Source organism: Streptomyces tubbatahanensis (assembly GCF_022699385.1).
In the GTDB taxonomy this organism is placed as follows: Bacteria; Actinomycetota; Actinomycetes; order Streptomycetales; family Streptomycetaceae; genus Streptomyces; species Streptomyces diacarni.
Map to the genome: position 1 here is coordinate 4,215,490 of NZ_CP093846.1, position 115,343 is coordinate 4,330,832.

The following is a 115,343-nucleotide window of genomic DNA, read 5'->3' on the forward strand; positions in this document are numbered from 1 at the left end:
CGGGCGGGGCGCCGAAGGCCAATCCACAGGGCAAGGTCCAGCTACTGGGGGACGGCTCGACGTCCTTGACGGGACACCAGCCGTTCCAGCCCACGCCCCACAAGCTCAAGCCGGGTCAGAAGCCGCCGCAGTTCGTCGTCTTCTCGTGGGACGGCGCCGGAGAGGACAGCAAGAAGCTCTTCTCCCGCTTCCGTAAGGCCGGCAAGAAGTACGGTGCGGCGCAGACCTACTTCCTCAGCGGTATCTACACGCTGCCGGAGGACGAGGCGAAACGTTACTCCCCGCCCGGGCACGCCGCCGGAGCCTCCGACATCGGCTACCTGAAGGACAAGAACGTCCGGGCCACGCTCAAGCAGGTCCGCAAGGCCTGGCTGGAAGGCAGCGAGATCGGCACCCACTTCAACGGGCACTTCTGCGGTCCGAGCGGTGTGGACTCCTGGTCCGTCGACCAGTGGAAGAGCGAGATCAAGCAGGCGCGCTGGTTCGTCGAACACTGGAAGACGACCACCGGATTCGAAGCGGCCAAACCGCTGCCCTTCGACTACACCCGGGAGTTGGTCGGCGGCCGCACCCCCTGCCTCGAGGGCCAGGAGAACCTGCTGAAGGCGGCGAGCCAGATGGGCTTCCGCTACGACTCGAGCGGCAACGGCACCCAGGTCTGGCCTGACAAGCGCCAGGGCCTGTGGGACCTGCCCCTGCAGCAGGTACCCGTGCCCGGCAGGAAGTTCGAGACCCTCTCGATGGACTACAACTTCCTGGCCAACCAGTCCGGGACGGTCGACGGGCCGGTGGAGAAACGACCGGCCTGGAAGCGCCAGATGCGCGACGGCCTCCTCCAGGGCTTCGAGCGCGCCTACAACGGCAACCGCGCACCGATGATCATCGGCAACCACTTCGAGGACTGGAACGGCGGCATCTACATGGATGCCGTGGAGCACGTCATGAAGACGGTCTGCCGCAAGGAAGGCGTCCGCTGCGTCTCGTTCCGCCAACTCGCCGACTGGCTGGACGCTCAGGACCCCCGCCTGCTGGCCAAGTTGCGCACCCTGGAGGTGGGAGAGAAGCCGGCCGGGGGGTGGCGTTCCTTCCTGCGTCCGAGCGCGACGGCGGCCCGGGCCGGGTGACGGAACGGACGCTGGGCGAGTGACAGGACCGGCCCAGGCCGAGTGACAGGAACGCCCCCCGGCCGAGTGGCAGGACGGATCTCCGCTGCGTCCCCCTGGCGACGGAGCGGAGATCCGCCGGGTTCGACGGCTTGGGCGCGAGCCGCGCCCGGGCAGGGTGCTTGCCGGCAATGCGGGCCTGCGACAAGGGAGCATCACAGGCGGTCGCGGGCCTGTGGGTGCCGCGGGGTGTCCGTCAGGCAGGCTGCGGCGTGGACTGTGCCGACTGCGGTACGACTGTTTCCCGTCGCTGCTCGCCCAGCACGAAGGACGGGTCCACCTGTGCGGCGAGATCCGCACCCGTCTTCGCGTTGCCCCAGCTCTCGGCGTTGCGCAGGTGGAAGTGCACCATCTGGCGGGTGTATCGCTCCCAGTCCCGGGTCTCGTACACGGCGTCCACCGCCTGGAAGAGGGCGTGGAGGGCGCGCGAGTTGCTCTCTTCCAGCTCCGCGAAGGGCCGGGGGCGGCCCTTCTCCATGGCGCGCACCCAGTCGGAGTGGCCCACGGCCACCAGCAGGTCCTCGCCCACCTCTTGGCGCAGGAAGTCGAGGTCATCCTCCCCCTGCACCTTGTTGCCGACGACCTTGAGCGGGACGTCGTAGTCCCGCGCGTACTCCTTGTACTGGCGGTACACCGAGACGCCCTTGCGTGTCGGCTCTGCGACCAGGAAGGTCATGTCGAAGCGGGTGAACATCCCGGAGGCGAAGGAGTCACTGCCGGCCGTCATGTCGACGACCATGCTCTCCTCCCGGCCGTCCACCAGATGGTTGAGCAGCAGCTCCACCGCGCCCGTCTTGGAGTGGTAGCAGGCCACCCCCAGGTCGGACTCGGTGAAGGGCCCGGTGGCCAGGAGCCGAATGCGTGCGCCCTCCAGTGCGACCTCTCGCGCACAGGCGTCGTAGATCGGGTTGTCCTCCTGCAGCCGCAGCAGCCGGGAGCCTTCGCCGGGCGGTGTCGTCTTGATCATCGTTTCGGCGGACGCGATCCGCGGGTTGGTGCCGCGCAGGTGTTCCTTGATGAGCGGCAGGTGGGCCCCCAGCGCCGGCAGCGCTGCCGTCTCCTGGTCGTCGAGCCCCAGTGCGGCGCCCAGGTGCTGGTTGATGTCGGCGTCGACGGCCACGACGGGCGTGTCGCGGAAGGCGAGGTGGCGGATGAACAGCGAGGACAGTGTCGTCTTGCCGCTGCCGCCCTTCCCTACGAAAGCGATCTTCATGTTCAACAGCGTAAGGCGGCGGGGGTACTGCTCCGGCAGACGTGAGTGAAGAAGACCACTCGATCGTGGGGTTGGGCCGCCCGGCCGGGTGCGTAGGGTCGTACGCATGAGTAGCACCGCCGGTTCCAACGGCCGCGCCCCGGCGCCCGGGGCCCCCGCCGCCGATCCGCTCGCCCCTCTCGCCGCCCTGCCGGGCGTTCCCGAAGCCGTGGACTCCGTGCGGACCTCGGTGGACCGCGTCTACGGGCACCGGATCATGCGCCGTCGCAGCAGCGAGGTGAGTGCGGAGGCGGCTTTGCGCGGGGCCCGCGCCTCCGCCGCGGTGGAGGGCACCGACTGGGCGCTGGAAGAGGTGCGGCGCCGCAGCGACTTCGGGACCGAGGCCGAGGCCCGCACCGTCGGCGCGGCGCTGCGGGTGACGGCGGAGGCGGGACAGCTGCTCGACATCTGGGAGCAGTCACCGCTGCGCGTCCTCGCCCGGCTGCACCTGGTGGCGGCCTCCGGGGCGGCACCGGACGAGAGCGTCGGGCGGCCCAGGAAGCCGGGAGAGCCGGTGGAAGGTCCCGAGATCGGCCTGGAGCCGCCCGGCGCCGACGAGGTCGCGGCCCGGCTGGACGGTCTGGCACAGCTGGTCACCGGCAGCACCTCCGTGCCGGCGCTCGTGCTGGCCGCCGTGGTGCACGGCGAACTGCAGACGCTGCGCCCCTTCGGCTCCTGCAACGGCGCGGTCGCCCGCGCGGCCGAGCGCATCGTGCTGGTCGGCAGCGGGCTCGACCCGAAGGCCATCTGCCCGGCCGAGGTCGGCCACGCCGAGCTGGGCCGTGACACCTACCGCGCGGCTCTGGCGGGCTACGCCTCGGGAACACCCGAAGGGATGACCGCGTGGATCACGCACTGTGGACGCGCCGTCGAACTGGGCGTACGGGAGAGCACGGCCGTCTGCGAGGCGATGCAGCGCGGAGCGGCCTGACGGGCAGCGCACGCCGTCGCACGGACGCCTGCGGTGCTCCGACAGCGGTCAAGTGCGGCGTGCCGCCACTCGAAAAAGCCGGTGTCCGTCTCAAGCGACGCGTCTCACGACCGCCCGCGCCCCGGACAATGCGGTGGCCCCGCCTCGGGCGGGGCCACCGCTGGCATGTCCACCGGGTTACCAGTGCGTGCTCCACTTGTGTGTCCGAACATCAGGGTGGGTGCTTTGCCCTTCCCTGGTGGGACCTGCCCGTCGCGGGCTGTGCGTCGCGTGGGTGCCCGGTATTCATGCATCCGGTCCGTGGGGCCTTGAGCTGAACGGGATCCTCTCGGATGCCGTTGGTCTCGCGGGCCGTTGTCTCCTTTGTACCCCGGCGCAGCGGCAGCGGAACCCTGCTGCGCAAAACTTTACTTTCCGTATCAACAACGGACGAGTGTGAGAAATCGGGTGCAAAGGGGGCAAGAGGGCGCAAGGGGGCAGTCGCCGAAGGGGTCGAGGTTCAAAAGAGGCGGAAGCGCGGGTGCCGCGGGGTCTGTCGCCGGTTGTTGAACCAGACGAACCCGGCCGTCGCGGCCGCGGCTGTGACCGCGACAGCCGTCAGTGCCAGCGCCGGCCGCGACGGCATCGACAGGGAGGGGATGCGCTGTTTGAGCCGGACCGGCCTGGAGAACGTCAGTACGGGCCACTCACGGGCGAGGGCCTCCTTGCGCAGCGCCCTGTCCGGGTTGACGGCGTGCGGATGGCCCACCGCCTCGAGCATGGGCAGGTCCGTGGCCGAGTCGCTGTAGGCGTAGCAGCGCGCCAGGTCGTACCCCTCCGAGGCGGCCAGCTCGCGCATCGCCTCGGCCTTCGTGGGGCCGTAGGCGTAGTACTCGATCTCTCCCGAGAAGCGGCCTTCCTCCACGACCATCCGGGTGGCGACCACCCGGTCGGCGCCGATCATCCTGCCGATGGGTTCGACGACCTCGGCGCCCGACGTCGAGACGATGACCACGTCGCGGCCTGCCAGGTGGTGCTTCTCGATGAGGGAGGCGGCCTCGTCGTAGATGATGGGGTCGATCAGGTCGTGGATGGTCTCGGCGACGATCTCCTTGACCTGCTCGACGTCCCAGCCGCGGGCGAGAGCCGAGAGGTACTCGCGCATCCGCTCCATCTGGTCGTGGTCGGCGCCGCCGAGGAGATATACGAACTGCGCGTAAGCAGTCCGCAGCACTGCGCGGCGATTGATCAGGCCACCTTGATAGAAGGACTTGCCGAAGGTGAGCGTGCTCGACTTCGCAATGACCGTCTTGTCCAGGTCGAAGAAGGCGGCTGTGCGGGGCAACGCGAGATTTTCCACGCCACCGAGCATAGGCGCCCACCATTCGGCGTAAGCTGGGGCGCGTGGGTTTGCCTGAGAAGGCTCTCGGGTACACCATGGAAGTCACGGATCGTTCGCGACCGTGCTAACCCGGCCCGACTCCTCCCCCCCCGAGTCGGCCGTGGAGACGACCCCCGCTCTCCCCCCCGGCGGGGGTCGTCGCATGTCCGGAGGTATTTTCCCGCCCCGGCCCGTCGTGGCCGGGGTTTTTTCGATCTTCGCGGAGCGGAGTCAGTGATTCCTCCGAGCTGTGACCCAGCGTAATCGCTAGGCTGCTCTCCGGCAGTCACCGGTTTGGGTGAGGAAGTTATTCACAGCCCCCTGGTTGTCCACAGTTTTCGACCATGATCCACAAGTTTTTCCGGTTCGCCGCACCGTGAATCCCGTCGGCGTCCGCAGCCGTTTGCGGACGCGAGTGCCCGATGGGCAGGGAGGTTCGGACCATGGCCGAAAACATTCTGATTGTCACCGAGGACGCGGAACTCCTCGATGACCTACTGCGACTGTGCGCAGCCGCCGGGACGCCCGAACCCCAGGTGGCGCACGGCGGTCCCTCCAGCGCGGTGGGCTGGGCGGCCTGGAGCGGCGCCACCCAGTGGGAGAGGGCTCCCCTCGTGCTCGTGGGGGACGACTGCGCCGCCGCCTCCGGCTTCGGAGAGCCGCCAGGTCCCGGAGCCCAGGGCGGAGGCCCAGCGGTGCCGCGCAGGCCGGGGGTCCTCCTCGTGGGGCGGGACTGGGACGACCCGGGTGTGTGGGAACGCGGTGTCCGCGTCGGCGCCGAGAGCGTCGTCCTGCTGCCCGACGCGGAGGCCTGGCTGACCGACCGGATCGCCGACGCCGTGGAAGGGGTGGGGCAGTCGGCCCTGACGGTCGGAGTGGTCGGGGGGCGCGGCGGCGCGGGAGCCTCCACGCTCGCCTGCGCCCTCGCCGTCACGGCGGCACGTGCCGGTGAGCGCACCATGCTCATCGACGCGGACCCGCTCGGTGGCGGACTGGACATCCTGCTCGGCGCCGAGCGGACCACGGGGCTGCGCTGGCCCGACCTCGCACAGGCCCGCGGCCGGGTCGGCGGCTCGGCACTCGCCGATTCCCTGCCGCGCTCCCACGAACTGCACGTGCTCAGCTGGGACCGGGGCGAGCACGCGGTGGTCCCCTCCGACGCGATGCGCTCCGTCCTCGGTGCCGCGAGGCGACGCGGCGGTGTGGTCGTCGTCGACCTGCCACGGCAGGTGGACGAGACCGTCGCCGAAGTCCTCGTCCAGCTCGATCTCGGACTGGCGGTCGTCCCTGCCGAGCTGCGCGCGGTCGCCGCCGCACACCGCGTCGCCGACCGGATGCGACTTGGCGTGCGCGACCTGCGCGCGGTGGTGCGCTCGCCCGGCGGCCCCCGCACGGAGCGCGGTTACGACTCGGGACTGGACGACACCGAAGTCGCCCGCCTGCTGGGGCTGCCGCTGGCCGGAGAACTGCCGTGGGAGCGCGGACTACTCGAAGGCGTCGACCGGGGCACGCCCCCCGGCTTCGCCAAGGACGGCGCCCTGGCCCGCTTCTGCGGCCGGTTCTGGGAGCGGGCGCTCAGCGGGGGAGGGGTGGCCGTATGAGCGCGGACCAGGTCTCGTGGCGCGCGCCGGTGGCGACGCGGGCCCCAGCGGGTGCCGAAGCGGGGGCCCGGGCCACCGCGGACGCGGCGGCAGAGGACCGGCTGCTGGACCGGGTGCGGCGCAGCCTCGCCGAGACAGGAGCCGAGCCCACGCCCGCACGCGTGGCGGCGGTGCTGCGCTCCCAGGGAAGGCTGATGGGGGACAGCGCGGTGCTGGGCGTCGTCGAGGCGTTGCGCTCCGAGCTGGTCGGCACCGGCCCGCTGGAACCGCTGCTCGCCGACCCGGAGGTCACCGACGTCCTGGTCACGGCGCCTGACCAGGTGTGGATCGACCGCGGGCGCGGGCTGGAACGCGCGCGGGTGTCCTTCCGTGACGCCGCCGCCGTGCGCAGGCTCGCCCAGCGGCTGGCGACCTCGGCGGGGCGACGGCTCGACGACGCCCGCCCCTGGGTCGACGCCCGGCTTCCGGACGGCACCCGGCTGCACGCGGTCCTGCCTCCCGTCGCGGTCGGATCGACCTGCCTCTCCCTGCGGGTGGTACGGCCCCGCGCGTTCAGCCTCGCGGAACTGGTCGCCGCGGGGACGGTGCCCCAGGGCGGGGAGTGGCTGCTGCGAGAGGTGCTGGAGGCGCGCCTGTCCTTCGTCGTCAGCGGCGGCACGGGCTCCGGCAAGACGACGCTGCTCTCCACCCTGCTGGGGCTGGTCGGCCCTCGCGAACGCATCGTGCTGGCAGAGGACTCGGCCGAGCTGCGCCCCGACCATCCGCACGTCGTCCGCCTGGAGGCGCGCCCCGCCAACCAGGAGGGCGTGGGCAGCGTGGACCTTCGCGACCTCGTGCGGCAAGCCCTGCGGATGAGGCCGGACAGGCTGGTCGTCGGTGAGGTCCGCGGCGCCGAAGTGACCGACCTGCTGGCCGCGCTGAACACGGGGCACGAGGGCGGGTGCGGAACGGTGCACGCGAACGCCGCCGCCGACGTCCCCGCACGTCTCGAGGCCCTGGGGACGACGGCCGGACTCGACAGGGCCGCCCTGCACAGCCAGTTGGCGGCCGCACTCGACGTCATCCTGCATCTGGTGCGGGGCCGGGACGGACAGCGGCGCATCGCCCAGATCCACGTACTGGAGCGGGACGCCGCAGGGCTGGTGACGACGGTGCCGGCCGCCGTGTGGAGCGGCCGGTGCGACACCCGACGCACGGGGACGGCGACGACAGGCGGCGGATTCGCCCGCGGTCCCGGATGGGGCCGGCTGCGCGCCCTGTGCGCCAGGTCGCTCGGCGAGGACGCAGGGACCCTCGCCCCCGGCGGGGCCGAGCCAGGCGGCCTTCCTGCGGGTTCTCAGAACCGCACACCCGAAGGGCGAGCCCTTCCCCTCGGGCCGAACGGTGAGGCTCGTGCGGGCTCCCAGGCGAGGAGCACGTCATGACGGGCGCCCTGACGACGGCGGCGGTCGGCACGGAGGCCACGGGCACCCCTGCGGTGTACGCCGCGATGGTGTGCGCGGGTGCCGCGGTCTGGCTGATGACAGGACGGAACGGCGGAGCCCAGCGCGCCCGGCTGCTGCTGGCCGGCGAAGGAGAGCCGGTCGGGAGGGGCAGGCCCCTCGCGCCTCCCGTCTGGTGGCGGGAGGCAGCCGAAAGGGCGCGGCGTCAGCTGGCCGCTCGCCTCGGTCCTGCCGGCTGGTGCCTGCCGGCCGGCCTGCTGGTCGCGCTGCTGGGCCGGTCCTGGATCCCGCTCGCGGCGGGGTTCCTGGCGGTGCCAGCGGTGCGCGGATGGCTCGGCCGACGGAACGCCGACCGGCTCGCCCGGTCCAGGGAGGCCGCCGTGGTGGAGCTCTGCGCGAGCGTGGCAGGAGAGCTGCGCGCCGGAAGGCAGCCGGGCGCGGCGGTGCTGGCCGCGGACCGGGCCGTGCTGGAGCGGTTCGGGGACGCGGGCGCGGCCGTGCTCGCAGCGGCCCGCTTCGGTGGCGACGTGGCGGCCGCGCTGCGCGAGGCCGCCGCGCTCCCGGGCGCGGACGGACTCTCGGGGGCCGCTGCCTGCTGGCAGGTCGCGGTCGACGGCGGGGCAGGCCTGGCGGACGGGCTCGAACGGGTGGCTGCCTCCCTGCGGGCCGGACAGGAACAGCGGGAGGAGCTGAGAGCCCAGCTGGCAGGACCGCGCTCCACCGCGCTGGTGCTCGCCCTTCTCCCGGTCTTCGGACTGGTGCTGGGCTCGGCTATGGAGGCGGACCCGCTGGAGATCCTGTTGCACACCCCCGCCGGATTCGCCTGCTTGGTGGCGGGCCTGGTGCTGGAGTGGGCAGGCCTTGCCTGGGTCGCGCGCATCGTGCGCTCCGCGGAGGGAGCCGGCCGGCCACGGCGGACGGCGGCGACCACGGGAGAGCGGCCCCCTTGCGCGCCCGTAGGGAGCCGGTCGAGGTGAGCGGCGGATGGATGGACGTTGTCCCCAGGCTGTGGATGTGGGTGCTCGCGAGCGCGGCGCTGTTGGGCGCGGCCGGGTGCGTGACGGGGGTCGTCGACGTGACGCGACGCGAGGGACGTGTCCGGCAACGGGCGTGGTCGGCGTGCGGTCACGGGACGGAGGGCCGGCCAGGCGGCCGGTTGGAGGGCGGCCCTGACCAGCGCGGTTCGGCGCTGCTGTCGAGAATCAGGCGGGCGGGGAACCAGGCGATGCTGTCCCGGCGGGCGCGGGAGCGCGTGGGGATGGCCGGTGCGGGGGTCGTGGCGCTCCTCCTGATCGGTGGCCAGGTCGGATGGCTCGCGGGCGGTGCCGCGGCGTGGGGCATGCGCTGGTGGTTGCGGCGGGGCGCCGGGGAGGACGCTTCGCGGAGCGCCAAGGACCGCGCGGCTGAGGAGCAGCTGCCCCTGGCGGCCGATCTGATGGCGGCCTGTCTGGCGGCCGGCGCGGGACCCGAGCGCGCTGCCGAAGCCGTGGGCGGATCCGTCGGTGGTCCGCTGGGAGAACGGCTGGTCAAGGCGTCCACGGAGCTGCGGCTCGGCGCGGAGCCGGCTCTGGTCTGGGGGCGGTTCGCGGAGCGGCCCTGGGGAGTGGAGTTCGCGCGGTGCATGGAGCGGGCCGCCGACGCCGGAGTCCCGGCCGTCGAGTCCGTGGCCCGGCTCGCAGCCGAGTTGCGAGCCAGGTGGATCCGTGCGGCGAACGGCCGGGCGAGACGAGCGGCGGTGCTGGTCACCGGCCCCCTCGGGCTCTGTTTCCTGCCCGCGTTCCTGGCCATCGGAGTGGCGCCCGTGCTGCTGGGGCTCGCCCGAACGCTGTGGTGAGCCGCAGCCGCACGGCACACACAACAAGGACAGCAGTGGCGACCGGCGCCGCGAGGCGTGCGTTCCGCCGGAGGAGGGTGCAGACGATGTTGGAACGCAAGGGAGAAGGCGCGGTGTTGACGACGATGCGGCGGCTCTGGAAGAGGGCGCGCACGGCATACAGGCTGAGCGGCGACCGGGGAATGAGCACAGCCGAGTACGCGATCGGCACGCTGGCGGCGGTGGCCCTGGCGGCGGTGCTCTACAAGGTCGTCAACAGCGGCCCGGTGGGCGAACAGTTGCAACAGCTGATCGAGCGGGCGCTCCGTGGCCCGTTCTGATCCCGCGGCGCGCGGTGGGGGACGCGGCAGCCACCCGTGCGCCACCGCACGCCGCGGACCGCCACGACGCAAGACCCGTACGTCCTGTCTGTTGCGCCGGGTCCGTACGGCCCGTACGGGCCGCGCGAGCCGTAGGGACTGGTGCGCGGGCTATGTGACCGCTGAGGCCGCCGTGGTGATTCCGGCGCTGGTCCTGCTGGTGGCCGGACTGCTGTGGGGGCTCATGGCGGCGGTGACCCGCATCCAGTGCGTCGACGCCGCCCGCGCCGGGGCCCGGGCGGCGGCACGCGGAGAAACCGGGGACGGCGTGGCCCGCGCCGTCCGGTCGGCGGCGCCGCCGGGCGCGCGGCTGAAAGTGACGAAAGACGGAGAGTTGGTGCGAGTCTCCGTAAGGGCCCGGACGGTGGGGCCGGGCCCGCTGACGGTGGAGCTGCGGTCCGAGGCGGTCGCCATGGACGAGGCAAGGGCTGAGACCACGGACGAAGTGGGCGGAGCCGGCACTGGACGAAGCCACGACCGGACCCCCGCAGGCCCTGGCAGCCCCGGCAACCGCGAACAGGACGACGCGCGGGAGACGGAGGCGAAGAAGGGATGACGGCGAACCTGTCACAGCTGAGCAGCGACCGCGGGTCGGCGTCCGTGTGGGTGGCACTGAGTGCGGTGGTGCTGTGCGGGGTGTTCGCGGCGGTGCTCGGCTTCGGCCAAGCGGTCCACGTCCGCCATCGCGCGGGCGCCGTGGCCGATCTGGCGGCGCTCGCGGCGGCCGACCGGGCGCTCGAGGGCCGGGCCGACGCCTGCGCGGCGGCGCGCGGAGTGGCGCGGGCCCAGGGCGCGCAGGTGGTCAGGTGCACGGTGCGGGGAGAGATCGCTGATCTGGACGCGCGAGTGCGGTGGGGCCCGTACGAGGCCCAGGCGCGCGCTCGCGCCGGCCCGGTCGGATCGGCGGCACCGGAAGCCGCACGTGGCACCCGGCCGCCACCACACCGGTCCGACCAGGCCAGGTAGCAGTACAGAGCGAGCCGGTCGCCGGCCCACAGGCCAGGCCCCAGCGAGTGAAGCCGACCGGACCACGGGCCGGACGAGCCAGTCAGCAGCCGGGGAAGCCGGTCGGTCCATGGCTGGAGGGTCCAGGCAGCAGCCGGGGGAGCCCGTCGGTCTATGGCCGGACGAGCCAGGCAGCAGCCGGGGAGTCGATGGGTCCACGGCCGGAAGAGCCAGGCCCCCGTCTGGAGCAGGCGGCCAACAGCCGGGGAGGTCAGACAGCGGAGCGGAGGAGTTCCGTCAGGAGACGGACGGCACCGCGCTTGTGCAGCGGGTCGTTGGCGTTGCCGCACTTGGGTGACTGGATGCAGGAGGGGCAGCCCGCCTCGCACTCGCAGGAGGCGATCGCGTCCCGGGTGGCGGTCAGCCACGCCCGGGCGGTGTGGAAGGCACGTTCGGCGAAGCCCGCCCCGCCGGGCTGGCCGTCGTAGACGAAGACGGTGGGAAGGAGTGTGTCGGGATGCAGAGCGATGGAGACGCCGCCGATGTCCCAGCGGTCGCAGGTCGCGAACAGCGGAAGGATCCCGATGGCAGCGTGTTCGGCGGCGTGCAGCGAGCCCGCCAGGATCTCGGGCGTGATGCGGGCGGCGTCGAGCTGGTCCTCGGTGACCGTCCACCACACGGCGCGGGTCCGCAGGGTGCGGGGCGGAAGGTCCAGCTTGGACTCGCCCAGGACCTCGCCGGTGATCACACGGCGGCGCAGATAGGAGACCACCTGGTTGGTGACCTCGACCGAGCCGAAGCACAGCCGGGCATCCCCCCAGGGCACCTCGGCCTCGGTCTCCAGAACGGCCAGCGAGGTGGTGTCGCGGGCCATGGTCGTCCACGGAGGGCTGGCTTCCTCGACGAGCGCGGCGGAGTCCTCCAGGTCGAGGCTGCGCACCACGTACGTGCGGCCCTGGTGGAGGTGGACGGCGCCTTCGTGGACGGTGGTGTGCGCGGCTGCGGCGTCCACGGTGCCCAGCAGCCGGCCGGTGCCCTCTTCCACGACCTGTACGGGCCGCCCGCCGCTGCCGCGGATGTCGGTGAGGTCGGCAGCCCGCTCCTTGCGGGTCCAGTGCCAGCCGGAGGAACGGCGACGGAGCAGCTTGCGCTCTTCGAGCTTGCGCAGCAGCTGGCCGGTCTCCGGCCCGAAGAGAGGGAAGTCGGCTTCGGTGAGCGGTATCTCGGCTGCGGCCGCACACAGGTGGGGGGCGAGGACGTAGGGGTTGTGCGGGTCCAGGACGGTGGATTCGACGGGCGTGGCGAAGATGGATTCGGGGTGGTGGACGAGATAGGTGTCCAGCGGTTCGTCCCGGGCGATCATGATGGCGAGCGCGCCCTGACCGGCCCGCCCGGCGCGGCCCGCCTGCTGCCACAGAGAGGCGCGGGTGCCGGGGTAGCCGGTGATGAGGACCGCGTCGAGGCCGGAGATGTCGATGCCGAGTTCGAGGGCGTTGGTGGCGGCGAGCCCCAGCAGTTCGCCGGTGTGCAGGGCCCGTTCCAGGGCGCGTCGCTCCTCGGGGAGATAGCCGCCGCGGTAGGCGGCGATTCGGGAGGAGAGCCCGCCACGTCGTCCCGCACCGGGTACCGGTCCGCCTGCGACGCCCCCTCCCGAGACCTCCCCCGCAGCCGCGCCCCCCGCAACCGCGTCCCCCGCAGCCGCGCCCCCCACGGAGGCGCCCCCCACGGAGGCGTCCCGCACCGACGCACCCCCCGACGACGCACCCCCCGACGATGCATCCGTCGTCGACGCACCCACCGCCGCGGCGTCCGCCTCCTGGAGACCGCAAAGCTCCGGAATCTCCGGGAGGCGGTGTAGCTCCGGCAGCTCCCGGAGCTCCTGACGCCCCTGGAGGCCGTGAACGTCGTCGCCGTCGCCGTCGCCGTCGCCGTCGCCGGCACCCAGCGCAGCGGCGGCAGGCCGGGGGCGGGCGCGCTCCGGGGCGGGACCCCGTGGGGCCGGGACCGCGGCGAGGCGGTCCTGGGCGATGAGGGAGATCAGCTCGGCACCTCGCCGGGAGCGGACGAAGGCGACGGTGCGTACGCCCTGGGCGGCCAGGTCGGTCAGCAGCTCGGCGGACTCGGCGGTCGCGGTGCGGCGGACGGGGGCGCCGCGCTCGCCCTCGTACTCGGTCAGTGGCGGTTCCCACAGAGCGAAGACCGTCTCGCCGCGCGGGGAGGTGTCCTCGGTGATCTCGACGGGCCGCACGCCGGTGAGCCGGGCCGCGCCCTCGCCGGGGGAGGCGGCGGTGGCGGAGGCGAGCAGGAAGACGGGTTCGGTGCCGTAGCGGGCGCAGACCCGGCGCAGCCGCCGCAGGACCTGGGCGACGTGGGAGCCGAAGACGCCGCGGTAGGTGTGGCACTCGTCGATGACGACGTAGCGCAGCGCGCGCAGAAAGGAGGACCAGCGGGCGTGTCCAGGCAGCAGGCCGCGGTGGAGCATGTCCGGGTTGGTGAGCACGTAGTTGGCGTACTGGCGCACCCATTCGCGCTCTTCGAAGGGGGTGTCCCCGTCGAAGACGGCGGGCCGTACCGCCGTGCCGAGTGGGGCGGCCAGGTCGGTGACGGCGCGGCGCTGGTCGGCCGCGAGGGCCTTCGTGGGGGCCAGGTACAGCGCGGTGGTGCCGCGTCCGTTGGGGGCCTCGGCGCCGTCCAGCAGGGTGCTGAGGACGGGGGCGAGGTAGGAGAGTGATTTTCCGGAGGCCGTGCCCGTGGCGATGATCACGGAGTCGCCGTCGAGGGCGTGGGCTGCGGCGCGGGCCTGGTGTTCCCAGGGGCGGTCGATGCCCGCTCGGCGTACGGCCTCGATCACTTCCGGCCGGATCCGGTCGGGCCATTGCGCATGGCGACCGTTTCGCGGGGGCAAGTGCTCCGTATGGGTGACACGCCCGGCGCGGTCCGTCCCCCTGGTGAGACGAGCGAGCACGTCGCGAGGGTCGCCGTGGGGAGCCGAGCGGTCGGGCTCGGCTCGCGGGCGTACGCGCGCGGACCGGGTGTGCTGTTCATTGGCCATCGGTACCGAGTGTGTCACTGGCGAGGCGGACAATGGCCGCAAGGCGTCGTCCTCGCCTGCTGGTAAGTGATTGAATGCTTCTGCGGCTGCCGATCCGTCCCCTGCCTTTGGGGGTACCTCCCTCCGTCAGGGCAGGGGGAGGGAGAACCGAGGGGGCTGACCGCTCGATAGCAAGGTGCTGGAGGATCCGTGGACCTGTCCCTGTCGACCCGTACCGTCGGCGATCGCACGATCGTCGAGGTCGGTGGCGAGATTGATGTATACACCGCGCCCAAGCTGCGGGAGCAGCTGGTCGAGCTCGTGAACGACGGCAGCTACCACCTCGTCGTGGACATGGAGGGTGTCGACTTTCTCGACTCCACCGGGCTCGGCGTGCTCGTGGGCGGGCTCAAGCGGGTGCGTGCGCACGAGGGCTCGCTGCGTCTTGTCTGTAACCAGGAGCGCATTCTCAAGATCTTCCGGATCACTGGCCTCACCAAGGTCTTCCCGATCCACTCCTCGGTCGACGAGGCCGTAGCGGCCACTGACTGACGCGTTCGGGCCGCCGGACCGCCCCCACCTCGGTGCGGGCGGTCCGGCGGCCTCCCGCTTGACTGGCAGGTGCCTGACTGACAGGTGCTTGACTGGCAGGCGGGGTCGCCGGGGTCCGGCTCCAAGAGCCCTGGAAGCCCCGTCAAGACTCACCGAAGACCGAGGGGGATGGCATGGCCACCGTGGAGCTGCTCTTCAGTGCGCTGCCGGAGCACGTCCGTACGGCGCGGCTGGTGGCTGCCGCCGTGGCGCGGCGGGCCGGGGTCGACGAAGCGGTGCTCGACGAGGTGCGGCTGGCCGTCGGCGAGGCGTGCACGCGGGCCGTCGGCCTGCACATGAGCCACGGTCTCCACACTCCCGTGCGGGTCTCCCTGATCGAGGACGAGAAGAAGTTCTCCATCGAGGTGGGTGACGACGCGCCGCACCGGCGTTTCTCGCTGCCCGGTGGCACGCTGGGCGCGTCCGCCGCTCCCTCGGCCAACGGTGCCGGGGGCGGCAAGGGCGGCGGTCCGGGTGGCGGGCTCGTCGAGGCCGAGGGCGCGTTGCTGCCGGGGGCGCGGGACGAGATTCCCGAGCCGGTCGCCGAGGAGGACGAGGGCGACGGAGAGATGGGGCTCGCGGTGATCAGCGGCCTCGTGGACGACGTCGAGGTCACGACCGACGAGCACGGCGGTGTGATCCGCATGAGCTGGCCCACGATCGAGCCGGTTCTCCCCTGAGCCTCCATCGCCCCACCCGTCCCGTTTGTCCTGTGCCCGCCGCGTCCGCGGCGGGCTTTTCGGTTGCGCGGGCCCCTCGCGTGGATCTTCTCTGTCGATCATCGGACGATCAACGGAGTAATTGCGACCGCCACTGACCAGGGTCTAAACGAGTCAGCGCGGCTTTTTCCCGTCACTCGATAGATCAATTTCCGGGCGTCAGTTGAATTTGCTCATTCCCTCATGCGAGCGAATTGACCGGCCCGTACGCGGCTGATCTTCGCCGTTCCCAGCGAATTCCCGCTGCTGCGCTCTGTTTTGATCTAGTGGCGCTCCCTACAATCCGTCCACATCTTTGCAGCAGGACGCCTGAGCGTGCTTGCGCGCGCCCATGTGCCAAACGTCAAGGAGGACGAATGGCGGGGCAACTCAGCCCACTTCACCACCCCCAGCACCTCGCTGACGCCGCAGAGCTGACAAGTGGCAACCGGGGACTCGCGATCGTGATCGCGGTTGTCGCGCTCGCAGCGCTCGGCGTCGCTCTGGTGTTGGTACGACAAGTGCTCGCCGCGGGCGAGGGCACCGACAGCATGAAGAAGATCGCCTCGGCCGTGCAGGAGGGGGCGAACGCCTACCTGGCGCGGCAGCTGCGCACCCTCGGGGTCTTCGCGGTGGTCGTCTTCTTCCTGCTCATGCTGTTGCCGGCCGATGATATGAAACAGCGAATCGGCCGTTCGTTGTTCTTCCTGGTCGGTGCGGCTTTCTCGGCGGCGACCGGCTATATCGGTATGTGGCTCGCGGTGCGCAGCAATGTGCGCGTGGCCGCTGCGGCGCGTGAGGCGACTCCGGTCACCCCCTCGGGGGCACCGGCGTCGGCGGTGAGCTCGGCGGCGAAGGGCGATCCGGGAGAAATTCCGGTCGATCTCACGGCCGTCTCGCACAAGGCCATGAAGATCGCTTTCCGTACCGGTGGCGTCGTCGGAATGTTCACCGTAGGCCTCGGTCTGCTGGGCGCCGCGTGTGTGGTGCTGGTCTACGCGGCCGACGCGCCCAAGGTGCTGGAGGGCTTCGGGCTCGGTGCCGCGCTGATCGCGATGTTCATGCGGGTCGGCGGCGGCATTTTCACCAAGGCGGCGGACGTCGGCGCCGACCTCGTCGGCAAGGTCGAGCAGGGCATCCCCGAGGACGACCCGCGCAACGCCGCCACCATCGCGGACAACGTGGGCGACAACGTCGGCGACTGCGCCGGCATGGCGGCCGACCTGTTCGAGAGCTACGCGGTGACGCTGGTGGCCGCGCTGATCCTGGGCACCGCCGTCTTCGGCAACGACGGGCTGGTCTTCCCGCTGCTCGTTCCCGCCATCGGGGTGCTCACCGCGATGATCGGCGTGTTCGCCGTGGCGCCGCGCCGCTCCGACCGCAGCGGCATGACGGCGATCAACCGCGGCTTCTTCATCTCCGCGGTGATCTCGCTGGCGCTGGTGGCCATCGCCGCGTTCGTGTACCTGCCCTCCAGCTACGCGGATCTCAAGGGCGTCTCGGGGGACGACGCGAACGAGATCCTCGGCCACAGCGGCGACCCGCGGGTGCTGGCCATCGTGGCCGTGGCGATCGGCATCGTGCTGGCCGCCCTCATCCAGCAGCTGACCGGCTACTTCACCGAGACCACCCGCAAGCCCGTTCGGGACATCGGCAGGACGTCGCTGACGGGTCCCGCGACGGTGGTGCTCTCGGGCATCTCCATCGGCCTCGAATCGGCCGTCTACACGGCCCTGTTGATCGGGCTGAGCGTCTACGGCGCCTTCCTGCTGGGCGGTGGAACGGTGATGCTGGCGCTGTTCGCCGTAGCGCTGGCGGGTACGGGGCTGCTGACCACGGTCGGGGTGATCGTGGCCATGGACACCTTCGGTCCCGTCTCCGACAACGCGCAGGGCATCGCCGAGATGTCCGGTGACGTCGAGGGCGCCGGGGCGCAGGTGCTGACCGACCTGGACGCGGTGGGCAACACCACCAAGGCGATCACCAAGGGCATCGCCATCGCCACGGCGGTGCTCGCCGCGGCGGCGCTCTTCGGCTCGTACCGCACCGAGCTGGGCAAGGCGCTGACCGAGGCGGACCAGAACGCGGGCAAGATGCTGGAGCTGGTGGACATCGCGCAGCCCAGCACGCTGGTCGGGCTGATGTTCGGTGCCGCGGTGGTCTTCCTCTTCTCGGGGCTCGCCATCAACGCGGTCTCCCGTTCGGCAGGTTCGGTCGTCTTCGAGGTCCGGCGGCAGTTCCGTGAGAAGCCCGGCATCATGGACTACTCGCAGACGCCGGAGTACGGCCGTGTCGTGGACATCTGCACCAAGGACGCGCTGCGCGAGCTGACGACGCCGGGGCTGCTGGCGGTGATGGCCCCCATCCTGGTGGGCTTCACCTTCGGTGTCGGTGCGCTGGCGGCGTTCCTGGCCGGCGCGATCGGCGCCGGCACCCTGATGGCCGTCTTCCTCGCGAACTCCGGGGGTGCCTGGGACAACGCCAAGAAGCTGGTGGAGGACGGTCACCACGGCGGCAAGGGCAGCGAGGCGCACGAGGCGACCATCATCGGTGACACGGTCGGCGACCCCTTCAAGGACACCGCGGGTCCGGCGATCAACCCCCTGCTGAAGGTCATGAACCTGGTGGCCCTGCTGATCGCGCCCGCCGTGGTGAAGTTCAGCTACGGCGCGGACAAGAGCGCGGGCGCCCGCGTCGTCGTGGCCGCGGTCGCGGTGGCCGTCGTCGTGGGCACCGTCTACCTCTCCAAGCGGCGCGGTATCGCCGTGGGTGAGGAGGACAACAGCGACCGGTCGGCGAAGCCCTCGGATCCGGTGGATCCGGTGGCCGCCTCCTAGCGGCGACTCAACCGAAGGGCGGGCGGGACGCGTTGGTGTCCCGTCCGCCCTTGTGTGTGTTTCGTCTCAGCGCCGCCGGACCGGCTTCACGCGGCCCTGTGGGCCCGTGCGTGTCCGTGATGTCGCAGACCCCCGTTGGTGCAAACGGCTGCAATAGTAGACATAGGGGTCTTCCGGCTCGCCGCCACTCCCTCCGTGGCGTGTATGTTCCGGGCCGAACAGCCATGAAGGGACCGATCCGGTGAACAAGAAGCTCACGGCGGCACTGTCCGGCGGCGCCGTACTCGTACTCGCGCTGACCGGCTGCAGTGACGACAGCGGCAAGACGGACGAGTGGGCCAAGAGCGTCTGCGACGACCTCCAGCCGCAGTTGACGAAGGTCAGGCAGGCCAATGCCGCCATCGCGGAAGCCTCCCAGGCGGACAAGTCCCCCGAAGAGGTCAAGAAAGCCGACTCGGCCGGCTTCAAGAAGGTTTCCGACGCGTACAAGGCCATGGCGCGGGCGGTCAAGAACGCGGGCGCCCCGCCCGTCGACGACGGCGAGAAGATGCAGAAGAACGCCATCAAGGAGCTCAACGGCATCGCCGGCCAGTACAACGACCTCCAGACCTCCGTCGACAAGCTCCCCACCGGCGACAAGTTCGACGAGGGGCTCGACAGCGTGGCCGCCAAGCTCAAGACGCTCGGGCAGCGTGGTGACGAGGCGCTGCACAAGCTGTCGACCGGCGACGTGGGCAAGGCGATGGCCAACCAGGAGAGCTGCAAGAAGACCGGCGTGACCGACAAGTGAGCCGGACCGCCCGGCCCGCGGTGCGGGTGGCGGCGCGCGCGGTGCGGGTGGCGGCGCGCGCCGCCACCGCGTCCCGGACGCCCCGCGGGCCGTCCGGGACGGTCCGCGGCCCCTCCCGGACGGCCCGCCGTCCCGGTCGGAGGACGCGCCGCCCGTCCCGCGCTGCTCGTCGCCCGGTGGGGGCGGTCGGCGGTCCGTTCCGCGCTGTCCGCCGTCCGTTGAGAGTGGTTGACGGTCCGTCCCGCGCTGCTCGTCGCCCGGTGGGGGCGGTGGGGGTGGTTGGTGGTCCGTTCCGGGCGGGGCCGGTCGTGGGTGCGGGTGTATGCGAAGGAGAATGGCGCGGGTGAGAACTGACGCACTGCCCGAGCCCACGCCCGAGAGCACCCGAACGCTGCGGGAGGCGCTGTCCGCGGCCGGGTTCACCGCCGATGGGCTGCTCGATCTGCTGGGCGCCCCCGCCTACGCGGCTCTCGCCCGGGGTGAGACCGTTCCGGCACTCCGCGCCACGCGCGGTGGGGAGCCGCTGGAGACCCTGGTACGGCTGTTCCTGCTCCAGCGGTCCGTCTCGCGCGAACGTGCCGGGGCCGTACTGCCGTTGGACGAGGTGCTGGCCGACCGGTGGCTGGAGCGGGTCACGGGCCCGGAGCCGGGCCCGGCGGAGCACGTCCGCGCCACCGTGGACGTACGCCCCTACAGCGGCCCGGACGGCGAGGACTGGTGGGTCGTCAGCGACCTGGGCTGCGCGGTGGGCGGGGCCGGTGGCGTGAGTGCCTCGGCGGAGTCCGCCCAGGACGTCGTCCTGGGCGTGGGCGGTGCCTCGACCACGCTGGCCGGGCTCATGGTGACCGCCCCCGTCGCCAGGGCGCTCGACCTGGGGACCGGTTCGGGGATCCAGGCGCTGCACGCCGCCCGCTTCGCCTCCCACGTCACCGCCACCGACCTCAACCCGCGCGCGCTGCGTTTCGCCCGCCTGACGCTGGCGCTGTCGGGTGTACCCGAGCCGGAGGTGCGCCAGGGGTCGCTGTTCGAGCCGGTGGCGGACGCGGAGCCGTACGACCTGATCGTCTCCAACCCGCCGTTCGTGATCTCTCCGGGCGCCCGCCTGACCTACCGGGACGGCGGCATGGCGGGTGACGACCTGTGCCGGTCTCTCGTCGAGCAGGCGGCCGGACATCTGGCCCCGGGCGGCTACTGCCAGCTGCTGGCCAACTGGGAGCACCGTGCGGGCCAGGACTGGCGGGAGCGCGTGGCGGCGTGGGTGCCGCCGGGGTGCGACGCGTGGATCGTGCAGCGGGAGACGCAGGACGTCACGCAGTACGCGGAGCTGTGGCTGCGGGACGCGGGCGATCACCGCGCTGATCCGGCCGCGTACGAGGAGCGCTACGACGCCTGGCTGGAGGAGTTCGCGGCGCGCGGCACGCAGGCTGTCGGGTTCGGCTGGATCACGCTGCGCCGCAGCGACGCCGAGCGGCCCTCGGTGCTGGCCGAGGAGTGGCCGCACCCGGTCGAGCAGCCGCTGGGCGAGGCGATTCGCGCGCACTTCGCACGGCAGGACTTCCTGCGCCTCACGGATGACGCGGCGCTGCTGGAGCACCGGTACGTGCTCGCGGACGAGGTCGTGCAGGAGGAGATCGGTGAGCCGGGCGCGGAGGACCCGCAGTACGTGGTGCTGCGGCAGAACCGCGGGATGCGGCGCGCGATGACGGTGGACACGGTGGGCGCCGGGTTCGCAGGGGTGTGCGACGGTTCGCTGAGCGCCGGACGCATCCTGGAGGCCATCGGAGAGTTGCTCGGAGAGGACGTGGGCGAACTGCGTGCCCGTACGCCGGAGTCGCTGCGGCTGCTGGTGGAGCGGGGCTTTGTGACACCGGTCGCGGACTGAGGCCCTGCGCGCGGGCGTGAGCGGGCGACCGACTCACAGCAGGTTGCGAGCCACTTCCCAGGCGACGGCGAAGGCGACGGCCGCCACTTTCATGGGGGTGCTCAGACGGATCCGGTAACGGCGGTTCCGGAACCCCTCGTAAAGCCAGCGGCCGTAGAAGAAGGCGGCGGCGGGGAGGCCGACAGTGAGAAGCGCCGCGTTGTCGTGCAGTGCCGCGATGATGTCGCCGTGGAGCAGGTCGTAGGCCATGCGTGTGGCCCCGCAGGTGGGGCAGAGCAATCCGGTTGCCCAGTTGAGGGGACAGCGCGGCAGCCAGGAGCCGGGCTCGTGGGGGTCGACGCCCCACAGGCAGCAGGCTCCGGCGAGGCCCGCCGCCGCCGTGACCAGCGGCGGGGCAGCCGGGTGGGAGAGGACGGTGCGGAGTCGGCCCACAGCATCAGGGACGTTGGTGTTCGCCATGCGGCCGGCGCCTCCCCTCGTGTCGCGCAGCCCTCTCCCCGGGCCGCCGACAGCATCAACCACGCAGAATGCGGCCTTCGCTGTCGGTGCGGTTGTCGCTGGTCAGGAAGATGATCCCGTCGATGAGCGCCCAGATTCCGCAGCCACCGGCGGTGAGGATCTGGGCTATGCCGACACCGACATTGCCGACGTAGAAACGACCGATGCCGAGGTAGCCGACAAACAGCTGGAGCACGCCGGCGACGATCTTCGACTTGTGCGAGAGCGGCCGTCCGTACGGGTCGTAGCCGTACGGGGCGTTCGGGTCGCCGGTGTACTGGCCTGGCATGGGGGCCATCGGCTGCTGCTGCGGGTAGCCGTAGCCGGGCGCTCCCGGCTGTCCCGGCGGCTGGTTGTAGGGGTTCTGGCCCGGCTGCTGGGGATAGCCGTAACCGGGCTGGTTGGGATTGGACACAAGACCTCCGAGGTCGAGCGGTACCTGGTGATGTGCCCCCGACATGTTGCCAGAGCCGTCGGGCGGCGCCACGGCTGGTTGTCGGGTTACCGTTCGAGTGGCGTTGCCGACTTTTCCCGTTTGACATGGGGGCGGGAGGTACCGTCACACTCCGCAGCGATACCGATGCGATACAGATAGCAGCCGACCGGAGAGAAGAGCAGAAGTTGTCCCCGACCCACGAGACAGCAAACGGCGGGCGCCGACTCGTGATCGTCGAGTCGCCTGCCAAGGCCAAGACGATCAAGGGCTATCTCGGCCCTGGCTACGTCGTCGAGGCCAGCGTCGGGCACATCCGTGACCTCCCCGGCGGTGCGGCCGAGGTTCCCGCGAAGTACAAGGGTGAGCCCTGGGCCCGGCTCGGTGTCAACGTCGACCACGACTTCGAACCCCTCTACGTCGTCAACAGCGACAAGAAGGACCAGGTCAAGAAGCTCAAGGAGCTGCTGGCCGACTCCGACGAGCTCTACCTCGCCACTGACGAGGACCGCGAGGGCGAGGCCATCGCCTGGCATCTGCAAGAGGTGCTCAAGCCGAAGGTCCCGGTCAAGCGGATGGTCTTCCACGAGATCACCAAGGACGCGATCCAGAACGCCGTCCGCAATCCGCGCGCGCTCAACCAGCGGCTGGTGGACGCGCAGGAGACGCGGCGGATCCTCGACCGGTTGTACGGGTACGAGGTCTCTCCGGTGCTGTGGAAGAAGGTCATGCCGCGGCTGTCGGCGGGCCGCGTGCAGTCCGTGGCCACCCGGCTGGTCGTCGAGCGGGAGCGGGAGCGCATGGCGTTCCGTTCCGCCGAGTACTGGGATCTGACCGGCACGTTCGCGGCGGGGCAGGCGGGGGATGCCTCGACGGGAGCGGGCCGCGGCGCGGCCGGGGATCCGGGGACGTTCGGTGCCCGGCTGACGACCGTGGACGGCCGCCGTGTCGCCCAGGGCCGCGACTTCGGCTCGGACGGGCAGCTCAAGGACCCGGCCGCGGTGCTGCACCTGGACGAGCAGGGCGCGCGCGCCCTGGCCGCGGCGCTGGAGGACACGGACTTCTCGGTCCGTTCCGTGGAGTCCAAGCCCTACCGCCGCTCGCCGTACGCGCCTTTCCGTACGACCACCCTCCAGCAGGAGGCGAGCCGCAAGCTGGGCTTCGGCGCGAAGTCGACGATGCAGGTGGCGCAGAAGCTGTACGAGAACGGCTTCATCACGTACATGCGTACGGACTCCATCACGCTCTCCGACACCGCGGTGTCCGCGGCGCGCGCCCAGGTCACCCAGCTGTACGGCGCCGACTACCTGCCGGACAAGCCGCGCACCTACGCGGGCAAGGTCAAGAACGCGCAGGAGGCGCACGAGGCGATCCGCCCCTCGGGGGACCGCTTCCGCACGCCTGCGGAGACGGGTCTGACCGGTGACCAGTTCAAGCTGTACGAGCTGATCTGGAAGCGGACCGTCGCCTCCCAGATGAAGGACGCCGTGGGGCAGTCCGTCACCGTCAAGGTCGGCGGCCGCTCGGCCGACGGGCGGGACGCCGAGTTCAGCGCCACCGGCAAGATCATCACCTTCCACGGGTTCCTCAAGGCCTACGTCGAGGGCGCCGACGACCCCAACGCAGAGCTCGACGACCGTGAGCGGCGGCTGCCCCAGGTGTCCGAGGGCGACCCGCTGCGCGCCGAGGAGATGTCGGTGGACGGCCACGCCACCAAGCCGCCGGCCCGCTACACGGAGGCCACGCTCGTCAAGGAGCTGGAGGAGCGCGAGATCGGCCGCCCCTCCACCTACGCCTCGATCATCAGCACGATTCTGGACCGGCGCTACGTCTTCAAGAAGGGCACCGCGCTGGTGCCGTCCTTCCTGAGCTTCGCCGTCGTCGGGCTCCTGGAAAAGCACTTCGGCCGGCTGGTCGACTACGACTTCACCGCCAGGATGGAGGACGACCTCGACCGTATCGCCGCCGGGAACGCGGAGGCGATCCCGTGGCTGCGGCGTTTCTACTTCGGTGAGGGAAGCGACGGCGGGGACGGCCAGTCCGCCACGGCCACCGGCGAGGCCGCCGCAGCGGGCAACGGCGACGGCGACCACCTCGGCGGCCTCAAGGAGCTGGTCTCCGACCTGGGCGCCATCGACGCCAAGGGCGTCTCCTCCTTCCCCGTCGGGGAGGGCATCACCCTGCGGGTGGGCCGCTACGGCCCGTACGTGGAGGGCCCCAGCCAGCAGGAGGGCGAGCCGGGCCAGCGCGCCGACGTGCCCGACGACCTGCCGCCGGACGAGCTGACCGTCGAGTACGCCAAGGAGCTGCTGGCCAAGCCCAGTGGCGACTTCGAACTCGGCACGGACCCGGAGACGGGCCGGCCCGTCGTCGCCCGCGACGGCCGCTACGGCCCCTACGTCACCGAGGTGCTGCCCGAGGGCACGCCGAAGACCGGCAAGAACGCGGTCAAGCCGCGCACCGCCTCGCTCTTGCGCTCCATGACGCTGGACACGGTCACGCTGGAGCAGGCGCTCAGGCTGCTGTCGCTGCCCCGGGTCGTCGGTGTGGATCCGGAGTCGGGCAATGAGATCACCGCCCAGAACGGCCGGTACGGCCCCTACATGAAGAAGGGGACGGACTCGCGCTCGCTGGAGAGCGAGGAGCAGATCTTCACGATCACGCTGGAGCAGGCGCTGGAGATCTACTCCAAGCCCAAGCAGCGCGGCCGTGCGGCGGCCAAGCCGCCGCTGAAGGAGCTGGGCAACGATCCGACCACGGAGCGCCCCGTCGTGGTCAAGGACGGCCGCTTCGGCCCGTACGTGACCGACGGCGAGACCAACGCGACGCTGCGGCGGGACGACGAGGTCGAGTCGATCACCCCGGAGCGGGGCTTCGAGCTGCTGGCGGAGAAGCGGGCGAAGGGCCCGGCCAAGAAGTCCTCGGCGAAGAAGACGACCGCGAAGAAGTCCGCCGCGAAGAAGACGACCGCGAAGAAGACGGCGGCCAAGACAGCGACCAAGACGGCCGCTGCCAAGAAGACGGCGACGAAGAAGACGGCGACCAAGAAGGCCGCCACTTCCAAGGCCGCCACTTCCAAGGGCGCCGCTTCGAAGGGCGCCGCGAAGAAGGCGTCCACCGAGGAGTAGGGCGCGGGGAGGCATTCGGGGAGCCGGCCGGGGTTCACACGGATGTTCGGGTACGCATCCGGTTGGCGGCGCCCTCCCTATACGCTGGCGGGATGATGTCTTCGCCCCCAACCGCTCCGGACGACTCCCTCGCCGCGGAATCCCGCGAGGGCGCCGTGACCGCGCTGTTGCGTTTCCCGCCGCTGAGGCGGCTGTGGACGGCGCAGTTCACCAGTGGGATCGGCGACATGCTGGGCCTTCTGGTGCTGCTGTTGTTGGCGATGCAGGCGGCGGCCGTGCGCGGCGTCGCGGGAGACCCGGTCTTCGGCGGCGGATACCGCGGCATGGCGTTCGTCGTCGCGGTCGTCTTCGGGCTGCGGCTGCTGTCCACGCTGCTGTTCGGCGCCGTCCTGCTGGGCCCCGTCTCCGCGCTGGTGAGCGGCGTCGCCGGCAAGGGCGGCGCCAAGCGCGCGGCAGGGCCGGACGGGGCTGCGGACTCCGCTGACAAGGACACCGCCGGGGCAGCGCCGGACAAGGGCGCGCCGAAGCAGGACGGTGACGCGCCGAAGAAGGACGGCGCGCCGAAGAAGGACGGCGCGCCGAAGAAGGTCCTCGACCGGCGCTGGACGCTGTTCGGTGCCGACGTCCTGCGGGCGATCGCGCTGGTCATCGCGCCGCTGTGGATCGACTGGACGCCAGGCAACGCCTTCCTCATCCTGCTGATCACCGTCTTCGTGGCGGGCACGGCCGAGCGGCTGTCCACCGTGACGCGGGACAGCGCGGCCCCGGCCCTCCTGCCGGCGGCGCCCCTGGAGGGCGCGGCCGTGCGGCCGCTGCCCGACCACCACGACGCGCTGCGCCGCCTGTGGCTGCGCACCGGCTTCGTGGCCCTGCCGCTGGCGGCCGCCGGGCTGGTGGTCGTCACGCTCGTCAGCAACCTGCTCGGCACGGGCATCGACTGGTTCGGCTCGCACCAGGCCGCGCTCGCCTCGTACGTGGCGGCGGGCCTGTTCGCCGCCGCGGCGGCCATCGGCTACTTCCTCGAACTCCCGGACACCCGCACCCCGCGCCCCCGCTCCCCGCTGGAGGGGCTGCGCAGGCCCAGCACCGGATCGGGTACCGACAAGGGCCGTACGGGCGCCGTGCCGCTGCTCGTCCTCGCGGGCGCCGCCGTCAGCGGGGCGATCGCCGCGGCGGTCGCGCTCGCTCCGCTGCACGCCGCCGACCTGGGCGGCGGGCCCGTCGCGTTCGGGCTGCTGGCACTGATGCTGACCGGTGGCACCGCCGCCGGCATCCGGCTCGCGCCGCACACACTGCCCTCGCTCTCCCGCCGCCGCCTGCTCGCGCTCGTCACCGGTCTGACCGGTGTCGCGCTCCTCGCGGCCGGGCTGGTCTCCGACACCGCGACCGTCATCGGCCTGGCGCTGCTCGCCGGGCTGGGCGGCGGCATCGCGGCCAACACCCTGCACACCCTGCTCGACCAGGAGACCGAGGACGTCCGCCGCACCCGCACCACCGAGCACCTGCAGGCCGTCGTACGGCTGTCGCTCGCGCTGTGCGCCCTGATCGCGCCCGTCGTGGCCGCGCTCATCGGGCCGCACCGGGTGGAGGACGGCGCCTTCGTCTTCGACCACGGCGGCGCCTCGTTCACCCTGATGCTCGTCGGCGCGCTGCTGCTGCCCGTCGGCGCGATCCTGCTGGGACGGACCGACGACCGGCAGGGCGTACCGCTGCGCCGCGACCTCGTGCAGGCGTTCGGCGGCGGCCGTCCCCGGCAGGCGCCCGCGGCCGACGGCTTCTTCCTCGTCCTGGAGGGCGGTGACGGCGCCGGCAAGTCCACCCAGGTCGAGGCGCTGGCCGAGTGGATCAGGGCGAAGGGCCACGAGGTCGTCGTCACCAAGGAGCCCGGCTCCACACCCGTCGGCAAGCGACTGCGCTCGATCCTGCTGGACGTCTCCTCCTCCGGGCTCTCGCACCGCGCGGAGGCACTGCTGTACGCGGCGGACCGCGCCGAGCACATCGCCACCGTCGTCCGCCCCGCGCTGGAGCGCGGCGCCGTGGTCATCTCCGACCGGTACGTCGACTCCTCCGTCGCCTACCAGGGCGCGGGGCGCGACCTGTCGCCGACCGAGATCGCCCGCATCTCCCGCTGGGCCACCGAGGGCCTGGTGCCGCACCTGACCGCGCTGCTCGACATCGCACCCGAGACGGCACGGGAACGCTTCACCGAGGCTCCCGACCGGCTGGAGTCCGAACCGGCCGAGTTCCACCAGCGGGTGCGCTCCGGTTTCCTCACCCTGGCCGCGGCCGACCCCGCCCGCTACCTCGTCGTCGACGCCGGACAGGAGCCCGAGGCCGTCACGACGGTCATCCGCCACCGTCTCGACCAGGTGCTTCCGCTCTCCGAAGCCGAGAAGAAGGCCCAGGAGGAGGCGCGCAAGCGCGCCGAGGAGGAAGCCCGCAGGAAGGCCGAGGAAGAGGCCCGCCGCAAGGCGGAAGAGGAGCGCAAGGAGCGCGAGCGCAAGGAACAACTGGAGAAGCTGCGCCGCGAGGAGGAGGAGCGCAAGCGCCGCGAGGCCGAACTGGAACGCCAGCGCGAGGAGGCGCGGCGCGCCGAGGAGGCACGCAAGCAGGCCGAGGAGGCCCGCCGCATCGCCGAGGAGGAGCGCGAGCGCCGCGAGGCCGAACAGCGCGCCTACGAGGAGGAACAGGAGCGGCTGCGTAAGCGCGCCGAGGAGGAGAAGCGGCTCCGCGCCGAGGCGGAGGAGCGTCGCCGCGAGCGCCAGCGCAAGGCGGAGGAGGCCTTGCTGCGGGCGGAGGAGACGCGCCGCGCCGCGGAAGCGGAGGCCGCCGCCAAGGCGCAGGCCAAGGCGAAGGCGGACGCCGAGGCGGAAGCGGAGGCCAAGGCGAAGGCCGCGGCCAAGGCGGAGTCGGCCTCGTCATCGGCCTCGGACACGGCATCGGCCTCGGCCTCGGACACGGACAGTGCGGCCGAGTCCGACGACGAGACGACCGCGACGACCCCGGTACAGCCCGCTTCCGCGCCTGACGGCTCCGAGGCCGACACCGCACAGATTCCGCAGGTGTCCGACCGGGGCGAACCCTCCGCCGCGCAGCCGGACGCCGAGGACACGGCGCAGCTGCCGCGCCCCGCGGCGGCGCCTCCCGCGGAGGACGAGACGACGGTGCTGCCGAAGGTCTCCGAGGACGAGACGACGGTGCTGCCGAAGGTCTCCGAGGACGAGACGACGGTGCTGCCGAAGGTCTCCGAGGACGCGGAGGAGGACCGTACGCGCGAACTTCCCCAGGTCGAGGAGAACGGCCGCCCGCGCCCCTCCTGGGCGGAGGACACCCCCATGGACGACGCCCCCACGCTGGCGGACAAGCTCCTGGGTCCGCACGACGACCAGGACGAGAACGACCAGGAGACAGACGGCCACCAGCGCCGCCGGTGACGCTGCCGCCGGCTCCCGCGGCGCGCTGAACCCGGACCGCCGTCCGACAGCGCGGCGCTGCGGGAGCCGGCGGGGCCACCCCGCGGCGTGACGGTGGACGGTGCCCGGGTGTCACCGGCATCCGGGACAATGGTCCGTATGGCGGTGTGGGACGACCTGGTCGGACAGGACAGGGCGGTGGGGCAGCTGACGGCTGCCGCACGGGACGCCGACGCGTACGTGACGGCGGAGGCCGCGGAGGGCGGTTCTGCCGGCCTCTCAGGGTCCGCGATGACCCACGCCTGGCTCTTCACAGGACCGCCGGGCGCGGGCCGCCCGCAGGCGGCTCGCGCGTTCGCGGGGGCGCTCCAGTGCGTCAGCCCGGACAGGGCGCTGGGCGGCAGCCCGGGGTGCGGTTTCTGCGAGGGCTGCCACACGACGATGGTCGGCACCCACGCGGACGTGACCTTCGTCCGTACGGATCTGCTGTCCATCGGCGTGAAGGAGACCCGCGCGCTGGTGCGGGAGGCACAGATGTCGCCGGCGGGCGGCCGCTGGCAGGTGATCGTCCTGGAGGACGCCGACCGCCTCACCGAGGGCGCAGGCAACGTCCTGCTGAAGGCCGTCGAGGAGCCCGCGCCGCGCACGGTGTGGCTGCTGTGCGCGCCGTCGACCGAGGACGTGCTGCCGACGATCCGGTCCCGCTGCCGCCACCTGGCGCTGCGCACACCCCCGGTGGACGCGGTCGCGGACCTGCTGATGCGGCGGGACGGCATCGACCCGGACACGGCCAGGTTCGCCGCACGGGCCACCCAGGGCCACATCGACCGTGCGCTGCGGCTGGCCACGGACGAGCGGGCCCGCGCCCGGCGCCAGTCGGTACTGAAACTGCCGGCCCGCGTCGAGGACGTGGGCAGCGCGCTGCGGGCCGCGCAGGAGCTGCTCGACGCCGCCGCCGAGGACGCCAAACAGGTGGCGGAGGAGCTGGACGCCAAGGAGACCGAGGAGCTGCGCACCGCACTCGGCGCCGCGGAGGGCAAGCGGCTGCCGCGCGGCACGGCGGGTGCGATGAAGGAGCTGGAGGACAAGCAGAAGCGGCGTGCGACCCGGACCCAGCGCGACTCCCTCGACCTGGCGCTCACGGATCTGACGGCTTTCTACCGCGACGTGCTGGCCCGCCAGTTGGGCTCCGCGGTTGCCCTGGCGCACGACGATCCCTCGGCGCCCGTCGAACGGCTCGTCACCACCTCGCGTCCGGAGCAGACGCTGCGCCGTATCGATGCGGTACTGGAGTGCCGCCGGGCGCTCGACCGCAACGTGGCGCCCCTGCTGGCGGTCGAGGCGATGACGATGGCACTGCGAGCGGGCTGACGGCGTCAGGGGCGGCGCGCAGCGGGCTGACGGCGTCAGGGCCGGCGCGTCGGCCTCCTGGCGGGCCAGGGGCTGACGCGCCTGGTCGGCCCGGCGGGCGGACGGCACGACAGCACAGTGGGTAGGCTCGCGGGGACGTGCCGCCAGCGGAGGGATGCCCGATGAGTCAGCAGCCACCAGGCCCCCGAGCCCGTACCGCGCGGGGACCCCGTCGTGTGGCCGCGGCCGTCCTGGCGGTGACGGCGCTGATGCTGGCGGGCTGCTCGTCCGAGGACGGCTCCGACAGCCCGGGTTCCGACCCCTCCGGCGCGCACGCGGGTGCCGAAGCGCCGCCACTCAAGCCGCTCTCGGAGTCGATTCCGGACAACCTGCGCCCGTACTACGACCAGAAGCTGTCGTGGCGCAACTGCGGAATGGAAGGCTTCGAGTGCGCGTCGCTGCGCGTGCCGCTGGACTACGACGAACCCGGCGACGGTCCCGACGACACCGGGCACAGCGTGCGCCTGGCCGTCACCCGTTCGAAGCCGCAGGGCGGGGGCAAGCCGAAGGGCGGGTCGCTGCACGTCAACCCGGGCGGCCCTGGCGGCTCGGCGATCGACTACGTGCAGCAGGCGGCGGGCCTCGCGTACCCGCCGAAGGTGCGCGACCACTACACGCTGGTCGGCATGGACCCGCGCGGCGTCGGCCACAGCGAGCCGGTCGAATGCCTGAGCGACAAGCAGATGGACTCCTACACGCGCGTCGACCAGACCCCGGACTCCGAGAAGGAGACCGACGCGCTCACCGCCGCCTACGAGCGCTTCGCCAAGGGCTGCGAGAAGCGCTCGGGCAAGCTGCTGGGCCACGTCTCGACGACGGAGGCCGCCCGCGACATGGACGTCCTGCGCGGCGTGCTCGGCGACAAGAAGCTCAACTACGTCGGAGCCTCCTACGGCACCTACCTGGGCGCCACCTACGCGGGCCTGTTCCCGCAGCGCTCCGGCCGCCTGGTGCTGGACGGCGCCATGGACCCGTCGCTGTCCGCGCGCCGCGTCAACAAGGAACAGACCGCCGGCTTCGAGACGGCGTTCAAGGCCTTCGCCAAGGACTGCGTCGGCCAGTCCGACTGCCCCCTGGGCACCGGCAGTGTCGGCGAGGCGGGAGAAGAGCTGGGCGACTTCTTCGAGAAGGTCGACCGCAAGCCCCTCAAGACCGGCTCCTCGCGCCCGCTGACCGAGTCCCTGGCCACCACGGGTGTGATCCGCGCCATGTACGACGAGGGCTCCTGGCCCCAGCTGCGCGAGGCACTGGCGGCCGGCAAGAAGGGTGACGGAGCACCGCTCCTGGCCCTCTCCGACGACTACTACGAGCGCGGCCCCGACGGCGAGTACAGCAACATCATGTACGCCAACCCGGCCGTCAACTGCCTCGACGCACCCCCCGCCTTCTCCGACGCGGCCGCGGCCCGCAAGGCGGTCCCCTCCTTCGAGAAGGCCAGCCCGGTCTTCGGCCGCAACTTCGCCTGGGCGGCGCTGAACTGCGCGGAGTGGCCGGTGAAGCCCACGGGCGAACCGCACCGGATCGCCGCCAAGGGCGCCGACCCGATCGTCGTCGTCGGCACCACCCGCGACCCGGCCACCCCCTACCGCTGGGCCCAGGGCCTGGCAGGCCAGCTCTCCTCGGCCCGCCTGGTCACCTACGAGGGCGACGGCCACACCGCCTACCTGCGCGGCAGCGACTGCGTCGACTCCGCCGTCACCTCCTACCTCGTCCAGGGCAAGCCCCCCAAGAACGGCACCACCTGCCACTGACCCCGGCCCCCGTCCCGACCACCCCCACAAACCCTGTAGACTTGTCGCCGCAGCGGCCCACAGACTGGTCGCACGCACCCGCCGCCTTAGCTCAGTCGGCCAGAGCGACGCACTCGTAATGCGTAGGTCAAGGGTTCGATTCCCTTAGGCGGCTCAGATGAAAGCCCAGGTCACACGCTGTGTGACCTGGGCTTTTGCGTGTGTCAGGGGCGGTTGAGGATTCCCAATGCATGATCGTTGATCGCCATGGGGGCCGTGAGTGCACGTCCCCGCCGTGTGCTGGGCACGGTTTTGGCTCGACTGATTGCTTTCAGGCGTGACGCTCCTTGTTCACCACTGGTAAGAAGCGGATCGGCGCGTCTCCGTTCGGAGTCGCGGTCAAGTCCCCGATGCCGATCTGTCATCGCGAAGCGTCGCTCGCTCTTACCCTCGATGCAGGCGCTCCCACCGCACGGGCTCGTCCAGCACAGTGGCTGCTCCCTCCAGGTCGGCGAGTCGTGCGCCGAGCGTTGCCTCGGCGAGTCGTGTGGGCAGCGCCGCGCTGAACTTCAGCCCGTTCAGGGCCCGCGAATCCACCGACGGCAGGCACAGATGCGCCGTTCCCTCGGTGACGGCCAGTTCCCAGTCGTGTGGCGTCAGATCGTCATGCAGCCGTATATGGGTGTCCGAGGGCCGCTGAAGTGGGTCGGCCACGGAACTCAAGGTGGCGGCCAGCGTGGCGTTGGCGCGGTGGCCGGCCCAGGTCCACCAGCGCACGTTGGTGTCCCGTTCGCTGCGGGTGACGAGTGTGCCGCCGGGGTGGACGGTATCGGCCCCGTCGTTCCGCGCGACTTCGAGTGCTGACTCCGCTCGCCGGGTGAGGGTCACGGGCGGGGTGGCACCGAGGAGGACTTCGCGTACGGCACGCGTCAGCTCGTACGACGTGCCTCGGCCGAGGCCACCACCCCAGCGGGCCTTGCCGCCGCTGTCTACTGGCTCGACGAAGCAGCGGCGCCTGGACCAGTCGGTGTACGTGACATGCCAGCTGCGTCCGGCGAGCAGCAGCCTGCGCGGTCCGGCGACCTTCTCTGTGAGTAGTGAGGGGTCGGTCGTGCCGATCTCTTTGCGGCCGGATAGCACCGTGAACTCGGGAGCGGCCGTGAAGACGGCGGTGAGGTCCATAAAGTGTCGGTGTCCGAAGCGCTGTTCGGCTTGTGGTCCGATGAACATCAGCTCGCCGTCCCGCTCCACGAACCCCTCATTGACCAGGTGCCGCAGGATCGGCTGGGCGGCAGGGCCGAATGGTCCGAGACCGCCCCACCACTCCTGCCACAACCGGTCGCCGACACGGTGTTCCTGGAGGCACAACGCGAGGAGTTGCTGGGCAACGATGTGCCGTGGTTCGGGCGGGGCGACCACCGGCTCGACCCAGCCCCGCGACCACAACAGCAGCAGCGCGGCGGCGGACAGCAGCCCAGGCTGGTCCGTGGCCAGGAAGAGGCAGTTGCGCTCGGAGGCTGCACGCCGTCCGGTTCGGCCGATGCGTTGGAGAAAGGAGGCGACGGTGTTGGGGGCGTTGATCTGGATGACCCGGTCGAGGTCGCCCACGTCGATGCCGAGCTCCAGTGTGCTGGTCGAGACGATCACACAGTCCCGAGCCTCGGCGAACGCCTCCTCAGCGCGGTGCCGTTCGTCCAGGGACAGCGAAGCATGAGAGAGGAACGTAGTGACATTCCGGGCGCGCAGAGCCTGGCCGAGTTCCTCGACGTCCCGTCTGGCCTCGCAGAAGACGAGGCGTTTCTCGCCCCGGTGCAGCGCGGCGATGACGGTTGCGGCGTTGGCGAGCGACCCCACGTAGTCGAGTTGCACATCACCGGATGGTGGCCGACTCGGTGCCGTGTCAGCCGTTAGCTGTGGGGCGACTACGTGCTTCTGCCGCTTCCCGGCGCTCGCTCCCTGCAACCATTCAAGGAGTTGATGAGGGTTGCCCACGGTGGCGGACAGCCCCACACGTTGCACCGGCCGTCCAGCAACCCGCTCGAGGCGTTCCAGCACGGCAAGCAGATGCCATCCCCGGTCGTCTCCGGCAAACGCGTGCACCTCGTCGACGACCACACTCCGCAACCCGGAGAAAAACACCCGATGGTCGACGTTCACGCTGACCAGCATCGCCTCCAGTGACTCGGGAGTGGTCAGCAGGACGTCTGGGCGCTCCCGCAGTATCCGCTTGCGGCGCGGCTGGGTGACATCTCCGTGCCAGAGCGCCGCGGTCCGGCCCAGCCAGGAGGTGTACGTCTCCACCCGGGGGAGCAAATTGTTGAGCAGCGCCTTGAGCGGGCAGACGTACAGCACCGAGGTGCCGTGCCAGTTCTCTTCCACCATCCGGGAGAGCAGCGGGAAGCAGGCCGCTTCCGTCTTGCCGCCTGCGGTGGGTGCGAGCAGTAGGGCATCGGCGCCATCGGCAAGTGGGGCGATGGCCTGCTCCTGCAGTGGCCTGAGCCCCGGCCATCGCAGGGTGTTCACGATGTGGTGGACCAGGCCCGGGGCCAGCAGATCCAGGGGATCATCGTCCGGTGCTGCGGTATGAGTCACGGAAGATCCAGGGGTACCTCGTTCGCGGTCCCGACGGCGGCGTTGCGTTCGACTTCGGTCAGCTCGGCCGTGTCCACGGTGAGCGCGTAGTGCGTGCGCGGATCGAAGTCATCGAACTGGTCGACGCGGTCGAGTACGTCGCCCACCAGCTTCTTCAGGAACAGCCGGGGTGCGATGCCGACTCTGTCGCCAAGTGCCCCGCCCACAGCAGTGGCGAGGTCGGCGATATAGGCGTCGTCGGCGACCGCCCGGATACGGGCGCCGTGTTCGGAGCCGTCCGCATACAGGTCGCGGATGGTGCAGCCGAGGCGCACCAGCGAGGCGCGGGCGAAACCGGGGAGCCGAAGCTGTGCGGCGCGCGGGTTGTCGAAACGGGAGTCGGTGGTGAAGTCGGTCGCGAGTCGTTGTGCCAGCGGTGCGAGCCGTTGGACACCCTGCCTGCCGTCGTAGAACGCGGGCGTTCCGGTGATCATCAAGTAGAGCCCGGGGAACCGCCCCGAGTGCACCTCGTCGATCAGTTGTCGCAGGGCGTTGAGTGCCTTGTCGCGGGCATCCGAGCGCACCCGCTGCAGGGTCTCCACCTCGTCCAGGACGACGAACAGCCCCGGGTGTCCCGCGTCGCGCAGCACGGTGAGCAGCCCCTGCAGGAAACCCAGCGCCCCGAAGTGGTCCAAGTCGCCTCGGACCCCAGCCGCCCGCCGTGCCGCCGCGGCCACATGGGGCTGGCCGCCCAGCCAGGCCATGACTGCTGCGGCCACGGCCTCGTCGCCCGCGGCCAGCGCCGCCCGGTAACCGCGTAGTGCGGCGGAGAAGGACGGGGCGTGCCGGGAGACGTCGGCCAGGCGGGAGGTCAGCAGCCGTTCGACCTCGCCGGGCAGGGCATCCTCGCCCGTTCCGTCGGCGAGGGCGTCGTCCTCCAGCGCGTAGAACCAGGCGTCCACCACCGAGCGCAGCGCGCTGGGGGGGAAGCTCGCCGTGGTCAGGCGTTCGGTCAGCCTCCGGTAGACGGTCTCCAGCCGGTGCAGCGGGGTCTCCGTCTCGGACACCTGGATCTCGGCGACGGCGAAACCGCGCCGCTTGGCCCGTTCCCCCAACCAGCGGGTGAAGAAGGTCTTGCCGGACCCGTACTCTCCCCGGACCGCTTTGAAGACGGACGCCCCTGACGCCACCGCGTCCAGTTCGGCGGTGAGTGCACCTTCGAAGCGGTCCAGACCCGTCGCGAGGAGATCGAGCCCTGCCTCGGGGACCGCGCCACGTCGTAGCGCGTCGATGACGGTCCGGCGTCGTGCCGCGCTGACGGGAGCTTGGCCGTTGGGGCCGGGGCGGTCAGGGCTGTCATTGCTCACCGGGCCAGTTTCGCATTCCGGTGCGCGTGCCGTAGCGGTGATCGGTCGGCAGGCGGGCGTGCGGCCTCCTCCGCGCCCATGGCGACGGCCCGGCACGGAGAAGAGGTCTCTGGCTGAATATGGAGGTTCCCGGCCCCCTGCATTGAGGTGCCCTTGACTGCCTCGCGAACCCGTTGCTGCAATGAGAAGTTGCGCTCCTCGGCGGCGCACCGGATAACGGGTCAGGTCAAGGCGGAGAAGAAAATACGTGGCGCTCGACAGTCTGAAACTCAGCCAGGTACTGGAGCAGGTGTCCTCCGGGGTGCTTCAGCTGCCGGATTTCCAACGCGACTGGAAGTGGGATGACGAGCGCATTCGCGCTCTGCTCGCGACGGTGACGCTCGACTACCCGCTGGGTGTGGTCATGGCGCTGGAGACCAAGCAGAAGTCTCCCTTCAAGGCGCGCACTTTGAAGGGTGCTGAATCCTCCGGTGACCGGGAGCCCGACTGGCTCCTGCTGGACGGACAGCAGCGCCTCACCTCTCTCTTCCAGGCCCTTTACCGCGACCAGCCGGTCGAGACCGTCGATGGGCGCGGAAAGGAACTGGAGCGCTGGTACTACGTAGACATCGCCAAGGCCGTGGGGCCGCCGGCGGACCGGGACGAGGCGATCGTTTCGGTGCCCGAGGACAAGATCCTGCGGTCGCCGTTCTCCCGTAGACCGGTTCTCGACCTTTCCACCACCGAGCAGGAGTGCGCTTTTAGCCACTTCCCGCTGCATTTGGTGTTCGACGTTGATCAGGTCAGCGCCTGGCAGCGGCAGTTCGTCCGCGTCGACGAGAGGAACTGGGAGACGTGGACGCGCTTCCAGGAAGCTGTGCTGCACCGGATGCAGTCGTTCCAGGTTCCGATGATCAAGTTGGACGCGGACACCACCATGGACGCGGTCTGCGCCGTGTTCGAGCGAGTGAACACCGGAGGCGTACCGCTCAATGTCTTCGAACTCCTGACGGCGACCTACGCCGGGAACAAGGAGTACGTCGCCGAAAGTGGTGACTACTTCCGGCTCCCGGACACGTGGCAGGAGATCAAGAGCACCCTGACCACCGCCTACCCAGTGTTCGGCCGACTGGACGCCGGGGTCGAGGACGGACTGAGCAGCAGTGACTTCTTGCAGGCGGTCGCGCTGGTGCTCACCTGGGAGGAGAAGCGGGACGGCAGGCGAAGCGGCGTCGGGTGCAAGCGCCGTGATCTGCTGAATCTACCCCTGAAGGACTTCCTGCGTCTCGCGCCCCGACTGACCTCCGCGTTCGCCTGGGTGGGCAAGTTTCTGCGCGAGCAGTGCATCGTCCGCGCGGCGGACCTCCCCTATCGGACGCAGCTGGTGCCGCTCGCGGCGGTGCGGGCGATGCTCGGTGAGGAGACGGACACCGAGGCTGCTCGGGACCGGATCACCCGCTGGTTCTGGTGCGGGGTGCTCGGCGAGATGTACGGCGGTTCGACCGAGAGCCGCTTCACCCGGGATGTGGAGCAGCTGACCGCCTGGATCCGCGGCGATCTTGAAGCCGAGTCTCCCGACACAGTGGTGGAGGCGGCCTTCCTCGAGGAGCGGCTCGATACCCTGAAAACCCGCAACAGCGCTGCGTACAAGGGTATCTACGCACTGTTGATCAAGCAGGGGGCGGTCGACTGGTACTTCACCGAGGCGCCGATCGACCCCGTGCGGATGTCCGAAATGAATGTCGACGTGCAGCAGGTCTTCCCCAAGAAGTGGGTGGAGCATGAGGCACCGGGTTCCGGCTCCTGGGCGGACTCGATCGTCAACAAGACGCCGCTGTCTCTTCGGGCGAGCAAAGGCGTGGTGGGTTCCCCCGCCTCCTATGTGCCGGCTCTGGCGCTGGATGCGGGGATGCGCCCTGAGTGGTTCGACGATGTGCTGGCCACCCACCTGATCGAACCGGCGACCCTGCACGAGGCCGACTTTGAGAAGTTTTACGCGGACCGGGCCCGTCAGCTGCTGGAAATGGTGCGGGAGGCCATGGGTAAGCGCACGGTCTCCCGTGGCGACTCGGCGGGTTGGTGAGGACGGACGTGACACAGCAGTCCCCTACACAGGAACAGCTCCGCGAGTTGAAGGGCAGGCAGATTCCGCTGCGGGAGCTGCTCGCGCTCTTCGGCACCCGATTCCGTAACGACCACATCATTTTCGTCATCTCGCAGGCGCTCAAGGACGTGGGCCTGACAACCCTGCCGTATTTCGCGAGCTGCGGCAGTCGGAGCGACGTGCAGGTGGTGGCATTGGACACCACGCCCGCTGGAGACGACGAGGCCCCCGAATCCCAGGCGGACCAGGACCTGCCGTCAGGATCGTTGCCGCAGCATTCCTTCACCGTGGGTGACCTGCCCTCGGCGAGTGGCGGTGTCGACTCGGTCACCAGTGACGCCAAGCTGTCCGAAGCCGTGTACATGATGTACACCAAGAACTTCTCTCAGGTTCCCGTTCTGGAGGACCGGCACACGCTGACGGGAGTCGCGACGTGGCGCTCGGTGGCGATCATGTACGCGAACGGGAGCGGGCACACCCTGTCCGGAGCCATAGAACCCGATCCGCCTGTCGTGCAGTCGCACCAGGACTTCTTCTCGATGCTCCCCATGATCAGCGAACACGGCTACGTACTGGTTCGGGACAACGGGGGCCGGGTGAGTGGCATTGTTACGTCCGCCGACGTCACCGATCGGTTCGAGGCGACGGCATGGCCGTTCTTCGTCGTCGGTGAGATCGAGTTCCGGCTGCGGAAGTGCCTGGGTGCCAAGATCACTTCGGATGCCATCCGTGCGGTGCAGCGGTTCGAAAAGACTGGGTTGATCAACGACCTGATGTTCAACGATTACGTGAAGCTGCTCAACCGCGAGCAGAAAAAGCCACACCTGTGTGACCGAGCGAACCAGAACTGGGCCGCGCTGGGCTGGACCTGGCTGGACCGAGGACAGTTCGTCCGTCAGCTGGACCGGGTGCGGGAGATCCGCAACAAGATCGCGCACTTCGACCCGGAACCGCTGCCGCCGCAGCTCACCGACGAGCTGCGGCAGTTCCTCACGCTTCTGCGCCGTCTCGGCTGAACACTGGTTCCGAGCTGTCCGACTGGCCGCCCGCCGAGGCGACGTGGCCGGGCATAAGCGCAATGCTCTTCCGATCGGGTCTTGCCATGTTTCATGAGCACGGCAAGACCCGGAGGAAGGACTATTCCAGCTCGAATTGGTCCCGCAGCAGCTCCCGGTGCAGCCGCAAAGTGCGCCCGTCGGGCAGGGTCTCCAGTGCCTGTACGCCGTCGTGGTTGAGTAGTTGCCGCAGCACCGCCGCAAACCCGCCGGGAGAGCGGGTGCCGGGCAGGCCGATCCGCTGGGCGAGGGCGGTCACCGGCAGGGTGCCGCCGGCTTCCAGCAGCACGTGGAGGGCCTTCTCGACGCGGGGCAGGTCCGGTTTGCGGGCCAGTGATGTCACCTGCGCGCCGAAGATCTCCGAGTCGAGCAGTGAGGCTACGAGCGCGTCGTCGGGGGACTTCAGCGTGGGCGCGACGAGAGTCTCCGCGTCTGGTGACGTCTCCCATTCGACCTGGAACAGGGTGTCGTGTCCGCGCGCAAGCTCGTCCTGGTTCTTGCCGCGCCCGGATGGTTTCGGCTTCCGTGGGGCGGTGGCCGTCGCGGGGGCCGAGGCTCCCTCCGAGGCGCCCGTCTTCCCGGGAGATGTGGTATGCGACTGGCTGCCGGACCACCAGGCCGGATGCGGATCGCCGAGCTCCCGCCAGCCGGGTGGAGTTTTCTCCGCCCCGAACGGCAGGAAGGCCAGCACCGGGATGACGAATTCGGCCAGGGAAGCTCCGCCGTGGTATCCCGCCTTCTGCGCGGTGTAGCGGGTGTCCGCGTCCCACAGGGCGACGATCTCGCCGCCCGGCTCCGGGGTCAGCACGCGTGGTCCGGACAGAGTGATCTCACCCTCGGCGAGGGGGTCGCCCGCAGCTCGGTGCCGGGCGGACAGCACATCGGACGCCTGAGCGTGGGGCCTGGCGACCTTCGTGCTGTGGCGGTCTATCACATGTCCGTGGTCGCTGGTGATGATCACCGCGCGCCCCTGGGCGCGGGCGACTCGCAGCAGTTCCTGGAGCCCGCCCACCTGCCCGGCCCGCCAGGAGCCCTCGCCGAACTTGAGCTCCTTGGCCAGGCGGTCGTCGATGGTGTTGAGAACGACGGCGACGTGCGTGCGGTCGCCGGTCAGCGCCTCCCGCAGCTCGGGGCCCAAGGTCCCGCCGCCGCTCTCGGCGCGAAGGTCGTCCTTGTGGAACACGGCCACCTGCTCCCCGCCCCAGAACGGGTGCGCGGGGAAAATGCGGCGCTCGTCGGCCTGGGTACCGGCGGTGAGTGCCGCGGCGAACAGGGAGGTACGGGACACCGAGGTCAGCGTCGGTAGCGCGGCGGCCATTCCGCGTCGGCGCGGGGTGTCCTTGGCCTTGGGCAGCGGGTCGTACTCGGCCCAGTCGCGACGGAGTTCGTCGGCGAGTTCCCCGGCGATCGCCGCGCTCATCCCGTCGAGGACGAGCAGCAGCACCCGGCGTCCACCCGCCTTCACCACGGGGGCTACGACCTGCGGCAGGAAGGTCTCCACGGTGAGCATCGAGCCCGCCCCTGCCCCGCTCGCCGTCCAGGTGGCCAGCGTGGCGGCGAACTCCCGGTCGAGGGCGCGGCGGCTCTCGCGCACGGCCGCGCACAGTGTGTCGTACGCGGCGGCCAGCGTCGGGTCCGGGTCGCCTCCCGCCTCGATGTGCTCATGGGCCAGGTCCACCCACCCGGTGTCGTCGATGTGCCGGTCGATGCCGTCCGGCACCCGCGCGCAGCCCGCGACCGGGCCGGTCGCCAGCCACCGTGTCAGCCGCTGCGCCATCAACACTCTGCCGACCCGTCCGGCAGTGTCGTCACGGCTCGCGAGCCGATGCGCGGTCAGTGCGTCGACGGCCCGGGCGATCAGGTCCGGGTCGCCGTCGGACAGGGCGCGGCCCGCCGTGGTGAACCGGGCCTCCAGCCCTGCCGTCAGCACGTCGCTCACGCCTGCCGCCGTCTCGGCACCGAACTGCCGCACCAGAACGGCGGCCCGGTCCAGTGCGAGAGACGACAGCCGGTGCGCGGCCTCCGCCTCGTCACCCGAGCCGGAGCGGGCTGTCAGCAGTAGGCCGGACACGAACTCCTCGCAGGATCGCCCGAACGCTGTGACCAACGCGTCCAGTTCGGGCCCGTGCGCGGGTGGCTCGTCTCCGAACCAGCGCTCGGCCCGCCCCCGGGCCCGGTGGACCTCGCCCTGCACGGAGTCGTCGGCTTCGGCCCACAGCGCCGCGCACACCAGTCCGAAGGCGACTGCGTCCGGCCCGCGCTCGGCGTCGATCAGTGACAGCAGCGCCCGGCCGGCGAGCCCCGCTCGTTCAGGCTCGCTGAGGAAGCCGGCCAGTCCGCGCCGTTCCGGCACCCTTAGCCCCAGATATCGCTCGGGTCCACCGGATGTCAGGGACCACCGCAACAGCGCGTGCACGTCGAGGACGCCCTGGCCCGCGGCTCCGTTGCCGTCGGGGCCGGCTTCAGGGGCGTACCGGCCGATACCGAGGCGTCGCAGGGCGAGCGCGGTGAGTGCGACCGGACGGGAGAGCTGGCCGCCGGCGAGCTGGGCCCAGCCGCCCGGCGGGGCCGCGTCCAGCAGAGCCTCGGCGGCCCAGTGCTCTTCGGTGAGAGCTTGGTCGGTGCGGCCGCTCGCGCCGAACGCCTCGCGTACCACGTCCCAGGAATTGACCGCGTGCACCCGCTGCTTGTACACCCGGGCCATCAGGTCGGGACCCAGCTCGGCGTCCTCGCGGTCGGTGAGCACCGCCAGCACATCGGGACCGACCGCCTTGGGAGCCTGGTGGGTGAGTACCAGTTCGTACACCGCCAGCGGGGACAGCGCGGCTACGACGGTCGCCTGCCGTCCCTCGCCCCAGAAAAGTTCGGCCGGGAAGTCCCACACGGGTGCGGCACGCAGCAGGACCACGCGGCGCTTGCCGGGGGTGAGGCCGGACTGGGACGCGAGGTACTGGGCGACGGTAGGCGCCTTGAGTCGAACCGCGCCGGCCGACCCGGCGCCGCGCTGAGGTGTCGAGGGCCCGGTGCCTGGGACCGCTTCGCCGGGCGTTCGGTGCCGGGGGGAGGTACTCACGACAGGCGCCTCATTCCACCACTCGCCAGCTGATCTCGATGGTCGCCTCCGGCTGCGCTGACACCAACGCGGCCAGTTCCGCCGTCAGTTCGGCGACGGCGTGCGATGCCTTGGTCCGGGCCCCACCCGACTTCGGCAGCGCCCCATCGAGCCTGGGCCGGCTGGTCGGCACCTGCGGGGTGCTGTCAGGCGTGTTCAGGTCGACGTCGGCCGGAGAGACGACGGGCGCAGCAGGTTCGGGAGTCGGGGGCGGCGGAGTGGGCCTGGTCTGGCTGCGTTCGATGACGCGGACAATGGCTTGGCGGGCGTCGCTCAACGCGTCGTCGAGGTTCTTGGTGCGCTGGTCCACGCGGGCCGCGCCGCGCAGTTCTTCCAGGACCGCCTCGCCGGGTGCGCCGTAGCTGGGGGCCAGCTTCAGCATGTCCCAGGCCGCGGTGGCCAAGGCTCCCGCGACCTTCTCGGCCTGCTTGACCGAGGTGCCGTACCGCCCTGCTGCCACCTCGCCGAGGTCGAATTGGGCGAACGCGGTGACGACCTGCTTGGCCGCCGCCGAACCGGCCGCCGCGCCCTTGTCCATCGCGCGCAGCGCGTCCAGCAGGTCGCGCGAGCGGCGGGCCAGTGCCAGCCGCCCGGTGTCGTCCGAACCGTCGAGCGTGAGCAGTGACGCGTGCTTCTCCAACTGCTCCACCAGGTCGGAGGCGTGCGGCTGGAAGTGGCGCGCCTGGTCCAGGATCTGCCGGGCGAATTGACTGACCAGGCGCCCGCGGCGCAGCTTCGGCGCCGGCTTCCCGAAGATCTCCGTGAAGCGCCGCCCGGCCTCCTCCCAGACCTGCTCATCGGGTAGCGGCTGGGAACGCAACGCGTCCTGCGGTTTGATCGCGGTCAGTTCCGGTGCCGGGTCCAGAGGGGCCCCGCCGCGCACCCATACTCGGTCCTCGGTCTCCGCGTACGCGGAGATGATCAGATTGGTCAGGAAGGGTTCCAGCCCCATCGGCTCGGGCCGGTCCAGCCATTCGGCGAGCTGGATCACGCTGAGGTCGCCAGGCCCGCCGTGCCGGGCGGCTTCCCGGGCGAAGTGCTCGGGCCAGCGCCGCGAGAGGCGGAAGTACGCCTCCTTCTGCTCACCGAGCTGGAGCGGCTCGGCGACGCGCCGCATCAGCTGCCGGTCCTTCGACGGGATCTCGGCCTGCCGGTCGGGCGCCTCGGCGGCGGTCCGCACATGCGCGAAGACGGTCCGTGCGTCGGCGGGGCGCACCGCGGTGCCGGTGCCGTCCGGGTCGAGCTGCGGGTGTGCCGGGTACTGGTGGGTGAGCAGCTTGCCCGCCAGGTGCCGGATCGCGTCGTGCAGGGACTGGCCGATGGACACCCGCAGGTCGGCGACCTCGGGCAGGGCCTCGAAGTGGTCCTCGAAGGACACGTCCACGTCGCCGGGCTTCTTGTCCGCGCAGCCGTACGCCTGCTTGAAGGCGGCCTTCACGGTCTCCGTCAGGCTTTCCCGCTGCCCCTCCAGCAGCGCCTTGGCGCGGGCGCGGTTGTCGGCGTTCAGGTGTGCGGCGTAGACAGTGTCGAAGCGGCGCTGATCGGCCAGCGCGTAGTCGATGACGACCAGACGCTCGAAGTCCTGGTAGCGGGCGGCCGACAGGTGCGTGGGCAGCCAGGCGACGGTGCGGGGCGGGTCGCTGTGCGCTGCGCGCAGGGCGCGCATGCGGTTGGCGTCCTCGACGGGCCCCCACTCGCTCTCGTCAAAGGGAAGGTCGAGGATCAGGCGCCACAGCCCGTCCTGGCTCGGCGCGAACTCGTGGTCGGCGAGGTCGTCGCTGTCGGCGACGTTGCCGAAGACGATCTCCGCCTGCCGGTGGGAGCCACGCCACACCACGTGCAGCTCGTCGGCGACCAGCCTTTCCTGCAGGTCGATGCCGAGTTCTTCGGCGAGCAGCCGCTTGGCCAGGGCCCGCCGGTTGGAACGGTTGTTGTTGACGTTGGCGTTGGCGATGACGGAGTCCACATCGACCCCGGCCAGCTCCAGCCGTACCCCCGGGTTGGCCTTGGTGCCGACCCGCTTGATCTCCGCGAAGCGCGAGGCCCAGTCGCCGACCTTGGACTCGATCACCCCGACCTCGGCGCCGGGGATGGGCGACACGACGCTGCCGTGGTTGAGCGCGCCGAGCCGGCGAATGGTCAGGTCGCGCAGCGCGGGCACGCTGGGCGCGAGCGCGGACAGCAGAAGTGTGCAGATCAGCCGGTTGTCTCCGACGAAGCCCTTGCAACGGGAGGCGAGTGCGGCGTCCATGTCCGCGCGCCGGTGCCGATAGCGCTCGACGTCCTCCTCGTCGATCTCGTACGTCGCCAGCAGATGCGGTCGCAGCTTGCCCCGATAGAGCTTGTCGGCAGCCTGGAACTCCGCCTTCAGGCTTTCCACGAAGGGCTTGTCGCCGCCGTCCGCGATCACCGCGTAGAGGTCACCGAGCGGGATCAGCTGGTCGAGCGTGGCGTCGTCACGGTGGTCGGCGAGCAGCTGGCCCATCAGCTTCAGACCGGTGCGTGAGCGCTGCAGCGCAGAGGAGATATGCACGAGCGTGTCCATGAACGCCGGCGAGAACGGGTACGTCAGCCGGAACGACGCCTCGTCCGCACCGGTCGTCGTCCCCTCGTCCGAACCCAGCAGAACGTCCCACACCTGCGGCCCGACGCGCTTGATCCGAGCGAACGCGGCCTCCAGCTTGGCCGCCGCCTCCGCGTCCCTCGGAGCCAGCAGGCGGGTGTGTGCGATCTGCGGCAGGTTGCGGTCTTCCAGCGTGATCTTGTCGAAGCGGCCGGAAGCCAGGCTGAGACTGTCCTGGATGGCGGTCTCCGCAGCGCCGGAAACCTCCTCGCCGATCAGCTCCCGCAGGTCACGCTGACGGGCGATGAACGAGACGACGGGGATGGCCCGCCGCGAGTCCGCGCCCTCCACGAAGTTCGTGATCTTGTCCGCTTCGCGGGAGACGAACTTCTGATCATGGATGCGGTTGGCGAGCCACAGGATCAGCTCGTCCATGAACAGGATCAGCGCGTCGTACCCGAGCGACTTCGCGTGCTCCGCGATCACCGCGAGCCCCGCGTCCAGCGAGATGAAGCCGTGCTCGTCCTCGGCGGCGTTCTGCGCGAAGCCGGGGAACCAGGTGGTGCTGGCGTCGTGCACCAACTTCGCCCGCAGCTCGGTCGGGCTGCTCGGGCTGACCAGGTTCAGTTCCTCGGAACCGTCGTACTCCTCGGCTGACAGCGCGGTGTCGAGCAGCTCAGGCGTCCAGGCGAAGGCGTCGCCCCACTCGTCGTCCGTGTCCGCCGCCTCGCCGCTGCCCGCGCCGTCCTCACCGGCGAGTCCGCCGATGAACGCCTGGTCGCCGATCCGCTGGCGCAGCGAGCGGACATCCGCGAACAGCGCGTCCGTACGGTAGACCGGTGGCACCGGCGCCTCGGGGTGCAGCTTCTTGACGTGGCTGACGTACCGGCCGAGCACCCGCTGCTCCAGCGACTTCGCGCCGAGCATGTGGTACGGCACCAGCAGGAACTTCCGCCGGTCGGTGCCCAGCCACTCGTGCTTGCCGAGCACCGGATCGAAATCGGTGCGGGAGCGGGCCGACTGGTCACCCCGCAGCAGCGCGTGCAGAACGGCCATAAAATGGGACTTACCGGAACCGAACGACCCGTGCAGGTACGCCGCCTTCGAGGTCCGCGCGTCCAGCGCGGCCTTGATCAGCCCCAGCGCCTCGTCGAAATTCTCCAGCAGCCGGTCGGTGACCACGTAGTCACGCAGCGCGGGGGCGGCCCCGTCCTCGGTGACCGCCTCGGCCAGTTTCAGCACGAAATCCGAGGTCGAGATCGACGTCTTGATGTCGATGACCTCGCGCAGGAGCGGGGCCGTGGCGGCGGTCGGAGCCATGGTGATCGCTTCTCCTCATGTCCTGCGTCCTCGGGGCACCTCCTCGGGCACGCGCGGCGCAGCCCCCGACGCCGGACCTCGGCGTCATGAGCCGCGCTCCGATGCTGCCGAGCCCGCCGCTGACGCGCGCTCCTGCCCCTCAGCGATCGTAACGGCTGCTGGCGGCGCTGAGGGCGGCCGGGACCGGACCGGGGCGGGCCGGGACCGTGTCCCGCCGGGGCCTGTGAGGATCAGCCCAGATACTGGAGGAAGCGGGTCCAGGTGTCCGGGGCGACGGTGATCACGGGGCCGGTCCGGCGCTTGGTGTCGCGGATGCGGACGGCTGCGCGGGGGTTTGGGGCGACCTCCACGCACTCGTTGTTTCCACCGCTGTAGCTGCTGGTGCGCCACTTCGTGCCCGGCGGGTTCGACGTGCTGCGACGTGCGCTGGTCATGTTGTGTGCTCCTTGGCCCGGCGGTGGATGATGGCGCGGGATTCCACCGGGGAGAGCGCCGATGTGCGTGCGGCATCAAACAGCTCTCGGTACTGGGCGACTTCCGTCTCTCGCTCCAGCCACATGGAGCCAGTCGGGTTGTCTGCCAGTACCACGTCGAGCGCCCCCAGTTCAGCGAACCCCAGGATTACGTATGGGCCGAACATACTCGCATGGGCTCCGCGTGCGAACGGCAGCACTTGGATGGTCACGTTGGACCTCTCGGAGGCGTCGAGGACGTGCTGAAGCTGGTCGCGCATCACCTGCGGACCGCCTACCTGCTGGAGAAGAACAGCCTCGGACAGTACGGCCCACACGCCCAACGGTGACTCATCAGCCAGGCGCTCCTGGCGAGCGAGGCGGACCTGTACGAACTCCTCGATCTCGTCGGCCGACTTCCACTGGCGCGACGCCACAGTCACCGCGCGGACGTACTCCGGTGTCTGGAGCAAGCCAGGTACGAGCTGTGCCTGGAACGTGCGGACGGTCTCGGCCATCGCTTCGAGGGTGATGTAGTCCCGATATGTGTCGGCCAAGACGGCACTGTGCTGGTTCCACCAGCCTTCTCGGCGGCGCCGGTTGGCTTTGCGTGAGAGTGCGGTCAGCCGGTCACGCAGATCGGCGTCCCTCACCGCATACGCCTGGAACATCGCCGTGAGGTCGGGCAGACGGACCGCCACCCGACCGTTTTCGATCCGGCTGATCTTGCCCTTCGTGCAGTCCAGGGCTTCGGCTGCCTGTGTGGTCGTCATGTCCGCGGCTTCGCGCAGACGACGCAGCTCGTCACCGAGTTGGCGCCCCAGGACGGTGGACGGGCTGACGCTGCTGTTCTTGGTAGGCATGTCACTCGTTGTAGCAGAGCTAGGGAGCTTTAGGCGTGGGTTTAATTCGAATGGGTGATAATTGATGCCAACTCAATCGGCAACGTTGCAGTGTTGCTCGACTTGAGGTCATGCTGCTGCGCACAGGCATCCGGCTCGGGCCCAACTACGCGGTTTTCACGTGGCATCCGAGCGACCGCGAACCTCTGGGAGCTGCCATGGGCGCACCGCAGGACATCTCATTCCACCTCTCCCGGCACCGGAGCAGCGTGCCCAGAGCGAGGGTGCTGCTCGTCGCGGTGCTGAGCGGACGGAACCTGATCGATGATGTCGCCGCCACGGGGGAGTTGATCATCTCGGAGCTGGTGACGAACGCGGTGCGGGCGCGGGCACCGCAGGACCGGTCGGTGGGCGTGCGAATCAGGCACCTACCCGGCGAGGGTCTGCTGCGGCTTGAGGTAAGTGACGCGGGTGAGGGGAGGCCCGTGTTGCGGGAGCCTGACGATGACGAGCTGGGCGGGCGCGGCCTGCTGCTGGTCGACGCGTTGGCCCACCGGTGGGGGGTGGACGAGCGCATGGGCGGGATCGGCAAGACCGTATGGGCCGAGCTGAAGGCGGACGTCGTGCCGGCGCCCAGGAAAGACAGCGAGCCCTCCGTGGCGGAGACGGCGGAGGGCTCGCGGGGGTGACGGGTCAGCTCTTGGTCGACTTGCGTCCGCGTCGGGCGGCCGGGGGACGCCAGGCGGTCAGGTCGTCGTCGGTCAGCCCGTGCTCACCCTGCCGGGCGGTACGGTAACCCGCGAAGAACGCGGCGGGGGAGCCGCCGTAGAGGGGGTCGAACTCGTCGTGCCACTGGGTCAGCCAAGGCTGGAGTTCCAGCAGCCCCGCGAGCAGCGGCGTGATCTCCTCGGTGGACAGCCCCTCATGATTCGTGAAGTACGTACTGAGGGCCTGTGCCTGCTCCTGGTGGTCCCACCCCGCCCAGCCGAACAGCTCCGGTACGCCGGAGACCGCCCCGGTCGCGTACGAGATGAACCGCTCCTTCGGCACGTCCAGCTTTCCGCGTGCCTTCCAGTACGACGGCTTGAGAAAGTCAGCCGATGTGTACTTGGGCGGCACCGGGATCGAGTCCCGGATCTTCCGTTTGGCAGGCTCGTCCGGCGCCGCGTCCTCCTGGCGCTGGAGATCCCAGACGTGCTCCCAGTCCTCACGCTTTTTCATGCCCGTGGGCTTGTACCGCAGGGCGGCCAGGAACGGCACGTGTTCGTCGGCGAGTAGGTCCGTGACGACGGTCACCAACTCTTGGTGCGGCGCGTACAACTCGGCTACGGACACGAACTCTTCATCGAGGGAGAGGGCCTGCGTGAGCTGGTTGCGGGTCAGGATGGTCGGCTGTTCGTCCTGGTACCAGAGGTCGCGGTTCTCCATGCGGTCGAGCAGCCAGGACTTAAGGGCACGCTGCTGGAGAGCGTCCCAGCCTTCGGTCGACCAGCGCCGTTTGTATTCGGGCCGCTCGATCATGCCGATGGCGCGAGACGACGCGATGGCGTCGATCCGCTTTTGTACGACGGCCTTGTAGGCGTCGGGCCAGTGATCGGGGATCTCGGTGATGGGCGTCGAGCCGTGGCGCTTGAACCACTCGTCGGACGCTTCTCCTTTGTCAACCTTGCGGGCGAGCACGATCTCGAAGGCGCGCTCCCCAAGGGCGAGTTCGGGAACATCGGACTCAGGAGCGCGAAGGTCTTCGGCGTGGAGGTTGTAGAGCGAGTAGACCTGCCAGTCTAGCTCTTCTTGGAGGGTGACCATACGTGAGCGGATTGACTGCCACCGCGAACGAGCCTTGCGCAGATTCTCGGCAGTAGGTGCGGCTAGTGCAGAGGGGGCTGCAGCCGCGAGGTCCTGAGCGCAGGTATCTAGTGATGCCGCAAGGGCTGTCGGATAGGTGGATGGAAGCGGGAATTCTTGGATTTTTGTTCCGGTGAATTCATAAAACCGCTCCCAATCCTCGCTCGCAATTCCTCCGCCGATTCCACCGTTACCTTTGTCGTGGCTGACCATCTTGAGCCAGAAGCAAGCGGTGGAACTGTTCAGCAACGCCAGCAAGCGTAGATGGTCCTCTTCGCTCGCATCCTTCCGCAATTTGATCACCGGTGTGGTGCGGGTGAAGGCATAGCTGTTCCTATCTAGCGCTGCGTGGTTGTGGGTAGCCACGAAAGTAAAATTCAGCGACCAAGGATGGGCATCCCCATCCTTCGGCAGTTGATGCCACTCCCACCAGGGGCGCCCCTCCGTGAAGTATGTACGCCCGGAAAAGGTCGACCGGTTTCCCAGTTCTGTTCTGTTTGGCCAAAGAGTGCGAAAAATCGCTGGTGCGGATCCTGGGCTGATAACTTCACGTGATGCGTCGTAAGGGTGGATGACGAAATTCTTCGGTGAAATTGAAAAATCCCGCACCTCGTCGCCGACCCCGAGGGGCTTGATGAATTCTTCCTCTAGCGACAGACTCTTGATGCTCCGATGCGGAAGGGTTAGGGCATCATCTGCGTGAGTGTCGCCATAGAATCCAATTCTCACGACTGAGTTTTTGAGGGTGCTTCGACCGGTGGACTCGATTTGCTCCACCATCTCAAGGCCGCCGTCTGTAAGGATCCACGGCTTCTTGCTGAAGTAACGGGTGCGCTGCAGGTCGTCTACAGATACCCACCTACTCGCGGATTCAGGTTTATCGATCTGATCCAGAATTGCTTGCCAAACGAACCCTTTGGCGCCATTCAACGGGGTTGATGGTTCCCCCTGCACGGCCCGGACGGTCCGCACTGTGTCATGGCGAATGTTTCCTGCTCGTCGTCTCCCAATGAGGATCACAGTCGGCGTGCCGTGTCCAGGAATGTATGCGCCGGAAGTGTCGATTACCTCGGTGAGCTCCACTTTGTGAGCGAAATACTCTTCAATCAGCCTCGTGCCAAATTCTCGTTTCATGAAAGAATTTGCGGTGATTTGCCCGACCATTCCGTACCCATGGCCGTCGATTTCGCTCACCCGCGCCAATTGGAAGAAGCGCTCGGCGAACGGTACGGACAGGGCGTAGATCCCCGCACAGGACTGATACAGCTCCCGGTACAATGCGTTGAGCTTCTTATCCTTGACCGTGATATACGGCGGATTCCCCACCACCACGTCATACCGCCCCTGCTCCAAAATCCCCGGGAACTCGTGCACATCCTCCGTGGCGTAAGCGAACTCCGCGAGTGGGTCCCCCGACTCCTCCCCCTCCAGCGTCAGCTCCAACTGCCGCGCCTTGATCAGCGAGTCGCCAACCGCCAACTGAATCGGCCAGTCGTACCGCCCCGCCTCCTTCAGCGTCCGTACCCCCGACACAGCCATCGCCGCCACCAACAGCCGGAAACGGGCGATCGCCACCGCGAAGGGGTTCACGTCCACCCCGTGTACGGCCCGCAGCGAGGCGGCGACCCGCTCGTGGACATCCACGCCCGGCCGACGCTCGCCCCACAGCCGTACCATCCGGCGGAACGCACCCAGGACGAAGTGGCCCGACCCACACGTCGGGTCGATCATCTTCAGTTCGGTGAAGCGCTGGCCCATCTCCCGTACCACTGGGGTCATCGTCCGGTCGAGGATGAACTCCTCTACGAACTCCGGGGTCTGCAGCAGGGCGTACTGCTTGCGGGCGGACTCCGACAGCCACTGGTAGAGGTCGCCCAGGAAGCGGGTGTCCCAGCCGTCCGTGCCGTCGTCGTTCAGCGGGTCGGTGAAATCGTGGAGGAGGGCGCCGGACTCGTCGCGGGTGCGCCAGAACTCAACCAGGGCGCGGGCGCCGTCGTGGGAGAGAGGGATCTGGTAGAGCGGATTGCGGTCGGCGTCGAAGAGGAGGCGGCCGGCCTGGCCCTCGCCCAGTTCGGCGAAGGCGTGCTCCAGCCAGCCGCGGTAGGTCGGGTCCTGGTCGTCCTCCAGATACTGGGCGTACCGGGCCTCGGCCAGCTCGCGGCGATCGGTCTCAGGGGCGGTCAGATACGGCTCGGGGATCAGCCGGTTGTCCTCGCAGAAGCGGACGAAGACCGTGCCCAGCACCCAGGCCACCGCGACCTGGTCGACCCGCTCGTCCAGCCAGGAGTTCCAGGTGGCTGCCGTCCGGCCGAGTTTCTTGGCCTGCGCGTGCTCGGCGCGTAGCTTCTCGTCGACCTCGGGCAACGCCTTGACCTGCTGCTTCAGGTCGGTGTCGGCGAGCTTGACCTGTTTGATCAGGTCGGCCCGCAGTCTCAGCACCTCGGCCTCGTTCACGACGTCTCGTCTCCCCACGCATCCTGGCCGGCACCCACCCGCGCACCGGCCTCACCGTCAACACTCACATCTGTCGTACTCGACCGGCCCGACCGGTGGGCGTTGAGCACCCACGACTGCGGCAAGACGATCCACTCACCCAGGCCCGCCTGGTACGGCACCGTGGTCGTGCCGAGCCTCGGCGGGCGGGTCGGGTCGCCCTGCGGGCACAGCAGCCACAGGCCGCGCCCGCCGTGCCGGGCTCGCTCAGCAAGCCGTTCCAGCACGCCCATCGCGTCATACCGGGCGAAAACCCCGGCGTCCGTCAGCAGCAACGGCTTGCGCGTCGACGGCGTCACGGCCGCGCCGTCCGCCGCTAGCCGGCCCGCCACCTGCGGCTCCAAGGCTCCCCACGCAGTGCGGGCGTACTCGGCGAACTTCAGCGCGCCCTTGGAGCCTGGCGGCGCGACGTCGGCCCGCAGCAGCGTCTCCCAGGTCGGTTTGGGCCGGGCGTCCACCAGCTCGTGCAGGGCGCCCAGATACAGGTCGGCCACCGAGACCTCCTCGGCGCCGAAGCGTCCCGAGGTCAGCTCCTGTACGGCCTCCCGCACCAGGTCCGTCGGCAGCGTCAGCACGCGGAAACCGTCGCGGTGCGCTGACTGCGCGAGCCGTTCCTCCGCGGTGACCGCGCCCGCGAGCTGCGGGTCGTCGGAGTAGCGGCTCACTGCGAGAGTGGCGGTGGCCTGGCGGGCGGCGCCGGAGGACAGATAGCTGGAGTCGCCCTCGACGTGCCGGGGCAGATAGCGCAGGGTCTTCGTGCCCGCACGGGTCTTCAGCTCCAGGTCGAAACCTGCGTCCCGCAGGGCGCGGGTCAGGGCGCCGCCGGTGGGCAGCGCGTGTCCGCCGCGGGCGCCGAGCAGGTCGGGGAAGCGGGCGCGGACTCGCTCGAGGACCTCGTCGCCGGTAAGGCCGGGCTGCCGGGCCTCGGCGACGCCGGGAATCCAGCGGACCAGCCCGGCCTGTGTCAGTCGCAGAGCCCGCACCAGGGGCAGGTCGCGCGGATAGATCTCCAGGCGGGGTGTGGCCGCAGCGCGGCGGGCTGCCGCCGCGGCGACTCCGACCAGCCGGCGCTCGTCCCACTGCACGGTCTCGCTCGGCGGAGCGATCGCGCGCAGCTCGTCCAGGACCGTCGTCGCGGTGGGCAGAACGTCCTGGCCCGCCAGCCGGTCGGCGACCTTGCCCAATTGCTGGGCGTAGTGCAGCAGCCCCGGCGCCGAGGGGGTGTCCGGGCCCTCGTCCGGGCCGACCTCCAACGCGAGGAGGCCCGCGCCTATGCCCTCGTCCACGGCGTCCCGGTTTGCGGCGTGCCGGAACTCGCTCGTCTCCGGCGACAGCTGCTCGACCTCGACCACGGCCCGTACCGCAGCCAGGGCGAGCGCACGGCGCTGCTCGCGATCTTGCAGCTCAGTACCGCGGCGCACGGTCAGCGCGTCCGCGATCTCCGCCGCCGATGCCACTCTGCCGAGGTCGTCCTTCAACAGCGCCATAACCTCCGCGCGCAGTGCCTGGACCGTCGGGTGCTTCTTCCAGCGGGTGCGCTGTGTCTTCAGCATCTGCGGAATCCGCCCCGCTGAGAGACCGAGCGCCGCCGCGACCTCCTTCTGCTTCGGCCACACACCGATGTCCGGCAGCAGCCCGTGCTCGTCGGGCAGCCGCAGCAGCAGCCGCACCATCTCGCACTCGTTGCGGTTGCTGCCGTCCTTGCGCAGCGCCGGCACGAAGAGGGTGGCCAGGGCGTCCAGACTGATGGTGCGCAGTGCTCGGGTGGTGACCGCGTCGCTGCTGCCCCCCTGTGCCAGCGCCACCGCGATCGCCGTCTCGGTGTCCGACAGCTCTTCACGGGCCGCCTTGCGGCCCTCGGGCGCCAGTGGCGCGGCGGGTTGCTCGGCCAGGCGCTGCCGCCACTGCTTGATGCGGCCCAGCACCTCCTTGCGCGTCTTCGCACCGAGCCCCGGCGCGTTGACCAACTGGCGCCGGCTGTGATCGAGGAGCTGACCCACCGAGGTCAGCTGCAGGCCGAAGACGAACGACTGTGCGGTCGGACTCAGTCCCGAGGCGGCGATCGGGGTATCCCGCTCCGCGCGCAGCGCCAGCTGGTCACGCTGCTCCTCAGCGCTCTCCTCCTCCGCCTCCGCGATCGCCGCGTCCGGCGCCGACTCGGACGCATCCTCGGGGACTGCGACCGGCGCTGAACCGCGGCGGGATGACGGCTTGGCCTCGTCGAGCGCCAGGAAGACCTTCTTCCAGGCGTCCCGCATCGGCTTGAGGTCGGAGAAGCGGTGGGTGGCGTCCCGGTGCAGCGCCCGCTGGAAGAAGGCGAGCAGTCCGTCGCGTACCGCGGGGTCGAACGCGTCGGCGGCGATTCTCGGATGCGGCTCCTGCTCCGGGTCGGTCTGGCGCGGCGACACCTTGCCGTCGCCCCACACAGGCAGCTCCCGGGAGGCCATCTCGTGGAGGGTGGCGGCGACCGCGTAGCGCTCGGCGTGCGCGTCGTACACTGAGCGGTCGGTGAGCGTGCCGATGAACGGGTCCAGATAGCCGTCCGTACCGGCTTCCGTCTCGGACACCGGGTGCCCGGCCAGCGAGAAGTCGATCAGCACCAGCTCGCGGGTGCGGTTCGGGCGGATCCGGATGGCGATGTTGTCCGGCTTGATGTCGCGATGCCACACCCCCTCCCCCTCCAGGAAGTCCACCGCGCCGAACAGGTAGTCGCCGTACGCCTCCAACTGGTCCACCGAAAGGCGCCCCTGCTCGCGCAACTGGCGCGCGACGGTCTCCTCGCGGCGCCGGGAGCGGGTCGCGCCGGGGGCGGGCGTCTCGCCGTCGGCGTCACGCTCATCGCCGACGTACTCCATGACCAGGGCCGTGCGTGGGCCGATGCGCAGCGGCTCCGGTTCCACCAGGCGGATGATGCGGGAGTCGGGGCGCAGGCGCCCCATGACCTCGGCCTCACGGGTCAGTACCGCACCCCGGCTGTCGGACAAGCCCACCTTCAGCACGGCCAGGGTCTTGGCCGCGCGCGTGTCCGAGGGTGCAGCGAGGTCCCGTACCAGAAAGGCACGGCTGGTGGAGCCGGTGCCCAGGCGCCGCTTGATCTCCCACCGCCCAGCCAGCACGTCCCCGGCGACGGCGTCCAGCGGGTCTTTTTCCGGCTCGTTCACCGGCTGTGGCTCCGGCTCGCGTTCGGGCGTCGCGGGTTCGGTCAGGGTCTCTTCGACGACCTCCAGCATCTCCAGGAAATCGTCCACCGACGACAGCCTGTCCGGCACCCGGTACGCGGTCGCCGCCTGCACCAGCTCGTCGATGTACTCCGAGAGGCCGTCGACCACCGCGCTGGTCCGCAGGCCCTCACCCGCCTCGAACCGCGCCCGCAGCTCGGCCTGGCTGGCAGCCGGGGCCTGCCCGGTGGCCAACAGATAGGTGAGCACGCCCAGCCCGTAGACGTCCAGGGCGACCGGGTCCGCCCTGAGCGCGGTCAGCTCCGGCGCCAGGTAGGGGTCGGCGCCCTCGGCAAGGTGCACACCGGCGCGGGACATCGTGGTGGGGGCGTGGCGTTCACCCGGCCCGCTCGCCGCGCCGGGGGCTGCTCCCCGGGCGACTCCCAACTGCCAGTCGGAGATGCGCAGATGCGGCGTCAGCCATCCCGGGTCCTCCGTGTCAGGGCCACCCCGTCGATGGCGTCCGCCCGGTGTGACATGGATGGCGCGGGCTGCCAGGGAGCGGTGGAAGATGCGGTGGCTGTGCGCCGATTTGATGGTTTCGGCGAGCTGGCGCACCATCGCCATCCGGGACAGGATGTCCAGCTTGTCGCCGTACTGCACCAGATACTCGTCCAGCCGCAGCGTCCGCGCGTCGTAGTCGAAGATCAGTGCAGGACCCGACGAGTGCCCCGACGGCGCGTACTGCTTCAGGCTCACCACACCGGGGTGCGTGAAGCGCCCCAGCACCGCTGCCTCACGCCGCGCCGCCGCCTCCACCGAGGCCCGAGCCGATGCGTCCGCGCCGCGCTCGCGCAGATACACCCGCACCCGGGCGGCCTCCGGCAGCTCGGTGTGCTGGGCGAGGTAGTCGGCCCAGGTGGGCCCCGAGTCGAACGCCTTGCGGTTCAGCCGGTACGGGCCCACGTGGTACTCGGCGTCGCTGCGGGCGACACCGACCCGCCCCAGCGCCGCCGCGATCGCCCGCGACCGCACCGCGTCGATCCGGCGACGGTCGTCGCGCGGGGGAGTGGCCAGCATGTCGACCAACTGCTGCACCGTGTACACGCCGTGCTCGTCGTGCGCGGCCAGCCGCAAGCGCAGGGAGCGGTCCGTGAAACAAACCGCCTCGGACACGTACACCCGCTCCTGCTCCTGTCTGAGCAGCGACGCCAGCTCTTTGGCCTTCTTGTTCGCCAGGTGCAGGGGGTTGCCGTGTGGGATGCGGCGTCCCCCGGGCTGCGTCTGCAGCCAGGTGCCGCCGCGCGACTCGACGGAGCCGTGCCAGTCCTTCAGCTCGATCAGATGCACACCACCGGGAGCGATCACCAGCAGGTCGACCTCGCGGACATGACCGGTGTGCGCGGTGAAGGTGAAGTTCGACCAGGCCCGCCACGGCTCGCTCCCCGGCAGCCGTTCACGAATCGCCTCCAGCCCGCGCCGCTCATGCTGGAACTCGGATTCGGTGACCGTCACCCACCGGCCGTCCCGCATGCCATCCCCGTCCTTCGTTCCGCCGTACACGATGTCCTACCTTGCCCTGCGATCACCGTTCGAGCGGTACGAGGGGTCTTGGATGCGTCGGCGGTGTGGTACCGGGAGGGACGCCCGGGCGTGTGCACGCCGACACAACCACCTCGATCGTAATCCTCGGCCGCACATCCGGAGCACCCGGCCAACAGCACTGTGTGACGCGCGGGGCGCCGAGCGTGACCGTTCATCGCCGTGGGACGGTGTGGCCTCCGGCGGTATTGGGGCGGCGAGGGTTGAAGACCCACACATCCCGGGACAGAGTGGCCCCCAACACCCTGCCTTCGGTGCGCAGCCATGGGTTGACCCTCTGGAACGGGGCAAAGTTGTCGTTGGACACGATCACCCCGCCGACCTCCTCCGCGATGCTGATGACCAAGGCGTCCCCGCGCCCCTCGGTGCCCGCCGGAGGCTGCACGACACTGTTCTCGGCGATGGCGCGCTCCACCAGTGGCCGCGAGCAGCTCGGGGCCCACCGCCGCGGCTGCCACCGCCATGGCCTCCAACTAGGGTGGTCGGCCCGAGGGCACGAAGGGCTGCGGGGGCACACCGCTTTCACCTTGTGTTCTCCGCGGTCGGGGAGCTTGGGCTCGGCGCGGCAGCACCTTGCGTACGGGGCGAACGGGGGAGCGCACGATGTCCGGAACGGAGTTGCCTGGTGCACAGGGGCAGGCGCAGCTGGGTGCGGCAGGGTCTCTTTCGTCTGCCCAGCGGAAGAAGGCGGGGATCGCCGCGTTGTTCGCCGCGCTGGCGTTGGTGTCCGGCATCGGGCTGCTCAAGACGGACTACTTCGATGTGAAGAGCGTCGTCGAGGAGGCACAGCCGGGAGTATTCACTCTGGACCGGTGCGAGCACGGCGGAGGTACCAAGCAGGGCCCCAGCACCTTCTGCTACGGAGACTTCCGCTCCAGCGACGGGGAGTTGGAGCTGACGGACGTGCCGTTGAAGGAGAGTCACGACGCCGAGGGGACGGAGGCCGGCGAGGCCTTCCCGGCACGTGCCATGCGGCCGGATGTGGGCCCCGCCGAGGTGTTCCGCACCGATGACCAAGGCGAGAGCAACTTGGCGATGCGGGGCGTCGGCGCACTGGGACTGGCGCTCCTCGGCGTGATGCTGGGCGGTTTCGCGGGGCGGACGATGATGGTGCCGGGACCGGCGCGATCCCGGCTCGGTGCCTGGCTGGGCTTCGGCACGGTGGTGTCCTTGCTGCTGTGGCTGATCGGGAGGGGTACCGGAGGCGGGTTCTGGGCCTGAGGCGCCCCGTTTCCGCTGAAGCTGACACGGCGCGGCGTCGACCTCCACGCCCCGGGCCGGCCCGAGGTGCGAAGCCGGGCAACCCGCTCGTCGACTGGGTGGGAACCGGTGGTGAGGGGCGCGCGGGCTGTCGCCCGCGGAGGTGACGCCCACGCCGGCCAGGGCGTACGCGCCGGTGGCGGCCGCGAGGCCGGGCGGCGCGTCGTACGTCACCATCCCGGACACGGCGCGCAGCATCGTGCCGAGGAAGCCGAAGCAGAGGTTCGGGAGGCGCCGCCCCGAGCTGCGTAGGTGGTGACGCGAGGGGGCACGGTCGTGCGCCGCGATTGCTGGTTGAGCCAACAAGGGGCGATTTTCGTGAACTATTCGCGGTCGCGCGTCATCTCATCTGGTGTAGCGGACCAGCGGAGTCGATCGGCGCTCCCCCGGCGAAGAGGAACTACTGAGCCGGGGAGGGCCGTTGAGGCTTGCGACCGTACGTGCCGTAGAACCGTCCCGGTATGCGAAGGAAGCAGCGCATGAGTCATGGAAGACGCCTGGCCGAGCGTGGTGGGGTTCGGCCCCGCGGAATATCGGCAGCCCGCCTCACGACCATCGGGGCCGCCCTTGTGATGGCGACCGTCGGGGGGCTGACCACCGGGGTGTTCGCCCAGCCGCAGCAGGCGAGTGCCACGGAGCAAGGTGAACAGCCGTCCGCGAAGAAGGCGGATGTGGCGGAGGACTTCAACGGGGACGGTTACGCGGACCTGGTCAGCGGCGCTCCCGGGGGGACCGTCAGCGGCAAGGCGAAGGCCGGGTATGTGGCTGTCACCTACGGTTCGGCCAAGGGTCTCGACACCTCGGACAAGCAGCTGGTGAGCCGTTCGACGAGCGGAGTGCCCGGGTCGGCCACTGCGAAGCAGGAGTTCGGGAAGTCCTTCAGCAAGGGGGACCTGGACGGTGACGGTTACGCCGACCTGGTCATCGGGTCGGCGGACGCCTCGTCCGGCAGCGTCATCCTGTGGGGTTCGGCCAAGGGGCTCACCGGCGGTACGGCCATACCCGGGTTCGGGACGACGCCGCAGATCGGCGACTTCGACGGCGACAAGAAGGCCGACCTCGCCCTGCTGGGAGACCCGGGGTCGAGCGGTGACGACCCGGTCAAGCAGCCCGCGGCCCTGTGGAAGGGGCCTGTCACCCGGTCCGGGACGCCCGCCGAGAAGCTCGACTTCCTGGACAAGTCCGAGTGGGACGACGAGAACAACAGCGCCACCTCGATCAGCGGCCCCTCGACGGCCCGTGGCGTGGCCGACGTCAACGGTGACGGCCGGCAGGACCTCATCTTCCGGCGCTACGAGGGCGACGGCGTGTACAGCAGTGACGCCCTCCTCGGCAGCCCCTCCGGCTTCACCGTGTCCACCGGTCCGGACGACGGTGGCGGGGACTTGGACGCGGGGGATGTGGACGGCGACGGCTACGACGACCTCGTGGTGAGTGGCGGCAGTGACCTGTTCGACGAGGTCACGGTCGTCTTCGGGGCGAAGGACGGCCTGTCCGACAGCCGTCGGCAGACGTTCGACCAGAGTCTCGAGGGCTTCCCCGGCGAGGCGCCCTCGGACGGCGAGATGCTCGGCTCCTGCGTCTCGGTCGCGGATGTGACCGGTGACGGCCGCGCCGAGGTCGCCCTGGGCATCCGCTGGAAGGACAGCGGGGACAAGACCGACGCGGGCGCGGTCGCCCTGCTGCACGGCTCCGAGGCGGGGGTCACCGGCCAGGGCAGCCAGCTGTTCGACCAGGACAGCCCGGGCGTGCCCGGGGTCGCCGAGGAGAACGACGAGTTCGGCGCGGCCTGTGCCCTCCTCGACGTCGACGGTGACGGACACCGCGACCTCAACGTCTCCTCGACGGAGGAGAACGACTCCTCCGGCGCGGTGTGGTCGCTCCGTGGCACGGAGACGGGCCTGACGACGGACAACGCCACCTCCTTCGGGCCGAGCGATCTCGGCGCGCCCGTGGACGGGGCACAGCTCGGAAGCTCGCTTCGCTGAACCGGTTGCGCCGGGCGGACGCCCGGCGCAACCGCCGCCACGGGTCAGACAAGCCGCGGGACGTGGTCGGCCCACGCGAGGTCGTCGGGGGGTATCAGGGTGAGGCCGGCGAGGCGGGAGGGGGTCACGCCGGAGAACGCCACCACGTCGCGGTGCAGGTGGGACTGGTCGGTGTAGCCGCAGTCGGCCGCGACCCGGGCCGCCTCCTGTCCTCGGGCCAGGAGGGTGGCGGCCCGGTCGAAGCGGACGAGGCGTACCGCGCGCTTGGGCGGGAGCCCGATCCGCGCGTGGAAACGGGACCACAGCCGCTTGCGGCTCCAGCCGAGTTCGGCGGCCAGTCCGCTGATCCGTACGCGCTGGTGGTCGGCGAGGATGCGGTCCCAGGCCCAGGCCAGTTCCGCTTCGATGGCCGGCTGCTCGGCGGACCTGCGGGCCAGGAGCGCTTCCACCAGGGCGAAGCGCTCCTCCCAGGTGGCGGCCAGGCCCAGTTGCTCGGTGAGGCGCGCTGCCTGCCGGTGGCCCCACAGGTCGGCGAGGGGCACCACGGTGCCTTCCAGGTCCGCCGGTTCCACGCCGAGCACCTCGCGGGCGATCACGGGGGAGAGGCGGACCTGCATCCACTCGACGTGTGCGGCCTGTATGCGCGCCGCGCCACCTGAGCCGAATCCGAGCCCGGTGACCAGGCTTCCGGACTGCCGCCGCCCGGTGTGGTCGTGGATGACGGGCGCACCGTCGCCGCAGGCCAGCGCCAGTGTCATGACCGGGTGCGGGTCGATCCTGTGGTCGACCGGCGCCGGGCCGCGGTCGCTGAACCCGGACAGGACGACGCCGGGCACGCGGCTGGGTCTGACGGGGCGGGCGAGGTCCCAGACGGCGTCGTTTCCGCGCGCGTGCGCGGCCGCGGCAGTTGGCACGAGCGCCATGGTACGTGGGCACTCATACGCAGGCCCCGTCACGTAGAGCCCGTCACGTGGCTCCCGTCCCGTGGATCCCGCCACGCAGGCCCGGTCACGCAGGCCCCGTCACGCAGATCCGGCCACGCAGATCCCAGTTCACGCAGGCCCCGCTGCGCAGAGCCTGGCCCGCACGCCCGTTGACGGGAACATTCCTCCAATCCCTCGGGGCGCACCGGCGCCGAGGGTGGGCGCATGCCTGTTACCCCAACCGCCCGGCCGCCGGGCGTCAGACGCCTGCTGCGCCCGTACGCGGGCGGCTTCGCCGCCGTCGTATCCCTCCAGATCATCGGCGCCGTCGCCGGTCTCCTGCCGCTGCTCGCGGTCGTCGAGCTGGGCCGGACGCTGCTGGCGCCCGGCCCCGCTTCTCCCGGGCACGTCCGCGGGGTCGTCGTCGCGGGCGCGGCCGGTCTCTTCGTGCGGCTGCTGTTCACGGCCGCGTCGTCCGGTGTCGGGCACCTGCTCGACGGCCGTGTGCAGCTGTCGCTGCGCCGGCGGCTGGCCGCGACTCTGGGGCGGGTGCCGATCGGCAGGCTGGCGCGGTGGCGCGGCGGTGAGCTGGCGAAGCTGGTCGGTGAGGACGTCAGCGCGGTGCATCCGGTGATCGCTCATACGCCCGGGGAGTTGGTGTCGGCGTTCGTGGTGCCGCTGGTCTCGCTGGCCTACCTCGTCACCGTGGACTGGCGGTTGACGCTGATCACGCTGGTTCCCGTGCTGCTGGCCGTGGCGCTGGTGCCGCTGATGATGACGCGGGAGCGGCTGCGGGAGCAGCGGGAGTACGACGCGGCCATGGGGCGGATCGCGGGCTCGGTCGTCGAGTTCGTGCAGGGCATCGCGGTGGTCAAGGCGTTCGGCGGCGCGGAGCGCGCGCATCGCGAGTTCCGCGGTGCCGTGGACGACTTCACGCGCAGCTTCTCCGCGATGGTGCGCGGCCTGTCCGGGGTCGCGGCGGGGATGCAGGTGGCGCTGTCGCCGCCGTTCGTGCTGCTGGCGGTGCTGGTCGGCGGCGCGTACCGGATCGCGCGTGGCGGCCTGGCGCCGGCCGATCTGCTGCCTTTCCTGCTGCTGGGCCTGGGGCTGACGGCTCCGGTGGCCGCGCTCGGGCACGGTTTCGACGACGTGCGGGCCGCGCGGCGTGCCCTGGGCCGGATCGGTGACGTGCTCGCCGAGCCGGCGCTGCCCGAGCCGGTGCGACCCCTCGCGCCGCGTGGGCACCGGGTGGAGCTGCGCGGGGTGCGCTTCGGGTACGAGGCCGGGCGCGAGGTCCTGCGCGGTGTGGATCTCGTGCTGGAGCCCGGCACGGTGACCGCGGTCGTCGGCCCTTCGGGGAGCGGCAAGTCGACGCTGGTGCGGCTGCTGCCCCGGTTCGTCGACCCGGACGAGGGCGCGGTGCTGCTCGGCGGCGTCGACCTGCGCGAGGTGGGCAGCCGCGAGCTGTACCGGAGGGTGTCGTTCGTCTTCCAGGACGTACGGCTGCTGCGCGCCTCGATCGCCGAGAACATCGCCCTGGCCGTACCGCACGCCGACCACGACGCCCTCGTCCGCGCCGCCCGGATGGCCGGCATCCACGACCGGATCCTCGCTCTGCCGCGCGGCTACGACGCGGTGATCGGTGAGGACGCCCGGCTGTCGGGCGGCGAGGCGCAGCGCCTCTCGCTCGCCCGCGCCCTGCTCGCCGATGCGCCCGTGCTGGTCCTCGACGAGGCGACCGCCTTCGCCGACCCGCGCACCGAGGCGACGGTACGCGAGGCGCTGGCGCTGACCCGGGGCGCGCGCACGACGCTCGTCATCGCCCACCGGATGGAGACGATCGCGGACGCCGACACCGTCGTGATGCTGCGCGACGGGGAGATCGTCGAGCGCGGAACCCCGGCGGAACTGCGCGCCGACGGCGGAGAGTTCGCCGCGTTCTGGCGGCTGCACGCCGGTGTGGCCGAGACCGATGCGACAGGAGGGCGGGAGACCCGATGATCACCATGTTGCTGCGCGTGCTCGGCCGCGAGTACGCGGGGCGGGTGCGCCGCACCGTCGCCCTCATGACCGCGACCGCCCTCGTCGAAGGGCTGTCGTACGCCCTGCTGGTCCCCGTGCTGCGGGCGCTGTTCGGCGGCTCGCCCGAGGACGCCTGGCCCTGGCTGCTCGCCTTCGGCGCCGCGGTCGCGGGCTACGCGGTGCTGCGCTACGTCAGCGACCGGTCCGGCTTCCGCGCCGGCACCACGATGCTGCACGGCATGTACGTCCGGCTCGGGGATCACCTCGCCCGGCTGCCGCTGGGCTGGTACGGGCCGGGCCGGGTCGGCGAGGTGTCCGTCCTGGCGAGCCAGGGCGTCCTGAGGGCGATGAGTGTGCTCGCGCACCTGCTGGCGCCGTTCGTCTCCGCCTGCGTGACGCCGCTGACGATCGTCGGCGTGATGCTCGCCTTCAGCTGGCAACTGGGCCTCGCAGCGCTGGCCGCCGTGCCGGTCGTCGCCGCGGTCCAGCTCCGCACGGCGCGCGCCACCACCGCCGCCGACACCGAGCGCGTCGCCCGCGAGCGCGAGGCCACAGGGCGCGTCATCGAGTACCTCCGGGCCCAGCCCGTGCTGCGGGTCGGCGGCCGCACCGCCGAGCGCTTCGGGCTGCTCGACGACGCCCTCGCCGACCAGCAGCGCGCCTCCCGCCGGGCCACGCTCTCGGCGCTGCCCGGCGTGCTGGGGCTGGCGGCCACCGTGCAGGCGGTGTTCACCGGGCTGCTCGCCCTGGGCGCCTACCTCGCTCTCGGTGGGGACCTCGGCGCGGCCGAGGTCCTGGCCGTCCTGGTGCTCGCCGCCCGCTGCGCCGACCCGCTGCTCTCGCTCGCCGAGATCGGCGGCAGCCTGCGCGCCGCCCGCGCCGAGCTGGCCCGCCTCGATCAGGTGCTGCGCACCGAGCCGCTGCCGGAGCCTGCCGCACCGCTCCGGCCGAGCGGCCACGACGTGGAGTTCGACGCCGTCACCTTCCGCCACGGCGGCCGCACCGTGACCGACGCGGTGTCGCTGTCGGTACCCCAGGGCGGGCGGCTGGCCGTCGTCGGCCCGTCGGGCGCGGGCAAGAGCACGCTGCTGCAACTGCTCGCCCGCTTCCACGACGTGGACGCCGGCGCCGTGCGGATCGGAGGCGTGGACGTGCGGGAGATGGCGACGGCGGAGCTGATGGAGCGGGTCGCCCTCGTCTCCCAGGACGTCTACCTCTTCGACGGCACCATCGAGGACAACGTGCGCCTCGGCCGTCCGGACGCGACCGGCGCCCAGGTGCGTGCCGCCGGCGCCGCGGCGCTGCTGGACGACGTGGTCGAGCGGCTGCCCGGCGGCTGGTCGGCGCGCGTCGGCGAGGGCGGCGCGCTGCTGTCCGGCGGCGAGCGGCAGCGCGTCGCGCTCGCACGGGCCCTGCTCAAGGACGCGCCCCTCGTGCTGCTGGACGAGGTGACCTCGGCTCTGGATCCGGTCAGTGAGGCCGCCGTGCACACCGGGATCGAGCGGCTGATGAAGGGCCGCACGGTGGTGATGGTCGCCCACCGGATGCGCACCGTCCGCCGCGCCGACCGGGTCGCCTTCCTGGACGGCGGCCGCGTCGTCGAGCAGGGCAGCCACGACCAGCTGCTGCGGCGGGGCGGGCGGTATGCCGAGTACTGGGACCTCACGGTGGGTGTCGCCGGGCGGTCCGTGGGGGACGGGGCTGACGCGAAGCGGTGATCAGTGGCCGGGGGCCGGCCACGGTCGGAGTGGGTTCACGCTTCCCTCCGGGAAGCGCGAGGTATGCCCCTTTTGCGCTACTGTCGATCGTATGAAGACCGTACGGCGGGTCTTGGGCCTCCTGCCTCTGTTCGGCGCGGTGGTGGCCGCGCTGCTGCTGACCGCGGCAGCCGCTGCCGGGCCGCGCGCGGTGGGCGCGGTGGGCGGGGTGGACGAGGCCGCGCAGGCGCTGCGGGACGGGCCCGTGTACGTGGACCCGCGGGCGCGGAAGGCGCTGCCGCCGTCCGACGCCGACGCGCTGGCGGACCGGATCGAGCGCGCCGACAAGCCGGTCTTCGTCGTGGTGCTGCCTGCCTCCGGGGAGTTCGACCGGGACACGCTGCTCCAGGACCTGCGGACCCGTACGGGCATCACCGGTGTGTACGCCGTCGCGCTCGGTGACCGGTTCGACGCCGGCGCGGACAGTCAGGTGATGTCCAGGGAGGCGGTGCGGAACGTGTCGGGGGCGGTCGAGCGCGCGCACTCCGGCGACCCCCGTGCGGCGGTGACGGACTTCGTCGACCAGGCGATCGAGCAGGCCGACGGTACGGCGCCCGCCTCCTGGGACGGCGGCGGCGCGGCACCGGAAGGACGCGGTAGTGGGGGCGTGGGCGCGGTCGTCACCCTCGGTGCGCTCGTTCTGCTGGCGGTGGGCGGTGCCGTGCTGGTGAGCAGGCGGGGCCGCAAGCGGCGGGAGCGCCAGGAGCGGGCCGGTCTCGAGGAGCTCCGTCCTGTCGTGGACGAGGACATCACCGCGTTCGGTGAGGAACTGGGCCGCATCGGGTTCGACCCGACGGGCCCGGACGCGGGCCCGGAGGCGCGGGAGGACTACGCCGCGGCCCTGGACGCGTACGAGGCGGCCAAGTCGGCCATGGCCACGGCGCGCCGCGCCGACGACGTGCGGGGCGTGAGCGAGGCGCTGGAGCGGGGCCGGTTCGCCCTCGCGACGCTCGACGCGCGGCTCAAGGGGGAGGAGCTGCCTCAGCGCAGGCCGCCGTGCTTCTTCGACCCCCGGCACGGGCCCTCGGTCGAGGACGTGGCCTGGACGCCGCCGGACGGAGGTAGCGAACGGACGATCCCGGTCTGCGCCGCGGACGCGACCCGGCTGGCGGACGGACTGGAGCCGTCGGCCCGGCAGGTCGGCACGCCGGAAGGACCGCGCCCTTACTGGGAGGCGGGTCCCGTGTACGCGCCCTGGGCCGCGGGTTACTTCGGCGGCGGCCTGCTCCCCGGGATGCTCATGGGCACCCTGCTGGGCAGCAGCCTCTTCGGGCCGTACGCCTACGGCGCCGACGGTTTCGGGTACGGGGACGGGGGCGACTTCACCGGCGGTGACGTCTCCGGCGGCGATTTCGACTCGCGCGACTTCGGGGGTGGCTTCGGCGACGGCGGGGGCGGCTTCGGCGGTGGGGACTTCGGCGGGGGCGGCGGCTTCTGACCGGGCCGGGTGCCGGATATCGGCCCGGCAACGGTCGGTAACGACCTGCCAACGGACCGGTGGGGTGCCGTTTGGCCGCAGGCGCACTCGGTTACCTGCATGAGTGCGCGGGGCCGAGCTCGCTCCGTGTAGGCACCGGTGGGTTGGGGAAACAGCCCCCGGTGCCGTAGCGCCTCGATGGGTGTTTTGTCCCGAAACGTGGAGGCGGTACGGGGTTGCTGCGCCCAGGGTCTGGGGGCCACCCTCGAAGGAGGCCGAACGAGACTGGAGACGGCCGAACGAGGCCGATCACGCGCCAGAACGCCACGTTGAGGACGACCACCCCTGGGGGACCGATGGGTGCGGCAGCCGGCTCTGCGAGGACGTCCGTGGACCGTGCTCGCCGCAGAGCCAGGGCCACCACGCCCTCGCGTGCCGAGGCGGTGGCGTTCCACCCGCCCGGCACGCGGCACGGCGTGGACGGTGGGACCGGTCGGAACGGCGAGTACACGAACGGCGAGTACGCGAACGGCGAGTTCGCGGAGGCGCCGAACGCTCCGGAGCGGCAGCGGGAGCAGCTGTGCGAGCAGGTCGAGGAGCTGCGCACCGAGGTGGAGCAGTTGCGGCAGGCCGCCGAGTCCCGGCCGGTCATCGATCAGGCGCGGGGCATGGTGATGGCCCTGGCGCCCTGCGACGCGCAGACGGCGTGGTGGGTGCTGGTGCAGGTCTCCCAGCGCTCCAACGTGAAGTTGCGCCGGGTGGCCCGGGCGCTGGTCGCCGGCGCGGAGGGTACGCCCGTACCCGAGCCCGTGCGCGGGGCGTTGGCCGCGGCCCTGCACCGGGTGCGTACCGACTCCCGGTGAGAGGCGCCGGGCAGGCGGCTCAGCCCTGGTGGCTGTCCTTAGGGGACGGCACGGTGTGCTGCTGCTCCGGCTGTGCGCGCTGACCCAACGGGCGCGGACGCCGGGGCCGTTCCTGTGGGCCGGCGGGAGGGGCGGCGGGAGCAGCGTCCGGGGCAGGAGAGGGAGCGGAAGCAGCAGGAGCAGGAGCAGGAGCGGGGGCAGGAGGGGTAGGGGGAGGGGTGGGGTCGGGGGCGGGTTCCTGGGGTCTGCCGGTATCGGGGTGGCGGCTGTGCACCGGGGAGAAGTCGAGCGCCTGCTCGGCCTCCTGCTGGAGGGCCTGCGCGGTTTCGCGGACCTCCGCGAGCACGTCACCGTGCTCCTCGATCAGGCTGTTGTAGATCGGTGAGGCGGGGCTGCTGTCGGCCGGCATGGACGGCTCTCCTCTCGGACTGTGGACACAGAACCGGCCACCCGCGTCGGAGCACGCGGGCGGCCAGACGCCGACGATACGCCCCTGGAACGGGGCACCTGGGCCTCTGAGCGCCTCTTGTGGCATACCTCGCAGTTGGCCGGTTCTGTACGGTGCTGCCGGAGTGCCTCAGCGGGCCGGTGTAGCGTGCAGAGCGGCGAGGACCTCCTCGTCCGTGGTCTGCGGGAAGTCGTCGTACCAGAGGCCGACGGCCTCGAAGGCGGCCGGCTGGTGCAGGCAGACCACCGTGTCGGCCTCCGAGCTGAGCGCCGTCACGGACTGGGGTGCGCCGACGGGGGCGGCCAGTACCAGGCGGGCGGGCCCCTGTCCGCGTACGCGGCGGAGCGCGGCGCGTGCGGTGACTCCCGTGGCGAGGCCGTCGTCGACGACGATCACCGCGCGGTCCGCGACGCGCGGCGCCGGGCGGTCGCCCCGGTAGAGGGCCTCGCGGCGGGTCAGTTCCGTCCGCTCGTGCGCGACCTGGGCCGACAGCCGGTCCTCGGTCAGCCCCAGCATCTCCAGTGCCGTGCGGTCGTAGACGGGCGGGTCCTCGCCGGCGAGCGCGCCGACCCCGTACTCGGGACGGCCCGGCAGTCCGATCTTGCGGGCCACGAGCACGTCGAGCGGCGCGTGCAGGGCGCGGGCCACCTCCACGGCGACGGGCACGCCCCCGCGGGGCAGTGCCAGGACCAGCGGGTCGGGCAGTTCCTCCTGCCGCCGCAGGTCGTCGAGCGAGGCGGCGAGTTCGCGGCCCGCCTGGGTGCGGTCTGCGAAACGCATCGGGGTTCCTCCCAGTTTCCGAGAGTCGGGCTGTGGCCGTGCGCACCAGCGGTGACTGTGCGCACCAGCGGCGGATGCCCGGCGGCTGTCCGCGCCTTGGGCGGCTGTCCGCACCCTGTGGGGCTGTGCGCCGCGTGGCTACTCGCCGTCTGTGGTGGGCGGGAGCGCGAACCAGCGGCTCGCCTCCCTGGCGACCTCCTCCAACGCCCCGGGTTCCTCGAACAGGTGCGTGGCCGAGGGGACGACGTGGATGCGGTGCGGGGCCCGCAGCCGGGCTGCCGCCGCCTCGTTGAGCCGCAGTACCTCCTGGTCGTTCCCGCCGACGATCAGCAGGACGGGAGCCAGCACGTCCGGCAGCGCGTCCCCTGCCAGGTCGGGACGGCCTCCGCGGGAGACCACCGCGTACACCGTGCGCCCCCGGTCGGCGGCGGCGGTCAGCGCGGCCGCCGCGCCGGTGCTCGCCCCGAACAGGCCCACCGGCAGTCCGCCGGTCAGCTCGTGCCGTTCCAGCGCGTCGATCGCCGCCACCAGGCGGCGCCCGAGCAGCGGGATGTCGAAGCGGTGTGCGGCGGTCGCCGCGTCCGTGCGCTCCTCGTCCCCGGTCAGCAGGTCGAGCAGCAGGGTGGCCAGGCCCTCCTCGCGCAGCGCGGCGGCGACCGCACGGTTGCGGGGGCTGAACCGCGAGCTGCCGCTGCCGTGGGCGAACAGCACGGTCGCGTTCGCCCGGCCGGGCACCGCGAGGTCGCCGGTGAGGAGGGCGCCGTCGCCGCTCTCGAGCGTGACGGTCCGCGTCGTCTCGGCAGCCATGCCTGATCACTTCCGTGGCTCGGCATTCCTTGTCAGGCCGCTTCCCGGGTGCCCCCGCGCGCAGGGCCCCAATCACCCGCCGCCACCTCGGACCCGGCCGTCGCTCCACGGCCCCGTGTACCCCGCCCACCCCCCGTGAGCTGGGGTTTCGCGCATATTGCTCGCGGATGACGCCCTTGTGACGGGCATGTCGCGCTGCTTACGGTCGGGCGACCGCAGGGCATCGGGGCCCGGCCGGAGGGCTGTCGGCCGCCGCATGCTCCGCCGCCTTTCGTTGCCGGGCCCCGGGGACCGTCTTCCGGCCCCGGGCGGGCCCCGCCGCTCTCGCGGCGGGCGAGAGATTGGTTTTCCATGCTGACGATCCTCGGATTCGTCATGATCGCCGTCTTCCTGGTGCTGATCATGACGAAGAAGATGTCCCCCATCGCCGCGCTGGTGCTCGTTCCCGCGCTGTTCTGCGTCCTGGTCGGCCAGGGGGCCGACCTGGGCGGTTACGTGCTCGACGGGATCGGTGACCTCGCGCCCACGGCCGCGATGCTGATGTTCGCGATCATCTACTTCGGCGTGATGATCGACGTGGGTCTCTTCGACCCGATCGTGCGGGGCATCCTGCGGTTCTGCAAGGCCGACCCCCTGCGGATCGTCGTCGGCACGGCGGTGCTCGCCGCGATCGTCTCGCTGGACGGCGACGGCTCGACGACATTCATGATCACCGTCTCGGCGATGCTGCCGCTCTACCGGCGGCTGGGGATGAGCGTGGTCGTGATGACGGGGGTCGCCGCCACGGCCAACGGCGTGATGAACACCCTGCCGTGGGGCGGCCCCACCGCGCGGGCCGCGACCGCCCTCCACCTCGACGCCGGCGACATCTTCGTCCCGATGGTGCCCGCGCTCGCCGTCGGCATGGTCTGCGTCCTCGCCCTCGCCTACGTCCTCGGCGTACGGGAACGCCGCCGCCTGGGCACCCTCTCCCTCGACGGGCCGGGCGAACGCGGTGCCGCACACGAGGACGCGCGGGAGCCGGAGACCGCGCTGGTGGGCGCGGGCACGGCTGCCGGTTCGGGCAGCGGCGGTGGCCAGGGCGGTGGCGGTGACCGCAGCCGTGGCGTCCGGGCGCGGCTCTCGCTCCGCAAGGGCGGTGCCCCGGCCGGCGGCGGCCCCGCGGCCGGCGGAAGCGCGGCGGTCGGCGGCGGGGTCGGCGACGCGGCCCCGGAGGCCGTCGGCGCGGAGTCCTCGGGTGCGGAGTCCGCCGTCCTGGACCCGGACCGCGCGTGCCTGCGCCCCCGGCTGTACTGGTTCAACGCGGCCCTCACCGTGGCGCTGCTCGCCCTGCTGATCGCCCAGGTGCTGCCGATCCCGGTGCTGTTCCTGCTGGGCGCCGCGATCGCGTTGACGGTGAACTTCCGCGAGATGGCCGAGCAGAAGGCCCGGATCGCCGCGCACGCGGAGAACGTGCTCAACGTCTCCGGCATGGTCTTCGCCGCGGCCGTCTTCACCGGCGTCCTGACCGGTACGGGCATGGTGGACGAGATGGCCCGCTCCGTGGTCGGGGCCGTCCCCGACGCGCTCGGGCCGCACATGGCGCTGGTCACGGGCGTTCTCAGCATTCCGTTCACCTATCTGATGTCGAACGACGGCTTCTATTTCGGCATCGTCCCGATCCTCTCCGAGGCGGGGGCCGCACACGGGGTGAGCTCGCTGGAGATCGCCCGTGCCTCGCTCGTCGGCCAGCCGCTGCACATGTCCAGCCCGCTGGTGCCGGCCGTGTACGTGCTGGTCGGGATGGCGAAGGTCGAGTTCGGCGAGCACACGAGGTTCACGATCAAATGGGCCGTGCTCACGTCGCTGTCCGTACTGGCGGCCGGGTTCCTGTTCGGCATCCTCTAGGGCTCCCGCGGGGCCTCCCGCCCGCGCCTCCGGTTCCCCTACTCTGCCTGGCAGGACATGAACGGAATATGTGATTCCGGTCGGCCGTGGCCGCACCCCGGCACGGAAGGCCGCACGCCGGCACGGTAGGCCGCACCCCGGCACGGAAGGCCGCACCCCGGCGCGGAAAGCCGCATACCACTACGGAAGTCATACGGCGTGACGGAGAGGAGGCGACGCCCCATGCGCATCAGGCCCCCGCGCATCAGGCCGCCGCGCCGCGTCTTCTCCCACGTGCTGACCGCACAGCTCGCCCTCGTCGTCGGGGTGACCGCGCTGGTCAGCGGGTTGTTCCTGGCGCCGCTCGGCGACCAGCTCGACCGGCAGGCGATGCGCCGCGCCCTCGCCATCGCCCAGACCACGGCTGCCAGGCCGCAGCTCGCGGCCGAGCTGGCCGCCCGAGGGGAAGCCGGGCGCGCGCCCTCCGCCGACGGGCCGCTCCAGGCCGAGGCGGAGCGCGTCCGCCGGTCCACCGGCGCCGAGTACGTCGTCGTGCTGGACCGGCGCGGCATCCGCTGGTCCCATCCCTCACCCTCACAGGTCGGGCAGCACGTCTCCACCAACCCGGGGCAGGTGCTCTCAGGTCGGGAGGTGACGCAGATCGACGAGGGCACCCTCGGCCGCTCCGCGCGCGGCAAGGCCCCGCTGCGGGACGCGGACGGGCACGTCGTCGGCGCCGTCTCCGTCGGCATCGACTACGCCAACGTCCGCGACGGGCTGCTGGCGGCCGTGCCCGGGCTGCTGACGTACGCGGGCGGTGCGCTGGCCGTCGGGGCGCTCGCCGCCTGCCTCCTCGCCCGCGGGCTGCGCCGCCGCACCCACGCGCTCGCCTTCTCCGACATCTCCGCGCTGCTGGCGGAGCGGGAAGCGATGCTGCACGGGCTGGCGGAAGGCGTCGTCGCGCTCGACGCGGACGGGCGGGTCCGGCTCGTCAACGACGAGGCACAGCGGCTGCTCGGCCTCGGCCCCGAAGCCCTCGGCCGCCCGGTCGCCGAAGCGCTCGGCGCCGCGCCGGGCGGGGCGGGCGGCGAGCCGCCCGAGCGCGGAGGCCGTACGGCGGACGTGCTGACCGGGCGGGTGACAGGGCGCGACCTGGTGACCGTCAGCGGCAACCGCGTCCTGGTCGCCAACCGGATGCCCACGGCGGACGGCGGCGCCGTCGCCACCCTCCGCGACCGCACCGAACTGCTGCGCCTCGGCCGCGAACTGGAGGGCACCCGCGGGCTCCTCGACGCGCTCCGCGCCCAGGACCACGAGCACGCCAACCGCCTGCACACCCTCCTCGGACTGCTGGAGCTGGAGCTGTACGAGGAGGCCGCGCGGTTCGTCACCGACGCGCTCGGCGTGCACCGCGCCACCGCCGAGCAGGTCACCGAGCGAGTCCACGATCCGCTGCTGTCCGCGCTGCTGGTCGGCAAGGCGGCGGTCGCCGCAGAGCGCGGCGTCGCCCTGCGCCTCGCCCCCGCCTCCCACCTCCCCGACCGGCTGATCGACCCGGGCGGCCTGGTGACCGTCGTCGGCAACCTCGTGGACAACGCGCTCGACGCGGCGTCCGGCGGGGCACAACCCGCGGTCGAGGTGGAGATGTGCGCGGAGGACCGTACGGTACTGCTGGCCGTACGGGACTCGGGGCCCGGCGTGCCTGCCGCCCGGCGGCACCTGGTGTTCGAGGAAGGCTGGTCGACGAAGGCCGCGGGCACGCACCCGCCCGATTCCGGAGCGCACCGGGGTCTCGGCCTGGCCCTGGTACGCCGGTTCGCCGAGCGGGCCGGCGGCAGCGTACGGGTCGGCGCCGCGCCCGGCGGCGGCGCCGAGTTCCGCGTCGTCCTGCCGGAGGCACTGGCCGAAGCCCTCCCGGACGACGCGGACGAGACCGACAAGGAACCGCCGCACGACGGTGGCGGCCGGCGCGACGGCCGCCCGGCGGCCGCGGGGCCGGGAGGAGCGCGGACATGACGGGTGCAGCGGGTGAGAGCGCCGACGCCGCATCCCGCAGGCGCGGCGCGGGCGAGGTCATCGACGTCCTCGTCGTGGACGACGACCCCAACGTCGCCCGCATCAACGCCGCTTACGTCGAGAAAGTGCCCGGCTTCCGCGTCAGCGGCACCGCGCACAGCGCCGCCGAGGCGCTGCTCTTCCTGCGCGGCCACCCCGTCGACCTGGTGCTGCTGGACCACTACCTGCCGGACGAGTCGGGGCTGGCGCTGCTGCACCGCCTGCACGGGACCGGCGTCGCACCGGAGGTCATCATGGTGACTGCGGCCCGCGACACGGCGACCGTCCGCGCGGCCCAGCGGCAGGGGGCGCTCCAGTACGTCGTGAAGCCGTTCACCTTCGCCCACCTGCGCGGCAAGCTCGACAGCTACGCGGCGCTGCGCCACGAGTTGGCCACCGCACCGGTGGCCGAGGCCACGCAGGAGACGGTGGACCGCATCTTCGGCGCGGCGGCCGTCCCCGGCGACGGCGCGGAAACCCTCCCCAAGGGGCATTCGGTGCTCACCGCCGACCTGGTGCGCGGCGTCGTGCACGCCGCCCGGGCGCCCCTCTCGGCGCAGGAGGTCGCCGAGCGCGCGGGCCTGAGCCGTCAGACGGCGCAGCGCTACCTGAAGCTGCTGGAGGGCGCCGGCCTGGTCCGCCGCCGCCTCAAGCACGGGGAGACGGGCCGCCCGGTCCACCTCTACCGCTGGAGCGGCCCCGCGGCCTGAGCCCAAGTCGCAGACGCCGGCGAACAGTGCCAGCCCCTCTCAGGAGGTGAGGAACATGCTCATCCGGAAGAGGACGGCACTGACGGTGGCGACAGCGGTATGCGGTGCAGGACTCGTGGCAGCGGCTCCGGCCCAAGCGGAGAGCCACTCGGCGTCCTCCCTGGGGGCAGAACTGCATCACGTCGCTGGAGCGCAAGCGAGTGGGCTCCGGCGGCTACAACTGGACCCAGGTGTCGCGCAACCACTGGATGACCAGCGTCAAGCGTGCGACCGGTTTCCACAGGAACGGCACCAACGCCGGGTCACGCGTCTGCATCGAGAACAGCGTCACCGGCAAGCGCGGCTGCGGGGCCGCCAAGTGGTGATGTCCCTCGGCGTGCCCTTCACGCACCGTTGAGACGAGTGTGGGGCGGGCACGGACGCCCGCCCCACACTCAGCTGCTCACCTCACCCGTGGCCGGCTGGTCGAGGTGCTGCGGGACGTGCACCGGATCGCGTGGGTCCGGTCCACGGACGCTCAGTGTCCGGGCAGCGCCGATACGGACACCGCGCAGCGGAAACCGCCGTGTCCCGTCGAACTGTCGGGCGCGTTCGCGGTGCGGGCGGCGACGCGGTACCGGTTGCAGTACGTGTGGTGGCACAGGTGTGAGCCGCCGCGCAGCACACGGTTGGCGCCCTCCGGCGGCCCCGCGGGGTCGGTCCGCGTCTCGGGACGGTCCGCGGCGTGCCAGTCGGCCGAGAAGCGGTCCGCGCACCACTCCCACACGTTGCCCGACGTGTTGTAGAGGCCGTACCCGTTCGCCCCGAACGCGTTCACCGGGGCCGTGCCCACGTGGCCGTCCTCCCCGGTGTTGTGCGTGGGGAAGCGGCCCCGCCAGATGTTGCAGCGGTGCCGGCCCCGGGGGGACAGTTCGTCGCCCCAGGGGAACCTCGCCTGGACGAGGCCGCCGCGCGCGGCCTTCTCCCACTCGGCCTCGGTGGGCAGCCGCTTGCCCGCCCACCGCGCGTAGGCGCTCGCGTCGTGCCACGAGACGTGGACGACGGGGTGGTGGCCGCGCTCGCCGACCGAGGAGCCGGGCCCCTCGGGCGCCCGCCAGTACGCGCCCTCCACCGCCCGCCACCAGGGGGCGCCCGGCACGGTGCCGGGCAGCACGGAAGCCTGTGCCGTGGGCGGGACGAACGGGCCGAAGACGTAGCTCCAGCCGAAGCGTTCGGCCTCCGTCCGGTACCCCGTCGCCTTGACGAAACGGGCGAACCTGGCGTTCGTCACGCAGGCCTCGTCGATGTGGAAGGCCGAGACGGTGACCTCGCGCACCGGCCCCTCACCGTCCACCGGGACGGCGTCCGCGTCGTCCCCGCCCATCAGGAACGGGCCGCCCGGGATTCGGACCATGCCGCGCAAGATGTCGGTACGGGTGCGCGCTGGGACCGCGAACTCCGCCTCCGCGACGGGGGCCGCCGTCGGCCCCGCCGCACGGTCGGGGCCGCAGCAGGCGCTCACCGCTCCCCTCCGGGAAGCGGCCGGCTCGGCGACGACGGGCGGGCGGCTGGGGGGTGCGCTCATGTCCGCATCGTCATCCGGGCGGGTGATCTGCGTCAACGCCGCGGACGGCGTCCGGCCCCGTGCTGTCCCGCCGCCCTCGGGGGCGTCCTTGGGCGAGGCGGCGCGTTCATGTCGGAAGGCGCTGTCGGTCCGCCTCAGTAGCATCCCCCGCATGGCCATCAAACTCGAGAACGTCGGCATCGCCGTGCGCGACCTCGAAGCAGCGCTCTCCTTCTTCACCGATCTCGGCCTCACGGTCCTCAGCCGCGACACGGTCAGCGGCGAGTGGACCGAGACCGCCGTCGGCCTCGACGGCAACCACGCCCGCATCGCGATGCTCCAGACTCCGGACGGCCACGGCCGCCTCGAACTCTTCGAGTACCTCCACCCCGAAGCGATCGAGACGGAGCCCACCCGCCCCCACGAGATCGGCATGCACCGCGTCGCCTTCTCGGTCGACGACCTCGACGAAGCCCTCGCGACAGCCGCGCGGCACGGATGCCATCCCCTGCGCGGGGTGGCGACCTACCAGGACCTCTACAGGCTCACCTACCTCCGGGGCCCCAGCGGCATCATCGTGATGCTCGCCGAGGAACTGAAGAAGAGCTGACGCCCCGATCGGACCGCCCACCCTCAGGACCGGGGCCGGGGCCTGTCCGGCGGGATCATGGTCTGAGCCGGAGTCGGTCCGCTGCGGTGGTGAGGGTGGCGTTCGTGAACTGATCTCCAGGTCCCGTGGCGTGCCGGCAGGCCACGCCACGGGACACTGGCGTGGCCCCGGAAGGCGGCACGGTGGCGGGGCGGCTTCGCCCCGCACGTGTCAGACGGTCGGAGCCGGAGGAGACCGCTCAGGAGTGGGAGCCCATGGCGCCCGTGGAGTTGGCCGTCTTCGACACCTTCACGAAGTAGGCCTTTCCGTCCTTGAAGCCGCTCAGCGTCTTCGACGACGACCCGCCGACAGAACCCCGACGGGAACCCCCGCAAGGCCGGTGGAGGCGGCCGGGACTCCACACACGACGAGCTTGCCCGCACCCCCCGCACACTGCACGCCCAACACTCCGGTAGTGATCACCCCGCACGCCGCCGCTGACTGGCAGGTGCTGGACGACAGCCATCGCCACCTGGCTCCGGACGTGATCCGCCGGACAGAACCTAAGCCCAGGTGCCTCCTGTGTGGTGCAGGTCCTCCAGGGCGTCGAGGACGACAGTGCGCTGATACCAGTCGAGCCAGCGGCCCGCCTGTCCCCCCATCTCGTCCAGGGCGCGTGCCTGCGTCGCGGTGAGGCCCCGCACCGGATGGGCGTGGTGCGTGGAGACCACGCCCTGGAGCTGCCCCGGGGCGGCGATCAGCGGCGTGCTGTGGCAGCCGCGGCTGCCCGCCGCCAGCAGGGCCCGCTTGGCCGACTCGCCGAGGACCGTGTCCGCCGCCACGTCCGTGACGGTGACGCGGGTGCCCTGGCGGGCGGCCACCGCGCAGGAAGTCTGCGCGCCGTCCGCGCGGGTGTGGTCGACGCGGTCGAAGAACTCCGCGAAGTCCTCGTCGAGCCCCCGGTACTTCTCCAGCCGCAGGCTGCCCGTGACCGGGTCGACGAGCCGCACATCGCCCATCGTCGCCTCGGTGATCTCCATGCTGCGGCGCAGCACCGCGCCCAGCACCTCGGAGGAGTTCGCCGACGCGGCGCGCAGCCCAGGCTCGAACGCGAGGGTGGGCGGCACCCGCCGTTCGCGACCCGGAAACCAGTCGGAGTGCGGGGAGCGGGGGCGCGGCACCGTGACCACGGCGGTCGCGAGAGTGCGCAGCCGCACGTTGAACCGCTGCGAGCTGGCCTCCATGAGCTGGAAGGCCGCACGGTCGTCCGGCAGGTGGTAGCGCTCTTCGAGTATGCCCTGGGCGCGGGAGACGAGCGGGTGCGTGCGCGCCTTCGCGCGCAGGTTGCGCACCTCCGTGCGCAACCGTTCCACGTCCGAGCGCAACCGCTCCACGTCCTGCCCTGCCGGGCCGTCCGCACCTCCGTGCACCCCGGCGACCGGCGTCACCGCCCCGGGGCCGGTGCCCACCCCGGGGCCGGTGCCGCCCCCGGGGCCGGTGCCGCCCCCGGGGCCGGTGCCGGCCTTGCTGCGGATGGTGGCCTTGCGGCCGGTGGTCTTGCGGTCTGTGTCGGCGGCGTTGCTGCGGGTGGGCTGGCCGCCCGTGCCCGCCTTGCCGGTCGTGTCGGCCTTGCCGGTCGTGCGACCGGTGCTGGTCCTGCCGGCCGGGCCCGCCGCCGCGGGGCTCACGGCGGCCCCGCCGCCCTTGTCTGCCGTGCGGGCAACGCCGGCCGTAGCGGTCGTCCTGGCCGTACCGCTCGCGCGGGCCGCGCTGTCCGCCTCGGCCCTGCGGCCCGTACGGGCTCCACCGCCGCCTGTGTCGGCCCCGCCGCCCGTGCGGGCCCCGCCGGTCGTGTCGGCCCCGCCGCCTGTCCCGGCTGCGGTGCTCGTGTCGGTCCTGCCGCCTGCTTGGGCCCCGCTGCCCGCAGGGGGCACGGCTCCCGCAGGGGCCCCGGCTGCCGCAGGGGCCACGCCGCCCGCGTGGACCATGGCGTTCGCGCCGGCCCCGCCGTCCGCTCTGGCCCCGCCGTCCGAGACGGGTGGGCCGTCCGCGTCGGCCCCGCCGTCCGAGGCGATGGTGCCGCCGGTAGCGGCCGGGCGGTCCGGGATCGCCGTGCCGTCCGTACCGGCGTCGCGGTCCGTACCGGCGCCGCCGGCCGGAGCCGTGGTGCGGTCCTGGCCGGCACCGTCGGCCGTGGCCGTGGCCGTGGCCGTGGCCGGGGCCGGCGCGTGGGGCGTGGTCGCTTGGGGGACTCCGGGGACGACGGTCACGTCGTCCCCCAGGGCGCGGCGGATCGTCTCGTCCGTGGTGGCCACCAGCAGCTCGGTCCCGTTGGCGGCCAGGTCGTGGGCGAGGGAGGTCAGGGCGGACGCCCCGGCGGCGGAGACCAGGGGCGTCAGGGTCAGGTCGATCACCACGGCCGCGGGGCCGGGGGCGGGCGGCGTGGCGGCGCTCAGCGCGGGGTGCTGGGCGTCCCGGAGGCCGCCTTCGACGCGTACCACCCATAGGCTGGCCCCGCCGGGCAGCCGTACCACTTCCGTCCGCGCCTGGTCCGGGTGCGCGGCGTCACAGGCGTCGCCCGTGCTGCTCATGTCCCGCCCTTCTTCCTCCCCGCAACATTTGCTGTACGACAACATACTCGTCGCGCGGGCCGGTCACCCACTTCGGCCCGGCGCCGGGTGAGGCACGCCTCTTGTCGGGGCCGGTGGGCCGCCCCACGGTAAGGACATGGATCTGGAACTGAGACACCTCAAGGTCGTCTCGGCCATCGCCGAGGCGGGCAGTCTGACGCGGGCGGCCACCGGGTTAGGGCTCGCCCAGCCCGCGCTGAGCGCGCAGCTCAAGCGGATGGAGCGCTCGCTCGGCGGTGCACTGTTCGTGCGCGGTCCGCACGGGGTGCGGCCCACCGAACTGGGGGAGCTGGTGCTGGAGCGGGCCCGGGTCCTGGTGCCCGCGGTGACCGAGCTCCAGGCCAGTGCGCGCAGGTTCAGCCGCGAGCGGGCCGGCGGCCAGTGCGGTCCCGCCCGCTTCCGGCTCGGCGGCACCCATGGGCCGCTGCTCGGCGGGCTGGTGGACCGGCTGGCCGACGCCTATCCGAACGCGTCGGTGACGACGTTCACCTCGTGGTCGGCCATCGAGCTGGCGGGCCTGCTCACCGAGGGGCGGATCGACTACGCCCTCACGGGGGCGTGCGGCCAGAGCCCGCCGCCGTTCACCGCGGCGGGCGCGGACGTGGCCTGGCGCGAGGTGGCCGTCGACCCGGTGTTCGTGATGCTGCCCGAGGCGGACCCCCTGGCGGTCCGCGACGAGGTGCCGCTCGCCGAGCTGGCCGGGGCGCGCTGGACGAACGTGCCCGGCGACGGCTGTTTCGCCGAGTGCTTCGCCGCCGCCTGCGCGCGCGCCGGGTTCACGCCGCAGGCGGTGTACGAGACGGACACCGCCTCGTGCGTGCACCTGGTGCAGGTGGGGCGGGCGGTGGGCCTGTGCAGGGCGACGTTCCCGCCGACACCGGGCCTGGTGACCCGCCCGCTGGCGGGAGCGCCGCTGCTGTGGCGGCACCTGCTCGGCTGGCATCCGGACGCGTCCGCCGCCGACGCGGCGGACGCCACGCTGGCGCACGCCCGCGCCGCGCACCGCGACGCCGCCGAGCTGAGCCCGAGCTACGCCCGCTGGCGCCGTGCCCGCCGCACCTCCGCGCTCCCGTGACGGCCCACGGCCCGAACCGACTCCCTCTTTCCCGATCCCTCTGGCACCTCTGACCCCAGCCGTGCATCGACCTGAGCCCAGCTGTGCAGAAGTGACGGAGCCGCTCCGTGCGGCACGTACGCGTCAGGCCCCTTCGACTCCGTACTGGACAGCGCTGGACATACCACTCACAGCACGGCAGCAAAGAAGTACCCATGCAACTCTGGCACTTCGCGCTTGCCCGGGGCATGATCCTCTCTGACAACCCGGCGGCTCGCCGCTCGGGAAGCCCGTGAGTGAAGAGAGTGGGGGGCGTATGTCCCGTATCAAGCGCGTTCTGACCGTGACGGTCGGTGCTGCCGCCTGTGTCGCCCTGGCGCAGGCCCCGGCGAACGCCGTCGGGTCCTGGCACATCGCCGACGCGTCGAACGGTCGCGGAACCGGGGCGTTCAACAGCGGCGACAACAACAAGTTCCGGATCGCGGACACCAAGGCGGACGGCTACGGCATGGTGCTCCGCATCAAGTTCCCCGGCCGCTCCGAGATCACGACGTGCGACGACCGGAACGGCGCGAACAACGGGTTCGAGTACTGCAGGATCAGCAACATCCCGCACCACTCCGAGGTGCAGATCAAGGCCTGTGCCAAGGACTTCAGCGGCAAGCTCCCGGGGTGGATCGACTGCTCTTACTGGATCAAGGACTACACCAGCTGAGAGGCGGGAGGGCGGGTGGCGGTACCGCACGCGAGGGTTCCCCCACCCGCCCGCGCAACGCCCAGGGCTGCCGCGCCCGACGGTTTACAGCAGGCGGGGCGGCGGCCGCGGACGGCGGCTGCGGACGGCGGCTGCGGACGGGCTGCCGCGCCCATGAGGCGGCGCGGGAAGGGGCCGTGGCCATAACGCCGTGGGAGGGGGGAGGTCGGGAGGTCCGGGACGGCCGGGAGCCGACCTACGGTGTCGCCACACGCCCCCGGCCCCTGGGCCTACTACGGGGGCATCCCCACTCCGAGGAGAACTCCATGGCTCTGCCCGCGAGTTCCAATCCCGCCCCCACCCCTCCCAGACCGAGTCCCGTACGCCGCCGGGCCGCCGCAGCGGCCGCCGCCACACTGGCGACCGCCGGTCTCGTGCTGGCCGGACTCACCGGCCCCGCCCAGGCCAGGCCCGCCGACGACGGCCCCGCCTCCGCCGCCCGCGCCGCCTCCGCCACATCCGCCGCCTCCGATCCCGACCCCGACCTCGTCGAGGCGATGACCCGCGACCTCGGGCTGACCACGGCGCAGGCCGAGAAGCGGCTGGCCAACGAGGCCGACGCCGCCGACACCGTGGCCGCGCTGCGCACCGCGCTGGGTGACAGCTACGCCGGTGCGCACGTCAGCGGGAAGACCGCCGCACGGCTGACCGTCGCCACGACCGACGCGCAGGAGCGCGCCCGCATCACCGCGGCAGGGGCCACCCCGCGCCTCGTCGACCGCGACCTGGGCGCGCTCGACCGCGTGCAGAAGGCGCTCGACCGTGCCGCGGGGCGCGCGGCCCCCGAGGGGGTGCCCGTGTGGTACGTCGACACCCGGCACAACGACGTCGTGGTCGAGGCGGCGGACCAGGACGCCGCGCGGGCGTTCCTCGCGCGGGCGGGCGTGCGCGAGGACGCGGTGACGGTCCGGCACACCGACGCCGAGCCCCGCACGTTCGCTGACCTGCGCGGCGGTGACGCGTACTACATGAACGGCAGCGGCCGCTGCTCCATCGGCTTCTCCGTCACCCGGGCGGTGGCCAGGCCGGCTTCGTGACGGCCGGCCACTGCGGCACCCCTGGCACGCCGACCTCCGGCTACAACCAGCAGGCACAGGGCAGTTTCCAGGGCTCCACGTTCCCGGGCCGCGACTACGCCTGGGTCGCCACCAACGGCAACTGGACGCCGCGCCCGCTCGTCAACGGCTACGGCAACGGCGACGTGACCGTGGCCGGTTCGACGCAGGCTCCGGTGGGCGCTTCCGTGTGCCGCTCGGGGTCGACGACCGGCTGGCACTGCGGCACCGTCCAGCAGCACAACACCAGCGTGACGTACCCGCAGGGCACCGTCTCCGGCGTGACGCGGACGAACGTGTGCGCGGAGCCGGGCGACTCGGGCGGCTCGTTCATCTCCGGCGACCAGGCCCAGGGCACGACCTCGGGCGGCTCGGGGAACTGCACCAGCGGCGGCACGACGTTCTTCTTCCCCGTCAACCCGGCCCTCCAGGCCTACGGCCTCACTCTGGTCACCAGCGGTGGCGGCGGCCCGACCGACCCTCCGACGGACCCGCCGGCCGAGGGAACCTGGGCGATCGGCACCCAGTACCAGGTCGGTGACCAGGTCACCTACAACGGTGTCACCTACCGCTGCGTCCAGGCGCACACCGCGCAGCCGGGCTGGAACCCGCTGGACGCGCCCTCCCTGTGGGCCCGCGCCTGACGGAGTGACCGGCCGCAGCTCCTGGCCGACCGCCTCCCCGTTGTCTTCGTGGTCTCGCCAAAGAGCCGCCGGCCTCCGGGCCCGGCCCGCACACAGCCCGGCCGTGGAGACGCCTTCGCGTCTCGCGGCCGGGCTGACAGGGCTGACAGGGCCGCTGACAGGGCCGATTCGCTGTTCTCGTCGAGGTCGCGCGGTGCGGCGCGTGCGGCCGGGTTCCCGCTGCCGCTCGCGCGCGTGCCGTGGAGGCCGTCAGCCCCACGGCACGCTCAGCGTGCGAACCGGCGGGCGATGCCCAGCGTGCCGAAGTCGACCGTGGCGCCTGTGCGGCGGGCGCGAACGAGGACGCCGGCGGTCCGGACGCTGATCATGCCCAGAACCATCAGGACGAACGCGGTGCCGTAGGTGGCGGCCGGGACGTGATGCCGCGCGGAGAACGAGACCAGGGCGTGGGTGAACCAGTGGGTCGAGCCGTAGGCGAACAGCATGCGCAGGGCCATGGCGACCGTCCACAGTGCGGCGTAGGGCCAGCCCGCGACGGTGACCAGGCGGGAGTCGGCCGGGTCGCGGCGGACCTCGATCAGGGCGAGTGAAGCGGCACCGAACAGCAGCCCGAGCGCGAGTCCGGCCGCCTCGATCAGGTGGGCCGTGTCCCCGGCCGGTATCTCCTTGAGGTACTTGAACCCCACGCCCGCGACGACCGCGACGGGCAGCAGCAGCCGCCTGGCGTCCGGACGCCGCGTACCGAGCTGAGTGGCGAGGATCGCGACGAACACGCCGGTGTAGAGCAGGTAATCGCTGAGGCTCATGGTGCTTCTCCAATGGGTTCCGGGCTCGCAGCCCCTGTCGACCTCCGCCAAGGTGCATCCCCAGAGATGAATCTGTCAAGATGCATCTGGGGAGATGCATATATGGAGATGTACTTTGGAGGGATGGAGATGAGCGACCTGTACCAACTCGGCCGCCGCCTGGCCGAGATCGCCCTCGAAGGCATGGGCGCGCACGCGCTCAACCTCGCGCCCGGCGAGTTCCTGGTCCTCCAGGACCTCTTCCTGCATCGCCGCAGCACCGTCGGCGACATCGCCAAGCGGACAGGACTGGCACAGAGCCGCGTCTCCACCAGCGTGCGCGCCCTGGCCACCCGCGACTGGGTCACCACCGCGGCCGATCCCGCCGACGGCCGCAAAACCCTGGTCGACCTCACCGAGGCCATCCGCGCCGCCAGCGAGCAGCGGCGCGCCGCCCACGCCGACAACGCGCTGACCACCGCGCTGGCCGGCGTCGACGAGGAGGAGCGCGACGCCCTCCTGTCCGCGCTCGCCCGCCTCCATCACCTCCTCGTCACCGACCACCCGCCGCGCCGGTTCCCCCACACGGCGACACCCCCGGCAGGTCAGTAGTCCCCGGAAGCGCCTTCGCCCGGCCGCACCCCGCACGCGCCCGCACGCGCCCCTATCGAGTGGCGCGGCGCGCTGACGCCCGCGGCGGGACCCCGCTCCACCGCCGCCGTGCCCCCCGGCGGCAGAATTGAGCGGTGAACGGGAGACGACAGCTCGGGCGAGAGGGGCAGCGCGTGCCGGAGGACGCCGCACCCGGCGAGAGAGCGGACGCGAACGGAGGAAGGGCGGCCGAGCGGGGCCGCCGGACGGGAGGGGCCCCGCGGCTCGCGGAGCCGGAGAACGACGGCGAGGTGACCGAGAGCGCAGCGGGCTCAGCGGGCGCAGCGGGCGCAGCGGACTCAGCGGGCGCAGAAAGTTCCGAGGGGGACGTCGTCGCCAGGGTCCTGGGCCAGTGGCAGCGGGTGCTCCCGGATCTCGACACCGAGCCGATCGGCGTCATCGGGCGTCTGACCAGGTGCGCGGCGCTGCTGCGGCAGGCGTCCGACGCGCCGCTGGCGCACGAGGGGTTCTCACGCCCCGAGTTCGACATCCTCAGCGCCCTGCGCCGTGAGGACCGCGAGCTGAGCTTCGGCCGGCTCGCCAGGGAGACGTACGCCTCGGGCACGGCCGTCACCAAGCGGGTGCGCACGCTGGAGGAGAAAGGCCTGGTCGTACGGCGTCCGGACGCCCGCGACCGACGCGTGGCCCACCTGTCGCTCACCGACGGCGGCCGGCAGCTGGTGGACCGGATCATGCCCGAGCAGGTCGCTTACGAGCGGTCGCTGCTCGCGGGGCTCGGCGGCGAGCGGCGCGAGCAGCTCTCCGAGGTGCTGGGCGAACTGCTGCACCTGCTGGAGGGCCGGGAGGGGGTCCGCGAGAGCGGCTGAGGCCGAGCGGGGCGCGGGCCGGGGCTCAACGGGAGGCCGCGCCTCTCACCTGGAGGGTCTCCAGCAGTCTGCCGGTCGCCTCGGTGATCTGCTCGACGGCCAGGTCGAAGGCCGCCTGGTTGCGCGCGGCGGGCGCCCGGAAGCCGGACACCTTGCGTACGTACTGGAGCGCGGCTGCCCGGACGTCCTCGTCGGTGACGGCTTCGGCGTAGGGGGGACGTAGCGTCCTGATGTTCCTGCACATACTGCCGACGGTACGTTCCGTCCGGCTGTTACTCGCCTGTTCGGGTGATGCGCGTTACGCTGAAAAAGTCGTGACGTGGGAATACGTCGCTCTGTTCCCGGAAGGGAGGGCGGGCCATGCAGACCACGACGGGACTGCTCGCCGAGCTGACCTCCGACCAGCGCGAGCGGGTGCGCTCCCTTGGCCACGAAGTGCACTTCGAAGCCGGAGAGCAGATCTTCGAAGAGGGCACCAGGGCCGACCGCTTCTGGATCCTGCACACCGGCTCCGCGACACTCGCCATGCACATACCAGGACATCGGGACGTGGCCATCGACCATGTCCGCCACGGAGAGCTGCTCGGCTGGTCCTGGATGTTCCAGCCGTACGTGTGGTCGCTGGGCGCCCAGGCGGACAGCCCCGTACGCGCGCTCGAATTCGACGCGCAGTCGGTGCGGCTGCTGTGCGAGGAGGACAAGGACCTGGGCTTGGCGATGACGCGCTCCATCGCGGCGGTCATGGGCGACCGCCTCCAGCGCTCCCGATCCCGCCTGGTCGATCTCTTCGGCCCCTACGCCCCCAGAGACCGGGCCGCCGGGGCCATCTGAGCCCCGGCACAGCGGGCGCGCTCCGGGTGCCCGGGGCTCACCCCGCCTCCTGGCCCGGTACGGGCACCGCGTCGGCCGCCGCCCCGCTCTCGGGCGCTCCGATGACCTCCCGGTCGCCCGACAGCGGGTGATGGCCCGACAGCGCGTCGCGCGCGGCGCCCGCCGTGGCCGCGCCCTGTGCCGCCTCGTCCGCCGCGGGGCTCGGCGCGAGACGCCCGGCCATCAGGGCCGCCAGCCCGTTCACCGAGGTCAGCTCCGGCTCCTGGGCGAGTTGCACGCCCATCCCCGTGTGCTCCCGCAGCTGGTCGGCCAGGCCCGGCAGGACGGCGCTGCCGCCGGTGAGGACCATGCCGCGGTCTGCCAGGTCGGCCACCAGGTCGGGCGGGCAGCGGTGCAGGACGGCGCGGATGGTGTCCAGCAGCCCGGTGAGCGGGGTCTGGATGGCGCTGCGCACCTCTTCGGGGTCGATGGTGACGGTGCGGGCCAGGCCCGACACCACGTCGCGGCCCTGGACCTCGATCAACCCAGTGTAGACGCCGTTGCCGACGCCGCCGCTGCCGAGCAGCGCCAGATGCAGCGGACGCACCTCCTGGCTGGGCAGCAGCAGCTCGTGCCGGTTGCGCAGGTACTGCACCACGGCGTGGTGGATGGTGTCCCCGCCCAGGCCCACCGTCCCCGCCGCGACGATCGCGCCCACGGAGACGACCGCCACCTGCGTGGTGGTCGTGCCGCACACCAGCACCATGGCCGCCTCGGGCTGGGCGACCGGCAGGCCCGCGCCGATCGCCGCCGCGATGGGCGCCTCCACCAGCTCGACGCGGCGTGCGCCCACCCCGGTCAGGGTCTCCACGGCGGCCCGGCAGGCCAGCGGGTCGGCGTCGTGCGGGATGGTGGCCGCCGCGTGGGCCATCACCCTGCGCCGTCTGACCCGGCGCAGCCTCTCGCCGATGAGGGAGCGCACCATCCGGCGCGCCATGTCGATATCGCGTACGGTGCCGCCGGCCACGGGCCGGACGACCCGGATGTGCTGCGGGGTGCGCCCGTCCATCCGCTCGGCCGCGTCGCCGACCGCGATCAGCGCGCCCGAGGAGGTGTTCACGGCGACGACCGAGGGCTGGTCGACGATCAGCCCCGTCCCCTTGGCGTAGACGCGGGTCCTGGCGGCGCCCAGGTCGACGGCGACGGAGCAGCGGGTCAGGGCCTCCAGGCTGGAGCAGCTCATGGCGCTCGTGTCCTTCCGGGATTCGTGCGGCGGTCGGCCGGCCGGCGTCGAGGAGGGGCCGCCCCGCGGGGCGGGCCGTTCTCTCACCCTGTGCCGCCCCCTTCACCGCCGCCCGCCGAGCGCGCCCGCCCGGGTGAGGGCCGCTCCGGCGAACGCGCCCGCCCCGCTCAGGCCCGCCCGCACTCACGCGAGCGCGCTCGCCCCGCTCAGGCCCCGCACTCACGCGAGCGCGCTCGCCCCGGCTCGCGCCCCGCTCACGCGAGCGCGCCCACCTCGGCTCCACCGCCGCTCCGGCCGCCGGCGGAACCCCTGGCCGCCGCCCCGCCGTTCCCGTCGCCCGCCCCCTCACCGCCGCCGGCACCGGTCCGGCTGTCGGCCCCGGTCCGGCTGTCGGCACCGGCCCCGTCGTCGGTGCCGGACTCGCTGAACTGGGTGCGGTAGAGCTGTTCGTAGCGGCCACCCGCGGCCAGCAGCTCCTCGTGGGTGCCCCGCTCGACCACCCGGCCCGCCTCCAGGACGAGGATCTGGTCGGCGGCCCGCACGGTGGACAGCCGGTGGGCGATGACCAGCGAGGTGCGGGAGGCCAGCGCCTCGCCGAGGGCCTCTTGGACGGCCGCCTCCGAGGTGGAGTCCAGGTGTGCCGTCGCCTCGTCGAGTACGACGACCTGGGGCCGGGCCAGCAGCAGCCGGGCGATGGTCAGGCGCTGCCGTTCGCCGCCGGAGAGCCGGTAGCCGCGCTCACCGACCAGGGTGTCCAGGCCGTCGGGCAGTGAGCCGATCAGTGCGTCCAGGCGGGCGCGGCGCAGCGCGGACCACAGTTCCTCGTCGGTGGCGTCGGGGCGGGGGAGCAGCAGGTTGGCGCGGACGGTGTCGTGGAAGAGGTGGCCGTCCTGGGTGACCATGCCGAGTGTGGCCCGCAGGGACGCGGCGCTCAGGTCGCGCACGTCCTTGCCCCCGAGCCGGACGGCGCCGCTGTCCACGTCGTAGAGGCGGGGGGCCAGCGAGGCGAGCGTGGACTTGCCCGCTCCGGAGGAGCCCACCAGGGCGATCATCTGCCCGGGTTCGGCCCGGAAGGAGATGCCGTGCAGCACCTCCTCGCCGCCACGGGTGTCGAGGGTGGCGACCTCCTCCAGGGAGGCGAGGGAGACCTTGTCGGCGGAGGGGTAGCTGAAGTGGACGTCGTCGAACTCGACGGAGGCCGGCTCGCCTGGCAGGTCCTCGGCGCCCTCCTTCTCCTCGATCAGGGGCTTGAGGTCGAGCACCTCGAACACGCGCTGGAAGCTGACGAGCGCGCTCATCACCTCCACGCGGGCGCTGGCCAGCGCGGTCAGCGGGGCGTACAGGCGGGTCAGCAGCAGGGCGAGGGAGACGACGGCGCCGGGGTCGAGGCTGCCGCGCAGCGCGTAGGTGCCGCCGAGCCCGTAGACGAGGGCGAGCGCGAGGGCCGCCACGAGGGTCAGCGCGGTGAAGAAGATCTCCTGCACCATGGCGGTGCGCACGCCGATGTCCCTCACGCGCCCCGCCCGCTGGGCGAACGCGGCCGACTCCTCCCCGGGCCGCCCGAACAGTTTGACGAGGGTGGCGCCCGGCGCGGAGAAGCGCTCGGTCATCTGGGTGCTCATCACCGCGTTGTGGTTGGCCCGCTCCCGCTCCAGCCGGGCGAGCCGGGCTCCCATCCGCCGGGCGGGCAGGACGAAGACCGGCAGCAGGGCGAGGGTGAGGAGGGTGATCTGCCAGGAGAGGTTGAGCATCACCACGAGGGTCAGCAGCAGGGTGACGAGGTTGCTGAAGACTCCGGAGAGGGTGGAGGAGAAGGCGCGCTGCGCACCGATGACGTCATTGTTGAGTCGGCTGACCAGGGCACCTGTACGAGTGCGGGTGAAGAAGGCCACCGGCATGCGCTGCACGTGGTCGTAGACGGCGGTACGCAGATCGAGGATGAGGCCTTCACCGATTCGTGCGGACAGCCAGCGGGTCAGAATGCCGACCCCCGCCTCCGCCAGGGCGATGGCCGCGATCAGCCCCGCGAGGACGAGCACGGTGGAGGTGCTCTCGTGCCGGTCGATGGCGTTCATCACCCGGCCGGCGAGCAGCGGTGTGGCCACGGTGACGACCGCGAGCACGCTGCTGAGCAGCAGGAAAGCTACCAGTTTACGGTGGTGGCGGTGTGCGAAGCGGACGATGCGGCGGACCGTCGCGGCGGAGAACGGGTGCTGGTCCTGGTGGGCGTGGCGCGAGTTGTAGAGCGCGTTCCACGCGGTCATCTCCATGCTCATGGGGCGAAGCTAGGACTTGAAGTGAAGTGCAAGTCAAGGGTCTGACCCGCTGTGATGAGGTTGCGACCGCGGGTCGTGCACGTGCATCGGCACATGCATCGGTACGTGAACGCAGTTATGATCCCGGGGAGTTGGCAGTCGGCACTGACCTGCTGTTCAACCTGCACGGCCCACCGGACGAGTCCAGGAGACCCCAGTGCCTCACGCGTACAACGGCATGGCCGCCAAGGACCTCCAGGGGGTCGTGTGGCGGAAGAGCCGGTTCAGCAATTCGCAGGGAACATGTGTGGAACTCGCGAAGCTGCCCGACGGCGACATCGCCATGCGCAACTCGCGCTTCCCTGAAGGCCCCGCGCTCGTCTACACGCCGGCGGAGGTCGAGGCGATGATCCTCGGCGTCAAGGCCGGGGAGTTCGACGATCTGTTGCGTCCATGACACTCCGGGCGCCCGCGAGAGTGCCGGCGCCCCCGTTCACCCGGAAGAGGGCCCACACGATCTTCCCGGCCAGTGGGCCCGGCAGCGGGTGCCATCCCCAGGTGTCGCTGAAGGAGTCGACCAGGCACAGACCCCGGCCCGACTCCGCCGTGATGCCGAGCGCCTCGGCCTCCCCGTAGGGATCCAAGGCGCTCGACGCGTCCCACGCGTCCTCGGCATCCACGACGCCCCCGTGTCCCCCGTTGCCCCCGTGTCCCCCGCTACCCCCGTGGCCCCCGTGGTCAGGAAGCCCGTGGTCGGGCACTCCGGCCAGTCCGCCGAAGCCCCCGTGGGCCGCCGCCCGTGCGGCCCGCACGGCCGACACGTCGGGCGGTTGGTCGCTGGGATCGCGTACGGCACAGACCAGTCGGGCGGACCAGCAGGTCAGATGGAGTCTCACCTGCCGGCCGCCCTCGTCCCCCGACGCCGCCCCGTGATCGGCGCCGGGGGTCAGGCCGTGCCGCATGGCATTGGTCACCAATTCGGTGACCACCAGCGCCACGTCATCGAACTCTTCGGTCAGGCCCCAGCGCCGCAGTGTCCTGCGGGTGAAGTCCCGCGCGCCGGAGACGGATCGGTGGTGCGCGGGGAGCGCGCAGGAGACCGAACCGGAAACCGAGCCGGCATCCGGTGTGGGGAGCCCCTCCCCTAAGGGCTCCAGCACCGTCGATCCTTCGGTCCCGTGCAACGGCCACTCCTGGCTGTCTGCGGCAGCGGCGATCCTGTGCGGATCCTGTCGGACGTGCTTCCCCGCTGGTGCGGGCGTCACGGCGCACCCGGAGGCCAACTCCCCGGCCGACGGGTCCACTTGTGCCTCCCCCATGGTTCCCAATGCTCACGGCAGATGCAAGGGCAGATGCACGTGCACGCGTTACTTTCCTTCGTGTGTAATCGGGTGCGCACTCAACGAAGCGCGGAGATGGCACACTTCCCCTCGAGCAGGGGTGGAGGGCTGATCGGAATGGCAACACAACCGGCACAGAGCAGCACCGCGGTACCGAAAGGGGCGGGCGGAGCCAGCGGTTCCATGGTGCGCCGCATCCTGCTCGGCTCCCAGCTGAGGCGATTGCGGGAGGCGCGCGGCATCACCCGCGAGGCCGCCGGCTACTCGATCCGGGCCTCCGAGTCGAAGATCAGCCGCATGGAGCTGGGCCGCGTCAGCTTCAAGGCCCGCGACGTGGAGGACCTCCTCACGCTCTACGGCGTCACCGACGATACCGAGCGCGAACCCCTGCTCTCGCTCGCCCGGGACTCCAGCATCGCGGGCTGGTGGCACAACTACAGCGACGTGCTGCCCGCCTGGTTCCAGACCTACGTGGGCCTGGAGGGAGCCGCCTCCCAGATCAGCACCTACGAGGTGCAGTTCGTCCACGGCCTCCTGCAGACCGACGCGTACGCGCACGCCGTGGTCAGCGCCGGGCACCGCACCCCCCTGGCCGACGACGAGGTCGCCCGCCGCGTCGCGCTCCGCCTGGAACGCCAGAAGCTGCTGCAGGGAGAGCACGCACCCCACCTGCTCTGCGTCCTCGACGAGGCCGCGCTGCGCCGCCCCTTCGGCAGTGCGGCCGTCATGGACGCCCAGCTGCTCCACCTCGCCGAGGTCTCCGAGGCGCCCAACATCTCCCTGTACGTCGTCCCGTTCGAACTCGGCGGCCACGCCGCGGAGAGCGGCGCCTTCACGCTGCTGCGCTTCCCCGAGTCGGACCTCAACGACATCGTCTACCTCGAACAGCTGACCAGCGCGCTGTATCTGGACAAGCGTGACGAGGTGGCACAGTACGACCAGGTGCTGCGACGTCTGGTGGAAATCGGCCTTTCTCCCGAACACACCCGGGATCACCTTCACCGAATCCGCCAACTGCTGTGATCGCCCGGTACGATGACCAGCCAGCAGCACCTCCTTCAACCCCACGAAGGAACGGCATGTCCTACTTCACGGATCTGGCCCTCCAGTGCATAGACGGCCAGTGGCGTCCCGGCACGGGTTCCTGGGACATCATCGACTTCAACCCCTACAACGGGGAGAAGCTCGCCTCCATCACCGTCGCCACCCGCGACGAGGTGGACGAGGGGTACCGCGCCGCGGAACGGGCCCAGCGTGAGTGGGCGGCCACCAACCCGTACGCGCGCAGACGCGTCTTCGAGCGGGCGATCCGGGTGATCGAGGAGCAGGAGAGCGCGATCACGGAGGCCATCGTCGCCGAGCTGGGCGGCACCCGGCTCAAGGCGGCCTTCGAGATCCACATGGTCAAGGAGTTCTTCCGCGAGGCGCTCCAGCTCGCGCTGACCCCGAGCGCCCAGATCCTGCCGTCCTCCGTGCAGGGCAAGGAGAACCGCGTCCACCGCGACCCGGTGGGTGTCGTCGGCATCATCTCGCCGTTCAACTACCCCTTCCTGCTGGCGGTCAAGTCGGCCGCGCCCGCGCTCGCGCTGGGCAACGCCGTCGTCCTCAAGCCCCACCAGTCCACGCCCATCTGCGGCGGCACCCTGGTGGCCAAGGTCCTCCAGGACGCCGGACTGCCGCCGGGGCTGGTGAACGTCGTCATCACCGACAGCGCGGAGATCGGCGACACGCTCATCGAGCACCCGGTGCCCAAGGTCATCTCCTTCACCGGGTCCGACCGGGTGGGCCGCCACGTCTCCACCGTCGCGGGCCGCACCTTCAAACGCGTCATCCTGCAACTGGGTTCCAACAGCGGCCTGGTGGTGCTGGACGACGCCGACGTGGACTACGCCGTCGACGCCGCCGTCTACAGCCGCTTCGTCAACCAGGGCCAGCTGTGCATGGCGGCCAACCGGATCATCGTCGACCGGCGCCTGGAGCCTCAGTTCACGCCCAAGTTCGTCGAGCGCGTCCGCCGGCTCGTCGTCGGCGACCCGGCGGACCCCGCCACCCACATCGGCCCGCTCATCAACTCCCGGCAGGCCGAACGCGTGACCGCCATCGTCGAGCAGGCGCTCGCCGAGGGCGCCACCGCGCTGCTGCACGGCGCCGTCGACGGCAACCTCGTCTCGCCCAGCGTGCTCACCGACCTGCCGGTGGCCTCGCCGCTGCTGCACGAGGAGATCTTCGGCCCCGTCGCCCTGATCGTCCCCGTGGACGGGGACGAGGAGGCCGTGCACGTCGCCAACGACACCCCCTACGGGCTCGCGGGCGCCGTGCACAGCTCCGACATCGAGCGCGGGATCGCGGTGGCCCGGCGGATCGACGCGGGCATGGTCCACGTCAACGACTCCACGGTCGCCGACGAGCCCACCGTGCCCTACGGCGGCGAGAAGCTCTCCGGGCTCGGGCGCCTGAACGGTCCCCAGGTGGTGGAGGCGTTCACCACCACCCGCTGGCTGTCCATCCAGCGGGAACGCAGCGAGTTCCCGTTCTGACGCCGTACCCGCACCGCCCGTGCCCCCGCCACCGCCGAGGGCACGGGCGGCCGGTCTTCGAGGCCGGGGTGATGCCCGAGCCCGACTGGTCCGCCTGGCGGTCCGCGGAGTAACCTCCGTAACCGGGCAACTGGTCAAACTTGACCAGGGTTGCGCGCAGGCGAAGGACTCAATCACGCAGGGGAAGCGATGTCGGCGATCCGGCTGCTGGTGCTGGGAGACGTGCGCCTGCGCGGACGGGCACACGGCTACCAGGTCCGAGGCGACCTGGAGTACTGGGGCGCGCACGAGTGGTCGAGCGCCAAGCCCGGCTCGATCTACCACGCGCTCAAACAGCTGGCCAAGCAGGACCTGCTGCGCGCGCACGACATCGCCCCCAGCACGGCGGGCGGCCCCCCGCGCACCGAGTACGAGATCACCGCGGCAGGTGAGACGGAGTTCTTCCGGATGCTGCGGTACGCGCTGACCGCCACCCGGGAGAAACAGGAACTGCTGACCTCCGCCATCGGCTTCCTCGTCGACCTTGCGCGCGGCGAAGCCATCGACCTGCTCACACAGCGCGTCGCCGCGCTGGAGAGCTGGCGGGACGAGGTGACCGCGAGCTGGAGCCCGGCCGGCGCCGTCGCCGAGGAGCAGGGCCATATCGGCGAGATCATGAAGCTGTGGGTCCGCACCGCCGACAGCGACGCCGCCTGGGCGCGCGAGCTGATCGGCCGCCTGGAGAGGGGCGCCTTCGTCATGGCGGGCGAAGGCGCACGCGACCTCAGCGTCCTGTCCGACCGCCCGGCGTAGGAGCCTTCGGGGACCTCGCCCCGGACAGGAGCGCCGGGGCGACACGCCCAAGTGGCGGCGGTCGCCGCGCCGGACGGCCTCGTACACCACGGACGACTGGAAGGCGCTCACCCACGAACTGGTGATGCCACCCCTCCGTTGCGCCGCCCGGCTGCATTCAGCGGCCGGGTCTCGCACGTCACACCCCTCAGCGGCGCTGACTGCCTTTTAATCCCCCTGAGCAGGGGGACCTTTGGGGGGAGGATCACGCTTCATGCTCCACTGTGAGGTAAGACGCTTCCGGCACGTGGAACCGGCATCGTTGGACACCGCGTCCGTGGTGTGGCACTGCTGGAAAGATGAGGCGTACCGCGCGTAAGGCGCAAGAAGGTAAGGAGCGGACAGAACGTGGTGGGGCAGCCCAAGGGAAACGGCGACGCCGCAGAGCAGGGCGGTGAGTCGGAGGACGCCAGGACGTCCTCCGACGAGTCGCGCAGCGCCTTCACCGCCCCCATGGGCGTGCCGCTTCCCCCCGTCCCCGAGGAGGAGCACCCGACCTCGGAGTTCACCCTCCCCGAAGGGCTCAAGGCCTCCCCGCACTTCGAACACGGCAGCGCGTTCACCCCGCCCGAGGGCATCCCCGTCGTCGGCCCCCTCGCCAAGCCGGGCTCGCCCTGGCAGGACCGCATGCGCTCCATGGTCCGCATGCCGCTGGCCGAGCGGCCCGTACCCGAGAAACCCGCGCGCACCGAGGAGACCGAGAGCGGACCGCCCCCGCCCCGCGTCCTCGACCTCACCCTGCGTATCGGCGAACTGCTGCTGGCCGGCGGTGAGGGCGCCGAGGACGTCGAAGCCGCCATGTTCGGCGTCGCCCACGCCTACGGGCTCGACCGCACCGAACCCACCGTCACCTTCACCCTGCTCTCCATCACCCACCAGCCCTCACTGGTCGACGACCCGGTGACGCTCAGCAGGACCGTACGGCGGCGCGGCACCGACTACACGCGGCTCTCCTCCGTCTTCGGCCTCGTCGCCGACATCACCCAGGGTGACGTCTCGCTGGAGGAGGCCTACCGGCGCCTCGCCGAGATGCGGCGCAACAGGCACCCGTACACCAAGTGGGCGCTCAGCGTCGCCAGCGGCGCCCTCTCCGGCGCGGCGTCCCTGCTCGTGGGCGGCGACGCGCTGGTCTTCTTCCTCGCCGCGCTCGGCGCCGTCCTCGGCGACCGCCTCGCCTGGCTGTGCGCGGCCCGCGGACTGCCCGAGTTCTACCAGTTCGCGGCCGCCGCGATGCCGCCCGCCGGCATAGGGGTCGGCGTCGCGCTGCTCTCCCAGCACACCGACATGGACATCCAGGCCTCGGCCGTCATCACCGGTGGCCTCTTCGCCCTGATCCCCGGGCGGGCGCTCGTGGCGGCCGTCCAGGACGGGCTGACCGGCTTCTACATCACCGCCGCCGCACGCCTGCTGGAGGTCGTCTACCTGATCGTCGGCATCGTCTGCGGCGTGCTGATGATCCTCTACGTCGGCGACCGGCTGCACGCCCAGCTCACCCCGGACGTCGTCTACCACGCCGACCGCCCCGTCACCCAGCTGCTGGCCGCGATGCTGCTGACCCTGGCCTTCTGCATCCTGCTCCAGCAGGAGCGGCACACCATCGTGCTGGCCACGCTCAACGGAGGCGTCGCGTGGCTGATCTTCGGAGCGCTCTCCACGGCGGGGGTCAAGCCGGTGCCCGCCACCGTGATGGCCGCCGGGCTCGTCGGCCTCTTCGGCCAGCTGCTGTCCCGGTACCAGTTCGCGTCCTCGCTGCCGTACATCACCGCGGCGATCGGGCCGCTGCTGCCCGGTAGCAACACCTACTTCGGGCTGCTGAACATCGCGCAGGAGGACGTCAACAAGGGATTCGAACACCTGGCCACCGCGGGGGCGCTGGCGCTGGCCATCGCGATCGGGGTGAACCTCGGCGGGGAACTCGCCAGGCTGTTCATCAAGACCCCCGGCCAGGAAACCCCCCTCCCCGGCCGCCGAGCCGCCAAACGCACCCGCGGCTTCTGACCCCCTGCGCGCAAGCGCCGAGCCCCTCTCACCCAAGAGTGAGCCCCTTCTCCCTACGGGGGCTCCTAGGGGGGCGGAGCCCCCGTAGCGGGGGGCATTTGGGGGGCGGAGCCGCCCCAAAGCCTGGTCGGCGAGACCCCGGGGGCTTGGGGGGCGGAGCCCCCCAAACAGAGCGCAACGCCCACAGGGGTGGGTGGCCCCACGGGAAAGGGAAAGGCCATGGGGGGCCCGCCCCAAGGGAACGGCAACAGAAAAGAAGGGCTCAGTGCCCCGCGGCAGCCAGCCGCTTGATGGACGCCTCCACCTCGGACTCCGCCTCAGCCCGCCCCACCCAGTCCGCACCCTCGACGGACTTGCCGGGCTCCAGGTCCTTGTAGACCTCGAAGAAGTGCTGGATCTCCAGCCGGTCGAACTCGCTGACGTGGTGGATGTCGCGCAGGTGCTCCATCCGCGGGTCGGAGGCGGGCACGCACAGCAGCTTGTCGTCGCCGCCGGCCTCGTCGGTCATGCGGAACATCCCGATGGCGCGGCACTTGATGATGCACCCGGGGAAGGTGGGCTCCTCCAGCAGGACGAGCGCGTCGAGCGGGTCACCGTCCTCGCCCAGGGTGCCGTCGACGAAGCCGTAGTCCGCGGGGTACACGGTCGAGGTGAACAGGTGGCGGTCCAGGCGGATGCGGCCCGTCTCGTGGTCAACCTCGTACTTGTTCCGCGAGCCCTTCGGGATCTCGATGGTGACGTCGAACTCCAAGGGAGGCTCCTTGTGTATAGATCATGATGAGATCAGCACTCGTGTGCCCTGGGGGCCGTCCCCCAGAAGAACTCCAGTCTGGTGATTAAGTGTCCCCCACGCACATGTGTGCTCGCGAAAGGGGCTGGTCGTGGTGCATGACGCCGTAGCGAAGGTGCGTGACACCGCGAACCGGGCATACCGTTCCGCCTCCCGGGTGGCCCGGCAGGTGCGTGGCCGTGCCCGGGCCGGCGTGCGAGCGGCCCGGCGTCGCTGGCGGGCCGCCGCCCCGCAGCAGCGCCAGACCGTTCGGCTGGCCACCGCCTCCGCCGCGCTGGGACTCGTGGTCGCGCTGGTGGCGGTGTCCGCCGCGGGGCCGTGGGACTCGGGTCAGCGTACGGCCGAGCGGGTGTGGGCGGCCCGGCAAGGGGCGGGAAGTGGCGGGGGCCACACGCCCGGCGGGGCCACGGCTGTGCTCACGGCGCCGCAGGTGCTGGCCGCGGCCGGGCCGACGGCGCGCCGGGACGGGGGAGAGGGCGGGCCGCAGAGCGGTTCGGGCGGTACCCGCCCCGAGCAGGTGCCGCCGCCCACGGTCTCCGCACTCGCCGACACGCTCGAACCGCTGATCGAGGACGGGGCGCTGGGCTCGGTCCGCCACGCGTCGGTCGTGGACGCCGTCACCGGGCGGCAGCTGTTCTCGAAAGGCGCCCGTGAGGTCTCGGCACCCGCCTCCACGATCAAGCTGGCGACGGCTGTCGCCGCGCTGAAGACACGCGGGGACACCTACCGCCTCGCCACCAGGGCGGTGGGCTCGGGCGACCGCGTCACCCTGGTCGGCGGCGGCGACCCCACGCTGACCGAGGAGCAGGTGAAGGAGCTGGCCGGGAAGGCGGCCCGTGCCCTGGAGAAGAAGGGCGTCGGGGAGGTGCGGATCGGCTACGACACCTCGCTCTACGAGGGGCCCGAGCAGCACCCCATCGGGCCCAACGAGAACATCGCCCGGGTCACCGCCTTGATGGTGGAGGAGGGCAGGAGCGACGGCAGCGGCCACGGCCCCGCGCCCCGGGCCGCCGATCCGGCGCGGGAGGCCGCGGCGCTGTTCGCCGACCGGCTGCGGGAGGCGGGCGTCACCGTCGAGGGCGAGCCGAGGGAACGCACGGCGGCCGAGGACGCGCGCACGCTCGCCGTGCACAGGTCGCAGCCGCTGAGCGCACTGGTCGAGCGGATGCTCACCAACAGCGACAACGACATCGCCGAGGCCCTCGCCCGCCAGACGGCACTGGCCGAGGGCGCCGACGCGAGCTTCGCGGGGGCGGGCCGCGCGGTCGAGGGGGTCCTCGAACGGCTCGGCCTGCCCGTCGAGGGAGCCCGCTTCGAGGACGGCAGCGGCCTCGACCGCGACGACCGGGTCTCGCCCGCGCTGCTGACGAGGCTGCTCACTCTGGCGGCCGATCCGCACCGCCCGGACCTGCGCACCGTACTGACGGGGCTGCCCGTCGCGGGCTTCACCGGCACGCTGGGCGACCGCTACGGCGGCGAGCGGGGCGAGCCGGGCGCGGGCCTCGTGCGGGCGAAGACCGGCACGCTGACCGGGGTGAACACGCTGGCAGGCACGGTGGTGGACGCGGACGGGCGGATGCTGGCCTTCGCCTTCATGACCAGCGGCGCCCCGGGCGCCGACGCGGCGCAGAAGTCGCTCGACCGCATCGCCTCGACGCTCGCCAACTGCGGCTGCCGCGACTCGCCGTCCGCGAGCTGAGCCGGCCGCGCCCGAGAGCGCGACCGGCCGCACCCCGCGCCGCCGCCGGCCCCCCGGTACCACCGCCGAGCGGCGGGTACCCCGCGAAGAGCCGGCCCGCGCCGCCGGTGAACCCCGAAAAGACGCGGGCCGCGCCGTTCGGCGACCCGGGGGACCGGGCCCGCGCCCCTAGGGGACGCCTGGTCCTCCGGTCGGCTCCCGGACGGGGCGCACGGCACGTACGGTGAAGGAATGACGAGCCTCGGTGGTGTGGAGATGGTCGACTGGAATCTCGCGGTCTCGACCGCGACCCGGCTCGGGCGACCGGGCCCTGAGGTGAGCCGGGAGGAGGCGCGCGGCATCGTCGCGGAGCTGCGGCGGCACGCCGAGGCCTCCGAGGAGCACGTGCGCGGCTTCACCCGGCTGAGTCCCGCCGGTGAGCAGGCGGACACCCCGGTCCTGGTGGTGGACAGGGCGGGCTGGGTGAAGGCCAACGTCGCGGGCTTCCGCGAGCTGCTCTCCCCGCTGCTGACGAAGGTGCGGGAGCGCCGCGCCGGGATGCCGGGCGGCGCCGTGCTGGGCGCCGTCGGCGGCAAGGTCACCGGCGTCGAGGTGGGGATGCTGCTGTCGTTCCTCTCCTCCCGGGTGCTGGGGCAGTACGAGACGTTCGCGCCCGCGGGCCGCGACCTGCCGGGCGGTGCCGACGGCGGTGGCCGCCTGCTGCTGGTGGCGCCGAACATCGTGAGCGTCGAGCGGGAGCTGAAGGTGGACCCGCACGACTTCCGGCTGTGGGTGTGCCTGCACGAGGAGACGCACCGCACGCAGTTCACGGCCGTGCCGTGGCTCCGTGATCACCTGCGGATGGAGATCCAGGCGTTCCTGGAGCAGACCGACATCGACCCCACCACGCTGCTGGAGCGGATCAGAGAGGCCGCGCAGGCGCTGAGCGGCGGCAAGCCGGGTGAGGGCGAGCAGGGGTCGGAGCCCGGCGCGGAGGAGAAGCCCAGCCTCGTCGAGCTGGTGCAGACCCCGGCCCAGCGCGAGGTCCTCGGCCGGCTGACGGCCGTGATGTCGCTGCTGGAGGGGCACGCCGACTACGTGATGGACGGGGTGGGGCCGCAGGTCGTCCCGTCGGTCACCGAGATCCGGGAGAAGTTCCAAAAGCGCCGCGCGACCGGTGCGAGCCGCCTCGACCTGGCGCTGCGCAAGCTGCTGGGCCTGGACGCGAAGCTGCGCCAGTACCGGGACGGGGAGCGGTTCGTGCGCGCCGTGGTGGACGAGGTGGGTATGGAGGGGTTCAACCGGGTGTGGACCTCCCCGAACACCCTGCCGACGAAGGCGGAGATCGCCGAGCCCGCCGAGTGGATCGCACGGGTGCACCGCAAGGCCGAGTGAGGGCTGAGTGAGAGCCGGGCGAGGCGCCGGGGGGCGCTTCGGACGCTGTTCCAATCACTCTTCCGAGGGACCGTGTGGGCGGGGCACGCGTGCGATGCTCGGGTAACACGGTTCGTCTCTGTCACCATCAGCATACTCAGCGTGATAAGAGTCGGCCTTCAACTCCCCCCAAGCGCCCCGAGTACCGCGGAGCCCCCACCCGCGGCGCCGGCGCAGATCCTTGACGAGGAAGTGAATCGGACATGGGTCCCCACCCCGCGGTCGCCGCGATACGCCTGGCGGTACGCCGCACACTCCACGACGTGCTCAGCGTCCCCGGCCCGCAGGCCGGGCAGGTGGCCGCCGCAGGCGGCGCCGCTCCCGCCGCGGGCCCCGCGGCGGCGGCCCCCACGGCAGCGGTCCCCGCGGCCTCGGCCCCGACGGCCCCCACACCCCGCGCCGCCGCCCCCGCCGAGCCGCTGCCGCCGCTCGTCCTGGTGGCGTGCTCCGGCGGCGCCGATTCCATGGCGCTGGCGTCGGCGCTCGCCTTCGAGGCCCCCCGCCTCGGCGTGCGCGCGGGAGGCGTCACGGTCGACCACGGCCTCCAGGCCGGCTCCGCCGAGCGGGCCGAGGACGTCGCGGCCCGCCTCACCGACCTCGGTCTGGCCCCCGTCGAGTCGGTCGCCGTGCGGATCGCACGTACCAGCACCGGGCCCGAGGCGGCCGCGCGCGAGGCCCGCTACGCCGCGCTCGACGAGGTCGCCGAGCGGCACGGCGCGGCCGCCGTCCTGCTCGGGCACACGCGCGACGACCAGGCCGAGACGGTGCTGCTCGGCCTGGCGCGCGGCTCCGGCACCCGCTCGCTGTCGGGCATGGCCGCGGTCTCCGGGCCGCAGGGCCGCTACCGGCGCCCGTTCCTGGGCGTGGACCGCCAGACCACCCGCAAGGCGTGCATGGTCCAGTCGCTCCCGGTCTGGGACGACCCGCACAACGCGGACCCCGCCTACACCCGCTCCCGGGTGCGCCACGAGGCGCTGCCCGCGCTGGAGAAGGCGCTCGGCAAGGGCGTGATCGAGGCCCTGGCGCGTACGGCCCAGCTCTCCCGTGACGACGCCGACGCGCTGGACGCCTGGACGGACGACGCCGAGCGCGCGGTCGTGCGCACACCGCAGCAGGCCGCCTCGCCCGAGGACGCCGGTGACGCGGCGCCCGTGGGCCGCCTCGAGGACACCTGCCAGGCGGCGCCCGTGCCCCGCACCGAGGACGTGCCGGGGGCGGCACCGGGCCCCCGTGCCGAGGCGGACCCGGTGGCGGTGCGCGGACCGCAGGCCGGCTCCGACGCGGCGGCGGGCGCGGTGGTGCGGTCCGTGGCCGCGCAGCCGGGCGACCCCGTCGCCGGATCGGACGTACGCGTGGAACTGGATGTCGCGCGGCTGTACGCGCTGCCGCCCGCGGTGCGCCGCCGGGTGCTGCGCCGGGCGGCCATCGAGGCGGGCTCGCCCCCCGGCTCCCTCTTCGCCCGGCACATCGAGGAGATGGACCGGCTGTTGACCGCCTGGCGCGGCCAGCGGGCGCTGAACCTCCCCGGGCGTGTGGAGGTCGCACGGCAGGGTGGCAGACTGGTCATTCGGCACGGCTCACCGAACTGACCGGCGTCCCGGCACCCACCCGGGTCGACCGCCCGGTCTCCCGGCGGGTCGGGACCTTGGCGGACTCGACGAGCGAGAGCGGCACGGGTGGACGAGAAAGACATGGGCACGGACCTGGAGTCGGTGCTGGTCAGCAAGGAAGAGATCGACGCGAAGCTGGCCGCGCTGGCCGCGCGGATCGACGCGGAGTACGCGGGCAAGGACCTGCTGCTGGTCGGGGTGCTCAAGGGCGCGGTCATGGTGATGGCGGACCTGGCGCGGACGCTGTCCACCCCGGCGACGATGGACTGGATGGCGGTCTCCTCCTACGGAGCCGGGACCCAGTCCTCGGGGGTGGTCCGCATCCTCAAGGACCTGGACACCGACATCAAGGGCAGGCACGTCCTGATCGTCGAGGACATCATCGACTCGGGTCTGACGCTGTCGTGGCTGCTGTCGAACCTCGGCTCGCGCGAGCCCGCCTCGCTCAACGTGTGCACGCTGCTGCGCAAGCCGGACGCGGCCAAGGTGGCGATCGACGTGAAGTGGGTGGGGTTCGACATCCCCAACGAGTTCGTCGTCGGCTACGGGCTGGACTACGCGGAGAAGTACCGCAACCTCCCCTTCGTCGGCACGCTCGCCCCGCACGTCTACGGCGGCTGACGCAGCATTTCGTACAGGCTTTCGGTTCGCGAATCCCCGGCGCTCCGCACGGGATTCCGGGCCGGGAACACAGGGACGGTTCCCCTCGTTGGACGTGCGGAGGACGGTGTGGTTGACCGTCCTCGGCGGCGCCGGGTGACAATGCTGGGGTACCGTCCGAAGGTCAGGCTTTTCAACTCACTGTGGCAGGAGGGACGGGGCGCACGCGCTCCGTATGGATGGACGTGAAGCGATACTTCCGCGGGCCGGTCATGTGGATCGTGCTGGCCGTCCTTGCCGTGGTCGTGTTGATGCAGGTCGTCGGCTCGTCCGGCGGCTTCAAGACGGTGGACACCGGCCAGGTCGTACAGGCGATCCGACAGGACAAGGTGAAGTCCGCCGAGCTCACCACGGGCGACGAACAGATCGTCAAGCTGGAGCTCAAGGACGGCGCCAAGGTCGAGGACAGCGACAAGATCAAGGCGAGCTACATCGACGACCAGGGCGTCGACATCGCCAAGGAGCTTCAGCAGAAGTACGACCAGAAGGAGATCCCGAAGGGATACACGGTCGCACCGCAGAAGCAGAACCCGTTCGTCGGGATGCTGATCTCCTTCCTGCCGTTCGTGCTGATCATCGTCATCTTCCTGTTCTTGATGAACCAGATGCAGGGCGGCGGCTCCCGAGTGATGAACTTCGGGAAGTCCAAGGCCAAGCTCATCACCAAGGACACCCCGAAGACGACGTTCACCGACGTGGCAGGTTCGGACGAGGCCGTCGAGGAGCTCCAGGAGATCAAGGAGTTCCTGCAGGAGCCGGCCAAGTTCCAGGCGGTCGGTGCCAAGATTCCCAAGGGCGTGCTGCTCTACGGCCCTCCGGGCACGGGTAAGACACTGCTGGCCCGCGCCGTCGCGGGCGAGGCCGGCGTGCCCTTCTACTCGATCTCCGGCTCCGACTTCGTCGAGATGTTCGTCGGCGTCGGCGCCTCCCGGGTGCGCGACCTGTTCGAGCAGGCCAAGGCCAACGCGCCGGCCATCGTCTTCGTCGACGAGATCGACGCCGTCGGCCGCCACCGCGGCGCCGGCATGGGCGGCGGCCACGACGAGCGCGAGCAGACGCTCAACCAGCTGCTGGTCGAGATGGACGGCTTCGACGTGAAGGGCGGCGTCATCCTGATCGCCGCCACCAACCGGCCCGACATCCTGGACCCGGCGCTGCTGCGCCCGGGCCGCTTCGACCGGCAGATCGCCGTCGACAGGCCGGACATGCAGGGCCGCCTGGAGATCCTCCAGGTCCACCAGAAGGGCAAGCCGATGGCGCCCGACGTGGACCTGAGCGCGGTCGCCCGGCGCACCCCCGGCTTCACCGGCGCCGACCTGAGCAACGTCCTCAACGAGGCCGCGCTGCTCACGGCCCGTGGCGACCAGAAACTGATCGACAACAAGTTCCTGGACGAGGCGATCGACCGCGTCGTGGCGGGTCCGCAGAAGCGGACCAGGATCATGAGCGACAAGGAGAAGAAGATCACCGCGTACCACGAGGGCGGGCACGCCCTGGTCGCGGCGGCCTCACCGAACTCCGACCCCGTCCACAAGATCACCATTCTGTCCAGAGGCCGGGCCCTGGGCTACACGATGGTGCTCCCCGACGAGGACAAGTACTCCACCACGCGGAACGAGATGCTCGACCAGCTCGCCTACATGATGGGCGGCCGCGCGGCCGAGGAGCTCGTCTTCCACGACCCGACCACGGGCGCGGCCAACGACATCGAGAAGGCCACGACCACGGCACGGGCGATGGTCACCCAGTACGGCATGACCGAGCGGCTGGGCGCCATCAAGTTCGGCTCCGACCAGTCCGAGCCCTTCCTGGGCAAGGAGATGGGCCACCAGCGCGACTACTCCGAGGAGGTCGCCGGGCTGGTGGACGAGGAGGTCAAGAAGCTGATCGAGACGGCGCACAACGAAGCCTGGGAAATCCTGGTGGAGAACCGCGACGTCCTCGACAACCTCGTCCTGGCCCTGCTGGAGAAGGAGACGCTGAACAAGGAGGAGATCGCCGAGGTCTTCGCCCCTGTCGTCAAGCGTCCCGGGCGCCCCGCGTGGACCGGTTCCTCGCGCCGCACCCCCTCCACCCGGCCTCCGGTCTCCGCCCCGCCCGCCGCACTGACGGGCGGTAACAACGGCACCAACCTCGGCAAGGAGATCGGCCCCCGCGACTCGGACGCCATCGTCGAGCCCGTGGACCCGGACAACGGATAATCCCAGGTCGGCGGGGTAGCCCCGCGCCCGGGAGACCTCCGGCGGAATGTCAGCCGCGCCCCTCGCGTTAACGTCGAGGGGCGCGGCTTTCCGCTGTGTGCACGCAAGGGCTGAGTTGGAGCCCCCTGCGCGAGTCAAGGAACGAGGGACCACATGACCGACCCGGTGACCCTGGACGGGGACAGCCCGATAGGCGAGTTCGACGAGAAGCGCGCCGAGAACGCCGTACGCGAGCTCCTCATCGCCGTCGGCGAGGACCCCGACCGCGAGGGGCTGCTGGAGACCCCGGCGCGGGTGGCGCGGGCGTACCGCGAGATGTTCGCGGGGCTGCGTCAGCGCCCCGAGGACGTGCTGACGACGACGTTCGACCTGGGCCACGACGAGCTCGTCCTGGTCAAGGACATCGAGGTCGTCAGCCAGTGTGAGCACCACCTGCTGCCGTTCCACGGCGTGGCGCACGTGGGCTACATCCCCGCCGCCAGCGGGAAGATCACCGGCCTGTCGAAGCTGGCCAGGCTGGTCGACGTGTTCGCCCGCCGCCCCCAGGTGCAGGAGCGGCTGACCACCCAGATCGCCGACTCGCTGATGCGGATACTGGAGCCGCGCGGGGTGATCGTCGTCATCGAGTGCGAGCACATGTGCATGTCGGTGCGCGGGGTGCGCAAGCCGGGGGCCAAGACGACGACGTCGGCGGTCCGCGGGCAGCTCCGCGACGCGACCACACGCGCCGAGGCCATGAGCCTGATCCTGGCCAAGTAGCCGCCGGCCCGTGACGAGGGCCTCGGAGCGCTCCGGCCCGCGCAGCGCCCCGCCGGGCGCTGCGCGTGGTGCCCGGCGGGGCGCTACGCGCGGGCCGTCGGCGGGCGGTGGTCCTCGTCGTCGTCGGGAAGACGGCAGACGCGTTCGAGGTAGACGGCGGCCGCTATCACGGCGATGCCCGCGACGACGGAGAGGCCCGCGTAGAGGGACTGGGTCGCGCGGGCCGGCACGTCGGCGCGCTCGGTGATCAGGAACAGCCCCGCACCGCCGTACATGCCGGACACCAGTGCCGCGACCAGGGCGCTCGCCTGGCCGAAGAGGGCGGCGCGTGCGGGCATCATCGGATCCACGCCCTCGGCGTCCGGCTCCCGCTCGCGCTGCGCCTTCAGCCTGGAGCGCAGCGAGAGCGCGGTGGCCAGCAGGACCGCCGCGATGGCGCCGAGCACGATGGGGGCGGCGACGGGGACGCCCGGCAGCGTGCCCAGCGAGTCCCAGAGCCTCGCCGCGCCCCACGAGAGCACCCCGGCGACGGCGAAGAGCGCCGCCAGGGTGCGGACTCGGAGTTGGTTCATCGGTCTTCCACCTCGCGGGGGTGCGGTGTCGGCAGCGGCACGGGCACCAACGCTCAGGAGGGCAGGACGAGTTCCAGGTCGGGGCGGGCGGTGACGCCCTCCCGGCCGAGGGAGGCGAGCAGGGCCTCGATCGCGCCGTGGCCGGGAACCTCCGCCGCCGGGTCGATGTCGTGCCAGGGCACGAGGACGAACGCGCGCTCGTGCGCCCGCGGGTGCGGCAGGGTGAGCTGCGGGTCGTTGGAGACGATGCCCTGGTAGGCGACGATGTCCACATCGATGGGCCGCGGACCCCAGCGCTCGTCGCGGGTGCGTTCCAGCGCCTCCTCGATGGCGTGCCCGCGCTCCAGGAGCGAGGAGGGCGGCAGGGTGGTCCGTACGACGACGATCGCGTTGAAGTAGCTGGGCTGGCTGTCGGTCTCGACGCCCCACGGTTCGGTCTCGTAGACCGGGGAGACGGCCTTGACCTTCAGCCCGGGGGTGTCCGCGAGCGCGTCGACGGCGCTCTGCAGGGACTCCAGCCGGTTGCCGAGGTTGCTGCCCAGCGACAGGACCGCGGTGTTGGGGTTGTGCAGGGTCGTGTCGGCCGCATCCACCTGCTGCACCACCGAGGCGGGCACCGGCTGTACGGTCGGGTCACTGTTCGGCGTCATGCGCGGCTCCGCTTGATAGTGATGGTCACGTCTTCGAAGGGGACGGTGATCGGCGCCTCCGGCTTGTGGACGACCACCTCGACCTCCTGGACGGCGTCGTGCCGCAGGCAGGTGTCGGCGATCCGCTGGGCGAGCGTCTCGATCAGGTCGACGGGTTCGCCCGCGAGCACCGCGACGACCTCCTCGGCGACGACGCCGTAGTGGACCGTACGGGACAGGTCGTCTCCCGTCGCGGCCGGGCGCGTGTCGAGGCCCATGTCGAGGTCCACGACGAAGGTCTGCCCCCGCTCGCGCTCCTCGCTGAACACGCCGTGATGCCCACGCGCCGTGAGGCCGCGCAGTGCGACGCGATCCACGCGCATCACTCCCGTCGGTCGTACGAGTCCGGTACCGGCCTACCGCGGCACCGGATCGAATCTACCCGCGTACTCGGCGGCTCGCGGCGCCGCCTACCCCACAGCGTCACAGCCCACGCGCGCATTCCCGGCCGACGATCCGCCGACGAGCCCCACGCGGGAGGTGACGGCTGCCGACGAGGGCGGCTCAGAGCTCGATGTCGCCCTGGCCGAGGTCTCTCTCGTCCTCGCCGGGGCCGTCCTCGTCCTGCTCGACGAGGACGGGCGAGCCGTGGTGGGACCACAGCTTCCACTCCCCGCCCTCGGTACGGCGGAAGACGTTGGTGGCCACCACGAGTCCGCCCACCAGGGGCCCCGCCGAACCGTCCTGCTCGGCGGGGCCGCCGGAGAGGATGTTCTCCGTGCAGCTCACCAGGGCGGTGTCGCCGAGCACGGAGATCTCGGTGTCCGTCAGGAAGAACTGCACGTAGTCGGTGTTCGCCATGATCAGGGCGTAGGAGCGCAGCACCTCGCCGCGCCCGGTGAGCACCGGCCAGCCGGGGTGGACGACGCGGACCCCGTGCTCGCCCTCGCCGCCTTCCGGGTCCGCGGGGTCGTCGGCGCCCTCGCCGAGCCACATGCCCGACAGCGCCTCGAGGTCGCCGCGTTCGATCGCGTCGTAGAGCGCGGTGTTGGCGGCGTCGACCGCCTCGATGTCGGTGTCGGTGCCGCTCACCGCCGCGTCTCCGCGGGGTCCGGGTCTTCCGGGGCCTTCCCCCGCTGTCCCAGGGTCTCCGGAAGCGCGTCGGCGGCCGACTCGACGGCGCGCGCGACGCGCACGGCGTCGGCACTGGCGCGCACCTCGTGCACCCGTACCGCCCACGCCCCCTCGCGCGCGGCGAGCGCCGAGACGGCGGCCGTGGCGGCGTCGCGTTCCCTGGCGGGCGGCGGCGCCGTGTCCTTGTCGTCGGCCAGCACCCTGCCCAGGAAGCGTTTCCTGGAGGCGGCGACGAGCAGCGGCCGGTCCAGCTCGGCCCGCATCCTGGCCAGCGCCGCGACGAGGGCGAGGTCGTGCTCGGCCCGCTTGGCGAAGCCCAGGCCGGGATCGAGCAGGACGCGGGACGGGGCGATGCCGCCGTCCACGGCGCGGCGTACCGAGTCCGCGAGCTCGCCGATGACCTCGCCGACCACATCGGTGTAGACGGCGCGGTTGTTCATGTCGATGCTCTGGCCGCGCCAGTGCATCACCACGAACGGCACGCCGGCCTCGGCGACGACGGGCACCATGGCGGGGTCGGCGAGACCGCCGCTGACGTCGTTGACGAGGACCGCGCCCGCCTCCAGCGCTCGTGCCGCCACCGAGGCGCGCATCGTGTCGACGCTGACGACGACTCCTTCACCCGCCAGCCCGCGCACGACGGGCAGCACCCGGCGCAGCTCCTCTTCCTCGCTCACGCGTGCGGCTCCTGGGCGGGTGGACTCACCGCCGACGTCGACGAGGTCGGCGCCCTGGGCCACCAGGTCGAGTCCGTGCTTGACCGCCGTCCCGGTGTCGAACCAGCGCCCCCCGTCCGAGAACGAATCGGGGGTCACATTGACCACACCCATCACCGCGCAGCGGTCCCACTCGGGGAGGCCGTCCACGCGGCCCCGCGTTCTCGCACCCATGTGCCCAGGGTAGGCGTCCGCAGGACACCCGGCGGCCCCAGGCCCGCGCGGAGGCGCCGGGAGGCCGGTCGCTCGCCCGGGCGGCGCCGGGGAGGCCGGTCAGTCGCCCGGTGGCGGGCCCTGTGCGGTCAGCCAGCGCTCCGGGGCGGCCGTGCGGCGGCCGGTGCGGGAGCGCTCCGCCTGGGCGCCCAGCAGGGCGTGGGCCTCCTCGACGTCGCGCAGTCTGGCGCGGGTGGTGCCGCCCGCACCGTGGTCCAGCGAGACGTCCGCGAGCCGGTGCCGGCGCTGCCAGGGGCCCTGTTCGAGGCGGACGCTCTGCACCTTGGCGTGCGGCACGAGGGTGGTGCGGCGCTTGAGGAGGCCCTGGCGGGTGACGAACACCTCGCCGGTCACCCCGCACCCGTAGCCGCGCCGCACCACCGGGGCGCACCAGCGGGCCCGCCGGGGCACGGGTGTGAGCGCGGCGGTGGCGGCGTCCAGATCGACACCGGGCAGCACCCGGGCGAGGACCGCCGCGGCCTGCGGCCACGGGGCGACGGGGAGGAGCAGGCCGCCGCTGTCGTCCTTGACGGGGTTGCCCGCGCCCGCGACCGCCAGCTCGACCCGCGTCCAGCCGCGCCGCCGCCACAGCAGCGGTTCGACGAGGTGGACGGCCTGGACCCGGCCGGGCGGCACGGTCGCGTGCCGGCGGTCCAGCAGCCCGGAGTCGAGGCGGAGGCCGTCCGGCGACTCGGCGACGGTCCAGTCGAACTCGCGGATCACCCGCCCAGCTCCGCTGGCCCACACCCCGCCGGCCAGCGGAAACGCCGTCGCCAGCGCGGGCCACACGCTGTCCGAGGCCAGGTAGATCAGCGGCGGCGCGACGAGCAGCGCGAGCAGCGTCCCCCACCCGGCGCCCAGCAGCGCCACGCTCATCACCAGCGTGCGCAGCGGCACGCGCAGCAGCTCGCGGGAGGGCGCCTCGCCCGCCTCGGCGGCCGCCTCGGGCGCGATCCCGGCCGCGCGGGCCAGCAGCTCGGCGCGCAGCGCGACCGCTTCCCGCTCGCCGAGAAACGCCAGCTCGTCCCTGGACGCGGTGCCCACGGCGTCCAGCTTCAGCTTGGCCACGCCCGCCACCCGGGCCAGCAGCGGCCGGGCGACGTCCACGGCCTGCACGCGGTCGAGCCGGATGTGCGCGGTGCGGCGGAAGAGCAGTCCTGTGTGGATGCGCAGCTCGGTGTCCGTGACCAGGTAGCTGGTGCACCACCACGTCAGGAAGCCGTACGCGGCGGCCAGCGGCAGCAGCACCAGCAGGCCGAGGGTCGCCCACCCGACCGTCAGGTGCGCGGACCACTCGCGGGCCTGCTCGGCGTCGTGCGCCACGAACGCCAGCAGCGCGGCGAGCGGCGCCCAGGCCCGCCGCCAGGGCGTGACGGGGTGCAGCGGCTTTCCCTCGGGCCGCCGCGGCAGCCACCGCGGCCCGGGCTTAAGGCCGTCGCCCTGGGGCTTCGGCGTGGCGTCGCCGCCCCGCTGTTCGGGCCCGCGCGGCCCGGCCGGGCCCGTCACAGCCCCGCCGAACGGGCCTCGCCCAGCTCCGTGAGCCGGTCGCGCAGCCGTGCGGCCTCCGCCGGGGCCAACCCCGGAATGGTGGCGTCCGTCGTCGCCGCTGCGGTGTGCAGCTGGAGCCGGGAGAGCCCGTAGCGGCGCTCCAGCGGTCCCGACGTCACCTCGACGAGCTGCATCCGCCCGTAGGGCACCACCGTCGTCTCCTGCCACAGCACCCCGTGCGAGATGAGCAGGTCGTCCGCGCGCTCCGCGTACCGCCACGAGCGCCAGTTGCGGCGCAGCGCGCCCCACCCCCAGGCCGCCGCCGCGAGCGGCAGCAGCGCGCACGTTGCCCACGCCGCGCCGAGCGTCAGGGCGAGCACCACCCCGGCCGCGACGGCGAGCGGCAGCAGCCACGACAGCAGCACGAGCCTGCGCAGCGGCAGCAGCGCCCGCTCGACGCCGCGCCACTCGGACGCGGCCTCGCCGGGCGCCGCCCCGCTGGGCGCTGCCTGGCCTGAGGCCGTCTCGGCGGACGGAACGGAGGTGGGGTCGGTCATCTGCTCAGCGTACGAGCGGGCGCCGGGACGCCGTGTCCACCGTGAGGAGGAAGCTGACAGGATGAGCCTCATGACTCAGACGGAGACGACCGTTGGTATCGGCGGGGCGGCCGAGAGCACCGACATGGTGCTCAACATCGGTCCGCAGCACCCCTCCACGCACGGCGTGCTGCGGCTGCGGCTGGTCCTGGACGGGGAGCGGATCGAGCGGGCCGAGCCGGTGGTCGGCTACATGCACAGGGGAGCGGAGAAGCTCTTCGAGGCGCGCGACTACCGCCAGATCATCGTGCTGGCCAACCGCCACGACTGGCTCTCGGCGTTCTCCAACGAGCTGGGCGTGGTCCTCGCCGTCGAACGGATGCTCGGCATGGAGGTGCCAGAGCGCGCGGTGTGGACCCGCACTCTGCTGGCCGAGCTGAACCGGGTGCTCAACCACCTGATGTTCCTCGGCTCCTACCCGCTGGAGCTGGGCGGGATCACGCCGGTCTTCCACGCGTTCCGGGAGCGCGAGGAGCTCCAGAACGTCATGGAGGAGGTCTCCGGCGGCCGGATGCACTACATGTTCAACCGCGTCGGCGGGCTCAAGGACGACCTCCCGGCCGGCTGGCGCGACCGCGCACGGCACGCGGTGGCCGCCGTCCGCTCCCGCATGGGCACCTTCGACGACCTGGTCCTCGGCAACGAGATCTTCCGCGGCCGCACCCGCGGGATCGGCGTGCTCAGCCCCCAACTGGTGCACGCGTACGGCGTCAGCGGCCCCCTCGCCCGCGCGTCCGGCGTCGACTTCGACCTGCGGCGCGACGAGCCCTACCTCGCCTACGGCGCACTGGCGGACACCCTGCGGGTCGTCACCCGCCAGGCCGGTGACTGCCTGGCCAGGTTCGAGGTGCTCCTCGACCAGGTGCACAACTCCCTCGACCTGGCCGACGCCTGCCTCGACCGGCTCGCCGAGCTGCCGCCCGGGCCCGTCAACCAGCGGCTGCCCAAGGTCCTCAAGGCTCCCGAAGGCGCGACCTACGCCTGGACGGAGAACCCGCTCGGGCTCAACGGCTACTACCTCGTCTCCAAGGGCGAGAAGACGCCCTACCGGCTCAAGCTGCGCTCCGCCTCGTTCAACAACATCCAGGCACTGACCGAACTGCTGCCCGGCACGCTGGTCGCGGACATGGTGGCGATCCTGGGGTCCTTCTTCTTCGTCGTCGGCGACATCGACAAGTAGCCGGGCGGCCGCCGGCGGCACGCCGCGGCCGCCCGCCACCGACCGGCTCAGGAACGCGAGCCGCTCCCGCGCCTGTCGCGGCCGAAGAAGTCGAACGCGCCGGTGTCGCCCTCGCGCCCGTCCGGTTCGGCGCCCCCCTCGTCGGGATCCCTCCTGCGCGCGGGCTTCGCCTGCGGCGGTACGGGAGACGCCGGTGCGCCGGGCCCCGCGGGGGCGGCCGGAACAGCGTCGGCCCCCGCGCTCCCGTCGGCGTCGGCGCCGGGCACGACCCGAGCGGGCGGCATGGGCCCAGGACCCGAACTCCACCCCACACCACGCCCAGGCCCCGCGTCCGCCCCCGAGTCCCTCTCCGGAGCGGCGCCCGCGTCCGGAGCGGCATCGGTGCCGGGTGCGGCGTCCGCGCCCGCACGCGGGGCGGCATCATCCGTGTCCGTGACGGCGTCCGGGGCGCGGCCCGCGTCCGTGGCTCGGTCCGTGTCCGTGTCCGTGGCGCGGTCCATGTCCGTGGCGCGGTCCGTGTCCGTGGCCGCGGAGCCGGCCTTCGGGGTCGCGCTCCCGGCGCGGTCGCGGTCCGCGCCAGGGGCCGGCGCGGAGGGCTCGGGGAGGTCCTCCCTGTCCGCGTCCCGCCGGGCCGCGGCGGCACGCTGCCGCACCACGTTCCTGGCCAGGGCGGTCAGCGCCTCGTCGGCCCGCAGGTAGGTCAGCGGGGTGGGGGCGCCGGAGAGGCGGCGGTGGTCCGTGGCGTCCTTGGTCAGCGCTCTGCTGCCCCCGGCGGGGGCGCCGGACTCCAGCTCCAGCAGCCGCCGGCCCTCCAGCGCGCTGGCGCGCCGGGTCTCGGCGTGGGCGTAGCGGCGGAGCAGGTCGGCGTGTTCGGAGCGGAGCCTGGTCAGCTCGGCGCGCTTGCCGCGCAGCTTGCCGACCAGCTTGTCGCGGACCTCGCGCAGCTCCTCGGCCTCGCCTTCCAGCTCGGCCTGTTTCTCCTCGGCCCGCCACGCCGTGCTGGCCATCCGCGCCTTGAGGTCGCCGACCTGTCTGCCCGCGGCCCGGTCCCACCGGCGGAGCAGCACGGAGCCGGTGACGGCTGCGGCGGCCGCGGCGGTGGCGAGGGCGCGCAGGACGACGGTGTCCAGGTCGCCGACGCCCGGTTCGCCCACCAGCCAGGTACCGCCGGCGCAGGCCAGCGCGGCCACCGCTACCGCCGCCGGGGGGAGCAGGCGGTGCAGCGGCGGGGAATGGCGATGACGTCCACGTGGCATGGCTGGGAATTTACCGTGTGCGGCTCGTGCGGCGACACCGGCCGAGGTCGCCGCGGGGGTGTCCTTATGCCAGGTTCTTCTCCGCGAGGTAGTCCTCGGCGACGTCCTTGGCCTTCTTGCGTTCCTGGTCGACCTGGCGGTTGAGGTCGGTCAGGTCCTTGGTGGTCAGGGTGCGGGTGAGCTCGTCGAGGGCGCTCGCGACCTTCTTGTCGCCCGCGTCGTCGGCGTTGACGACGGGCAGGACGTTGTCGGCGTTCTGGAGTTTCTTGTCGTCCTGGAGGATGACCAGGTCGAACTGGTCGAGGGTGGCGTCCGTGGTGGTGGTCAGGACGAGCTGGTCCTTGCCGTCCTTGACGGCCTGCTTGGACTGGCTGGTGCCCACGCCCTTGGGGTCGATGCCCTTGACGTCGATGCCGTAGGTCTTCTCCAGCCCCGGCTGGCAGAAGGGGCGGGTCTCGCACTCGTCGCCCGCCGCGACGGTGACGCTCTCCTTGGACGCGCCCAGGTCGCTGAGGGTCTTGAGCTTGTGCTTCTTGGCGTAGTCGGCGGAGACGGCGAACGCGTTCTGGTCCACCGCCTTGCCCGCGTCCAGGACCTTCAGGCCGCGCGGTTCGGCCAGCTTCCGCAGGGCCTCGACGGTCTTGTCGGCGTTCGGCGAGGCGACGGGGTCCGCCTTGGGGCCGTTCTTCTTCGCGTTGAGGAACTCGGCCATCGTCGCGGCGTACTCCGGTACGACGTCGATGCGGCCCTTCTCCAGCTCGGGCGCGTACAGCTCGCGGTTCTTGACCTTCTTGACGCTCGTCTTGTAGCCGGCCTCGGACAGGACGCCGGCGTACAGCTCGGCGAGGATCTCCGATTCGGTGAATCCCGCGGAGCCGATGACGAGGCTGCCCTTGCCGCCGCTGCTGCCGCCTTCCTTCTCCAGGTCGTTGCCGCCGCAGGCGGCGAGCGAGAGGGTCAGTGCGGCGACGGCGCCGCCCGCGGCGAGGGCGCGCCGGCGCGCGGGGGCGCGCCGGGTGGTGGGGCGCTGCGCGCGCGGGGTGGTCGGGGTGGAGGCCATCATGCGTCCATTCGTCCGGATGTCTGTGGTCGTCTGTCGGGCGTGGGCGGCGGGCGTCAGGCCGCGGAGTGCGAGGGAGCCGGGGTTTTGGTGGTCCGGCCGGTGCTGTCCGGGCCGCCGCCCGTCCCGTCCGCGCCGTCGCCTTCGCCGGTCTCCGCGGCGGCGGGCCGGGGCCCGGGGCCGCGGCGCATCGGGTCCAGCAGCCGCTCGACGAGTGCCAGCGCGCGCTCCACCAGCAGCGCCAGGACGGCCACCAGCAGTGCTCCGGCGACCACCTGCGCGGTGTCGTAGTTGCCGAACCCGGCGGTGATCAGCCGTCCGAGGCCGCCGCCGCCGGGCAGCGCGGCGAGCGTGGCGGTGGCGACGAGTTGGACGGCGGCCGTCTGGATTCCGGTCATGATCAGGGGCAGGGCGAGGGGGAGTTCGACCTGGCGCAGCAGCTGCCATCCCGTCATGCCCATGCCCCGTGCGGCCTCGACGACCTCGCGGTCGGCCTCGCGTACGCCCGTGTAGGCGTTCGTGAGCAGCGGAGGCAGGGCGAACAGCACCAGCGCCACGATCGTCGCCCAGTCGCCGTGCCGGCCCAGCGGGCCCATCGAGAGCAGGACGAGCACGGCGAAGGTGGGGATCGCGCGGCCCGCGTTGGACAGGTTGACCGCGAGCGCGCCGCCGCGCCCCACGTGGCCGAGCCACAGCGCCAGCGGCAGGGCGATCGCGCAGGAGAGCAGCAGGCAGACGCCTGTCAGGTAGGCGTGTTCGGTGAGGCGCTGGAGCACCCCGCCGTTCTCCGTCCAGTGGGATCCCGTGGTCAGCCACGTCCACACGTCGGTGACGATGCCCATGGCAGCTCAGCCCGCCTTTCCGACGAGGTCCGTGCCGGTGGTGTCGGCCGGCGGCGGGGCGGCCGTCTTCGACGGTGCCTTCCCCGTCCGGCCGCTGCGCTTCCCTCCGCGCCGGGCGCGGGTGCGGCTCCGCGTCCAGGGGGTCAGCGCCCGCCCGAGCCACAGGAGCAGCACGTCGGCGGCGACGGCGAGGAGGACGCAGATCGCGGAGGCGGTCAGCACCTGCGACTTGAAGTAGCTCTCCATGCCGTCGTAGATGAGGTTGCCCAGGCCGCCGTAGCCGACGATGGCGCCGATGGTGGTCAGCGACACCGCCGTGACCGTCGCGATGCGCACCCCCGCCAGCAGCGCCGGCAGCGCCAGGGGCAGCTCGACCTCGAACAGCAGCCTGCCGGGCCCGTACCCCATGCCGCGGGCGGCCTCCCTGGCCTCGGCCGGGACGGCGTCCAGACCCGCGAGGATGTTGCGCACCAAGACGGTGAGCGAGTACAGCACCAGGCCGGTGACCACCACGGCTGCGGAGAGTCCGAAGACGGGCAGCAGCAGCGCGAACATCGCCAGCGACGGGATGGTGTAGAGCACCGTCGTCACACCGAGGGCGGGGCCGCGGGCCGCGCGCCAGCGGCGGGCCGCGACGGCCAGTGGCAGCGCCAGCAGCAGGGCGATGCCGACGGAGGCCGCGGTGATCCAGACGTGCTCGACCGTGGCGTCGAGCAGTTCGCTCTGCCGGGTGCGCAGGTATTCCCCGCACAGCCAGTCGTTCTGTGCCAGACAGCCCTCCGGGCCGCCCGTCGCCGTGCTGCTCACGCCGGTCACCTCCCCGTGCCGTGCGGTCCCACCGTGATGTCGGCCGACCCTATCCCGACAGACTGACAATCGGTCCGCAGTGCCGTACCCCCGCAACGCGGTGTTCATCCACGGCGCGGAGGATGGGGGGCGCGGATGATTGAAGGATTGAGAGATTGTCGCGGTGCCGTGTTTCGGTGTTCGGTACCACAGGAGAGGTCCGGGTCCGACGGGGATAAGAGGATGACCATGATTCGCTTCGAGAACGTGACCAAGCGCTATCCCGACGGGACGGTCGCCGTCGAGGGGCTGTCCCTCGAGGTCGCCGAGGGCGAGCTGGTCACGCTCGTCGGGCCCTCGGGCTGCGGCAAGACCACGACCATGAAGATGGTCAACCGGCTGATCGAGCCGACGCAGGGCCGCATCCTGGTGGCCGGCGAGGACATCGCCGGGGTCGAGCCGGTCGAGCTGCGCCGCCGGATGGGCTACGTCATCCAGCAGACGGGTCTCTTCCCGCACCGCACGGTGCTGGACAACACGGCCACCGTCCCGCACCTGCTGGGCTGGCCGAAGGCGCGCCGGCGGGAGCGCGCCCGCGAGCTGCTGGACCTGGTGGGTCTGGACCCGGCCGTCTTCGGCGACCGCTACCCCGACCAGCTCAGCGGCGGGCAGCGGCAGCGGGTGGGCGTGGCGCGGGCGCTGGCGGCCGATCCGCCGGTGCTGCTGATGGACGAGCCGTTCGGCGCGGTGGACCCGGTGGTGCGCGAGCATCTGCAGACCGAGTTCCTGCGCCTCCAGTCGCGGCTGCACAAGACGGTGCTGTTCGTGACGCACGACATCGAGGAGGCCGTCCGGCTCGGTGACCGCATCGCCGTCTACGGGGAGGGCCGGATCGAACAGTTCGACCGGCCCGCCACGGTGCTGGGCGCCCCCGCCTCGCCGTACGTGGCCGATTTCGTCGGCGCCGACCGCGGTCTCAAGCGGCTGTCCGTCACCCCCATCGAACCCGGTGACCTGGAGGAGCCGCCGACCGTCCACCTCAGCGACCGCCTGGACAAGGCGGCGCGGCGGATGGCCGCGGCGGGCGCCCGCTGGGCCGTCGTGCTCGACGACGCCGACGAGCTGCACGGCTGGGTCTCGGCCGGTGTGGTGGAGGCCCAGGAGGGCACGGTGGCCCACCACGCGCGGCGCATGGAGGCGTGGCTGCCGCTCGGCTCCTCTCTCAAACAGGCGTTCAGCACGATGCTCCAGCACGACGCGGGCTGGATCGCCGTCCTGGACGGTGACAGGTTCGTCGGCGTCCTCACCCCGTCGCGGCTGCACGCGGCGCTGCGGCGCTCCATCGACGCCGACGCCCGCGAAGTGGGCAGGACAGAGGTGGAGCTGGAGTCGATCGAGAGCTCCTGAAGCGGGAGGGCCACGGGAGTGTCGTTCCCGGTCCCAGGGGGGGGGCGGCTCTCAGCCGAGTCCCACCGTGCAGTCGATCTCCGACACGAGCCAGCCGAA

At 71.9% G+C, this 115,343-nt stretch carries 88 protein-coding genes, 1 tRNA gene and 1 pseudogene (2 of these 90 only partly in view); 53 read left to right on the forward strand and 37 right to left on the reverse strand.

Annotated elements, in window-relative coordinates:
- Positions 1–1,124 carry the 3' portion of a polysaccharide deacetylase family protein gene (locus MMF93_RS18145; protein WP_242752879.1) on the forward strand. It extends 118 nt beyond the left edge of the window, so the window shows 1,124 of its 1,242 coding nt (coding positions 119–1,242); the start codon falls outside the window, past its left edge; its stop codon occupies positions 1,122–1,124.
- A gap of 235 nt (positions 1,125–1,359) precedes the next feature.
- Here MMF93_RS18145 and MMF93_RS18150 read toward each other — a convergent pair whose 3' ends face one another.
- The gene (locus MMF93_RS18150; protein WP_242752881.1) at positions 1,360–2,376 is read right to left on the reverse strand and encodes an ATP-binding protein; all 1,017 of its coding nucleotides are present in this window, start codon (positions 2,374–2,376) and stop codon (positions 1,360–1,362) included.
- A 106-nt stretch (positions 2,377–2,482) separates the two neighbouring features.
- Between MMF93_RS18150 and MMF93_RS18155 the strand changes: the two genes are divergently transcribed.
- A complete protein-coding gene (locus tag MMF93_RS18155) occupies positions 2,483–3,346 on the forward strand; it encodes a Fic family protein (RefSeq protein WP_242752883.1) in 864 nt (287 codons plus the stop codon).
- Positions 3,347–3,845: 499 nt separating this feature from the next.
- Here the strand turns inward: MMF93_RS18155 and MMF93_RS18160 are convergent, their stop codons facing one another.
- Positions 3,846–4,697, reverse strand: a complete 852-nt coding sequence (locus MMF93_RS18160; protein ID WP_242752885.1) for an HAD family hydrolase — start codon at positions 4,695–4,697, stop codon at positions 3,846–3,848.
- Between the two features lie 452 nt (positions 4,698–5,149).
- Here MMF93_RS18160 and ssd point away from each other — a divergent pair, with 452 nt between their 5' ends.
- From ssd to MMF93_RS18195, 7 genes are all read left to right on the forward strand, one after another.
- A complete protein-coding gene (ssd, locus tag MMF93_RS18165; protein WP_242752887.1) occupies positions 5,150–6,307 on the forward strand; it encodes a septum site-determining protein Ssd in 1,158 nt (385 codons plus the stop codon).
- The gene (locus tag MMF93_RS18170) at positions 6,304–7,731 is read left to right on the forward strand and encodes a TadA family conjugal transfer-associated ATPase (RefSeq protein WP_242752889.1); all 1,428 of its coding nucleotides are present in this window, start codon (positions 6,304–6,306) and stop codon (positions 7,729–7,731) included. The genes ssd and MMF93_RS18170 overlap by 4 nt, the downstream gene beginning before the upstream one ends.
- Positions 7,728–8,726 carry a type II secretion system F family protein gene (locus MMF93_RS18175; RefSeq protein ID WP_242752897.1) on the forward strand — a complete coding sequence of 333 codons (999 nt, stop codon included), beginning with the start codon at positions 7,728–7,730 and terminating at the stop codon, positions 8,724–8,726. The genes MMF93_RS18170 and MMF93_RS18175 overlap by 4 nt, the downstream gene beginning before the upstream one ends.
- Before the next feature lie 11 nt (positions 8,727–8,737).
- Positions 8,738–9,583, forward strand: a complete 846-nt coding sequence (locus MMF93_RS18180) for a type II secretion system F family protein (RefSeq protein ID WP_242752898.1) — start codon at positions 8,738–8,740, stop codon at positions 9,581–9,583.
- Positions 9,584–9,669: 86 nt separating this feature from the next.
- The gene (locus MMF93_RS18185) at positions 9,670–9,903 is read left to right on the forward strand and encodes a DUF4244 domain-containing protein (protein ID WP_242752900.1); all 234 of its coding nucleotides are present in this window, start codon (positions 9,670–9,672) and stop codon (positions 9,901–9,903) included.
- A 154-nt stretch (positions 9,904–10,057) separates the two neighbouring features.
- Positions 10,058–10,498, forward strand: coding sequence for a TadE family type IV pilus minor pilin (locus MMF93_RS18190; RefSeq protein WP_341483283.1), 441 nt, complete (start codon positions 10,058–10,060; stop codon positions 10,496–10,498).
- On the forward strand, positions 10,495–10,908 hold the full coding sequence (locus MMF93_RS18195) for an Rv3654c family TadE-like protein (RefSeq protein WP_242752902.1): 414 nt from the start codon (positions 10,495–10,497) through the stop codon (positions 10,906–10,908). Before MMF93_RS18190 ends, MMF93_RS18195 begins: the two co-directional genes overlap by 4 nt.
- Positions 10,909–11,158: 250 nt before the next feature.
- On the opposite strand, the gene MMF93_RS18200 is transcribed toward MMF93_RS18195, so the two are convergent.
- A complete protein-coding gene (locus MMF93_RS18200; RefSeq protein ID WP_423835467.1) occupies positions 11,159–13,939 on the reverse strand; it encodes a DEAD/DEAH box helicase in 2,781 nt (926 codons plus the stop codon).
- A gap of 189 nt (positions 13,940–14,128) precedes the next feature.
- Here MMF93_RS18200 and bldG point away from each other — a divergent pair, with 189 nt between their 5' ends.
- The 5 genes from bldG to MMF93_RS18225 all read left to right on the forward strand — a co-directional run bounded on the left by bldG (position 14,129) and on the right by MMF93_RS18225 (position 20,716).
- A complete protein-coding gene (gene bldG, locus MMF93_RS18205; RefSeq protein WP_016473000.1) occupies positions 14,129–14,470 on the forward strand; it encodes an anti-sigma factor antagonist BldG in 342 nt (113 codons plus the stop codon).
- Positions 14,471–14,643: 173 nt separating this feature from the next.
- Positions 14,644–15,189: an ATP-binding protein gene (locus tag MMF93_RS18210; RefSeq protein ID WP_242752906.1), complete on the forward strand. Its 546-nt coding sequence runs from the start codon at positions 14,644–14,646 to the stop codon at positions 15,187–15,189.
- 395 nt (positions 15,190–15,584) lie between these two features.
- A complete protein-coding gene (locus MMF93_RS18215) occupies positions 15,585–18,044 on the forward strand; it encodes a sodium-translocating pyrophosphatase (protein WP_242752908.1) in 2,460 nt (819 codons plus the stop codon).
- Between the two features lie 241 nt (positions 18,045–18,285).
- A complete protein-coding gene (locus MMF93_RS18220) occupies positions 18,286–18,834 on the forward strand; it encodes a small secreted protein (protein ID WP_242752910.1) in 549 nt (182 codons plus the stop codon).
- 334 nt (positions 18,835–19,168) lie between these two features.
- On the forward strand, positions 19,169–20,716 hold the full coding sequence (locus MMF93_RS18225) for a DUF7059 domain-containing protein (protein WP_242752912.1): 1,548 nt from the start codon (positions 19,169–19,171) through the stop codon (positions 20,714–20,716).
- A 33-nt stretch (positions 20,717–20,749) separates the two neighbouring features.
- Here MMF93_RS18225 and MMF93_RS18230 read toward each other — a convergent pair whose 3' ends face one another.
- Positions 20,750–21,175: a DUF2752 domain-containing protein gene (locus MMF93_RS18230; RefSeq protein ID WP_242752914.1), complete on the reverse strand. Its 426-nt coding sequence runs from the start codon at positions 21,173–21,175 to the stop codon at positions 20,750–20,752.
- A gap of 55 nt (positions 21,176–21,230) precedes the next feature.
- Positions 21,231–21,629, reverse strand: coding sequence for a TM2 domain-containing protein (locus MMF93_RS18235; RefSeq protein WP_242752916.1), 399 nt, complete (start codon positions 21,627–21,629; stop codon positions 21,231–21,233).
- A gap of 206 nt (positions 21,630–21,835) precedes the next feature.
- On the opposite strand from MMF93_RS18235, the gene topA reads away from it, so the two are divergent.
- From topA to MMF93_RS18260, 5 genes are all read left to right on the forward strand, one after another.
- Positions 21,836–24,775, forward strand: a complete 2,940-nt coding sequence (gene topA / locus MMF93_RS18240) for a type I DNA topoisomerase (protein WP_242752918.1) — start codon at positions 21,836–21,838, stop codon at positions 24,773–24,775.
- Positions 24,776–24,870: 95 nt separating this feature from the next.
- On the forward strand, positions 24,871–28,209 hold the full coding sequence (gene tmk, locus MMF93_RS18245) for a dTMP kinase (protein WP_242757640.1): 3,339 nt from the start codon (positions 24,871–24,873) through the stop codon (positions 28,207–28,209).
- Between the two features lie 138 nt (positions 28,210–28,347).
- Positions 28,348–29,559 (forward strand): DNA polymerase III subunit delta', encoded by a 1,212-nt coding sequence (locus MMF93_RS18250; RefSeq protein ID WP_242752931.1) that lies wholly within the window; start codon positions 28,348–28,350, stop codon positions 29,557–29,559.
- Between the two features lie 161 nt (positions 29,560–29,720).
- On the forward strand, positions 29,721–31,349 hold the full coding sequence (locus MMF93_RS18255) for an alpha/beta hydrolase (RefSeq protein ID WP_423835468.1): 1,629 nt from the start codon (positions 29,721–29,723) through the stop codon (positions 31,347–31,349).
- Positions 31,350–31,429: 80 nt separating this feature from the next.
- A tRNA-Thr gene (locus MMF93_RS18260) sits at positions 31,430–31,503 on the forward strand.
- A gap of 269 nt (positions 31,504–31,772) precedes the next feature.
- Here MMF93_RS18260 and MMF93_RS18265 read toward each other — a convergent pair.
- Positions 31,773–33,851 (reverse strand): DEAD/DEAH box helicase, encoded by a 2,079-nt coding sequence (locus tag MMF93_RS18265; protein ID WP_341483284.1) that lies wholly within the window; start codon positions 33,849–33,851, stop codon positions 31,773–31,775.
- Positions 33,852–33,916: 65 nt separating this feature from the next.
- Positions 33,917–35,266 (reverse strand): BREX system ATP-binding protein BrxD, encoded by a 1,350-nt coding sequence (gene brxD, locus MMF93_RS18270; protein ID WP_242752935.1) that lies wholly within the window; start codon positions 35,264–35,266, stop codon positions 33,917–33,919.
- 247 nt (positions 35,267–35,513) lie between these two features.
- Between brxD and MMF93_RS18275 the strand changes: the two genes are divergently transcribed.
- Positions 35,514–37,328, forward strand: a complete 1,815-nt coding sequence (locus MMF93_RS18275) for a GmrSD restriction endonuclease domain-containing protein (protein WP_242752936.1) — start codon at positions 35,514–35,516, stop codon at positions 37,326–37,328.
- Positions 37,329–37,336: 8 nt separating this feature from the next.
- The gene (locus MMF93_RS18280) at positions 37,337–38,365 is read left to right on the forward strand and encodes a CBS domain-containing protein (RefSeq protein ID WP_242752937.1); all 1,029 of its coding nucleotides are present in this window, start codon (positions 37,337–37,339) and stop codon (positions 38,363–38,365) included.
- A gap of 121 nt (positions 38,366–38,486) precedes the next feature.
- On the opposite strand, the gene pglZ is transcribed toward MMF93_RS18280, so the two are convergent.
- From pglZ to MMF93_RS18300, 4 genes are all read right to left on the reverse strand, one after another.
- Positions 38,487–41,477, reverse strand: a complete 2,991-nt coding sequence (gene pglZ, locus MMF93_RS18285; RefSeq protein WP_242752938.1) for a BREX-2 system phosphatase PglZ — start codon at positions 41,475–41,477, stop codon at positions 38,487–38,489.
- 10 nt (positions 41,478–41,487) lie between these two features.
- Entirely contained in the window at positions 41,488–45,399 is a 3,912-nt protein-coding gene (gene pglY / locus MMF93_RS18290) for a BREX-2 system ATPase PglY (RefSeq protein WP_242752939.1), read from the reverse strand.
- 230 nt (positions 45,400–45,629) lie between these two features.
- Positions 45,630–45,833 (reverse strand): DUF397 domain-containing protein, encoded by a 204-nt coding sequence (locus MMF93_RS18295; RefSeq protein ID WP_242752941.1) that lies wholly within the window; start codon positions 45,831–45,833, stop codon positions 45,630–45,632.
- The gene (locus MMF93_RS18300) at positions 45,830–46,714 is read right to left on the reverse strand and encodes a helix-turn-helix domain-containing protein (RefSeq protein ID WP_242752949.1); all 885 of its coding nucleotides are present in this window, start codon (positions 46,712–46,714) and stop codon (positions 45,830–45,832) included. The genes MMF93_RS18295 and MMF93_RS18300 overlap by 4 nt, the downstream gene beginning before the upstream one ends.
- Positions 46,715–46,824: 110 nt before the next feature.
- Here MMF93_RS18300 and MMF93_RS18305 point away from each other — a divergent pair, with 110 nt between their 5' ends.
- On the forward strand, positions 46,825–47,382 hold the full coding sequence (locus tag MMF93_RS18305) for an ATP-binding protein (RefSeq protein WP_242752951.1): 558 nt from the start codon (positions 46,825–46,827) through the stop codon (positions 47,380–47,382).
- 4 nt (positions 47,383–47,386) lie between these two features.
- On the opposite strand, the gene pglX is transcribed toward MMF93_RS18305, so the two are convergent.
- Together pglX and pglW are read right to left on the reverse strand one after the other, a co-directional pair.
- On the reverse strand, positions 47,387–50,992 hold the full coding sequence (gene pglX, locus MMF93_RS18310) for a BREX-2 system adenine-specific DNA-methyltransferase PglX (protein WP_242752953.1): 3,606 nt from the start codon (positions 50,990–50,992) through the stop codon (positions 47,387–47,389).
- Positions 50,989–55,722: a BREX system serine/threonine kinase PglW gene (gene pglW / locus MMF93_RS18315; RefSeq protein WP_242752955.1), complete on the reverse strand. Its 4,734-nt coding sequence runs from the start codon at positions 55,720–55,722 to the stop codon at positions 50,989–50,991. Before pglW ends, pglX begins: the two co-directional genes overlap by 4 nt.
- A 672-nt stretch (positions 55,723–56,394) precedes the next feature.
- Between pglW and MMF93_RS18320 the strand changes: the two genes are divergently transcribed.
- Both MMF93_RS18320 and MMF93_RS18325 read left to right on the forward strand, forming a co-directional pair.
- Positions 56,395–57,012 carry a hypothetical protein gene (locus tag MMF93_RS18320; protein ID WP_242752956.1) on the forward strand — a complete coding sequence of 206 codons (618 nt, stop codon included), beginning with the start codon at positions 56,395–56,397 and terminating at the stop codon, positions 57,010–57,012.
- 611 nt (positions 57,013–57,623) lie between these two features.
- The gene (locus MMF93_RS18325; RefSeq protein ID WP_242757642.1) at positions 57,624–59,039 is read left to right on the forward strand and encodes an FG-GAP-like repeat-containing protein; all 1,416 of its coding nucleotides are present in this window, start codon (positions 57,624–57,626) and stop codon (positions 59,037–59,039) included.
- 44 nt (positions 59,040–59,083) lie between these two features.
- On the opposite strand, the gene MMF93_RS18330 is transcribed toward MMF93_RS18325, so the two are convergent.
- The gene (locus MMF93_RS18330; protein WP_242752957.1) at positions 59,084–59,953 is read right to left on the reverse strand and encodes a helix-turn-helix domain-containing protein; all 870 of its coding nucleotides are present in this window, start codon (positions 59,951–59,953) and stop codon (positions 59,084–59,086) included.
- Between the two features lie 234 nt (positions 59,954–60,187).
- On the opposite strand from MMF93_RS18330, the gene MMF93_RS18335 reads away from it, so the two are divergent.
- The 4 genes from MMF93_RS18335 (at position 60,188) to MMF93_RS18350 (ending at position 66,021) form a co-directional block, all read left to right on the forward strand.
- Positions 60,188–61,963, forward strand: coding sequence for an ABC transporter ATP-binding protein (locus tag MMF93_RS18335; protein WP_242752966.1), 1,776 nt, complete (start codon positions 60,188–60,190; stop codon positions 61,961–61,963).
- On the forward strand, positions 61,960–63,702 hold the full coding sequence (locus tag MMF93_RS18340) for an ABC transporter ATP-binding protein (protein ID WP_242752967.1): 1,743 nt from the start codon (positions 61,960–61,962) through the stop codon (positions 63,700–63,702). Before MMF93_RS18335 ends, MMF93_RS18340 begins: the two co-directional genes overlap by 4 nt.
- Before the next feature lie 91 nt (positions 63,703–63,793).
- Positions 63,794–65,179, forward strand: coding sequence for a hypothetical protein (locus MMF93_RS18345; RefSeq protein ID WP_242752969.1), 1,386 nt, complete (start codon positions 63,794–63,796; stop codon positions 65,177–65,179).
- 368 nt (positions 65,180–65,547) lie between these two features.
- Positions 65,548–66,021 carry an ANTAR domain-containing protein gene (locus MMF93_RS18350; RefSeq protein WP_242752971.1) on the forward strand — a complete coding sequence of 158 codons (474 nt, stop codon included), beginning with the start codon at positions 65,548–65,550 and terminating at the stop codon, positions 66,019–66,021.
- 19 nt (positions 66,022–66,040) lie between these two features.
- Here MMF93_RS18350 and MMF93_RS18355 read toward each other — a convergent pair whose 3' ends face one another.
- The 3 genes from MMF93_RS18355 to MMF93_RS18365 form a co-directional block, all read right to left on the reverse strand.
- A complete protein-coding gene (locus MMF93_RS18355; RefSeq protein WP_242757895.1) occupies positions 66,041–66,430 on the reverse strand; it encodes a hypothetical protein in 390 nt (129 codons plus the stop codon).
- Between the two features lie 168 nt (positions 66,431–66,598).
- The gene (locus MMF93_RS18360; RefSeq protein WP_242752973.1) at positions 66,599–67,249 is read right to left on the reverse strand and encodes a phosphoribosyltransferase; all 651 of its coding nucleotides are present in this window, start codon (positions 67,247–67,249) and stop codon (positions 66,599–66,601) included.
- 138 nt (positions 67,250–67,387) lie between these two features.
- On the reverse strand, positions 67,388–68,056 hold the full coding sequence (locus tag MMF93_RS18365; RefSeq protein WP_242752975.1) for a dienelactone hydrolase family protein: 669 nt from the start codon (positions 68,054–68,056) through the stop codon (positions 67,388–67,390).
- A 351-nt stretch (positions 68,057–68,407) separates the two neighbouring features.
- Here MMF93_RS18365 and MMF93_RS18370 point away from each other — a divergent pair, with 351 nt between their 5' ends.
- The 4 genes from MMF93_RS18370 (at position 68,408) to MMF93_RS18385 (ending at position 73,052) form a co-directional block, all read left to right on the forward strand.
- Positions 68,408–69,943: a CitMHS family transporter gene (locus tag MMF93_RS18370; RefSeq protein ID WP_242752976.1), complete on the forward strand. Its 1,536-nt coding sequence runs from the start codon at positions 68,408–68,410 to the stop codon at positions 69,941–69,943.
- 222 nt (positions 69,944–70,165) lie between these two features.
- Positions 70,166–71,938: a sensor histidine kinase gene (locus MMF93_RS18375; protein WP_242752978.1), complete on the forward strand. Its 1,773-nt coding sequence runs from the start codon at positions 70,166–70,168 to the stop codon at positions 71,936–71,938.
- On the forward strand, positions 71,935–72,687 hold the full coding sequence (locus MMF93_RS18380) for a response regulator (RefSeq protein ID WP_242752986.1): 753 nt from the start codon (positions 71,935–71,937) through the stop codon (positions 72,685–72,687). Before MMF93_RS18375 ends, MMF93_RS18380 begins: the two co-directional genes overlap by 4 nt.
- Before the next feature lie 200 nt (positions 72,688–72,887).
- A complete protein-coding gene (locus MMF93_RS18385; protein ID WP_242752987.1) occupies positions 72,888–73,052 on the forward strand; it encodes a hypothetical protein in 165 nt (54 codons plus the stop codon).
- Between the two features lie 152 nt (positions 73,053–73,204).
- Here the strand turns inward: MMF93_RS18385 and MMF93_RS18390 are convergent, their stop codons facing one another.
- On the reverse strand, positions 73,205–74,188 hold the full coding sequence (locus tag MMF93_RS18390; protein ID WP_242757643.1) for a formylglycine-generating enzyme family protein: 984 nt from the start codon (positions 74,186–74,188) through the stop codon (positions 73,205–73,207).
- 214 nt (positions 74,189–74,402) lie between these two features.
- On the opposite strand from MMF93_RS18390, the gene MMF93_RS18395 reads away from it, so the two are divergent.
- Positions 74,403–74,840 carry a VOC family protein gene (locus tag MMF93_RS18395; RefSeq protein ID WP_242752988.1) on the forward strand — a complete coding sequence of 146 codons (438 nt, stop codon included), beginning with the start codon at positions 74,403–74,405 and terminating at the stop codon, positions 74,838–74,840.
- Positions 74,841–75,001: 161 nt separating this feature from the next.
- On the forward strand, positions 75,002–75,139 hold the full coding sequence (locus MMF93_RS18400) for a hypothetical protein (RefSeq protein WP_242752989.1): 138 nt from the start codon (positions 75,002–75,004) through the stop codon (positions 75,137–75,139).
- Between the two features lie 243 nt (positions 75,140–75,382).
- Here the strand turns inward: MMF93_RS18400 and MMF93_RS33375 are convergent, their stop codons facing one another.
- Entirely contained in the window at positions 75,383–77,410 is a 2,028-nt protein-coding gene (locus MMF93_RS33375; RefSeq protein ID WP_274709478.1) for an ANTAR domain-containing protein, read from the reverse strand.
- 136 nt (positions 77,411–77,546) lie between these two features.
- Here MMF93_RS33375 and MMF93_RS18410 point away from each other — a divergent pair, with 136 nt between their 5' ends.
- The 3 genes and pseudogenes from MMF93_RS18410 (at position 77,547) to MMF93_RS33380 (ending at position 80,956) form a co-directional block, all read left to right on the forward strand.
- Positions 77,547–78,524 (forward strand): LysR family transcriptional regulator, encoded by a 978-nt coding sequence (locus MMF93_RS18410; protein ID WP_242752990.1) that lies wholly within the window; start codon positions 77,547–77,549, stop codon positions 78,522–78,524.
- Between the two features lie 295 nt (positions 78,525–78,819).
- Complete coding sequence (locus tag MMF93_RS18415) at positions 78,820–79,218, forward strand: hypothetical protein (protein WP_242752991.1); 399 nt, start codon at positions 78,820–78,822, stop codon at positions 79,216–79,218.
- 305 nt (positions 79,219–79,523) lie between these two features.
- Positions 79,524–80,956 (forward strand): annotated as a pseudogene (locus MMF93_RS33380) (carbohydrate-binding protein).
- A 266-nt stretch (positions 80,957–81,222) separates the two neighbouring features.
- Here the strand turns inward: MMF93_RS33380 and MMF93_RS18430 are convergent.
- On the reverse strand, positions 81,223–81,762 hold the full coding sequence (locus MMF93_RS18430) for a hypothetical protein (protein ID WP_242752997.1): 540 nt from the start codon (positions 81,760–81,762) through the stop codon (positions 81,223–81,225).
- A gap of 123 nt (positions 81,763–81,885) precedes the next feature.
- On the opposite strand from MMF93_RS18430, the gene MMF93_RS18435 reads away from it, so the two are divergent.
- Positions 81,886–82,353: a MarR family winged helix-turn-helix transcriptional regulator gene (locus tag MMF93_RS18435; RefSeq protein WP_242752999.1), complete on the forward strand. Its 468-nt coding sequence runs from the start codon at positions 81,886–81,888 to the stop codon at positions 82,351–82,353.
- Between the two features lie 383 nt (positions 82,354–82,736).
- Positions 82,737–83,219, forward strand: a complete 483-nt coding sequence (locus MMF93_RS18440; RefSeq protein ID WP_242757645.1) for a MarR family winged helix-turn-helix transcriptional regulator — start codon at positions 82,737–82,739, stop codon at positions 83,217–83,219.
- A gap of 25 nt (positions 83,220–83,244) precedes the next feature.
- Here the strand turns inward: MMF93_RS18440 and MMF93_RS18445 are convergent, their stop codons facing one another.
- Positions 83,245–83,463 (reverse strand): DUF2277 domain-containing protein, encoded by a 219-nt coding sequence (locus MMF93_RS18445; RefSeq protein WP_242753001.1) that lies wholly within the window; start codon positions 83,461–83,463, stop codon positions 83,245–83,247.
- 116 nt (positions 83,464–83,579) lie between these two features.
- Between MMF93_RS18445 and MMF93_RS18450 the strand changes: the two genes are divergently transcribed.
- Positions 83,580–84,050 (forward strand): Crp/Fnr family transcriptional regulator, encoded by a 471-nt coding sequence (locus tag MMF93_RS18450; protein ID WP_114022045.1) that lies wholly within the window; start codon positions 83,580–83,582, stop codon positions 84,048–84,050.
- A 37-nt stretch (positions 84,051–84,087) separates the two neighbouring features.
- On the opposite strand, the gene MMF93_RS18455 is transcribed toward MMF93_RS18450, so the two are convergent.
- Positions 84,088–85,272 (reverse strand): rod shape-determining protein, encoded by a 1,185-nt coding sequence (locus tag MMF93_RS18455; protein WP_242753002.1) that lies wholly within the window; start codon positions 85,270–85,272, stop codon positions 84,088–84,090.
- A 254-nt stretch (positions 85,273–85,526) separates the two neighbouring features.
- On the reverse strand, positions 85,527–87,548 hold the full coding sequence (locus MMF93_RS18460) for an ABC transporter ATP-binding protein (RefSeq protein WP_242753003.1): 2,022 nt from the start codon (positions 87,546–87,548) through the stop codon (positions 85,527–85,529).
- Positions 87,549–87,744: 196 nt separating this feature from the next.
- Here MMF93_RS18460 and MMF93_RS18465 point away from each other — a divergent pair, with 196 nt between their 5' ends.
- Positions 87,745–87,984: a DUF397 domain-containing protein gene (locus MMF93_RS18465; RefSeq protein WP_114022043.1), complete on the forward strand. Its 240-nt coding sequence runs from the start codon at positions 87,745–87,747 to the stop codon at positions 87,982–87,984.
- Here MMF93_RS18465 and MMF93_RS18470 read toward each other — a convergent pair.
- Positions 87,947–88,711: an ATP-binding protein gene (locus tag MMF93_RS18470; RefSeq protein WP_242753004.1), complete on the reverse strand. Its 765-nt coding sequence runs from the start codon at positions 88,709–88,711 to the stop codon at positions 87,947–87,949. The two genes, MMF93_RS18465 and MMF93_RS18470, sit on opposite strands and share 38 nt — an antisense overlap.
- Positions 88,712–89,050: 339 nt before the next feature.
- Here MMF93_RS18470 and MMF93_RS18475 point away from each other — a divergent pair, with 339 nt between their 5' ends.
- The 4 genes from MMF93_RS18475 (at position 89,051) to MMF93_RS18490 (ending at position 94,233) form a co-directional block, all read left to right on the forward strand.
- Positions 89,051–89,890 carry a helix-turn-helix domain-containing protein gene (locus MMF93_RS18475; protein WP_242753005.1) on the forward strand — a complete coding sequence of 280 codons (840 nt, stop codon included), beginning with the start codon at positions 89,051–89,053 and terminating at the stop codon, positions 89,888–89,890.
- Between the two features lie 56 nt (positions 89,891–89,946).
- Positions 89,947–91,404: an aldehyde dehydrogenase family protein gene (locus tag MMF93_RS18480; protein WP_242753006.1), complete on the forward strand. Its 1,458-nt coding sequence runs from the start codon at positions 89,947–89,949 to the stop codon at positions 91,402–91,404.
- A gap of 189 nt (positions 91,405–91,593) precedes the next feature.
- Positions 91,594–92,196 carry a PadR family transcriptional regulator gene (locus MMF93_RS18485; protein ID WP_242753007.1) on the forward strand — a complete coding sequence of 201 codons (603 nt, stop codon included), beginning with the start codon at positions 91,594–91,596 and terminating at the stop codon, positions 92,194–92,196.
- Between the two features lie 387 nt (positions 92,197–92,583).
- Positions 92,584–94,233, forward strand: a complete 1,650-nt coding sequence (locus MMF93_RS18490; RefSeq protein WP_242753009.1) for a threonine/serine exporter family protein — start codon at positions 92,584–92,586, stop codon at positions 94,231–94,233.
- A gap of 262 nt (positions 94,234–94,495) precedes the next feature.
- Here the strand turns inward: MMF93_RS18490 and MMF93_RS18495 are convergent, their stop codons facing one another.
- A complete protein-coding gene (locus tag MMF93_RS18495; protein ID WP_114019035.1) occupies positions 94,496–94,984 on the reverse strand; it encodes an inorganic diphosphatase in 489 nt (162 codons plus the stop codon).
- Positions 94,985–95,117: 133 nt separating this feature from the next.
- On the opposite strand from MMF93_RS18495, the gene dacB reads away from it, so the two are divergent.
- The 6 genes from dacB (at position 95,118) to folE (ending at position 103,365) form a co-directional block, all read left to right on the forward strand.
- Positions 95,118–96,722, forward strand: a complete 1,605-nt coding sequence (gene dacB / locus MMF93_RS18500; protein ID WP_242753012.1) for a D-alanyl-D-alanine carboxypeptidase/D-alanyl-D-alanine endopeptidase — start codon at positions 95,118–95,120, stop codon at positions 96,720–96,722.
- 231 nt (positions 96,723–96,953) lie between these two features.
- Positions 96,954–98,096, forward strand: coding sequence for a zinc-dependent metalloprotease (locus tag MMF93_RS18505; RefSeq protein WP_242753014.1), 1,143 nt, complete (start codon positions 96,954–96,956; stop codon positions 98,094–98,096).
- Positions 98,097–98,338: 242 nt separating this feature from the next.
- The gene (gene tilS / locus MMF93_RS18510; protein WP_242753016.1) at positions 98,339–99,724 is read left to right on the forward strand and encodes a tRNA lysidine(34) synthetase TilS; all 1,386 of its coding nucleotides are present in this window, start codon (positions 98,339–98,341) and stop codon (positions 99,722–99,724) included.
- Between the two features lie 102 nt (positions 99,725–99,826).
- On the forward strand, positions 99,827–100,366 hold the full coding sequence (gene hpt, locus MMF93_RS18515; protein WP_242757646.1) for a hypoxanthine phosphoribosyltransferase: 540 nt from the start codon (positions 99,827–99,829) through the stop codon (positions 100,364–100,366).
- A 218-nt stretch (positions 100,367–100,584) separates the two neighbouring features.
- Positions 100,585–102,606 carry an ATP-dependent zinc metalloprotease FtsH gene (gene ftsH / locus MMF93_RS18520; protein WP_114019031.1) on the forward strand — a complete coding sequence of 674 codons (2,022 nt, stop codon included), beginning with the start codon at positions 100,585–100,587 and terminating at the stop codon, positions 102,604–102,606.
- 153 nt (positions 102,607–102,759) lie between these two features.
- Entirely contained in the window at positions 102,760–103,365 is a 606-nt protein-coding gene (folE, locus tag MMF93_RS18525; RefSeq protein ID WP_242753018.1) for a GTP cyclohydrolase I FolE, read from the forward strand.
- A gap of 83 nt (positions 103,366–103,448) precedes the next feature.
- Here folE and MMF93_RS18530 read toward each other — a convergent pair whose 3' ends face one another.
- The 7 genes from MMF93_RS18530 to MMF93_RS18560 all read right to left on the reverse strand — a co-directional run bounded on the left by MMF93_RS18530 (position 103,449) and on the right by MMF93_RS18560 (position 108,674).
- Positions 103,449–103,937, reverse strand: a complete 489-nt coding sequence (locus tag MMF93_RS18530; RefSeq protein ID WP_114022033.1) for a DUF3180 domain-containing protein — start codon at positions 103,935–103,937, stop codon at positions 103,449–103,451.
- 53 nt (positions 103,938–103,990) lie between these two features.
- A complete protein-coding gene (gene folK, locus MMF93_RS18535) occupies positions 103,991–104,587 on the reverse strand; it encodes a 2-amino-4-hydroxy-6-hydroxymethyldihydropteridine diphosphokinase (protein ID WP_242753020.1) in 597 nt (198 codons plus the stop codon).
- Positions 104,584–104,943, reverse strand: a complete 360-nt coding sequence (gene folB / locus MMF93_RS18540; protein WP_114022242.1) for a dihydroneopterin aldolase — start codon at positions 104,941–104,943, stop codon at positions 104,584–104,586. The genes folK and folB overlap by 4 nt, the downstream gene beginning before the upstream one ends.
- 187 nt (positions 104,944–105,130) lie before the next feature.
- A complete protein-coding gene (locus MMF93_RS18545) occupies positions 105,131–105,658 on the reverse strand; it encodes a nuclear transport factor 2 family protein (RefSeq protein WP_242753024.1) in 528 nt (175 codons plus the stop codon).
- Positions 105,655–106,590 (reverse strand): dihydropteroate synthase, encoded by a 936-nt coding sequence (gene folP, locus MMF93_RS18550; protein ID WP_242753025.1) that lies wholly within the window; start codon positions 106,588–106,590, stop codon positions 105,655–105,657. Before folP ends, MMF93_RS18545 begins: the two co-directional genes overlap by 4 nt.
- Positions 106,591–106,689: 99 nt before the next feature.
- A complete protein-coding gene (locus tag MMF93_RS18555; RefSeq protein ID WP_423835470.1) occupies positions 106,690–108,135 on the reverse strand; it encodes a PH domain-containing protein in 1,446 nt (481 codons plus the stop codon).
- Positions 108,132–108,674, reverse strand: a complete 543-nt coding sequence (locus tag MMF93_RS18560) for a PH domain-containing protein (RefSeq protein ID WP_242753026.1) — start codon at positions 108,672–108,674, stop codon at positions 108,132–108,134. Before MMF93_RS18560 ends, MMF93_RS18555 begins: the two co-directional genes overlap by 4 nt.
- A gap of 70 nt (positions 108,675–108,744) precedes the next feature.
- Between MMF93_RS18560 and MMF93_RS18565 the strand changes: the two genes are divergently transcribed.
- A complete protein-coding gene (locus MMF93_RS18565) occupies positions 108,745–109,893 on the forward strand; it encodes an NADH-quinone oxidoreductase subunit D (RefSeq protein WP_423835471.1) in 1,149 nt (382 codons plus the stop codon).
- A gap of 47 nt (positions 109,894–109,940) precedes the next feature.
- Here MMF93_RS18565 and MMF93_RS18570 read toward each other — a convergent pair whose 3' ends face one another.
- The 4 genes from MMF93_RS18570 to MMF93_RS18585 all read right to left on the reverse strand — a co-directional run bounded on the left by MMF93_RS18570 (position 109,941) and on the right by MMF93_RS18585 (position 113,858).
- Positions 109,941–111,149, reverse strand: coding sequence for a hypothetical protein (locus MMF93_RS18570; RefSeq protein WP_242753028.1), 1,209 nt, complete (start codon positions 111,147–111,149; stop codon positions 109,941–109,943).
- Between the two features lie 64 nt (positions 111,150–111,213).
- The gene (locus MMF93_RS18575; protein ID WP_423835472.1) at positions 111,214–112,209 is read right to left on the reverse strand and encodes an ABC transporter substrate-binding protein; all 996 of its coding nucleotides are present in this window, start codon (positions 112,207–112,209) and stop codon (positions 111,214–111,216) included.
- Positions 112,210–112,265: 56 nt separating this feature from the next.
- Positions 112,266–113,051: an ABC transporter permease gene (locus MMF93_RS18580; protein WP_242753030.1), complete on the reverse strand. Its 786-nt coding sequence runs from the start codon at positions 113,049–113,051 to the stop codon at positions 112,266–112,268.
- A 6-nt stretch (positions 113,052–113,057) separates the two neighbouring features.
- The gene (locus MMF93_RS18585; protein ID WP_242753031.1) at positions 113,058–113,858 is read right to left on the reverse strand and encodes an ABC transporter permease; all 801 of its coding nucleotides are present in this window, start codon (positions 113,856–113,858) and stop codon (positions 113,058–113,060) included.
- A 228-nt stretch (positions 113,859–114,086) separates the two neighbouring features.
- Here MMF93_RS18585 and MMF93_RS18590 point away from each other — a divergent pair, with 228 nt between their 5' ends.
- Complete coding sequence (locus MMF93_RS18590) at positions 114,087–115,244, forward strand: ABC transporter ATP-binding protein (RefSeq protein ID WP_242757648.1); 1,158 nt, start codon at positions 114,087–114,089, stop codon at positions 115,242–115,244.
- Between the two features lie 51 nt (positions 115,245–115,295).
- Here the strand turns inward: MMF93_RS18590 and MMF93_RS18595 are convergent, their stop codons facing one another.
- On the reverse strand, positions 115,296–115,343 hold the final stretch of the coding sequence (locus MMF93_RS18595; protein WP_242753032.1) for an SAM-dependent methyltransferase. 963 nt of this gene lie beyond the right edge of the window; only the last 48 of its 1,011 coding nucleotides appear in the window; its start codon lies beyond the right edge, outside the window — the gene reads right to left on this strand; it ends in the stop codon at positions 115,296–115,298.

Bases quoted from the DNA above. Each gene is read 5' to 3' on its own strand.
- MMF93_RS18530 (WP_114022033.1), bottom strand. From the start codon at position 103,937: ATGAACCAACTCCGAGTCCGCACCCTGGCGGCGCTCTTCGCCGTCGCC.
- MMF93_RS33375 (WP_274709478.1), bottom strand. From the start codon at position 77,410: ATGAGCAGCACGGGCGACGCCTGTGACGCCGCGCACCCGGACCAGGCG.
- MMF93_RS18305 (WP_242752951.1), top strand. From the start codon at position 46,825: ATGCTGCTGCGCACAGGCATCCGGCTCGGGCCCAACTACGCGGTTTTC.
- MMF93_RS18360 (WP_242752973.1), bottom strand. From the start codon at position 67,249: ATGCGTTTCGCAGACCGCACCCAGGCGGGCCGCGAACTCGCCGCCTCG.
- MMF93_RS18215 (WP_242752908.1), top strand. From the start codon at position 15,585: ATGGCGGGGCAACTCAGCCCACTTCACCACCCCCAGCACCTCGCTGAC.
- MMF93_RS18480 (WP_242753006.1), top strand. From the start codon at position 89,947: ATGTCCTACTTCACGGATCTGGCCCTCCAGTGCATAGACGGCCAGTGG.
- MMF93_RS18415 (WP_242752991.1), top strand. From the start codon at position 78,820: ATGTCCCGTATCAAGCGCGTTCTGACCGTGACGGTCGGTGCTGCCGCC.
- MMF93_RS18590 (WP_242757648.1), top strand. From the start codon at position 114,087: ATGATTCGCTTCGAGAACGTGACCAAGCGCTATCCCGACGGGACGGTC.
- folK (WP_242753020.1), bottom strand. From the start codon at position 104,587: ATGACGCCGAACAGTGACCCGACCGTACAGCCGGTGCCCGCCTCGGTG.
- MMF93_RS18445 (WP_242753001.1), bottom strand. From the start codon at position 83,463: ATGTGCAGGAACATCAGGACGCTACGTCCCCCCTACGCCGAAGCCGTC.
- ssd (WP_242752887.1), top strand. From the start codon at position 5,150: ATGGCCGAAAACATTCTGATTGTCACCGAGGACGCGGAACTCCTCGAT.
- MMF93_RS18370 (WP_242752976.1), top strand. From the start codon at position 68,408: ATGCTGACGATCCTCGGATTCGTCATGATCGCCGTCTTCCTGGTGCTG.
- MMF93_RS18320 (WP_242752956.1), top strand. From the start codon at position 56,395: ATGTCCGGAACGGAGTTGCCTGGTGCACAGGGGCAGGCGCAGCTGGGT.
- folP (WP_242753025.1), bottom strand. From the start codon at position 106,590: ATGGGTGCGAGAACGCGGGGCCGCGTGGACGGCCTCCCCGAGTGGGAC.
- tmk (WP_242757640.1), top strand. From the start codon at position 24,871: ATGTCTTCGCCCCCAACCGCTCCGGACGACTCCCTCGCCGCGGAATCC.
- MMF93_RS18460 (WP_242753003.1), bottom strand. From the start codon at position 87,548: ATGAGCATGGAGATGACCGCGTGGAACGCGCTCTACAACTCGCGCCAC.
- MMF93_RS18580 (WP_242753030.1), bottom strand. From the start codon at position 113,051: ATGGGCATCGTCACCGACGTGTGGACGTGGCTGACCACGGGATCCCAC.
- MMF93_RS18255 (WP_423835468.1), top strand. From the start codon at position 29,721: ATGAGTCAGCAGCCACCAGGCCCCCGAGCCCGTACCGCGCGGGGACCC.
- MMF93_RS18295 (WP_242752941.1), bottom strand. From the start codon at position 45,833: ATGACCAGCGCACGTCGCAGCACGTCGAACCCGCCGGGCACGAAGTGG.
- MMF93_RS18430 (WP_242752997.1), bottom strand. From the start codon at position 81,762: ATGAGCCTCAGCGATTACCTGCTCTACACCGGCGTGTTCGTCGCGATC.
- MMF93_RS18570 (WP_242753028.1), bottom strand. From the start codon at position 111,149: ATGCCACGTGGACGTCATCGCCATTCCCCGCCGCTGCACCGCCTGCTC.
- MMF93_RS18410 (WP_242752990.1), top strand. From the start codon at position 77,547: ATGGATCTGGAACTGAGACACCTCAAGGTCGTCTCGGCCATCGCCGAG.
- MMF93_RS18200 (WP_423835467.1), bottom strand. From the start codon at position 13,939: ATGGCCAATGAACAGCACACCCGGTCCGCGCGCGTACGCCCGCGAGCC.
- MMF93_RS18335 (WP_242752966.1), top strand. From the start codon at position 60,188: ATGCCTGTTACCCCAACCGCCCGGCCGCCGGGCGTCAGACGCCTGCTG.
- MMF93_RS18505 (WP_242753014.1), top strand. From the start codon at position 96,954: ATGACGAGCCTCGGTGGTGTGGAGATGGTCGACTGGAATCTCGCGGTC.
- MMF93_RS18450 (WP_114022045.1), top strand. From the start codon at position 83,580: ATGCAGACCACGACGGGACTGCTCGCCGAGCTGACCTCCGACCAGCGC.
- MMF93_RS18160 (WP_242752885.1), bottom strand. From the start codon at position 4,697: ATGCTCGGTGGCGTGGAAAATCTCGCGTTGCCCCGCACAGCCGCCTTC.
- MMF93_RS18380 (WP_242752986.1), top strand. From the start codon at position 71,935: ATGACGGGTGCAGCGGGTGAGAGCGCCGACGCCGCATCCCGCAGGCGC.
- MMF93_RS18365 (WP_242752975.1), bottom strand. From the start codon at position 68,056: ATGGCTGCCGAGACGACGCGGACCGTCACGCTCGAGAGCGGCGACGGC.
- ftsH (WP_114019031.1), top strand. From the start codon at position 100,585: ATGGACGTGAAGCGATACTTCCGCGGGCCGGTCATGTGGATCGTGCTG.
- MMF93_RS18355 (WP_242757895.1), bottom strand. From the start codon at position 66,430: ATGCCGGCCGACAGCAGCCCCGCCTCACCGATCTACAACAGCCTGATC.
- MMF93_RS18375 (WP_242752978.1), top strand. From the start codon at position 70,166: ATGCGCATCAGGCCCCCGCGCATCAGGCCGCCGCGCCGCGTCTTCTCC.
- MMF93_RS18395 (WP_242752988.1), top strand. From the start codon at position 74,403: ATGGCCATCAAACTCGAGAACGTCGGCATCGCCGTGCGCGACCTCGAA.
- MMF93_RS18185 (WP_242752900.1), top strand. From the start codon at position 9,670: ATGTTGGAACGCAAGGGAGAAGGCGCGGTGTTGACGACGATGCGGCGG.
- MMF93_RS18210 (WP_242752906.1), top strand. From the start codon at position 14,644: ATGGCCACCGTGGAGCTGCTCTTCAGTGCGCTGCCGGAGCACGTCCGT.
- MMF93_RS18300 (WP_242752949.1), bottom strand. From the start codon at position 46,714: ATGCCTACCAAGAACAGCAGCGTCAGCCCGTCCACCGTCCTGGGGCGC.
- folE (WP_242753018.1), top strand. From the start codon at position 102,760: ATGACCGACCCGGTGACCCTGGACGGGGACAGCCCGATAGGCGAGTTC.
- MMF93_RS18565 (WP_423835471.1), top strand. From the start codon at position 108,745: ATGACTCAGACGGAGACGACCGTTGGTATCGGCGGGGCGGCCGAGAGC.
- tilS (WP_242753016.1), top strand. From the start codon at position 98,339: ATGGGTCCCCACCCCGCGGTCGCCGCGATACGCCTGGCGGTACGCCGC.
- pglY (WP_242752939.1), bottom strand. From the start codon at position 45,399: ATGGCTCCGACCGCCGCCACGGCCCCGCTCCTGCGCGAGGTCATCGAC.
- MMF93_RS18150 (WP_242752881.1), bottom strand. From the start codon at position 2,376: ATGAAGATCGCTTTCGTAGGGAAGGGCGGCAGCGGCAAGACGACACTG.
- MMF93_RS18180 (WP_242752898.1), top strand. From the start codon at position 8,738: ATGGACGTTGTCCCCAGGCTGTGGATGTGGGTGCTCGCGAGCGCGGCG.
- MMF93_RS18435 (WP_242752999.1), top strand. From the start codon at position 81,886: ATGGAGATGAGCGACCTGTACCAACTCGGCCGCCGCCTGGCCGAGATC.
- MMF93_RS18250 (WP_242752931.1), top strand. From the start codon at position 28,348: ATGGCGGTGTGGGACGACCTGGTCGGACAGGACAGGGCGGTGGGGCAG.
- MMF93_RS18560 (WP_242753026.1), bottom strand. From the start codon at position 108,674: ATGACCGACCCCACCTCCGTTCCGTCCGCCGAGACGGCCTCAGGCCAG.
- MMF93_RS18345 (WP_242752969.1), top strand. From the start codon at position 63,794: ATGAAGACCGTACGGCGGGTCTTGGGCCTCCTGCCTCTGTTCGGCGCG.
- pglW (WP_242752955.1), bottom strand. From the start codon at position 55,722: ATGCGGGACGGCCGGTGGGTGACGGTCACCGAATCCGAGTTCCAGCAT.
- MMF93_RS18325 (WP_242757642.1), top strand. From the start codon at position 57,624: ATGGCGACCGTCGGGGGGCTGACCACCGGGGTGTTCGCCCAGCCGCAG.
- MMF93_RS18225 (WP_242752912.1), top strand. From the start codon at position 19,169: ATGGCGCGGGTGAGAACTGACGCACTGCCCGAGCCCACGCCCGAGAGC.
- hpt (WP_242757646.1), top strand. From the start codon at position 99,827: ATGGGCACGGACCTGGAGTCGGTGCTGGTCAGCAAGGAAGAGATCGAC.
- MMF93_RS18485 (WP_242753007.1), top strand. From the start codon at position 91,594: ATGTCGGCGATCCGGCTGCTGGTGCTGGGAGACGTGCGCCTGCGCGGA.
- MMF93_RS18230 (WP_242752914.1), bottom strand. From the start codon at position 21,175: ATGGCGAACACCAACGTCCCTGATGCTGTGGGCCGACTCCGCACCGTC.
- MMF93_RS18155 (WP_242752883.1), top strand. From the start codon at position 2,483: ATGAGTAGCACCGCCGGTTCCAACGGCCGCGCCCCGGCGCCCGGGGCC.
- MMF93_RS18575 (WP_423835472.1), bottom strand. From the start codon at position 112,209: ATGGCCTCCACCCCGACCACCCCGCGCGCGCAGCGCCCCACCACCCGG.
- MMF93_RS18475 (WP_242753005.1), top strand. From the start codon at position 89,051: ATGGTGCGCCGCATCCTGCTCGGCTCCCAGCTGAGGCGATTGCGGGAG.
- MMF93_RS18170 (WP_242752889.1), top strand. From the start codon at position 6,304: ATGAGCGCGGACCAGGTCTCGTGGCGCGCGCCGGTGGCGACGCGGGCC.
- MMF93_RS18195 (WP_242752902.1), top strand. From the start codon at position 10,495: ATGACGGCGAACCTGTCACAGCTGAGCAGCGACCGCGGGTCGGCGTCC.
- MMF93_RS18340 (WP_242752967.1), top strand. From the start codon at position 61,960: ATGATCACCATGTTGCTGCGCGTGCTCGGCCGCGAGTACGCGGGGCGG.
- MMF93_RS18175 (WP_242752897.1), top strand. From the start codon at position 7,728: ATGACGGGCGCCCTGACGACGGCGGCGGTCGGCACGGAGGCCACGGGC.
- MMF93_RS18455 (WP_242753002.1), bottom strand. From the start codon at position 85,272: ATGAGCTGCTCCAGCCTGGAGGCCCTGACCCGCTGCTCCGTCGCCGTC.